The organism is Paenibacillus sp. FSL H8-0048 (genome assembly GCF_038002825.1).
Lineage (GTDB): Bacteria > Bacillota > Bacilli > Paenibacillales > Paenibacillaceae > Paenibacillus_AQ.
The window spans coordinates 1,843,761-1,959,103 of sequence record NZ_JBBODF010000001.1 but is presented as its reverse complement, the minus strand read 5'-3'; the positions used below and the strand labels follow the sequence as shown (position 1 = coordinate 1,959,103).

General features: G+C 53.3%; 107 protein-coding genes, 1 tRNA gene and 1 other RNA gene (1 of these 109 only partly in view). 75 read left to right on the top strand and 34 right to left on the bottom strand.

The genetic code is table 11. The annotated features are described in order from the left end of the window. Positions 1 to 376: 376 nt before the first annotated feature. Positions 377 to 1,510 (bottom strand): THUMP domain-containing class I SAM-dependent RNA methyltransferase, encoded by a 1,134-nt coding sequence (locus NSU18_RS08570; RefSeq protein WP_341148784.1) that lies wholly within the window; start codon positions 1,508 to 1,510, stop codon positions 377 to 379. A 166-nt stretch (positions 1,511 to 1,676) separates the two neighbouring features. Here NSU18_RS08570 and NSU18_RS08565 point away from each other — a divergent pair, with 166 nt between their 5' ends. After that, positions 1,677 to 2,306 carry an O-methyltransferase gene (locus NSU18_RS08565; protein WP_341020455.1) on the top strand — a complete coding sequence of 210 codons (630 nt, stop codon included), beginning with the start codon at positions 1,677 to 1,679 and terminating at the stop codon, positions 2,304 to 2,306. A 45-nt stretch (positions 2,307 to 2,351) separates the two neighbouring features. Here NSU18_RS08565 and NSU18_RS08560 read toward each other — a convergent pair whose 3' ends face one another. Beyond that, a complete protein-coding gene (locus tag NSU18_RS08560) occupies positions 2,352 to 3,572 on the bottom strand; it encodes an MFS transporter (protein WP_341020457.1) in 1,221 nt (406 codons plus the stop codon). A gap of 228 nt (positions 3,573 to 3,800) precedes the next feature. Here NSU18_RS08560 and hemE point away from each other — a divergent pair, with 228 nt between their 5' ends. The 10 genes from hemE to NSU18_RS08510 all read left to right on the top strand — a co-directional run bounded on the left by hemE (position 3,801) and on the right by NSU18_RS08510 (position 14,393). Then, on the top strand, positions 3,801 to 4,862 hold the full coding sequence (gene hemE, locus NSU18_RS08555; protein ID WP_341148783.1) for a uroporphyrinogen decarboxylase: 1,062 nt from the start codon (positions 3,801 to 3,803) through the stop codon (positions 4,860 to 4,862). Positions 4,863 to 4,946: 84 nt separating this feature from the next. After that, on the top strand, positions 4,947 to 5,891 hold the full coding sequence (gene hemH / locus NSU18_RS08550) for a ferrochelatase (RefSeq protein WP_341148782.1): 945 nt from the start codon (positions 4,947 to 4,949) through the stop codon (positions 5,889 to 5,891). Continuing rightward, on the top strand, positions 5,888 to 7,348 hold the full coding sequence (gene hemG, locus NSU18_RS08545; protein ID WP_341148781.1) for a protoporphyrinogen oxidase: 1,461 nt from the start codon (positions 5,888 to 5,890) through the stop codon (positions 7,346 to 7,348). The genes hemH and hemG overlap by 4 nt, the downstream gene beginning before the upstream one ends. Positions 7,349 to 7,439: 91 nt before the next feature. Beyond that, positions 7,440 to 8,834 carry a CapA family protein gene (locus NSU18_RS08540; protein ID WP_341148780.1) on the top strand — a complete coding sequence of 465 codons (1,395 nt, stop codon included), beginning with the start codon at positions 7,440 to 7,442 and terminating at the stop codon, positions 8,832 to 8,834. A 15-nt stretch (positions 8,835 to 8,849) separates the two neighbouring features. Beyond that, the gene (locus NSU18_RS08535) at positions 8,850 to 9,584 is read left to right on the top strand and encodes a glycerophosphodiester phosphodiesterase (protein WP_341020463.1); all 735 of its coding nucleotides are present in this window, start codon (positions 8,850 to 8,852) and stop codon (positions 9,582 to 9,584) included. A gap of 51 nt (positions 9,585 to 9,635) precedes the next feature. Then, the gene (locus NSU18_RS08530) at positions 9,636 to 10,259 is read left to right on the top strand and encodes a fumarylacetoacetate hydrolase family protein (protein ID WP_341148779.1); all 624 of its coding nucleotides are present in this window, start codon (positions 9,636 to 9,638) and stop codon (positions 10,257 to 10,259) included. Positions 10,260 to 10,284: 25 nt separating this feature from the next. Continuing rightward, positions 10,285 to 11,097 (top strand): DUF92 domain-containing protein, encoded by an 813-nt coding sequence (locus NSU18_RS08525; RefSeq protein ID WP_341151009.1) that lies wholly within the window; start codon positions 10,285 to 10,287, stop codon positions 11,095 to 11,097. Between the two features lie 79 nt (positions 11,098 to 11,176). Then, entirely contained in the window at positions 11,177 to 11,788 is a 612-nt protein-coding gene (locus NSU18_RS08520; protein ID WP_209990993.1) for a TetR/AcrR family transcriptional regulator, read from the top strand. A gap of 52 nt (positions 11,789 to 11,840) precedes the next feature. Beyond that, positions 11,841 to 13,787, top strand: coding sequence for an ABC-F family ATP-binding cassette domain-containing protein (locus tag NSU18_RS08515; RefSeq protein WP_341148778.1), 1,947 nt, complete (start codon positions 11,841 to 11,843; stop codon positions 13,785 to 13,787). Between the two features lie 117 nt (positions 13,788 to 13,904). Further along, positions 13,905 to 14,393: a tetratricopeptide repeat protein gene (locus NSU18_RS08510; protein ID WP_341020468.1), complete on the top strand. Its 489-nt coding sequence runs from the start codon at positions 13,905 to 13,907 to the stop codon at positions 14,391 to 14,393. Between the two features lie 472 nt (positions 14,394 to 14,865). On the opposite strand, the gene NSU18_RS08505 is transcribed toward NSU18_RS08510, so the two are convergent. From NSU18_RS08505 to NSU18_RS08480, 6 genes are all read right to left on the bottom strand, one after another. After that, positions 14,866 to 15,585 (bottom strand): hypothetical protein, encoded by a 720-nt coding sequence (locus NSU18_RS08505; protein ID WP_341148777.1) that lies wholly within the window; start codon positions 15,583 to 15,585, stop codon positions 14,866 to 14,868. A gap of 67 nt (positions 15,586 to 15,652) precedes the next feature. Beyond that, complete coding sequence (locus NSU18_RS08500; protein WP_341148776.1) at positions 15,653 to 16,696, bottom strand: M42 family metallopeptidase; 1,044 nt, start codon at positions 16,694 to 16,696, stop codon at positions 15,653 to 15,655. A gap of 27 nt (positions 16,697 to 16,723) precedes the next feature. Next, positions 16,724 to 17,047, bottom strand: a complete 324-nt coding sequence (locus NSU18_RS08495) for a LapA family protein (RefSeq protein ID WP_341148775.1) — start codon at positions 17,045 to 17,047, stop codon at positions 16,724 to 16,726. Positions 17,048 to 17,132: 85 nt separating this feature from the next. After that, on the bottom strand, positions 17,133 to 18,923 hold the full coding sequence (pepF, locus tag NSU18_RS08490; protein WP_341148774.1) for an oligoendopeptidase F: 1,791 nt from the start codon (positions 18,921 to 18,923) through the stop codon (positions 17,133 to 17,135). A 212-nt stretch (positions 18,924 to 19,135) separates the two neighbouring features. Next, complete coding sequence (locus NSU18_RS08485) at positions 19,136 to 19,306, bottom strand: hypothetical protein (RefSeq protein WP_340754769.1); 171 nt, start codon at positions 19,304 to 19,306, stop codon at positions 19,136 to 19,138. Between the two features lie 6 nt (positions 19,307 to 19,312). Continuing rightward, a complete protein-coding gene (locus NSU18_RS08480) occupies positions 19,313 to 19,546 on the bottom strand; it encodes a hypothetical protein (protein WP_036702226.1) in 234 nt (77 codons plus the stop codon). A gap of 172 nt (positions 19,547 to 19,718) precedes the next feature. Here NSU18_RS08480 and NSU18_RS08475 point away from each other — a divergent pair, with 172 nt between their 5' ends. Next, on the top strand, positions 19,719 to 19,916 hold the full coding sequence (locus NSU18_RS08475) for a cold shock domain-containing protein (RefSeq protein ID WP_036725228.1): 198 nt from the start codon (positions 19,719 to 19,721) through the stop codon (positions 19,914 to 19,916). A gap of 557 nt (positions 19,917 to 20,473) precedes the next feature. Here NSU18_RS08475 and NSU18_RS08470 read toward each other — a convergent pair. Continuing rightward, the gene (locus NSU18_RS08470; protein ID WP_341148773.1) at positions 20,474 to 21,718 is read right to left on the bottom strand and encodes an MFS transporter; all 1,245 of its coding nucleotides are present in this window, start codon (positions 21,716 to 21,718) and stop codon (positions 20,474 to 20,476) included. A 193-nt stretch (positions 21,719 to 21,911) separates the two neighbouring features. Here NSU18_RS08470 and NSU18_RS08465 point away from each other — a divergent pair, with 193 nt between their 5' ends. The 4 genes from NSU18_RS08465 (at position 21,912) to NSU18_RS08450 (ending at position 26,944) form a co-directional block, all read left to right on the top strand. Next, entirely contained in the window at positions 21,912 to 22,994 is a 1,083-nt protein-coding gene (locus NSU18_RS08465) for a tetraprenyl-beta-curcumene synthase family protein (RefSeq protein ID WP_036702370.1), read from the top strand. A gap of 64 nt (positions 22,995 to 23,058) precedes the next feature. Beyond that, positions 23,059 to 24,030 carry a 6-phosphofructokinase gene (pfkA, locus tag NSU18_RS08460; RefSeq protein ID WP_341020481.1) on the top strand — a complete coding sequence of 324 codons (972 nt, stop codon included), beginning with the start codon at positions 23,059 to 23,061 and terminating at the stop codon, positions 24,028 to 24,030. A gap of 150 nt (positions 24,031 to 24,180) precedes the next feature. Then, positions 24,181 to 26,667 carry a CoA-disulfide reductase gene (locus NSU18_RS08455; protein WP_341020482.1) on the top strand — a complete coding sequence of 829 codons (2,487 nt, stop codon included), beginning with the start codon at positions 24,181 to 24,183 and terminating at the stop codon, positions 26,665 to 26,667. A 16-nt stretch (positions 26,668 to 26,683) separates the two neighbouring features. Then, positions 26,684 to 26,944: a metal-sensitive transcriptional regulator gene (locus NSU18_RS08450; protein ID WP_209990974.1), complete on the top strand. Its 261-nt coding sequence runs from the start codon at positions 26,684 to 26,686 to the stop codon at positions 26,942 to 26,944. A 93-nt stretch (positions 26,945 to 27,037) separates the two neighbouring features. Here the strand turns inward: NSU18_RS08450 and NSU18_RS08445 are convergent, their stop codons facing one another. The 4 genes from NSU18_RS08445 to NSU18_RS08430 form a co-directional block, all read right to left on the bottom strand. Then, a complete protein-coding gene (locus NSU18_RS08445; RefSeq protein ID WP_341020483.1) occupies positions 27,038 to 28,393 on the bottom strand; it encodes an MATE family efflux transporter in 1,356 nt (451 codons plus the stop codon). A 132-nt stretch (positions 28,394 to 28,525) separates the two neighbouring features. Beyond that, positions 28,526 to 29,752, bottom strand: coding sequence for a putative glycoside hydrolase (locus NSU18_RS08440; RefSeq protein WP_341148772.1), 1,227 nt, complete (start codon positions 29,750 to 29,752; stop codon positions 28,526 to 28,528). A 241-nt stretch (positions 29,753 to 29,993) separates the two neighbouring features. Next, positions 29,994 to 30,182, bottom strand: coding sequence for a hypothetical protein (locus tag NSU18_RS08435; RefSeq protein WP_171718441.1), 189 nt, complete (start codon positions 30,180 to 30,182; stop codon positions 29,994 to 29,996). Positions 30,183 to 30,357: 175 nt separating this feature from the next. Further along, positions 30,358 to 31,185, bottom strand: a complete 828-nt coding sequence (locus NSU18_RS08430; RefSeq protein ID WP_341020488.1) for a YitT family protein — start codon at positions 31,183 to 31,185, stop codon at positions 30,358 to 30,360. 326 nt (positions 31,186 to 31,511) lie between these two features. Between NSU18_RS08430 and NSU18_RS08425 the strand changes: the two genes are divergently transcribed. Further along, entirely contained in the window at positions 31,512 to 33,179 is a 1,668-nt protein-coding gene (locus NSU18_RS08425) for a DEAD/DEAH box helicase (RefSeq protein ID WP_341020489.1), read from the top strand. A gap of 73 nt (positions 33,180 to 33,252) precedes the next feature. Here NSU18_RS08425 and NSU18_RS08420 read toward each other — a convergent pair whose 3' ends face one another. Next, positions 33,253 to 33,348 (bottom strand): hypothetical protein, encoded by a 96-nt coding sequence (locus tag NSU18_RS08420; RefSeq protein WP_036702210.1) that lies wholly within the window; start codon positions 33,346 to 33,348, stop codon positions 33,253 to 33,255. Between the two features lie 179 nt (positions 33,349 to 33,527). Here NSU18_RS08420 and NSU18_RS08415 point away from each other — a divergent pair, with 179 nt between their 5' ends. The 3 genes from NSU18_RS08415 to NSU18_RS08405 all read left to right on the top strand — a co-directional run bounded on the left by NSU18_RS08415 (position 33,528) and on the right by NSU18_RS08405 (position 35,202). Beyond that, a complete protein-coding gene (locus tag NSU18_RS08415; RefSeq protein ID WP_341148771.1) occupies positions 33,528 to 34,367 on the top strand; it encodes a YesL family protein in 840 nt (279 codons plus the stop codon). 104 nt (positions 34,368 to 34,471) lie between these two features. Next, positions 34,472 to 34,663, top strand: a non-coding RNA gene (gene ssrS, locus NSU18_RS08410) — 6S RNA. Between the two features lie 149 nt (positions 34,664 to 34,812). Further along, a complete protein-coding gene (locus tag NSU18_RS08405; protein ID WP_036725209.1) occupies positions 34,813 to 35,202 on the top strand; it encodes a DUF1499 domain-containing protein in 390 nt (129 codons plus the stop codon). Positions 35,203 to 35,397: 195 nt separating this feature from the next. On the opposite strand, the gene tpx is transcribed toward NSU18_RS08405, so the two are convergent. Continuing rightward, positions 35,398 to 35,916 (bottom strand): thiol peroxidase, encoded by a 519-nt coding sequence (tpx, locus tag NSU18_RS08400; RefSeq protein ID WP_340754751.1) that lies wholly within the window; start codon positions 35,914 to 35,916, stop codon positions 35,398 to 35,400. Positions 35,917 to 36,028: 112 nt separating this feature from the next. Between tpx and NSU18_RS08395 the strand changes: the two genes are divergently transcribed. Both NSU18_RS08395 and NSU18_RS08390 read left to right on the top strand, forming a co-directional pair. Next, positions 36,029 to 36,649 carry a rhomboid family intramembrane serine protease gene (locus NSU18_RS08395; RefSeq protein ID WP_341020495.1) on the top strand — a complete coding sequence of 207 codons (621 nt, stop codon included), beginning with the start codon at positions 36,029 to 36,031 and terminating at the stop codon, positions 36,647 to 36,649. A gap of 14 nt (positions 36,650 to 36,663) precedes the next feature. Then, entirely contained in the window at positions 36,664 to 37,581 is a 918-nt protein-coding gene (locus NSU18_RS08390) for a LysR family transcriptional regulator (protein ID WP_341020497.1), read from the top strand. A gap of 35 nt (positions 37,582 to 37,616) precedes the next feature. Here NSU18_RS08390 and NSU18_RS08385 read toward each other — a convergent pair whose 3' ends face one another. Both NSU18_RS08385 and NSU18_RS08380 read right to left on the bottom strand, forming a co-directional pair. Further along, positions 37,617 to 38,294 carry a zinc metallopeptidase gene (locus NSU18_RS08385; RefSeq protein ID WP_445321794.1) on the bottom strand — a complete coding sequence of 226 codons (678 nt, stop codon included), beginning with the start codon at positions 38,292 to 38,294 and terminating at the stop codon, positions 37,617 to 37,619. Between the two features lie 34 nt (positions 38,295 to 38,328). Then, a complete protein-coding gene (locus NSU18_RS08380) occupies positions 38,329 to 38,760 on the bottom strand; it encodes a MerR family transcriptional regulator (RefSeq protein WP_036702199.1) in 432 nt (143 codons plus the stop codon). Between the two features lie 549 nt (positions 38,761 to 39,309). On the opposite strand from NSU18_RS08380, the gene NSU18_RS08375 reads away from it, so the two are divergent. The 4 genes from NSU18_RS08375 (at position 39,310) to NSU18_RS08360 (ending at position 43,498) form a co-directional block, all read left to right on the top strand. After that, entirely contained in the window at positions 39,310 to 40,704 is a 1,395-nt protein-coding gene (locus tag NSU18_RS08375) for an ammonium transporter (protein ID WP_341020501.1), read from the top strand. 39 nt (positions 40,705 to 40,743) lie between these two features. Beyond that, entirely contained in the window at positions 40,744 to 41,817 is a 1,074-nt protein-coding gene (locus NSU18_RS08370; protein WP_341151007.1) for a DUF294 nucleotidyltransferase-like domain-containing protein, read from the top strand. Further along, positions 41,814 to 42,563, top strand: a complete 750-nt coding sequence (locus tag NSU18_RS08365) for an exonuclease domain-containing protein (RefSeq protein WP_341020503.1) — start codon at positions 41,814 to 41,816, stop codon at positions 42,561 to 42,563. The genes NSU18_RS08370 and NSU18_RS08365 overlap by 4 nt, the downstream gene beginning before the upstream one ends. Before the next feature lie 374 nt (positions 42,564 to 42,937). Beyond that, complete coding sequence (locus tag NSU18_RS08360; RefSeq protein WP_341148770.1) at positions 42,938 to 43,498, top strand: TlpA family protein disulfide reductase; 561 nt, start codon at positions 42,938 to 42,940, stop codon at positions 43,496 to 43,498. Positions 43,499 to 43,593: 95 nt separating this feature from the next. Here the strand turns inward: NSU18_RS08360 and cimA are convergent, their stop codons facing one another. Then, positions 43,594 to 45,213: a citramalate synthase gene (gene cimA, locus NSU18_RS08355; protein WP_341020508.1), complete on the bottom strand. Its 1,620-nt coding sequence runs from the start codon at positions 45,211 to 45,213 to the stop codon at positions 43,594 to 43,596. A 194-nt stretch (positions 45,214 to 45,407) separates the two neighbouring features. On the opposite strand from cimA, the gene NSU18_RS08350 reads away from it, so the two are divergent. The 3 genes from NSU18_RS08350 (at position 45,408) to NSU18_RS08340 (ending at position 48,664) form a co-directional block, all read left to right on the top strand. Further along, the gene (locus NSU18_RS08350; RefSeq protein WP_341020509.1) at positions 45,408 to 46,700 is read left to right on the top strand and encodes a DNA polymerase IV; all 1,293 of its coding nucleotides are present in this window, start codon (positions 45,408 to 45,410) and stop codon (positions 46,698 to 46,700) included. A 160-nt stretch (positions 46,701 to 46,860) separates the two neighbouring features. Then, on the top strand, positions 46,861 to 47,103 hold the full coding sequence (locus NSU18_RS08345) for a ferredoxin (protein WP_036702186.1): 243 nt from the start codon (positions 46,861 to 46,863) through the stop codon (positions 47,101 to 47,103). 136 nt (positions 47,104 to 47,239) lie between these two features. Next, positions 47,240 to 48,664: a L,D-transpeptidase family protein gene (locus tag NSU18_RS08340; protein ID WP_341148769.1), complete on the top strand. Its 1,425-nt coding sequence runs from the start codon at positions 47,240 to 47,242 to the stop codon at positions 48,662 to 48,664. Here the strand turns inward: NSU18_RS08340 and NSU18_RS08335 are convergent. Continuing rightward, entirely contained in the window at positions 48,661 to 48,798 is a 138-nt protein-coding gene (locus tag NSU18_RS08335; RefSeq protein WP_341020511.1) for a hypothetical protein, read from the bottom strand. The genes NSU18_RS08340 and NSU18_RS08335 overlap by 4 nt on opposite strands. Positions 48,799 to 49,241: 443 nt before the next feature. Between NSU18_RS08335 and NSU18_RS08330 the strand changes: the two genes are divergently transcribed. The 6 genes from NSU18_RS08330 (at position 49,242) to NSU18_RS08305 (ending at position 54,870) form a co-directional block, all read left to right on the top strand. Then, complete coding sequence (locus NSU18_RS08330; RefSeq protein ID WP_341148768.1) at positions 49,242 to 50,336, top strand: quinone-dependent dihydroorotate dehydrogenase; 1,095 nt, start codon at positions 49,242 to 49,244, stop codon at positions 50,334 to 50,336. A 27-nt stretch (positions 50,337 to 50,363) separates the two neighbouring features. Beyond that, positions 50,364 to 51,176 carry a GTP pyrophosphokinase gene (locus NSU18_RS08325; protein WP_341020513.1) on the top strand — a complete coding sequence of 271 codons (813 nt, stop codon included), beginning with the start codon at positions 50,364 to 50,366 and terminating at the stop codon, positions 51,174 to 51,176. Continuing rightward, a complete protein-coding gene (locus tag NSU18_RS08320; protein ID WP_341020514.1) occupies positions 51,166 to 51,630 on the top strand; it encodes a DUF309 domain-containing protein in 465 nt (154 codons plus the stop codon). The genes NSU18_RS08325 and NSU18_RS08320 overlap by 11 nt, the downstream gene beginning before the upstream one ends. Before the next feature lie 67 nt (positions 51,631 to 51,697). Continuing rightward, on the top strand, positions 51,698 to 53,272 hold the full coding sequence (locus NSU18_RS08315; protein WP_341148767.1) for an RsmB/NOP family class I SAM-dependent RNA methyltransferase: 1,575 nt from the start codon (positions 51,698 to 51,700) through the stop codon (positions 53,270 to 53,272). Between the two features lie 3 nt (positions 53,273 to 53,275). After that, positions 53,276 to 54,040, top strand: coding sequence for a pseudouridine synthase (locus NSU18_RS08310; RefSeq protein ID WP_341148766.1), 765 nt, complete (start codon positions 53,276 to 53,278; stop codon positions 54,038 to 54,040). A gap of 32 nt (positions 54,041 to 54,072) precedes the next feature. Beyond that, the gene (locus NSU18_RS08305) at positions 54,073 to 54,870 is read left to right on the top strand and encodes a Cof-type HAD-IIB family hydrolase (protein ID WP_341148765.1); all 798 of its coding nucleotides are present in this window, start codon (positions 54,073 to 54,075) and stop codon (positions 54,868 to 54,870) included. Positions 54,871 to 54,967: 97 nt separating this feature from the next. Here the strand turns inward: NSU18_RS08305 and NSU18_RS08300 are convergent, their stop codons facing one another. Together NSU18_RS08300 and NSU18_RS08295 are read right to left on the bottom strand one after the other, a co-directional pair. Further along, positions 54,968 to 55,057 (bottom strand): sporulation protein YjcZ, encoded by a 90-nt coding sequence (locus NSU18_RS08300; RefSeq protein WP_143803672.1) that lies wholly within the window; start codon positions 55,055 to 55,057, stop codon positions 54,968 to 54,970. 116 nt (positions 55,058 to 55,173) lie between these two features. Continuing rightward, complete coding sequence (locus NSU18_RS08295; RefSeq protein WP_341148764.1) at positions 55,174 to 56,580, bottom strand: RsmB/NOP family class I SAM-dependent RNA methyltransferase; 1,407 nt, start codon at positions 56,578 to 56,580, stop codon at positions 55,174 to 55,176. 211 nt (positions 56,581 to 56,791) lie between these two features. Here NSU18_RS08295 and NSU18_RS08290 point away from each other — a divergent pair, with 211 nt between their 5' ends. Genes NSU18_RS08290 through NSU18_RS08280 form a run of 3 tightly spaced genes read left to right on the top strand, consistent with a single transcriptional unit; the run spans position 56,792 to position 62,857 of the window. After that, positions 56,792 to 57,928, top strand: coding sequence for a glycosyltransferase family 4 protein (locus NSU18_RS08290; RefSeq protein ID WP_341020521.1), 1,137 nt, complete (start codon positions 56,792 to 56,794; stop codon positions 57,926 to 57,928). A 4-nt stretch (positions 57,929 to 57,932) separates the two neighbouring features. Beyond that, positions 57,933 to 59,417 carry a metallophosphoesterase family protein gene (locus NSU18_RS08285; protein WP_341148763.1) on the top strand — a complete coding sequence of 495 codons (1,485 nt, stop codon included), beginning with the start codon at positions 57,933 to 57,935 and terminating at the stop codon, positions 59,415 to 59,417. Continuing rightward, on the top strand, positions 59,414 to 62,857 hold the full coding sequence (locus NSU18_RS08280) for an AAA family ATPase (protein ID WP_341148762.1): 3,444 nt from the start codon (positions 59,414 to 59,416) through the stop codon (positions 62,855 to 62,857). The genes NSU18_RS08285 and NSU18_RS08280 overlap by 4 nt, the downstream gene beginning before the upstream one ends. On the opposite strand, the gene NSU18_RS08275 is transcribed toward NSU18_RS08280, so the two are convergent. Continuing rightward, positions 62,844 to 63,977 (bottom strand): YkvI family membrane protein, encoded by a 1,134-nt coding sequence (locus NSU18_RS08275; protein WP_341020526.1) that lies wholly within the window; start codon positions 63,975 to 63,977, stop codon positions 62,844 to 62,846. The genes NSU18_RS08280 and NSU18_RS08275 overlap by 14 nt on opposite strands. 176 nt (positions 63,978 to 64,153) lie before the next feature. On the opposite strand from NSU18_RS08275, the gene NSU18_RS08270 reads away from it, so the two are divergent. From NSU18_RS08270 to NSU18_RS08250, 5 genes are all read left to right on the top strand, one after another. After that, positions 64,154 to 64,723, top strand: a complete 570-nt coding sequence (locus tag NSU18_RS08270) for a xanthine phosphoribosyltransferase (RefSeq protein ID WP_036725092.1) — start codon at positions 64,154 to 64,156, stop codon at positions 64,721 to 64,723. A 108-nt stretch (positions 64,724 to 64,831) separates the two neighbouring features. Further along, entirely contained in the window at positions 64,832 to 65,149 is a 318-nt protein-coding gene (locus NSU18_RS08265; RefSeq protein WP_340754713.1) for a hypothetical protein, read from the top strand. Between the two features lie 132 nt (positions 65,150 to 65,281). Beyond that, a complete protein-coding gene (locus NSU18_RS08260) occupies positions 65,282 to 65,503 on the top strand; it encodes a hypothetical protein (protein WP_340754711.1) in 222 nt (73 codons plus the stop codon). Positions 65,504 to 65,522: 19 nt separating this feature from the next. Then, positions 65,523 to 66,314, top strand: a complete 792-nt coding sequence (locus tag NSU18_RS08255; RefSeq protein WP_341020530.1) for an SDR family oxidoreductase — start codon at positions 65,523 to 65,525, stop codon at positions 66,312 to 66,314. After that, positions 66,311 to 66,988: an AlkZ-related protein gene (locus tag NSU18_RS08250; protein ID WP_341148761.1), complete on the top strand. Its 678-nt coding sequence runs from the start codon at positions 66,311 to 66,313 to the stop codon at positions 66,986 to 66,988. Before NSU18_RS08255 ends, NSU18_RS08250 begins: the two co-directional genes overlap by 4 nt. A gap of 432 nt (positions 66,989 to 67,420) precedes the next feature. On the opposite strand, the gene NSU18_RS08245 is transcribed toward NSU18_RS08250, so the two are convergent. Next, the gene (locus NSU18_RS08245; RefSeq protein WP_341148760.1) at positions 67,421 to 67,879 is read right to left on the bottom strand and encodes a hypothetical protein; all 459 of its coding nucleotides are present in this window, start codon (positions 67,877 to 67,879) and stop codon (positions 67,421 to 67,423) included. A gap of 180 nt (positions 67,880 to 68,059) precedes the next feature. Between NSU18_RS08245 and NSU18_RS08240 the strand changes: the two genes are divergently transcribed. The 10 genes from NSU18_RS08240 to NSU18_RS08195 all read left to right on the top strand — a co-directional run bounded on the left by NSU18_RS08240 (position 68,060) and on the right by NSU18_RS08195 (position 79,160). Further along, positions 68,060 to 68,143: transfer RNA gene (locus NSU18_RS08240), tRNA-Leu, on the top strand. Positions 68,144 to 68,327: 184 nt separating this feature from the next. After that, positions 68,328 to 69,191: a MurR/RpiR family transcriptional regulator gene (locus NSU18_RS08235; RefSeq protein ID WP_341148759.1), complete on the top strand. Its 864-nt coding sequence runs from the start codon at positions 68,328 to 68,330 to the stop codon at positions 69,189 to 69,191. 781 nt (positions 69,192 to 69,972) lie between these two features. After that, the gene (gene murQ, locus NSU18_RS08230) at positions 69,973 to 70,878 is read left to right on the top strand and encodes an N-acetylmuramic acid 6-phosphate etherase (RefSeq protein ID WP_341020537.1); all 906 of its coding nucleotides are present in this window, start codon (positions 69,973 to 69,975) and stop codon (positions 70,876 to 70,878) included. 58 nt (positions 70,879 to 70,936) lie between these two features. Further along, positions 70,937 to 72,376, top strand: coding sequence for an ABC transporter substrate-binding protein (locus NSU18_RS08225; RefSeq protein ID WP_341148758.1), 1,440 nt, complete (start codon positions 70,937 to 70,939; stop codon positions 72,374 to 72,376). A gap of 115 nt (positions 72,377 to 72,491) precedes the next feature. Continuing rightward, positions 72,492 to 73,394 (top strand): carbohydrate ABC transporter permease, encoded by a 903-nt coding sequence (locus NSU18_RS08220; RefSeq protein WP_341148757.1) that lies wholly within the window; start codon positions 72,492 to 72,494, stop codon positions 73,392 to 73,394. 17 nt (positions 73,395 to 73,411) lie between these two features. Then, the gene (locus NSU18_RS08215; RefSeq protein WP_341020541.1) at positions 73,412 to 74,272 is read left to right on the top strand and encodes a carbohydrate ABC transporter permease; all 861 of its coding nucleotides are present in this window, start codon (positions 73,412 to 73,414) and stop codon (positions 74,270 to 74,272) included. Next, entirely contained in the window at positions 74,272 to 75,492 is a 1,221-nt protein-coding gene (locus NSU18_RS08210) for an anhydro-N-acetylmuramic acid kinase (RefSeq protein WP_341148756.1), read from the top strand. The genes NSU18_RS08215 and NSU18_RS08210 overlap by 1 nt, the downstream gene beginning before the upstream one ends. 11 nt (positions 75,493 to 75,503) lie before the next feature. Next, on the top strand, positions 75,504 to 76,646 hold the full coding sequence (locus tag NSU18_RS08205) for an exo-beta-N-acetylmuramidase NamZ family protein (RefSeq protein ID WP_341151006.1): 1,143 nt from the start codon (positions 75,504 to 75,506) through the stop codon (positions 76,644 to 76,646). A gap of 35 nt (positions 76,647 to 76,681) precedes the next feature. Next, positions 76,682 to 78,226, top strand: a complete 1,545-nt coding sequence (locus NSU18_RS08200) for a glycoside hydrolase family 3 protein (RefSeq protein ID WP_341148755.1) — start codon at positions 76,682 to 76,684, stop codon at positions 78,224 to 78,226. A 13-nt stretch (positions 78,227 to 78,239) separates the two neighbouring features. Beyond that, positions 78,240 to 79,160, top strand: coding sequence for an N-acetylglucosamine kinase (locus NSU18_RS08195; protein WP_341020546.1), 921 nt, complete (start codon positions 78,240 to 78,242; stop codon positions 79,158 to 79,160). Between the two features lie 65 nt (positions 79,161 to 79,225). On the opposite strand, the gene NSU18_RS08190 is transcribed toward NSU18_RS08195, so the two are convergent. Next, on the bottom strand, positions 79,226 to 80,440 hold the full coding sequence (locus tag NSU18_RS08190) for a GNAT family N-acetyltransferase (RefSeq protein ID WP_341148754.1): 1,215 nt from the start codon (positions 80,438 to 80,440) through the stop codon (positions 79,226 to 79,228). Between the two features lie 217 nt (positions 80,441 to 80,657). Between NSU18_RS08190 and NSU18_RS08185 the strand changes: the two genes are divergently transcribed. The 8 genes from NSU18_RS08185 to NSU18_RS08150 all read left to right on the top strand — a co-directional run bounded on the left by NSU18_RS08185 (position 80,658) and on the right by NSU18_RS08150 (position 87,963). Next, a complete protein-coding gene (locus NSU18_RS08185) occupies positions 80,658 to 81,560 on the top strand; it encodes a ketopantoate reductase family protein (protein WP_341148753.1) in 903 nt (300 codons plus the stop codon). A 94-nt stretch (positions 81,561 to 81,654) separates the two neighbouring features. Beyond that, on the top strand, positions 81,655 to 82,017 hold the full coding sequence (locus tag NSU18_RS08180; protein ID WP_341148752.1) for a hypothetical protein: 363 nt from the start codon (positions 81,655 to 81,657) through the stop codon (positions 82,015 to 82,017). Beyond that, positions 81,995 to 82,138 (top strand): hypothetical protein, encoded by a 144-nt coding sequence (locus tag NSU18_RS08175; RefSeq protein WP_341148751.1) that lies wholly within the window; start codon positions 81,995 to 81,997, stop codon positions 82,136 to 82,138. Before NSU18_RS08180 ends, NSU18_RS08175 begins: the two co-directional genes overlap by 23 nt. Positions 82,139 to 82,177: 39 nt before the next feature. After that, entirely contained in the window at positions 82,178 to 82,588 is a 411-nt protein-coding gene (locus NSU18_RS08170; protein WP_341148750.1) for a hypothetical protein, read from the top strand. Positions 82,589 to 82,792: 204 nt separating this feature from the next. After that, positions 82,793 to 84,139, top strand: coding sequence for a citrate transporter (locus tag NSU18_RS08165; protein WP_341148749.1), 1,347 nt, complete (start codon positions 82,793 to 82,795; stop codon positions 84,137 to 84,139). 304 nt (positions 84,140 to 84,443) lie between these two features. After that, positions 84,444 to 86,567, top strand: coding sequence for a hydantoinase/oxoprolinase family protein (locus NSU18_RS08160; RefSeq protein WP_341148748.1), 2,124 nt, complete (start codon positions 84,444 to 84,446; stop codon positions 86,565 to 86,567). A 41-nt stretch (positions 86,568 to 86,608) separates the two neighbouring features. Next, positions 86,609 to 87,286, top strand: a complete 678-nt coding sequence (locus NSU18_RS08155) for a hypothetical protein (protein WP_341148747.1) — start codon at positions 86,609 to 86,611, stop codon at positions 87,284 to 87,286. Between the two features lie 17 nt (positions 87,287 to 87,303). Next, entirely contained in the window at positions 87,304 to 87,963 is a 660-nt protein-coding gene (locus NSU18_RS08150; RefSeq protein ID WP_341148746.1) for a GntR family transcriptional regulator, read from the top strand. 110 nt (positions 87,964 to 88,073) lie between these two features. Here the strand turns inward: NSU18_RS08150 and NSU18_RS08145 are convergent, their stop codons facing one another. The 4 genes from NSU18_RS08145 to NSU18_RS08130 all read right to left on the bottom strand — a co-directional run bounded on the left by NSU18_RS08145 (position 88,074) and on the right by NSU18_RS08130 (position 91,254). Further along, a complete protein-coding gene (locus tag NSU18_RS08145; RefSeq protein ID WP_341148745.1) occupies positions 88,074 to 89,222 on the bottom strand; it encodes a DUF2812 domain-containing protein in 1,149 nt (382 codons plus the stop codon). Further along, complete coding sequence (locus NSU18_RS08140; RefSeq protein ID WP_341151005.1) at positions 89,219 to 89,512, bottom strand: PadR family transcriptional regulator; 294 nt, start codon at positions 89,510 to 89,512, stop codon at positions 89,219 to 89,221. Before NSU18_RS08140 ends, NSU18_RS08145 begins: the two co-directional genes overlap by 4 nt. 180 nt (positions 89,513 to 89,692) lie before the next feature. Then, positions 89,693 to 90,379 carry a DUF7002 family protein gene (locus tag NSU18_RS08135; RefSeq protein ID WP_341148744.1) on the bottom strand — a complete coding sequence of 229 codons (687 nt, stop codon included), beginning with the start codon at positions 90,377 to 90,379 and terminating at the stop codon, positions 89,693 to 89,695. Next, positions 90,376 to 91,254: a YihY/virulence factor BrkB family protein gene (locus NSU18_RS08130; protein ID WP_341148743.1), complete on the bottom strand. Its 879-nt coding sequence runs from the start codon at positions 91,252 to 91,254 to the stop codon at positions 90,376 to 90,378. The genes NSU18_RS08135 and NSU18_RS08130 overlap by 4 nt, the downstream gene beginning before the upstream one ends. Before the next feature lie 263 nt (positions 91,255 to 91,517). On the opposite strand from NSU18_RS08130, the gene NSU18_RS08125 reads away from it, so the two are divergent. Beyond that, the gene (locus tag NSU18_RS08125) at positions 91,518 to 94,013 is read left to right on the top strand and encodes an ATP-binding response regulator (RefSeq protein WP_341148742.1); all 2,496 of its coding nucleotides are present in this window, start codon (positions 91,518 to 91,520) and stop codon (positions 94,011 to 94,013) included. Positions 94,014 to 94,079: 66 nt separating this feature from the next. Here NSU18_RS08125 and NSU18_RS08120 read toward each other — a convergent pair whose 3' ends face one another. After that, the gene (locus NSU18_RS08120; RefSeq protein WP_341148741.1) at positions 94,080 to 94,409 is read right to left on the bottom strand and encodes an HIT domain-containing protein; all 330 of its coding nucleotides are present in this window, start codon (positions 94,407 to 94,409) and stop codon (positions 94,080 to 94,082) included. Between the two features lie 179 nt (positions 94,410 to 94,588). On the opposite strand from NSU18_RS08120, the gene NSU18_RS08115 reads away from it, so the two are divergent. After that, the gene (locus tag NSU18_RS08115) at positions 94,589 to 95,524 is read left to right on the top strand and encodes a hypothetical protein (protein ID WP_341020584.1); all 936 of its coding nucleotides are present in this window, start codon (positions 94,589 to 94,591) and stop codon (positions 95,522 to 95,524) included. A gap of 126 nt (positions 95,525 to 95,650) precedes the next feature. Here the strand turns inward: NSU18_RS08115 and NSU18_RS08110 are convergent, their stop codons facing one another. Continuing rightward, on the bottom strand, positions 95,651 to 96,508 hold the full coding sequence (locus tag NSU18_RS08110; RefSeq protein ID WP_341148740.1) for an SDR family NAD(P)-dependent oxidoreductase: 858 nt from the start codon (positions 96,506 to 96,508) through the stop codon (positions 95,651 to 95,653). A gap of 159 nt (positions 96,509 to 96,667) precedes the next feature. Here NSU18_RS08110 and NSU18_RS08105 point away from each other — a divergent pair, with 159 nt between their 5' ends. From NSU18_RS08105 to NSU18_RS08095, 3 genes are all read left to right on the top strand, one after another. Beyond that, positions 96,668 to 97,120: a MerR family transcriptional regulator gene (locus NSU18_RS08105; RefSeq protein ID WP_341020588.1), complete on the top strand. Its 453-nt coding sequence runs from the start codon at positions 96,668 to 96,670 to the stop codon at positions 97,118 to 97,120. Positions 97,121 to 97,150: 30 nt separating this feature from the next. Then, on the top strand, positions 97,151 to 98,251 hold the full coding sequence (locus NSU18_RS08100; RefSeq protein WP_341148739.1) for a glycerol dehydrogenase: 1,101 nt from the start codon (positions 97,151 to 97,153) through the stop codon (positions 98,249 to 98,251). Positions 98,252 to 98,380: 129 nt separating this feature from the next. After that, positions 98,381 to 99,283: a divergent polysaccharide deacetylase family protein gene (locus tag NSU18_RS08095; protein WP_341148738.1), complete on the top strand. Its 903-nt coding sequence runs from the start codon at positions 98,381 to 98,383 to the stop codon at positions 99,281 to 99,283. Here the strand turns inward: NSU18_RS08095 and NSU18_RS08090 are convergent. After that, entirely contained in the window at positions 99,270 to 100,067 is a 798-nt protein-coding gene (locus NSU18_RS08090) for an N-acetylmuramoyl-L-alanine amidase family protein (protein WP_341020594.1), read from the bottom strand. The two genes, NSU18_RS08095 and NSU18_RS08090, sit on opposite strands and share 14 nt — an antisense overlap. Positions 100,068 to 100,273: 206 nt before the next feature. On the opposite strand from NSU18_RS08090, the gene NSU18_RS08085 reads away from it, so the two are divergent. Further along, positions 100,274 to 100,459: a YqzE family protein gene (locus tag NSU18_RS08085; RefSeq protein WP_341020595.1), complete on the top strand. Its 186-nt coding sequence runs from the start codon at positions 100,274 to 100,276 to the stop codon at positions 100,457 to 100,459. A gap of 107 nt (positions 100,460 to 100,566) precedes the next feature. On the opposite strand, the gene NSU18_RS08080 is transcribed toward NSU18_RS08085, so the two are convergent. The 3 genes from NSU18_RS08080 to NSU18_RS08070 form a co-directional block, all read right to left on the bottom strand. After that, positions 100,567 to 101,643 (bottom strand): hypothetical protein, encoded by a 1,077-nt coding sequence (locus tag NSU18_RS08080; RefSeq protein ID WP_341148737.1) that lies wholly within the window; start codon positions 101,641 to 101,643, stop codon positions 100,567 to 100,569. A gap of 152 nt (positions 101,644 to 101,795) precedes the next feature. After that, positions 101,796 to 102,866, bottom strand: coding sequence for a YqhG family protein (locus NSU18_RS08075; RefSeq protein WP_341151004.1), 1,071 nt, complete (start codon positions 102,864 to 102,866; stop codon positions 101,796 to 101,798). Then, positions 102,863 to 104,608: a DEAD/DEAH box helicase gene (locus NSU18_RS08070; RefSeq protein WP_341148736.1), complete on the bottom strand. Its 1,746-nt coding sequence runs from the start codon at positions 104,606 to 104,608 to the stop codon at positions 102,863 to 102,865. Before NSU18_RS08070 ends, NSU18_RS08075 begins: the two co-directional genes overlap by 4 nt. A 425-nt stretch (positions 104,609 to 105,033) precedes the next feature. Between NSU18_RS08070 and NSU18_RS08065 the strand changes: the two genes are divergently transcribed. From NSU18_RS08065 to asnB, 8 genes are all read left to right on the top strand, one after another. Then, entirely contained in the window at positions 105,034 to 107,694 is a 2,661-nt protein-coding gene (locus NSU18_RS08065) for an adenosylcobalamin-dependent ribonucleoside-diphosphate reductase (protein ID WP_341148735.1), read from the top strand. 692 nt (positions 107,695 to 108,386) lie between these two features. Further along, on the top strand, positions 108,387 to 109,163 hold the full coding sequence (locus tag NSU18_RS08060; RefSeq protein WP_341020602.1) for an electron transfer flavoprotein subunit beta/FixA family protein: 777 nt from the start codon (positions 108,387 to 108,389) through the stop codon (positions 109,161 to 109,163). 12 nt (positions 109,164 to 109,175) lie between these two features. After that, positions 109,176 to 110,387 (top strand): electron transfer flavoprotein subunit alpha, encoded by a 1,212-nt coding sequence (locus tag NSU18_RS08055; protein WP_341020603.1) that lies wholly within the window; start codon positions 109,176 to 109,178, stop codon positions 110,385 to 110,387. A 26-nt stretch (positions 110,388 to 110,413) separates the two neighbouring features. Next, positions 110,414 to 110,659, top strand: a complete 246-nt coding sequence (locus NSU18_RS08050) for an acyl carrier protein (RefSeq protein ID WP_341020605.1) — start codon at positions 110,414 to 110,416, stop codon at positions 110,657 to 110,659. Between the two features lie 4 nt (positions 110,660 to 110,663). Continuing rightward, positions 110,664 to 112,163, top strand: coding sequence for an AMP-binding protein (locus tag NSU18_RS08045; protein ID WP_341020607.1), 1,500 nt, complete (start codon positions 110,664 to 110,666; stop codon positions 112,161 to 112,163). A gap of 44 nt (positions 112,164 to 112,207) precedes the next feature. Next, positions 112,208 to 113,227 (top strand): hypothetical protein, encoded by a 1,020-nt coding sequence (locus NSU18_RS08040; protein WP_341148733.1) that lies wholly within the window; start codon positions 112,208 to 112,210, stop codon positions 113,225 to 113,227. Positions 113,228 to 113,238: 11 nt separating this feature from the next. Next, positions 113,239 to 115,059 carry a KamA family radical SAM protein gene (locus tag NSU18_RS08035; protein ID WP_341020610.1) on the top strand — a complete coding sequence of 607 codons (1,821 nt, stop codon included), beginning with the start codon at positions 113,239 to 113,241 and terminating at the stop codon, positions 115,057 to 115,059. Between the two features lie 32 nt (positions 115,060 to 115,091). Then, a protein-coding gene (gene asnB / locus NSU18_RS08030) for an asparagine synthase (glutamine-hydrolyzing) (RefSeq protein ID WP_341020611.1) crosses the window boundary here: on the top strand, positions 115,092 to 115,343 show its 5' end (the start). It continues 1,521 nt past the right edge of the window; only the first 252 of its 1,773 coding nucleotides appear in the window; the start codon lies at positions 115,092 to 115,094; its stop codon lies off the right edge, out of view.

The following is a 115,343-nucleotide window of genomic DNA, read 5'->3' as shown; positions in this document are numbered from 1 at the left end:
CGAAAACAACATACAATGTGCAGCGGCGGGGGTATGCGGGGCAAATGTATGCCGAAAACAACATACAATGTGCAACGGCGGGGGTGCACGAGCCAAATGTATGCCGAAAACAACATACATTGTGCAGCGGCGGGGGTGAGCGGGGCAAATGTGTGTGGAAAACCACATACAATGTGCAACTACGAGGATGAGCGAGGCAAATGTATGCGGAATTGATCCAGCATCAGCGCTTTAATGAGAAAAAAAAGCCTTAAGTTCATAGCGCAGAGGGGGGGCGGTCCCGAGTGCATCATGTAACTTAAGGCTTCTTAGTAAATTAAGGCTTTGTAGGAAGAGTTACTTAACTGCAATACTGTTTAACCTGCGCCAGCTCCTCCTATTTCCGCGGAGGCAGAGGTCCCAGGTATTGATAGTATTGGCATTCAATCCGGCCATTATAAAGCTTACGGCGCTTGTCCGCCTTGCGGCCGTAGTATTGCTCGAACTCCTTGTACGGGCTGATGGCGAAGAAGGACCAGGTAGGCAGATAGAGCATCATCTCGCCGAACTGGCGGGTCAGCTTCTCCACTTCCTTGTCATTGCTGATCCGCTCGCCGTAAGGCGGGTTGGTGATGATGCAGCCGTATTCGCCTTCCGGCCGGGCCTTCGCAGCGGCCATATGCTTGAAGGTGATCTCACCGGAGAGTCCGGCGCTTTTCGCCGCCGCTTCGGCGATCTCAATCGCTGCCGGATCGATATCCGTTCCGGTCAGCTGCAGCGGGTAATCGTCACGCACCGCATCGAAGGCTTCCTCGCGGGCTTCCTCCCACAGGCGCTGGGGAATCTCCGGCCAGTGCTCGGACGGGAAGGAGCGGCGCAGGCCCGGCGCGATATTCCAGGCAATCATCGCGGCTTCGATCAGAATCGTGCCCGATCCGCAGCAAGGATCATAGAGCGGACGATGGCCGTTCCAGCGGCTGAGCTGGATCAGAGCCGCAGCCATCGTCTCCTTCAGCGGCGCTTCCGTAGCCTGGCGGCGGTAGCCGCGCTTGTGCAGGGCAGGGCCGGTGGTATCCAGGGTGATCAGCGCGATATCATTCAGCAGAATCACTTCTACCACATACCGGGGGCCGTTCTCCGGGAACCACTCCGTGCGGTACGACAGCTTCAGCTTCTCAACAATAGCCTTCTTCACAATCCCTTGACAGGCAGGTACGCTGGTCAGCTGAGATTTATGCGAGCGGCCCTCTACCGGGAATTCGCCGTTCTCGGGAATCCAGTCCTCCCAATGTATCGCCTTCACTCCTTCGAACAGCTCATCGAAGGTCCGGGCCGGGAACTGGCCCATCTTCACCAGGACACGGTCCGAGGTACGCAGCCACAGATTGCAGCGGCAGATGTCGATGTAATCCCCGCTGAACAGGACCCGTCCGTTCTCGACCGTGGTCTCATAACCCAGCTCGTTTAATTCGCGTGCTACTACAGCCTCCAGCCCCATGGGGGCGGTGGCGATCAATTGTAATTTGCCCAAATGCGCTCAACTCCGTTTAACTTGTGGATAAATACGTATAGCCAGTACAATAGAGTAACTGGTTTGTCATCTGACCTGCAGAACGTTCAGCTTACAGTATAGGGTAAGGAAGAGTTCTGCACAATGCCTGTCCGCAGGCACACACCCATCCAAGAGGAGAATACATATGCAGAATCAGGAAGAGTACAGCGAACAGCTATATACAGAAGATGAATTATTGCTTCAAGTCAAAGCAGCCATCGCGGCGGGGGGGATGCCGGAGGTGTCCATTGCCCCGGGCTACGGCAGATTGCTGACGATGCTGGTGACCCTCTCCCGCTCGGCGAACCTGCTGGAGATCGGGGCGCTTGGCGGCTACAGCGGAATCTGCCTGTGCCGGGGAATGACGCAGGAAGGCCGTCTCACCTCTCTGGAGCTTAAGGCTGAATATGCAGAGATGGCACAGGGCCATCTGCAGCAGGCGGGCTTCGGCGACCGGGTGGAATACCGGATAGGCCCTGCACTGGACAGCCTGAAGCTGCTCGAAGCACAGGGGAACAGGTATGATTTCTTCTTCATCGATGCCGATAAGGAGAACTATCCGAATTATCTGGAATATGCGATCCGGCTGGCTTCGCCGGGGGCGATTATTGCCGGGGACAATATTTTTCTGCGCGGCCGCACACTCAATACCGAGAAGAACGGACCGGCTGTCCAGGCCATGCGCCGCTTCAATGAGATGATCGCGGGCGATCCCCGCCTGACCAGCACGCTGCTGCCTGCCTATGACGGCCTGGCGCTGGCGATGGTGAAATAGCATCACTCACATTAGCACCCGCCCGCGTCATAGAGAAGCAGCTCCTTAACGGAATAGCCGGGGTTCAGTCTTCTTGTACAGCTTGATCCGCACCCAGACCGTATTAATCAGCAGGAAAGCACCTGATATGATGAACAGACCCTCAATCCCGATATAACCCGACAGGAATCCGCCGATCACCGCACCGAGCATATTACCGAGCGCGAGCGTACTGCTGTTGAAGCCAAACGCCCGGCTCTCCTTGCCGTCAGGCGTATAGGAGCGAATCAGGGCGTTGACGCTCGGCAGCAGGCCGCCCATGAAGACGCCCATCAGGAAGCGGACGAGAATCAGCTGCCAGACGCTGGTCACGAACGCCTGCGGAATCAGGAACAGAGCGGCGCCGATCAGCGCGAAGGTCAGTATCCGGTGGGCCCCCACCTTGTCGCTGAGCTTGCCGAGCAGCGGCGATGCGAGCATATTCGAGATACCGGTGACGGCGCTGACCATACCTGCCCAGAAGGCAAGGTCGACGGTGGTGCCGTGCAGCTTCTCTACATAGAGCGGCAGCAGCGACATTGGACTGACCATGGCGAACTGCAGCAGGAAGGTCACGCCGAACAGGGCGGGAAGCTGCGGCACCTTCGCCAGTTCCTTTAAGCCTTCCAGCACGGATACCTGAGGCACCTGTGCGGCTTCTGCGCGGTCGAATTTCTCTTTGACCAGGAATAAGGCCAGCAGTGAAGCGACGAACAGAAGCGCGCCGACCACATAGAAAATAGGGCGGAAGCCGATCCAGTCCGCCAGTAAGCCGCCCATCAGCGGCCCGAGAATCGTTCCGGCCACAGCGCCGGACTGCATCAGCCCCATTGCGAAGCCCATCTTCGGTTTCGGTGTGGTGCCTGAGACCAGCGCGACAGAGGCGGGATTGAAGCCGGAGATGGTTCCGTTCAGCAGCCGGAGCAGCAGCAGCTGCATCGGGGACTGGGCGAAGCCCATCAGGACAATAACAATCGCCATGCCGAAGCTGGAACGCAGAAGCATTATTTTGCGTCCGTATTTGTCGGCAAGCTTGCCCCAGAGCGGCTGAAAGATAAATGAGGTCAGGAAGTTGGCGGCAAAAATAAGCCCGGCCCACATCCCGATTGCGCGGTCGCCGGTCACCCCCAAATCTTTGGCGAGATAAAGCGATAGAAACGGGGTAATCATAGTCATCCCGGCATTTACCAGGAATTGGCCAAACCAAAGCACCATGAGGTTGATTTTCCAGGTCTCCCAATTCTTCAAAGTGCTTTCACTTCCTTTCTGAAATTTCTTGCAACAACGATCACGAAAAGACGACATTATATCAGTATATCACATTTTTTCAGCAGGTTAATGCAACACTCGTCATAGTTATGTCATTGGATTGTCATTCCCGGCAGCGCCCGGGAGTTGTTAGCCGCTTACAAAAGGGGCATAATAATGATATGTGTTTAATCACAGTATTCTATTAAATCTAATGGAGATCTTATCATGACCTACAACGACACTTTTATCCGTGCCTGCAGACAGCAGACCACGGAGTACACCCCGGTATGGTACATGCGGCAGGCTGGCCGGTATGATCCCGACTACCGTACAATCAAGGAGAAATATTCGCTGCTTGAGATCTGCAGGCAGCCCGAGCTTGCGGCTGAAGTGACCCTGATGCCTGTGCGTAAGCTGGGCGTGGACGCAGCGATTCTGTATTCTGATATCATGAATCCGGTGGCCTCCCTCGGTGTGGATTTTGACATTGTGAAGAACATCGGGCCGGTTATCGAGAATCCGATCCGCTCTGCAAGCGATGTGCACCGGCTGAAGCCGATTGATGTGGAAGGCGATCTGGGCCATATTCTGGAGACCATCGCCATACTGGACAAGGAGCTGGACGTCCCGCTGATTACCTTTGCCGGAGCACCGTTCACCATCGCCAGTTATCTGATTGAAGGCAGACCGTCCAAGACGTATCACCGCACCAAGGAGCTGATGTTCAGCCAGCCTCAGGTGTGGGAGAAGCTGATGGAGAAGCTGGGAGATATGGTTATTACCTATCTGCGCGCCCATGTCGCCAGCGGCGGAAAGGCGTTCCAGCTGTTCGACAGCTGGGTCGGGGCGCTGGCTCCGCGTGATTTTGAGCAGTATGTGCTGCCTACGATCACCCGGATTTTTGCCGAGTTGTCCGATCTGGACGTTCCGAAAATATACTTCCCCGGCGTCAGCTCAGGGGAGCTGCTCCCCAGCTTGACCAAGCTGCAGGCCGATGTGATCGGACTGGACTGGCGGGTAAGCATCACCGAAGGACGACGCAGACTGGGCGGAGGCTATGCGGTTCAAGGCAATCTTGATCCATACCTGCTGACTGCGCCGATGGATATGCTCAAAGCCCGGGCCAAGGAACTGATCGATGAAGGCATCACGCAGCCGGGGTATATTTTTAACCTGGGACATGGATTATTCCCTGAAGCTTCGCTGGACACGCTCAAGGAATTAACGGATTACGTGCATGAGTATTCGGCAGCGGCAATGAAACAGGCGGCACCGCCGCTGGCATAGTTGTAGAAATAGCATCAAGGGCGGCAGCATCCTTTGCTCTTTGCTGTATGAGACGTTAATTATTCGTAAAAGGGGATGGAAACCGTGGCTAACAAAATTGGAGTACTCGTGATGTCGTACGGCACGCCTGAGAGCCTTGAGGATGTAGAGGCTTATTATACGCATATCCGCCGGGGGAACGCTCCTTCTGCTGAGCAGCTCAAAGAATTGACCGACCGCTATAAGGCGATTGTCGGCGGGGTTTTTCCGCTTAGAGAGAATACCGACCGTCAGGTGGAAGCCTTGCAGGCCAAGCTGAACAGCGGGCAGATCCAGTACGTATGCTACCAGGGACTGAAGCATGCCAGACCGTTCATAGAGGATGGTGTCGAGGCCATGATCCGGGACGGAATTACCCAGGCGATAGGCATCGTGCTGGCTCCGCATTACTCTGTAATGAGTGTAGGGACCTATATCAAGCGCGCCAAGGAAAAAGCTGAAGCCTGCGGTATTCAAATGGAGTTCGTTGAGAGCTACCATATGCACCCCGAGCTGATCGATGTGCTAAGCCGGAGAGTGACTGCCAAGCTGGACGAGTTCGAAGAAACGGGCGCGTCGCGCGAGGAAGTGCGAGTGCTGTTCAGTGCACATAGTCTTCCAGAACGCATTCTGGCGATGGGCGATCCTTACCGTGACCAGCTGCTGGAGACCTCTGAGGCGATTGCCGCACAGGCTGGGGTAGAATCCTGGCAGTTCACTTGGCAGAGTGCGGGCCGGACAGCGGAGCCTTGGCTGGGACCGGATATTCTCGATACGCTGCGTGAGCTGGCCGAGAGCCAGGTGAAATACGTGCTGTCAGCCCCGATCGGCTTCGTCTCCGACCATCTGGAGGTGCTGTACGATCTGGATATTGAAGCACAGCAGCTTGTCTCCGAGCTGGATATGCGTCTCTTGCGGATTGACTCGCTGAACAGTGATCCGGCTTATATGTCGGTGCTCAGCGATGTGGTGCGAACGAAGGCGAACCAGTTGAAGGTGAATCTGCCATGACCGCATCACCCCGCAAGGTAGTTATTATCGGCGGAGGCCTTAGCGGGCTCAGTGCCGCGTTCTATATCCGCAAGTTCTACCGTGAGGCTGGAACCCAGCCGGAGATTACATTAATTGAGAAGGACAAGGTCCTCGGCGGCAAAATCGAAACGCTGCACCGTGACGGCTTCGTAATTGAGAAGGGCCCGGATTCCTTCCTCGCCCGTAAGACGGCGATGGTCGATCTGGCCAGGGAGCTGGAGCTGGACCATGAGCTGGTAAGCACGAATCCGAACGCCAAGAAGACCTACATTCTGCAGCGGGGCAAGCTTCATCCGATGCCTGCCGGTCTTGTGCTGGGCATTCCGACAGAGCTGAAGCCCTTCCTGAAGAGCGGACTGGTCTCCTTCGGCGGCAAAATGCGGGCGATGATGGATTTCGTACTCCCGCCCCGCCGCAGTGCTGAGGATGAGTCGCTTGGCGATCTGATTGAGCGCCGTCTGGGTACAGAGGTACTGGAGAATATGACGGAGCCGCTGCTGGCAGGAATCTATGCAGGGGATATGCGCAAGATCAGCCTTCAGGCGACCTTTCCGCAGTTCGGTGAGGTCGAGCGCCAGTACGGCAGCCTGATCCGTGGAATGACGACCGGCAGGAAGCCGGTGGAGACCCATACCGGGACGAAGAAAAGCGCCTTCCTCACCTTCCGTCAAGGATTGCAGAGTCTCGTGCACGCGCTCATCCATGAGCTGCAGGATGTCCGGCAGCTCACGGGGTCAGGAGCGAAATCCATCCGGGTGCTGGGAGGTGCCGGTTCTTCCGGCGCTTCCCGTTATGAGGTGGAGCTTGAGAGCGGTGAGCTGCTGGAAGCAGACGACATCTATGTTACGGTGCAGAACTTCGCAGCCGCAGAGCTGCTGCGTCCACATGTCGATGTCTCGGCGCTGGATGCAGTGAACTATGTATCAGTAGCTAATGTAGTTCTGGCGTTCACCCGGCAAGATATCGTTACCGAGTACGACGGATCGGGCTTCCTGGTTCCGCGTAAGGAAGGGCGGAATATTACCGCCTGCACCTGGACCTCTACCAAATGGCTGCATACCAGCCCTGATGATAAGGTGCTGCTGCGTTGTTATGTGGGACGGTCGGGAGATGAACAGAATGTGGAGCTGCCGAATGACGCACTGGCCGAGCTGGTGCGCAAGGACCTGAAGGAGATTATGGGCATCACCGCAGCACCGCTGTTCACAGAGATCACCCGGCTGAGGTCGTCCATGCCGCAGTATCCGGTCGGCCATCCCGGCCGGATTGCCGGCCTGCGCAGTGAGCTGGCGCAGAAGCTGCCCGGCGTTTACGCCTTTGGCGCAGGCTATGACGGCATCGGGATGCCGGACTGCATCAAGCAGGCGAAGCTTACGGCTGAGACTGCCGCAGCCAGCCTCCCGAAGCTGCCGGAACCGGCGGGAGCTACAATCTAAAAGAAGCGGTGGAGCGGAGCAGTGGCGCTCCACCGTTTTTAGATATGCTATAATAGAAACACTTTAAGGGTAAAGGAGATTACTTGCACTCATGTATCCGCCGAGATCAGGCAATAGACAAGGTAAGAGACAACATAGCAGGCGACGGCGCAGAAGGGTATGGGCATGGGTCAATGTGGCGTTGCTGCTGATGATTACCGCAGCGCTCGCTTATTCATTCATGGACGACAAGGACCAGCAGGGCTCTGCTGCTCCGCCGGCGGCGCTTGTTACCTCCCCTTCGCCGGAAGCTGCTGCAACGGCGGCAGCCCCTACAGAAGCCGTCTCTACAGAGGAAGTACCAGGGGTTGAGGCTACAGCCACTGCTGAGCCTGCTCCGGAGGAGACAGCGGAGGCTTCTCCAGTGCCTGCGGCGACCAAGGAAGCTACGTCTGCACCGTCACCGGCGGATCAGGCAACCCCTACGGATGCGCCGCAGGCCACAACGGCAAGCAGCAGCGGGCTGGTCGCAGGCTTGCCGGAGAACAGCTCCGGCGGGACAGTGAAGCTGAGCTTTGCCGGAGATATCATCTTCAGCGGAAAAGCAGGCGCGCTGCTGGAGCAGAAGGGCTACGACTATTCCTACAGTGCGCTGGATGGGATGTTCAAGAAGGATGACCTCACGGTAGTCAATCTGGAAAATCCGATTACTACACGCGGGGTCGGGGCCAAGAACAAGCAGTTTGTGTTCAAGGGCCCGCCGAAGGCACTGGATGCGCTCAAAGCCGCCGGTGTGGATGCCGTCAATCTGGCTAACAACCACACGCTGGATCAGGGGGAGGAAGGTCTGCTGGACACCCTGAAGCATCTGGGCGAACGCGGAATCCCTCATGTGGGGGCAGGGCGGAATAGCCAGGAGGCTTATTCGGCGCAGTATTTTGAACGTAATGGAATTAAGATTGCCCTGCTTGGGTTCACACGGGTGATGCCGGTGATTGAATGGAAGGCGGAAGCGGGCAAGCCTGGCCTTGCCTCGGTGTATGACAGTGCGGAAGCGCTCAAGGCCATTGCCGCAGCCAAGCAAAAAGCCGATGTTGTCGTTGTCGTCGTCCATTGGGGACGGGAGCGGATGGAGCAGTATGATAAGACCCAGCAGGCGCTCGGGCATAGCTTCATTGATGCCGGAGCGGATCTTGTGATGGGCGGTCATCCGCATGTGCTACAGGGAATTGAGCCCTATAAAGGCAAATGGATCGCCTACAGCACAGGCAACTTTATTTTCACACGCGGCTCCATCCCGGCTACTTGGGAGACGGCGGTATTCCAGGCGGAATGCAGCAAGCAGGGGCAATGTGCTCTTAAGCTGAAGCCGATGGATGCCGAGCTGGCGCAGCCGGTGCCGATGAACGATGCCGACGGGCAGCTGCTGCTGCACAGAATACAGTCTATTTCTTCCGGCCTGATCAAGGTCCGCAATGACGGCACTGTGACCCAAGCGGTGAAATAGCCGGAGGTGCGTATAATGACGAACAATTTGTGTGTAGCCCACCGCGGTTTTTCCGGCAAAGCTCCTGAGAATACACTTGCCGCCGTGCGGATGGCGATTGCGCTGCCTTTTGTACGCTGGATAGAGATTGATGTGCAGCTGACGAAGGACGGGGTCCCCGTGGTCATCCACGATTATTCCCTGGACCGCACGACCAACGGACACGGCAAGGTGAAGAATATGGAGTATGAACACATGCGGCGGCTGGATGCGGGGAGCTGGAGGGGGCGTGCTTTTCGCGGAGAGCGGGTGCCTTCACTGGAAGAGCTGCTTGCTCTGGCGTCAGGCCGGCTGCGGCTGAATATTGAACTGAAGACGGTGGGGGAAATGTATCCGGGTCTCGAGCAGGCGGTTATTGATCTGGTGAACGCCAGGGGAATGCGCGAGGAAGTGGTGCTGACCTCGTTCGATGCAGGTGTATTGCGGCGGATCAAGGAGCTGGACGCGCGGTTCCGTACAGGGCTGATCTATGACTCCAGATATGGTAACCCTGCGGATAAGCTTGATGAGCTGGGCTGCTCCTTTTTATCCATCAGCTATGACCGGCTTAGTCCGGTTCTGGCCAAATCCCTGATTGAGCGCGGCGTGCAGGTGATGGCATGGACCTTGAACAAAGGTAAGGAAATGCGCCGCCTGTCGGAGATGCATTCCGATATTATGATCTGTACGAACCGTCCGGATATTTGGGGCGAACTCTTTTTGAAGGCTTGATCAGGCTGCTGTAAGCACACCAATTCATAGAGGAAGAGAGCTGAAGGAACAATGAGCAGTGCGATCAATAATGTATACTGTGTAGGACGCAATTATCAATTACATGCGGAGGAGCTGGGCAACAAGGTGCCTGCCGAGCCGCTGATCTTCCTGAAGCCGTCTCATGCTGCTGTGGCCCTGGATAAAGCGATCATCCATCTGCCCAAGGACGCCGGACTAATTCATTACGAGGGGGAGCTGGTACTTCGCATTGCGCGTGATTACGTGCCGGGCATGAGCGTGCAGGAGCTGGTGGATGTGATGGCGCTGGGCCTCGACTTCACGCTCCGTGATGTGCATAATGATCTGCAGAAGAAGGGTCTGCCGTGGACAGCCGCCAAGGGCTTCAAGAACGCAGCTCCGCTGACACCGTACATGGCATTGCCTGAGGAAGAGGAGCTGGAGGCCACTGACTTCACCGTCCGCAAGAACGGAATTGAGGTTCAGCGTGGGAACGTGAAGAACATGATTTTCTCTCTGCAAAAAATCGTTGAGTTCATTGCCGCCCGCTACGGGCTGGGCAAAGACGATATTATCTTCACTGGAACCCCCGCCGGGGTAGGTCCGGTAGTGGCGGGCGATTCGTTCGAGCTGTTCTGGGGTGACACCCTCATGGGCACCTGCCTGATCGGTTAAGGCGATGCTTTCAGGACTTGAAGTGCTGCAATGGCTGATCGGGGCCTGCGGTGCGCTGCTGGTTGCCGGGGCCGCTTACTGGAAGCAGTCGCTTAGCTTCTCAGGGATGGTGGCGGCAGTGGTCATGGGGACGATCTATTTCGGTGCAGGGAATCTGTTCTGGTTCGGTATCCTGCTCGTGTTCTTCATCTCTTCAACGCTGCTGTCGAAGCTGCATCATGAGAATAAGGCAGAGCTGGAGGCCGCGTATGATAAAACCGGACGCCGCGACGCGGGCCAGGTCTTCGCCAACGGCGGACTCGGGATGCTGGCCGTTCTGCTGAACGCGGTCTATCCGCTGGAGCTCTGGAGCTTCCTGTTCATCGGGGTGATGGCTACCGTGACCTCGGATACATGGGCGACAGAGATCGGCACGCTGGCCCGGAAGCCTCCCCGGTCGGTACTGACCGGGAAGGTGCTTCCGGCAGGCACCTCCGGCGGCGTTTCCCTGCCCGGGACACTGGCCGCGGCGGCGGGAGGGACGCTCATCGGCGCGGCCTCCTGGGTGCTGCGGGCGGCCTCCGGCATGACGCCCCATGCCTTCTGGCTGCTGGCGCTCGCCGGACTGCTGGGCGGGCTTGCGGGAGCTTTTGCCGACTCCGTACTGGGGGCTACTGTGCAACGGATGAACCGCTGCACAGTCTGCGGCCGCGAGGTCGAAGCCTCTATGCACTGCGGGAAGCCGACGGAATACGCCAGGGGCTGGCGCTGGATGGACAATGATACTGTAAATGCTGTAAGTTCTATAATAGGCGGTGCTGTAGCGCTGCTGGTCAGTTATATCGGTTACATAGGATAAGGACGGGCCTGAGAGTTAATAAGCTGGCCTTTGCATTATCCGGTAACAAGCTGGATTCTATGGGTTGGGAGGTGAACCGTTGAGCAGTGCATCCGTAGACAAACATGCAGCTATTCTGGATGCCGCTTATGAGCTTTTCGGTTCAGGCGGCTTTTATGAGACGAAGATGTCGGAAGTGGCCGAACGTGCTGGCATTGCCAAGGGTACGGTCTATTTATATTTTAAAAGCAAAGAGGAGCTCTTCATGGCGGTTACCCGCCGCGATTGTGAAGGCTTCCTTGAGCAGCTTGAGGGCAAGCTGAGGACCCGCTCCACATTGACAGACAAACTCTCCGTTATTGCGGAGCATCATCTGTTCTATTACTATGAGCGCAAGCAGCATACGAAGCTGTTCTTCCGTGCGCCTAACAATAACCCTGAGCTGGTGGCCTATATGGCGCAGTTCATGGAAGCCTATATGCAGGCTGTGGTGAAGGTGCTGCTGGAAGGCGGGGCTACCGAGCCTGAGCTGATGGCACAGTCGTATATCGGGATTCTGGACCGTCTGAAGATGGACATCCTGTTCGACCCTGAGTTTGCCGAGGCAGATGCGGATAAGCGGGCGAAGTTTGCAGCGAGGCTCTTTATCACTGGGGCACTGGGCAGCCTGGATTCGGCGCTGGGTGACTTCCCTGCTGAAGCTGAATCTTAAGGGAGTACAGCTAAGTTCCGGTTTCAAAATATAAGGCAAGCGAGGACAACTGATGAATATTATGACGGTGGAACACCTCTCCAAGAGCTACGGGGAGAAAATCCTGTTCCGTGATGCCTCCTTCGGCATGGACGACAGGGATAAGATAGGCGTAATTGGTGTCAACGGTACGGGGAAATCAACCTTTCTGAAGATTATCGCCGGGCTTGATACAGCAGATGAAGGGCAGATTAGCATCGGCAATGATGTGCGGGTGCAGTTTCTGGCTCAGAATCCGCCTTATGAGCCTGGAAATACAGTCTTGCAGCAGGTATTTGCCGGAGAGGACCCGGAGCTTGCGACGATGCGGGAATATATGGAGGTGATGTCTCTTCTGGAGCAGAAGCCGGGAGATTCAGGGCTGGAGAGCAGGCTTGTCCGGATAGGGCAGGCCATCGACGCCGCCGGCACCTGGCAGCTGGAGAGTGAGGCCAAGACGGTCCTCACGAAGCTGGGGATTACCCGGTTCGATGCCCGGATGGAGAGTCTCTCCGGTGGACAGCGCAAGCGCGTAGCGCTGGCGGCGGCACTGATTACACCGTCGGAGCTGCTGATTCTGGATGAGCCTACCAACCATATTGATACGGATTCCGTAGCCTGGCTGGAGCAGTATCTGCAGAAGCGGCGCGGGGCGCTGCTGATGGTAACGCATGACCGTTATTTCCTGGAACGGGTAGCCAGTGTAATGCTTGAGCTGGACGGCGGGAATCTGTACCGGTATGAGGCGAATTATTCGCGGTTCCTGGAGCTGAAGGCAGACCGTGAAGAACGGGAGGCCTCAGAGGAGCAGAAGCGTAAGAACCTGCTGCGCACAGAGCTGGCCTGGATTCGCCGTGGGGCCAAGGCCCGCTCCACGAAGCAGAAGGCGCGGATCGACCGCTTCGAGAAGCTTAAGGAGAGCACGGGAGGCGCATCGGTGTCATCTATGGATATCTCTGTAGCCTCTACAAGACTGGGCCGCAAAATCATTGAAATTCAGGATCTCACCAAATCACTGGACGGCCGGACCTTAATCAAGGATCTGAATTATATTGCGGTGCCGCAGGACCGCGTGGGGATTGTCGGCAAGAACGGCAGCGGCAAGTCTACGCTGCTGAACCTGATTGCCGGTAAGCTTACGCCGGACAGCGGCGAGGTGCAGCTCGGGACAACCGTGAAGCTGGGCTACTTCACCCAGGAGCATCAGGACATGGATCTCAGCCTGCGGGCGATCGAGTATGTGAAGGAAGAAGCCGAGATCATTAAGACCGCAGACGGCAGTGTCATTACCGCCGGGCAAATGCTGGAGCGCTTCCTGTTTCCGCCTGCGATGCAGTGGACGCCAATCTCCAAGCTGTCCGGCGGCGAGAAAAGACGTCTCTACCTGCTGCGTGTCCTCATGGGAGCACCGAATGTGCTGCTGCTCGATGAGCCGACGAATGATCTGGATATCGGCACACTCGCTGTGCTGGAAGATTACCTCGATGAATTTCCCGGCGTAGTCTTCACGGTATCACATGACCGCTACTTCCTGGACCGTACTGTAGATAAGCTGATTGCCTTCGAGGAAGGGGGCATCCGCCTGCATGTCGGCGACTATAGCGAATATGAAGAGTGGCTGGCGAAGAACGTCCCATCCGGCAGCGTGAGCTCCGGCAAAGCAGAAGGCGGTTCCAGCCGCAGCGCCAGCGGAGCTCACGCTGCTGAGCAGGGAGGGAATGCCCAGACCGGGTCAGCGCCGCGCGAGAAGCTGAAATTCACCTTCAAGGAGCAGCGCGAGTACGAGGGAATCGACGAGGCCATTGAACAGGCGGAGCAGCATCTGACAGACATCTCGGCACAGATGGAAGCGGCCTTTGCCGACTCCGGCAGACTGCAGGAGCTGGTGGAGAAGCAGCGGCAGGCCGAGGCAGAGCTGGAGCGCCTGATGGAGCGCTGGACGTATCTCAATGAGTTGGCGGAGAAGATCGCGGGTAAGTAACCGTGCAGAGGGAGGGGCAGTGCTGTAACCCATCCGATGGAGCGCTGGACATATCAATGAGCTGACGGAGATGGACGCACGCGGGTAAGTAACAACGTGCAGAAGGGGGCGGTTACTGTGACTCATACAATAGAAGCCGCTATGCAGCTCCGGTCTTCTGGCCAGGCTGAAGAAGCAAGGACCATGCTGCTACAGCTGCTGACAGCAAATGAGAGCAGCGCGGAACTGCATTATCAGCTGGCATGGACGCATGATGTGCTGGGCTTGGAGCGCGAGGCGGTATCCTATTACGAGCAGAGTCTTGCCCTCGGGCTTCCAGATGCGGAGCAGAAGGCAGGTGCGATGCTGGGCCTGGGCAGCACGTACCGGACGCTGGGGCAGTATACAGAGTCCCGTGCGCTGCTGGAGCAGGGTGCGCTTGAATTCCCGCAGCGTGCTGAGTTCAAGGCTTTTCTGGCCATGACGCTGTATAATCTGGGTGCGCACACAGAGGCGATGCAACTGTTGCTTACCCTGCTTGCGGACACATCCACTGATCCCGGTATCCAGGATTACCGCAAGGCCATTAAGTACTATGCGGACAAGCTGGAACAGGTATGGCCTTAACCGGGTAATCCTGGAAGGAAGAAGGAGCTGGGCGGAGAAAATCGCGGGTAAGTAACACCACGCAGAATCAGCTGCAAAGTCAGAGGGTTATGCAGAAATCCTGCCCAAAATGCAACTTCTCACTCGTCATCGCAGCCCTAATCCGCTATTGTTGTACAAAAAGCAGCATTACCCGATTCCAGAGCGGATTGGCAGGATAATTGTTGTATTTCATGCAGGAATTTACTCTAATGTGCAAGTGTTTGGACGGCAGGGTTGCAATAATTGCAACATTTCGGTCTGGTCAAGTAATATTTGTCTCATTTTTATCACCATGATCAACTAAAAAGGCAGCACCAGCTATCTAAACGAGCTGGTGCTGCCTTTTTGGTACTCTGTATCTCGCTGTTATGAGAATAGGTGAGTGACTGTCCCCGTCCAACTTCAGCGATTCACTCCAGCGGCTACTGCTGTAGAGCGTGACCCGCCATGGCTATTTGCCGCCCGCCACCGCTATCATCTGCATGACCGGCCGTGAATCGCCGGTCAGTACCGCCTCGTCTGCATTCATCTGCGATGAGCCGTCTCCGTCGAGGAAGATCCCTTCCCGTCCCTCGCCCGGGACGGTCTCCTGCACGGCAGCGCGGAATTCCGCCGCCGTGCAGAGCGAATTCGTGACGAGCAGCCAGAGCTTCCCGGACTGGTCATAGACCAGCCCGGAGCGCAGGCGCAGCTCACCCTCAAAAGGCAAATGCTCTGCGGTCGCAGCCGCCTCCCACAGCTCTTCCTGCTGCAGGTTCATGCTGACCCCGCCCTGCGCCCAGTAATTGCTGCGGTCGCTCACCGCCAGGTCGTGGCCAGAGGCTGCGACCTGTACGCTGAGCGCTCCCGCAGCACCGTCCCAGACCAGCGTTCCACGCGCATATTTCGCGTTGAACCAGCCAGATCCGTAGCTGCGGGCTTCATCGTTCACGGGCTGGTCGTTCATGATAGCGATGGACAACAGGTCATCGCCGTAAAAGAAGCCGCCATTGATCCCATAGGCGGCAATTTGACGCAGCGGCAAGCCGGCGCGCCGCAGCACCACATCCTCCGGGTTCAGCGATAGCATATGCAGCTGAACCCCGCCCGGACCTTCGGCTTCCCGATAGGTATAGTTATGCGGGAGGCCGGAGAAGACCTCCCGCTGACTTGTACCTGTATGCGGGAACACAGCAAAGAGGAGCGCGCTTACCGTCAGCAGCGCTCCTATAGCTAGTATCCTTAACTGCGCCGTCCTATCAGTTCGCCCCAACATAAGCCGCCAGCAGCTTAGCCGTATTCAGCACAGCCTGCTTGTGGGTACGCTCCATGGAATGGGAGGCGTGTACGCCGGGTCCGATCAGAGCGGCCCGGATGTTATTTCCGCCGCGCAGTGCAGCAGAAGCATCAGAGCCGTATTGCGGATAGATATCAACCGCGAAGGGAATAGCCAGACCGTTCGCCAGCTCGATCATGCGGCTGGTCATGGCATAGTCATACGGGCCGGAGGAGTCCTTGGCGCAGATGGAGACATCCGTCTCCTTGCAGCTGAGGTCATCGCCCATCGCGCCCATGTCCACAGCGATCATCTCATTGATCTCACCCGGAATCCAGGCAGCACCGTGACCAACCTCTTCATAGTTGGAGATGAGCAGGGACAGGTTGTGCAGCGGCTTCCAGCCTTCGCGCCGGATGCTCTCCAGCAGCCCGAATAAGGCGGCTACGCTGGCTTTGTCGTCCAGATGGCGGGATTTGATATATCCGCTGGGGGTAAGCACCGCCCTAGCATCGAACGAAATGAAGTCACCGACTGAAATCCCCAGCTTCAGCACATCATCCTTGGTGGAGACGAGCTCATCAATCCGGATCTCCATATTCTCTTCCGCACGCTTGAATTCACGGGCATCGGCATACACATGCACAGAGGGATGACTGGTCAGGATCGTACCGGTATAAGTTAAGCCGCTGCGGGTATGGATGATGCAATATTCATTCTCAATGCTGCTCATGCTGAATCCGCCTACAGAGGTTAAGCGGAGGGTACCGTTAGACTTAATTGAGCGGACCATGGCACCGAGCGTATCCACGTGGGCGCTGATGCCGATTGTGCGCGAAGGGTCGAGTCCGGGTACGGTGAGCATCGCGCCGCCTTTTTCATTCCAGGTAAGCGGAATACCCAGCGCTGCCGCTTCTTCGGCCACGAGTGCCATCACCTGGGCGGTGAAGCCGCTGGGGCTTGGAGTGTCGAGCAGTTTTTTGAGCAGATTCAGGATATATTCTTCATTGGGCTGGATGTTAAGCAAGGATAGTTCCTCCTATTCGTCTATGAATTACAGCTGGGATGATCCTTCTGGAGTAAGAGGGGCGCTCTCAGCAGAGCTAGGCTCCATGTTGATACTTCCCGCGTCACGCAGCTTGGCAAGCTCGGCATTCAGGCTCTTGATCTGCTTCTGCAGCTTATACTGGCGGAAAATCCCATACGAACCCACCACCACACCGCCAATCAGCGCACAGCCAAGAATGACGAGAATCAGCGGGATGCTCACAACGTCAAAGCCGAAATTCACCGGAACCGGATCTACATTCATGACTGCGAATACGGCGGTTATCAGGGCAAAGAACAAACCTAATATTAATGACCATTGAAATTTCATATTTCTTCCTCCTCGGTTCGGTGTGACAATACAAATCCCCTGCCCGCAAAGGGCAAGGGATTACTGTTATACTAAGCGTTCTGTCTTACTTGGTCAACTGCTCCATCTGCTCAATGACGCTCTCAAATACGCTCATGGCTTCACGGATCGGCTCAGGAGACGACATATCCACTCCGGCCTTGCTCAGGATGTTGATGGAATAATCGCTGCCGCCGCTCTTGAGGAAGCCGAGGTAACGGTCAACCGCCGGTTTGCCTTCCTCCAGAATCTGTTTGGCAAAGCTCGTCGCCGCCGAGAAGCCGGTAGCATATTTATAGACATAGAAGCTGTTATAGAAATGGGGAATCCGTGCCCACTCCATCTCAATATCCTGATCGACCACCATATCCTTGCCGTAATATTTGACATTCAGATCGTAGTAGATGGAAGAGAGATCCTGCGGTGTGAGCGATTCGCCTTCTTCGGCGCGCTGATGAATGATTTTCTCGAATTCAGCGAACATCGTCTGCCGGAAGATCGTCGTACGGAACTGGTCGGCATAGTAGGTAAGCAGATACATTTTTTCCTTCGGGTCTGTGGATTTCTTCAGCATATAATCCATTAACAGCGCCTCATTGGTGGTAGAAGCAACCTCCGCCAGGAAAATAGTGTACTGCGCGTCCCGGTATTTCAGCGCGGTGTCCGAATAGTAGGAATGCAGGGCGTGACCCATCTCATGCGCCAGTGTGAACATGCTGTTCAGATTATCGTTATGGTTCAGCAGCACGAAAGGATGTGTGCCGTAAGCCCCCCAGCTGTACGCGCCGGAGCGTTTGTTCTCGTTCTCGTAGACATCAATCCAGCCTTTGTCATAGCCTTCCTGCAGAACACTCAGGTAGTCCTCGCCAAGCGGCTTCAGGCCTTCCTTGGTAATCTTCTTGGCCTCGTCAAAAGTAATATCCAGCTTATATTCGTCCACAAGCGGAGCGAACAAGTCATACATATGTAGCTCATCGACCCCGAGCAGCTTCTGGCGCAGCTTCATATAACGGTGCATCAGCGGCAGACTCTCATGAATCGTATCGATCAGATTCGTGTAGACTTCCTTCGGAATATTGTCACCGTAGAGCGACATTTCAAGCACGGAAGGGTATTTGCGCACACGGGAGTAAAAGACATTCTTATTCACATTAGCGCTCAGCGTAGCAGCAATGGTGTTCTTTTGCTTGCCGTAGGTTTCGTAGACCGCTTTGAAGGCATTCTTGCGGACGTCACGATCCGGGCTTTCGAGGAACTGAATATAGCTTCCGTGCGTCAGCTCGACTTCCTTGCCTTCTTCGTTCTTAATCTTCGGAAACTTCAGATCCGCATTGTTCAGCATGCTGAATACAGTCTGCGGGGCCTGAGCGATCGTGCTGACCTGAGCCAGCAGGGCTTCTTCCGCTTTGGACAGGACATGGGCCTTCTCACGCTTCATTTCAGTCAATGTGAAGGTGTAGCCGGAGAGCGAAGGGTCGGCGATGAACTGGTCCAGCGTCGCGTCAGGCAAGGCCAGAATCTCTGGTGTGACAAAAGAAAGGGCTTCGCCCGCTTCAACGCCAAGCTTCTTGGCCTTGGAGGAGAGAGCCTGGTACTTCGGAGCTGCTGTATCCTCATCCTGGCGCATATGCGCATAGACATAGAGGCGTTCAGTCAGCAGGGACAGCTTATCGTCCAGCTCGAAGCATTTCTTCAGGGCATCGGGAGAATCCAGCTTCCCCTGGAAGGAGGCAGCGCTTGTGATCAGCGCCTTCACTTCCTTGTATTCGGCATCCCACTGCTCCTCTGAAGCAAACATATCTTCAAGCTTCCAGCGGTTCTCGGCGGGCACTTCACTTCTCTTAGGTAATTGTTCCATAGAAATCCTCCTCGGTAGATGGGATGCGGCTGGGCTGCTCTCCGCCTGCGGGTGCGCTGAGGACAGAGTTCCTTGCAGTAGGCTGAACGCAAGCAGGAGCGGGAGTGATTTGGCGGTAACGGACATGAGGGCAGCCTCCTGATTCTCAAAGTCTGCTTAGTATGCCCTGCCAATTCATGTTTATTAAATCATAAGTGTGCTTACAGATGAAGTTATGTGAGCAGGCTATAAATAATGAAGACAAAAGCCAGCGCAATCATAATGACTGCGGTCAATGCCATCCCGCGCTTCATGCGCGGGGGCATTTTGTCCTTGCTCATAATCAGTACGGCACCCAGACACAGGACGACTACTACATAGATGACAAGACTCTCGTTATCCATGCCGGACTACACCTGTTTGAAGGCGGCAATGATATTCTTGTACTCTTCTTCATTATCCTTGTAGGATTCTTTATTGAAGCGGTTGTTCACCCACTGCATCATAGCCGGACGGCTCATGAAGGTATGCGTTTCTTCACCCCATTGGTCGGAGATTTCACGAAGGATAATATAGCGTCCCTGAACCTCCACCGTCATCATGTTCCACTTGTCTGTTTTGTATATTTCATGTTTTTTGATCATTATCATTACCACCCTGGCGATTTTTGGCTTTTGGGTCAATGATAACGCACCAGAGAAGGGAAAAGCAAATTAAATCATGAAATCAGGGAAAAGATGGATTGCTTTACAAGTATAGAAAGAGTATAATGTAAGCATACGCCATATATGGCGCTATTTTTAGGAGGTTGTTCATTTGAAAGGTACAGTAAAATGGTTTAACGCAGAAAAAGGTTATGGTTTTCTTCAGGTTGAAGGCGGCGAAGATGTATTCGTTCACTTCTCAGCAATTCAAGGCGACGGATTCAAGACTTTGGACGAAGGCCAAGCGGTAGAATTCGATGTTACTGACGGTAACCGTGGTCCACAGGCAGCGAACGTAGTTAAATTATAAAATACGGCCAAGGCAGAGCTTCTGTCAGCCGCAATATATATATTTGATCTAGCACGCACTGGCATAAGTAGCATCAGGCAGCTTGAGCAGCACAGTTCCTTCGGGGGCTGTGTTTTTTTATTATATGAGGAAACTATAGCTTCCTTTTGCTGAGGCATGCTTAAAACCGAATACAATTGGCAGGTACAGCGGAATATGGACCAAATGTATGTGGAAAACAGTATACATTGTGCTCGTAAGCAGGCACGCGGCCTGAATGCTATGTGAAAAATAGTATACATTGTGCTCGTAAGCAGGCACGCGGCCTGAATGCTATGTGAAAAACAGTATACATTGTGCTCGTAAGCAGGCACGCGGCCCGAATGTATGCGAAAAACAACATACATTGTGCTCGCAAGCAGGCACGCAGCCTGAATGTATGTGGAAAACAACATACATTATGCTCGCAAGCAGGCACGCGGCCTGAATGTATATGGAAAACAACATACATTGTGCTCGCAAGCAGGCGCGCGGCCTGAATGTATGTGGAAAACAGCATACATTCAAGCCGCGCGAACTCAGAGCGGGGGCTTACTCTTATTCCTTAGCGGACGGACTGTGCCGCCCCCAAGGTCCAACAGATGCTTGGACAGGAAACCGGCGAAGGCCAGAACCGAGAAGGCGGTAGCGACCAGATAAAATACAACCCGCCCGGCATCCTGGTAGATCAGCCCGCCGAAGGTGCCGCTGAGCAGACCTGCGCCGCTGGACCATACGACGGTGAAGAGGGCCATTCCGGTGGCCCGCAGATGATCAGGGATGATTCGTGTGATATAGCGGACGGCGGTTACATAATAAATGCCGAACGAAATACTGTGCATGGCTTGAATGGCAACCACTGTGCCCGGCTCCTGGGCCAGCGACATGAACAGAAAGCGCAGCGTGAACATCAGGCTGGCACAAGCGAGCAGCGGCAGCTCCTTGAACTTGTCGCCATATCTGCTGAGCAGGAAGAAGATAGGGATCTCACTGAGCGCAGAGGCCAGCTGCGCCCAGCCCACGATCTCATCTCCTGCATTCATGCCCTTGAGGCTGATGGTCAGGAAGGCCTCGTTCATCCTGTAGCCGATGGCGAGCAGGAAGACCGAGCCGAAGAACCACAGCACTTCCTTTTGCAGCAGAATCTCCCGGAGTCCGGAGCCCTTCAGCGGTTTGTCCGCAGTTTCCTTGTCTACAGAGAGCGGTGCCGCTTCGGTTCGCTTCACATCCTTCAGCCCAATCGTAATCAGCAGAGCGGTTACGACAATCACAATGCAAATCGCTACGCTATACTGAGGTCCGAGCGTTCTAAGTACATAGCCTATTGTAAGGGCGAAGAAGGAGTACCCGAGTGAGCCGAATACACGGATGGCGATGAAATTCCGCCCGTGGCGCTGGGCAATTTTGATAGCCATCGTATCTGCCAGCGGAAAGACAGGGTAATAGAAGAAATAGAAAAAGGACAAAATAAGCATTACACTAGAAAAATCGGTGGCTCTGGCCAGAATAATGGCGGTTACCAGCTGGCCTCCAAGCAGGAGGGCCATAATCTTACGGACGGTACCCAGCCGGTCGCTCATCATACTCCAGAACAGATTAGAGAGAATTGAGATTAACGGGCCTACTGAGTAGAGCAGACCCATTTGCGGACTGCTGAAGCCCAGGTGGGCATAAAATAACGGGAAATAAGAAACAACCAGCACACTGGTGCCGTACAGCGTAAACATAAAGGATCGCAGCCAGTTTTGATCACTATATTGGCCGCCGCTCCGCCTCGCATTCATGATTGTGCACTCCTTCGGAATATAGAAAAGTATAGTATAGCATAAAGCGGAGAAGCCGGGGGGTTCGTAAAATATCGATTTTCTGAATCTTTCAAGAGTTTGCGAAAGTGATTTTGTTGTTTGTACAAATCCGCTCTGCATATTATAATAATCATGATTTGGATAAGGAGACAACAATGTGGAGGCACTGTCATTGAATGAATTTGAGCAAGGCCGTAACCGTAGTCCGCGCGGTCCTATTGGACTCATGAAGAGGGTCTATAAGTACGTGCTGCCGGAAGTGCGATCATGTCTCGATTTCTGGCGCAAGGATGCAGAAGGAATTCCCGATCCTGAGCTCCGCAAGCAAGCGCTTGCCAGCATTGAAACGAAGCAGTTTCATTGCGAAGGCGGCGGAATCTATGCCGCCGGCAATTTGTCGATGAGACATATACTGATTCCGCTAATTGTTGCTTATCAGACGATCAGTGATTATTTGGACAACCTGTGTGACCGCAGTACTTCGCTTGACCCGGCTGATTTCCGGCTGCTGCATAAGTCTATGCTGGATGCTGTTACCCCCGGCGCAGAGCCTGTGAACTATTACGCGCTGCGCACGGAACAGAATGACGGCGGATACCTGCACAGACTGGTCCGCAAATGCCAGGAGATGACCTCCCGGCTGCCCGGATACGGTGCTGCTGCTGAAGAGGTCTATAATCTGGCCGTATTGTATACCGATCTTCAGGTCTATAAGCACATTCACCCGGAGCTCCGGGAAGCGGCCCTCAAGGAATGGTGGGAGAAGGAGGGGCACCGGGCGCCTCATCTCCAGTGGAATGAGTTTGCGGCCGCAACCGGTTCAACTTTGGGCGTATTTATGCTTTTTCTGGCGTCCTGTGATCCTAAGCTAAGTACAGTGGCATCATCATCCATTCGTGCTGCTTATTTTCCGCATGTGTGCGGTCTGCATATCATGCTGGATTATCTGATTGACCAGGATGAAGACCGGGCCGGCGGTGATCTCAATTTCTGCAATTATTATGAGAATACGGATATGATGCTGAACCGGATCGCTTCCATTGTGGAGTGGGCCCGCAAGGATGTCCGGAGTCTTCCCGAGAACTCCATGCACCGAATGATCATCGAAGGACTGCTGGCACTCTATTTATCCGATCCCAAGGTGAGTGAGCAGCGGGAGGTCCGCTCGGTGTCCCGGAGGCTGATGAAGAATAGTCCGCTGACCAGACTCTTCTTCTTCGTCAACAGCCGCTGGATTCGCAAACACATGTATTGATGCTGCTGGATCTTCTCCGGGTAAGGGGGAGAAACCGGCACAAATTTAAGGAGGAACTAACAGTATGTCAAACGTAAAAAAAATCGCAGTATTAACCAGCGGAGGAGACTCCCAGGGGATGAACGCCGCAGTGCGTGCGGTTGTCCGCAGCGCGATCTACTTCGGAATTGAGGTATTCGGCATTCAGCGCGGATATCAGGGCCTCTTGAACCGTGACATTTTCCCGATGGATTTGCGTAGTGTCGGAGATATTATCCAGCGCGGAGGTACCGTTCTGCAGTCTGCACGCTGTCTGGAGTTCATGAAGCCGGAAGGCCAGCAGAAGGGTGCTGACATTCTGAATGAGCTTGGCATCGACGGTCTGGTTGTTATCGGCGGAGACGGCTCTTATCATGGCGCCAACAAGCTCAGCAAGCTGGGAATCAAGACGATGGCTCTTCCGGGCACTATTGATAATGATATTTCTTATACAGACTATACGATTGGGTTTGATACTGCCGTAGGCGTAGTAGTGGATGCGATCAATAAATTGCGCGACACCATGTCTTCCCATGAACGTTCCTCCATCGTAGAGGTTATGGGCCGTCACTGCGGAGATATCGCTCTGCATGCGGGTCTGGCTTCCGGGGCGGAGACCATTCTGGTGCCGGAAATGCCTTATGATCTGAATGAGGTAGCTGACCGGATGAAGGATAATTTCGCACGCGGCAAACGTCACAGTATCGTCATTGTAGCGGAAGGCGTAGGCAAAGGTGAGGATGTTGCTCAGGCTCTCAAAGACCGCCATGCTTCCCTGGATGCCCGTGTAACTGTACTGGGTCACATTCAGCGCGGGGGTACTCCAACACCGGGAGACCGTAACCTTGCCAGCCGTCTGGCCGATTTCGCGGTCCGCAAGCTGATCGAAGGCGAATCGGACAAGGCGTGCGGGATTATTAAAGGGGAACTGGTTCTTACCGATATCGACAAGGTAGTGAACACGAAGAAAGATTTCAATATCGAGCTGTATGAATTGGCTTCCCGTCTATCCCAGTAACAACTACAAGAATTCATCCAATCTCCAATCCTTAGCGGAGCAGTCATCCTTCCATTTCCGGAAGAGACTGCTCCGTTTTTTGGCTTGACTATATACCCCCACCCGTATATTATAATACCCATAGGGGTATACAAACAGGAGGGAAATAATATGAGCAGAACTATAGTCATTATCGGCGGAGTTGCCGGAGGGGCATCCGCAGCAGCGCGCTTAAGAAGATTGAACGAAGAAGACAACATTATAATTATAGAGCGGGGAGAGCATGTTTCTTTTGCCAACTGCGGCTTGCCTTATTATATTGGAGAGACGATTGATTCAAGAGATAAGCTGTTCCTGCAGACACCGGCTGGTATACAGGCGCGCTTTAATATCGATGTGAGAATCTTCACCGAGGCAACGGCGATTGACCGTGAACGCAAGGAGGTACATTGCCGCAATGTTACAACAGGCGAGACACTGCACATTCCATATGACATTGTAGTGCTCTCTCCGGGCGCGAAGCCTATCGTTCCGGCGTTTCCCGGAATCGCTGAGGCGGATAACCTGTTTACACTGAGGAATATTCCGGATACGGACCGTATCAAGGCATATGTGGACAGCCGTCACCCCCGGCATGCCACTGTAATTGGAGCCGGTTTTATCGGCCTTGAAATGGCTGAGAATCTCCGGGAACGGGGTCTTGCCGTAACTGTAATTGACCGGGGGGAACAGATTCTTAACCCGCTTGACCTGGAGATGGTTCGTCCGCTGGAGGAGCATATGCGTCTGCATGGGGTAGAGCTGCGGCTGAATGAGGGCGTAGAAGCTTTTGAACAACAAGGCCGTCTGGTTCGTCTCTCCTCCGGCGGGGAGCTTAGCACGGATATGGTTATTCTGGCGATCGGGGTCAGTCCTGAGAATGACCTGGCGCGAAGCTGCGGACTTGAGCTGGGCATCCGGGGGGCGGTTAAGGTGAATGCTTCACTGCAGACGAGTGATCCGTCCATCTATGCTGTTGGTGATGTCATTGAAGTGAAGGACCGTGTTCAGGGGTTCGATACCATGGTATCCCTTGCCTGGGGGGCCAACCGTCAGGGGCGTCTGGCCGCTGATCATATCAATGGGCGGCAAGCCTCGTATACAGGAGCATTAGGTACGGCGATTATCAAGCTCTTCGATATGACAGCTGCGCTGACCGGAAATAATGAGAAGACGCTTAGTTCACTGGGCGTTCCCTTTGAAGCTGTGCATATCCATCCGAATTCCCACGCCGGTTACTACCCCGGTGCTGTGCCAATAGCGCTCAAGCTGCTGTTCAACCCGCAGACAGGTGAGATTTATGGAGCGCAAGCAGCCGGAAGTGCCGGTGTCGACAAAAGAATAGATGTCATTGCCACCGCTATCCGCAGCAAGCTTAAGGCTGATGAGCTGGCAGATCTGGAGCTGGCGTATGCGCCGCCGTATTCCTCGGCCAAAGATCCGGTCAATATGGCAGGCTATGTTGCCTCTAATGTGATGGAAGGACTCGTCCGCAATCTGCAATGGCATGAGGTGGACGAATTCACCCACACTTCCGGTCTTATCATTGATGTCAGAGACGAAGCAGAGCGGTTAGCCGGTTATATCCCCGAGTCCATCAATATTCCTCTGGCTGAGCTGAGAGACCGTCTTTCAGAGATTCCGCAGGATCAGAAGATCGCCGTATCCTGTCAGGTAGGGCTGCGCGGCTACATTGCTGCCCGGATGTTAACCCAATACGGATATGCAGTACGAAACGTTGACGGAGGCTACAAGACATACGCAGCAATGGCAAGGGGGGCTAACACTGGAGATTCCGGGAAGACAGGAGCACCAGTTTTGAGAAAAGAGGACCCGTCTCCCGCCGGGATAGTCCATATCAAAGAACAGCTTAGCAGTAAGCCTCAGCTCTTACTGGATGCTTGCGGATTACAGTGCCCCGGCCCTATACTCAAAGTATATGAGACTATAGGTTCTATGGAGGAAGGCCAGCGGGTAGAGATCACTGCAACGGATTTCGGGTTTGCCGCTGACATCAGGCAGTGGTGCAGCAAGACGGGGAATACGCTGGAAGCTGTGGATGTATCCGGAGGCAAAGTTCACGCACTGGTACGCAAAGGACAAGACCCGGAAGACAGAACCGGGGTAGCGGCGGGACAGGCAGCAGTCTCTGAAGGAACCACGATGATTGTATTCAGCGGTGATCTGGACAAAACCATCGCTTCCTTCATTATTGCAACAGGCGCCGCAGCGATGGGCAAGCAGGTAACCATGTTCTTTACCTTCTGGGGGCTTAATGTTCTGCGCCGGGGGCAGTCTCCACAGGTGAAGAAACATGCACTCGACCGGATGTTTGGTCTGATGATGCCGAAGGGAACGCGGAAGCTTCCCTTATCCAGAATGAACATGGGCGGGCTTGGCGCCAAAATGATCCGTTATACGATGCGCCGCAAGAATGTGGAGTCTCTGGAAAATCTGATGCAGGGGGCACTGCATGCGGGGGTCAAGCTGATGGCCTGCACAATGAGTATGGATATCATGGGCATCAAGCAGGAGGAATTAATTGAGGGTGTGGACTTCGGCGGTGTTGCCAGCTATCTTGGAGCTGCCGAGGACTCCGGCGTGAACCTATTCATCTAGAGGGGGCTGATTGACAGTGGAATATGATAAAGCTATTACCAACCGCTTGAAACGTATTGAAGGTCAGGTAAGAGGCGTGTTAGGGATGCTGGAGGAAGGCAAGGACTGCCGTGAGATTGTGACTCAGCTGACTGCGATCCGGACAGCGGTAGACCGCTCTATCGGTGCAGTAATCGGAGATAATCTGGAGCATTGTATCCAGGAAGAGCTGGCGAAGGGGAATTCCCCTGAGCAAGTGATTAAGGAAGCGGTGGATCTGCTGGTAAAAAGCCGGTGAAGCACAACAGCCACAGACGAAGGGGGTCTCCCGGATGTCTGTGGCTGTTTTTGGTTCTACATCGAAGCTACAGCTGAACTTTGTGGCGTTAATTCAAGCCTTCTCCGGAGCGAATCTGCGCTGCACCCTGACGAGACGGGCCAGCAGCAGAATTGCGCCGATGCCAAGGCCGGTGATGAGTCCGATCCAGTAGCCGTAGGCCCCAAGCGAAGTATAAGTGGCGAGCAGGTATCCGACAGGCAGGCCGATCACCCAATAGGCAATGAAGCAGATGACGAACGCAGGATTAACATCCTTATATCCCCGCAGCACACCTTGGGTCGGGGTTGCGATAGCATCGGAGATCTGGAAGAAGATCGCGTAGATCAGGAAATGCTGGATCAGCGAGATCACCTCATGGTCATCCGAATACAGCCCGGCGACATGATTCCCGGCGAAGAGCAGCACCAGCGCTGTGAGCAGGGAGAGGACAGCCGCCGTACCAATGCCCATAATGCCATACTGGCGTGCGTCCTTCAGCCGGCCGGAGCCGCTCTCGAAGCCGACGAGAATCGTCAGACTCATGCAGATGCTCAGCGGAATCATGTAGAGGGTGGAGGCGAAGTTAATGGCGGCCTGATGGGCAGCGATTGTAATCGTATCGAAGCGGCTCATCAGCAGGGTTACAGCCGAGAACACCGCCGTCTCGAAAAAGATCGAAAAGCCGATAGGCACACCAATCTTCAGCAGCTCCTTGAGACTTACCAGAGACACCGCGTGAAATTTACGGAAAATCTGCAGGCTCTGGAAAGGTTCGGCCCGGTAGACGAAGATTAGGGCAATCAGGAAGATGACCCAATACGTGATCGCAGAGGCAACGCCTGCGCCTACGCCGCCAAGGCGGGGGAAGCCGAAGTTGCCGAAGATCAGCAGATAGTTAAGTCCTACATTGACCGGCAGGGCAATCAGGGTGATGAACATGGAGACGCGGGTCTGGCCCAGGGCATCAATACAGCTGCGGACAACGGTATAGCCGAACAGCGGGATAACGCCGAAGGAGATGGCACCGAGGAAGCGGAAGGCAATATCGCGTACGGCAGGCTCCAGATTCATGAAATTCAGGATCGGTGTGAGAGCGAGGCTGCCAAGAATCAGCACGAGCGCCGATACGATCAGGGAGAGCCAAATGCCCTGCATCACCTGATTGGCCACATCCTTGTCCCGCTTGCTGCCAAGGAGATGAGATACAATGGGTGTGATCCCCATAAGAATACCGCTGAGGCCTGTCTGGATCGGAATCCACAGGCTTGTGCCGATGGCTACGCCGGCCAGATCATTCGTGCCGAATTTGCCGGACATATTGGTGTCGAAGAAGGTAATGGCTGACAATGCAATCTGAGTAATCAGAATCGGAAGCAATATATGAAGGAATTGCCCGGCCTTTTGCTTAATGGAAGAAGTCTGTTTCATAATCATCAATGCCCCGTTATCATTATTTTGGATACTTATATTCCAGTGTAAATGTTCCCAGTAAAAAGCCCGGCAGCTGCCGGGCTATGGATATCGTGCGGCTATAGATACATCCGGATAATTGCAGAAAGCTTATTGGTCGTACTTCACATCGGCGGTATAGCGGTTGTTGGCATTCCAGAGCAGGAATTCGTCGATATTCTGATCCTTCAAGGCACGGATCTGATCTTCAACCTGCTTTTTGCCGTATTTGACATAATGCCCGCTGCCCAGCCAGCTGGCGGTGAAATCCTGAATCCATGGGCGGATCACCGGTTTGTAGCTGCCTAGCGGGTTTAGCTTCTTGTGCGTATCGACCATTGAACCCTTAATGGTAGCATAAGGGTCTTTGTCGGGGTCCTTCACATCGAACCAGCCGGTGGAATAATGACTCGGATAGACCATCGGGCTGATAACATCGACATTCTTGGAGATCTTCACGAAATCCTGGCCGATGCCTTCTGCGGCAGGTACCGAGGCGGCATAGCCAAAGATATCTACCGAAATCCGAACTCCAAGCGGAGCTAGCTCAGCTTTGGCATATTTGACGAAGTCGGCGATAATTTCCACACGCGGTCTGTCGCTCTTCGTGTATTTCAGAGTGTCTGCACGCTTCTCGAAGCCCTCAGGGAAGCGTACATAGTCAAACTGGATTTCCTTGAACCCGAGCTTAACGGCTTCCTTGGCAATATCTACGTTATACTTCCACACATTTTCATTATAAGGATTGACGAAGCTGTCTCCGCCTTTGTTGGCCCAGACAGAGCCGTCTTTGTTAACGAAAGATAATTCCTTGTTCTTCTTGGCAAGCACAGAATCCTTGAATACTACAATCCGCGCAATCGGGTAGACATTATGCTCCTTCAGGCGGGTCATCAGCTTGTTGATATCCCCTATGAACGGCTGGGGATGCCCCATTTGCTGAAGCTCAGCATTGTCTGTCTTGTAGGTGATATATCCGGCATCATCCTTAATATCGATGACCATGGAATTGAGCTCAGTCTTGTCCAGCAGGGCAAGCAGAGTCTCCATGCGTGCGCCTCCGGCGCTGTAAGCAGTCACGTATATCCCTTTAACCTTGGGAGCATCCGGCTGCGGATCAGCAATACGAGCTGTCTCCGGCGATGCGCTTGGGGAAGGTGCTGGAGAGGCAGTGCCGCCTCCGTTCGGTGATGCTGCTTCCGGATTCGTTGTGTGTTCTGCGACGATGGGGGGATTCATGGCGCCCTGCAGTACTGCTGCCACATCGGCTTCATGTCCCTGGTTCGGGACACCCACGCCTCCCAGCGCCATCATCAGTAAAGCCCAGGTGATATTCATTTCTTATTCGCTCCCTTTATGTACATTCCTTATAAAGTATAAGGTAACGGATGCACCCAAAAAGAACAGACTTGTAACAATACCCGTAATTTTTTGATGTCTACTTTCCGCTCTTGTTGTTTATAAACGGGATGTACAGATTTTGAACCGCTGAATATAAAAGTAAATGCCGCCCCGGACTGGCACGAAGGCCAATGACCAGGGCGGCAACTATTACAACTTGCTCTTTACGGCAGCTTGCTCAATGAAGATACGCAGAATTCTGATGCTCGCAAATGCTGTAATGGATGATATCCATGGCATCTGCCGGTTCCAGAATACTCAGACCGTCACGCAGTACGATTACAGAATTGAGTTCGTCCTGCTTCAGGAACGGTATCATATCCGGATACCACCTCATGACGATTGCTGACAGTTTTACCGTTTCCATTTCCACAAAAATCACCCTTTCCTTTTTCGAATCGAACTGAATCAGAATTCAGGGTCCACCCGGAAAAACGAAGTGCCTGGAAAAAAGAGGGTAAATCACAATCTTCATGAAATTGTTAAGGTCCTGCGTAGCTATAATATAACATAATTTGAACGGATAAGCATTTTCTTATAAATTAACGTTTGCGGAAGGAGCCCATCACACCGACAGTCTCGACAATATTTACAAATGCCTGCGGGTCGCTTGTTTTGATAATGCGTTTCAGCTCCGCAAGCTCATACCGTGTGGTCACTGTCATTAGCATGTCCCGTTCTACATGAGAATAAGCACCTTCCGTCTTAAATTTTGTAACTCCGCGCTGAAGGCCCAGCAATTGCTGCAGCAGCTCGTCAGTCCGGTTGGTGATGATGTACACGGTAACCTTGATGTGGCTGATATGAATCAAGTCGACCACCTTACCGGTGACGTATATAGACACCATGGAGGCAAGTGCCAGATTCCAGTTATCGTCAAAATAGGCCGCAGCAAGAATGACGAGGCCGTTGAGACCGACCAGCACATTGCCTACCGGGAAGTCCCGGTACCGTGTTATAATGGAGCCCAGAATATCGAAGCCGCCCGAGGAGCCTCCTACGCGGAAGGATACACCAGCCCCGACACCTACAAGCACTCCTCCGAACACAGAGGCGAGCAGCATATCCGAAGAGACCTGAACGACAGGCACGACTGTCATCAACCAGGTTGTTGCCCCTACAGAGACAATGCTCAGAATGATAAATCTCCGGCCCAGCTGGAACCATCCGGCAGCAAGCAGCGGGATATTGAAGAGTAAATACAGTAAGCTGATGTTAAAAGGAGTGAAATAACCGGCCAGCATCGCAAGGCCGGATACGCCTCCGCTGAGCAGTCTGTGGGGGATCAGGAACAGATTAAAGCCGCTTGCGATCATCGCTGACCCAAAGAGAACGGCAAGAAAGCTCCCGAATAGTCTTAGTTTAACCAAGCAAATTCACCTCTGAGTGTAGTGTGAGTGTCATGTAAGTAATGAAAGTAAGGAATACACTGGTATTCCTGATTGGGTTTGTGATATAATGTATAGGATATTCTTGAGTAGGACGTTACAATGGTATTTTTGCATTGCTTAGAATGCGAAACTGCAATTGTCAGGTGTAAGTAGTGGCCTGATCATAGGACATTTTTTTGTCCCAATACGCGCTAAACCATGCAGGAAATACGGCATGATTGGACAGCCTATAAATGTGTTTACCGCTACTTAAGAATACAGACAAGCATGTGGAATGTCCACTGTATAGAAGGAGCATGAATAATTTGAAAACATTCGCAGAATTCGGCTTGGAGCCAAAAGTACTTCAAGCAATCACAGAGCTAGGATTTGAGGAAGCAACACCCATCCAGGAGCAGGCAATCCCGCTTGCACTGACCGGATCGGATCTGATCGGCCAGGCACAGACGGGTACAGGTAAGACCGCAGCCTTCGGAATTCCCCTCATCTCCAAGATCGCAAGAGAAGAAGAGAAGATCCTGGCACTGGTAATGACGCCGACGCGTGAGCTTGCCATCCAGGTTGCTGAAGAAATCGGTAAGCTGACCCGCTTCAAAGGACTTCGTTCACTGGCTATCTACGGCGGGCAGGATATCGGCCGTCAGATCCGCGGACTGAAGAGAAAACCACAGATTATTATTGGTACACCGGGACGCCTCCTGGACCATATCAACCGCAAGACCATCCGCCTGGATGATGTTCAGACGATCGTACTGGATGAAGCCGATGAAATGCTCGACATGGGCTTCATGGAGGATATCCAGACTATCCTCAAGCTCGTTCCTGAAGAACGTCAGACCATGCTCTTCTCGGCTACTATGCCTCCTAACATCCAACGCCTTGCCCAGCAGTTCCTGAAGAACCCGCAGCATGTATCCGTAATTCCTAAGCAGATTAGCGCACCGCTTATCGACCAGGCTTACATTGAAGTGCCTGAACGCCAGAAGTTCGAAGCGCTTAGCCGCTTGATTGACATGGAATCGCCTGATCTGGCGATTGTATTCGGCCGCACGAAGCGCCGGGTAGACGAGCTTGCTGAAGGCTTGCAGAAGCGCGGATATTCCGCTGACGGCCTGCATGGTGACTTGTCGCAGAACCAGCGTGACGCTGTAATGCGCAAATTCCGCGACGGCAGCATTGATGTACTGGTAGCTACAGACGTGGCTGCACGCGGCCTGGACGTATCCGGCGTAACGCATGTTATCAACTTTGACCTTCCGCAGGACCCTGAGAGCTATGTACACCGTATCGGCCGTACTGGCCGCGCCGGCAAAGAAGGAACGGCATGGTCCTTCGTAACTCCGCGTGAGATTGACCATTTGCACCTGATCGAACGTGTTACCCGTCACCGCATTACCCGCAAACCGCTTCCTACAATGGCTGAGGCTATTGAAGGCAAACAGCGCATTACTGCTGAACGTTTGCTGGCTATGGTTGAGACAGGTGAACTGAATGAATACAAAGGAATTGCCATTCAATTGCTGGAGCAATATGATTCTGTACAGCTGCTGTCCGCAGCGATGAAGCTTCTAACCGGCGATAATAAGGATGCGCAAATTGAATTGACTCCTGAAGATCCGATCCGTGCCAAGCGCCGCGGAGGCAAGAACGATATCCGCAGCGGGCGTAAGCCTAACGGCGGCTATGGCGGCAACCGTTCCGGTTCCGGTTCTGGTTCTGGTGGCGGCTATCGTGGTAACCGTGACAATGCAAGCGGCGGCGGCTATCGCGGAAATCGTGATAACTCCAGCAGCGGCGGAAGCACCCGTGGCGGCTACAGCAGCGGCTATGGCGGCAACAGCGGAAGCGGCAGCAGCTACGGCGGCGGCTACAAAGGCAACCGTGATGGAGCGAGCCGTAACACAGACGGAAGACCATCCTCGCGTCCGAGCAGCACAAGCACCCGCCCGGCCAAGCAGGATTATGACGCTTAAGACATAACAGAACACCTTGAAGAAGACGAGCAACCGTTACCGGTTCCCGTCTTCTTTTTTACTGCAGATTCGCTTAGATGAAGGTACGGCTGATAATGACCAGCAGGATGAAGAGCACGAGAATTGTTCCGGTGGAAGTCCAGGGATTGCAGCAGCCAGGTGCGGACATGAGGTCAACCTCCTTTGAACATGGGGGATTTGTTGTGGTTACAATGTAATATATGGACGTATTGCAGTGCTTGCTTAGACACTTACCTAGAACTTGTAAACTTGGGCGCTGGAAAAGTCCAGTACAAACAGGTATAGTTAAGATACGCAGTATGCACAAGATAGACAGGAGGAAGGGAATTGGAGTTTAAAGGAGCAATGGGCGGTATATACCGCATCACGGAATGGATCTCACGCATCGCCTTCAGCAATATATTATGGGCATTGTGTTCGATACCGTTCCTGTTCGCAGGAATTCTGAAGATCCTCATGCTGGGTTCAGAGGCAGGCGGACCGAATGAGCAGATTATGCTGAACTGGGTACTTGGAGTATTCGCGCCATTCACTGTATTTCCGGCGACGTCGGCGTTATTTACAGTGGTGCGCAAATGGGTAATGGGCAATACCGATGTAAGTACATTCCGCACTTTTTTTCAGGGGTACAAAGAGAATTATCTGAAAAGCATGCTGGGAGGGCTTATCTACACCCTGCTGTTTGTCGTGATGTACGTTGATGTGACCGTATACATGACACAAATGCCGAATTTCAAGATCGTCGGTATCCTGATGCTGGTGCTGATGATTATTTTGTTCGTATCGATGTTTAACTTCTTCTCTATCGTAGTTCACTACCAGATGACGTTCAAGGAAGTGGTAACCAATTCGATTCTGCTCACGATCGCCCGGCCGATCCGTGTGTTCTCGACGTTGATTGGTTCAGGCGTTCTTCTCTATATAGGTCTGCGGTATCCGGTTCTCTACGTGATTTGTATTCCTACGCTGGTTGCTATGCTTGCCTTCTTTAATTTCTTCGCTACATACAATAAGCTGCAATTACAGGTGGAGAAAAAGAAGCTGGCTGAAGAACAGGCCGCACTGGAAGCGGCTGAGAACGAAGGTCTTGCGTCGGATGACGACGATGACGAGGATGACGAAGACGACAGAGACAAGGACACCGGTAAGGATTTCAAGCGGACTTAATATTCCTTTGATCATCCGGGCAGTAATGTCAACGGAAAATGATCCCGGTGTTAAATAAAGCGTATACAGGTTTACTTTTTCGTCAAAACGCACTATAATGTTTATAAATCCTGCGATGTACGTTATGGTTGCTCGTTGTTTTGAACCAATGATAATGTCTTGGGAGATCTACATGAAGCGCGGCTGAACAGCCCTGTCTATATGACCTGGGGAATTCAAAAACGACTTCTGCGGTCACCCACCTGCTCTAGCAGGTTCAGAAGACACTGCAGCCGGACGGCATAGGCGGGTTTTCTAATGGAATCGACAAGGCACCCTGTTACCTGCTCACTTGCGGGTAAAGGGTGCCTTTTTCAAGGTTAAAGTGAGCAATGCCCTTTTGTTCCGCGGACAAGAGTGTTACACTTAAGGTAGTGAACTTGGGATTTGAAGAGGGGGAAGAATTTTGTCGTTGAAAAGAACCTTGGTCGGTTTATTTCGCAGTCATGACGGAACAAGCGACCGTGCCAAAGATCCGGCATTGAAAACGCGTTATTACAATCTTTCAAGAGACAAGGCGTGGGACGAAGTCTCCGCAACACTGAAGAAAATTCCTGGATACAAGGTCTTGCATGAAGTGCAGTCTGTAGGGGAGATCACGCTGGAGAAAAGAACGGCGTTAGGCCGCTCGCTGGATATCACCGTATCTGTGCTAAGCACCACGCCCGTACGCTGTGCCGTAGATATATATTCAGCATCCAGAGGGTCGCTCGGCGATCTGGGTGCCAATTACCGTGTCATTCAGCGTTTGTACCAGTCTCTGGATAAGAAGCTGGGCAAATATAAGGTGGATTAAGGACAAGTACCTGGGCATGTTTTGCCGGGATTGTATGCGGTTTCCGGGAGCGGGACAGCCCGCTCTGAACGCGGTTATCCTTATTGATCATCATACGCAAAAAGCGGAGAAGGATGACCTTCTGCCGCTTTTTTTCAAAAATGCACATCTATAGCTTCGAAGGCTGTATAACCTATCAGTGCTGTCCGTTCCAGCTTACAGCAGAGCCTTAACTGCGGAAATGGCCGCTTCGTAGTCCGGGTGCTCAGCCATTTCACCGAGATACTCGACATAAGCCAAAGTATCGTTCTTATCTACAACAAAGATAGAGCGCATGTCGAGACGGAATTCCTTGATAAGGACGCCGTAGGCTTGTCCGAAGGAAGTCTCCTTATGGTCGGACAGGGTGATTACACTGTCAATGCCTGCGGCGCCGCACCAGCGGGCCTGGGCAAAGGGAAGGTCTGTACTGATGGTGAGAATGACAACATCATCGCCAAGACCGGCAGCCTCGCTGTTGAAGCGGCGGGTCTGCGCATCGCACACACCGGTATCCAGGGAAGGTACAACGCTGATCAGCTTGATTTTGCCAGCGTAATCTGTAAGAGTAACATCTTCCAGGAGATTCTTGCTAACCGTGAATTGCGGCGCGGGGTCTCCGGCTTTCAGCTGCGGGCCTACCAGAGTGATGGGGTTGCCCTTGAATGTGGCTACGCCTGTTCTTTCTTGCGTCATGTGCTTGTTTCCTCCTTGAATTGCAATATTGGCATGTACCTGCCAGAATAAATTATAATCTTTTTAGAAGCTGGATGTCGAGCTGGACAACATACATAAAAGGAGGGGTGTTATGATTTTTATAAGATATGAGAAGTGGAGAAGTTATCTCCGGTATTATCCTGTAACCTGTGCGCTGATTCTGGCCAACGTGGTTATGTTCATCGTGCTGTCTCTGAATGGCGGCTCTACCAACCTGAACACGCTTGTGAAGTATGGGGCTACAGTGAATGTGGGTCCTGAGAAGGATGAGCTGTGGCGCTACGCGTCGGCGATGTTCCTGCATAACGGCTTTGCCCATTTGTTCTTCAACAGCTTCTCGCTGCTTGTGTTTGCCCCGCCGCTGGAGCGGCTGATGGGCTGGTGGCGGTATGCGCTGCTGTATCTGGGCGGAGGTTTCGTTGCTAATCTGCTTGGAGTGGTCAGCCTCGGGCCTGTGGAGATTGGGATTGTCTCTGTAGGGGCCTCGGGGGCGATCTACGCTGTCTATGGCGCATTCCTCTATATTGCGTTGTTCCAGAGGGCAATGATGGATGAGGGCTCGCGCAAGACACTCTATGGACTTCTGGTGATGGGGATTATCACATCCTTTGCCACTCCATATATCAACTATATGGCTCATATCGGCGGCCTGATCGCCGGATTCTTCATTTATGGGCTAATCATCCGTGTATTCAAACGAAACCGGCGATAAGGAAGGGTGTAATCGTGGAGCTTAGACAGCTGCAGTATTTTCTGAAGGTTGCCCAGAAGGAACATGTCACCAGAGCAGCGGAGGAGCTGCATGTCGCACAATCAGCGGTGAGCCGCCAGATTCATCAGCTGGAGCAGGAGCTGGGGGTGGATCTGTTCATGCAGAAGGGGAGAAACCTGCAGCTTACACCTGTCGGGCAGCTCTTTTGCAAAAGAGTGGAGTCGGTGCTGAATGAACTCGACCGTTCAGTGGCTGAGGTGCATGAATTCCTTGACCCGGAGCGCGGCGAGATTCGCATCGGCTTCCCGCACAGCCTCGGGACTCATCTGATTCCTTCGATTGTGGCGGAGTTCCGCCGTCATTATCCCCATGTGAAATTCCGCTTCAAGCAGGGGGCCTATCCTTCCTTAATCAAGGATGTTATCTCTGGAGAGGTGGATCTGGCATTCATCTCGCCGTTCCCCGAGAATGTGGGGCATGTGGCCGGAGATATCGTGATGACCGAGGAGCTGTTCGCCATTCTGCCGCAGAATCATCCGCTTGCCAGCGAAGAAGTGATCCGGCTGGAGCAGCTGCGGGACGAGAAGTTCGTATTGTTCAGCCAAGGCTACTCGCTGCGGCCGATTGTGTGGCAGGCCTGCCTGGCGGCAGGGTTCAAGCCGCAGATTGCTTTTGAGGGCGGGGAGACCGATACGATTCGCGGTCTGGTAGCCGCCGGAATGGGGGTAAGCCTGCTGCCGGAGATGGCGCTCTACCAGACCAACCCGATGCAGCCTGCGCAGGTCCGGGTGGTGGAGCCTACGATTACCAGAACCGTCGGGCTGATTCACCGGGCAGAAGGTAAGCTGCCGCTGGTCGCCCAGTCCTTCCGTAACTTCCTGCTTACCTATTTCAAAGACAGACACACAGACAATACCCCGGTCGGCTCATAGCCTACCGGGGTATTGTCTGTGTAGTCGTATAGATCTTAATCGCGGTTGCCGAGGAACATCAGGATCAAGCGGATCAGTTCGATCAGGGATACTAGCGCTGCTGCAACATAGGTGAGCGCTGCGGCATTCAGGACCTTGGCCACGCCGCGCTCTTCGTCGTTGCGGATGAAGCCCTGCTGTAACATAATCGTGCGCGCACGGCTGCTGGCGTTGAATTCGACAGGCAGTGTGACCAGCTGGAAGGCAACTGCAGCAGAGAAGAAGATAATACCGAGTCCAATAAGATTGAACGAGCTGAAGATGAAGCCTGCAAGCAGCATGAAGGGGGCCACCCCGGAGGCAAAGTTCACGACCGGGAACATCCGGTGGCGAAGTGCCAGCATCGGATAATGCTCCTTGTGCTGGATCGCATGACCGATCTCGTGGCAAGCGACGGAGACCGCTGCGATGGAGCTTTCATAATATACAGGCTCCGACAGCCGCACAACGCGGTTAATCGGGTCGTAGTGGTCTGTAAGGGTTCCCTGAACCGGTTCAATGGGAACATCGTAGAGTCCGTTGGCATCCAGCATACGCCGGGCAGCTTCGTAACCCGTTAAGCCGTTCATGTTAGGCACCTTGGCCCATTTCTTGAAATTGCCCTTGACCCTGAACTGGGCCCATACAGAAAAGATAAACGCGACAGCTAACAATACATACATTAGTGGCATCATAGGTGCTCATTCCTCCATTATAAATTACAAGCTGTTACATTGGCGGGCCCTGCGTCAGCAGAAGCCGGATCGCTTCCATACAAGCGACACCCTGAGGAATCAGTGCGGCCAGTGCGCGGTTGGCCTGGCCAGGCTTCAAACCGCTTATCACGGGCTCCAGGGCCTTCACTTCCCGTTCAAGCTGCTGCATCTGAAGCTCAAGCTGGACCAGCTTCCCGGAGACCTCAGCCTCAGGTGTGGCTGCATTCCACTTGCCCATCAGGGATTTAATTTCTTCCAATGTATATTTCTCTTGCTTAAGCTGATTAATACGTTGCAGAATGACTAAGGTTTCATGACTGTAGAGCCGGTAGTTCTTCATGCTCCTGGATTCGGGTGTAATCAGTCCGAGCTTCGTATAATAATCAATGGTACGTTCACTGATGCCGGCCGCCTTGGCCAGCTCTCCGATCCGGTAAAGGGTCATATCTCCAAGTTATCTCACCTCACTATATACTGCGTGAAATAATCATATCAAATTGGAAACCGTACAGTCAAACGTGACGCTTACTTTAAAGTATATGCTGACTTTTCATAAAGATGCTTGGGGCGAGAGGCTTCTAAGAAAGGATGAAGTTATTTAAAACATAACATATCGCGTCATATATTTATGTCTTTATGGAAGCGGGGAATCTTCAGAATTGAAGAAGGCAGAGCGTGGTATGGGAGTAATCAAGGGATAAGAAAAGGCATCTTTACTAATAGACGTTAATAAAAATACAGTATGATGCTAAGGTAAGAGCACTATTGTCTGTATGCGTTTGCATAATTGGCACGTAAGGAAGCGCGCTAATTCTTGCGGGTTACCGGTAATCGTACTCAGGAGCGTTCCTTAAGTGAAGAATGGAACAGCTTCCAAAATTAAATTAAAGCATTCAAAAAAATAGTCTTGTCAATTTACCTGACTTCTGATTATAATGACATTAAGAGTTTCACGCTTTGTTAGAAAATATAACATTGGGGAGTGGGGTACAATATGAAAAAAAAGATGTTGATGATGTTCCTGGGTATGATTACACTGATGATCTATCCGGTCAGCGCCTTCGCAGCTGAGGGTCCGGCAGCACCGGATCTGCAGATTGGACTTGACACTGCATTTACGTTCCTGGCATTTATCCTTGTATTCTTCATGCAATCAGGGTTCGCATTACTTGAGGCCGGTTCGGTCCGGATGAAGAACGCCGGTCACGTGGCCGGTAAGACGGTACTGACACTGGCAATTGCAAGCTTGTGCTTCTGGGCACTGGGCTTTGGCCTTGGCTTCGGTAACGGCAACAGCTTCTTCGGAACTACAGGCTTCTTCTACGGCGGCGATTCCACAGCCTCTGCATTCGAATCCCTGGCCTTCTCCGATGTTACACTAAATACGAAATTCCTGTTCCAAATGGCATTTGCGGCAGTCTCCCTGGCGATTGTATCCGGCGGTATGGCTGAACGTGCTAAGCTTAGCGTATATATTATCTTCGGAATTCTTTTCTCGGTTGTGATTTATCCGGTGGTAGCTCACTGGGTATGGGGCGGCGGCTGGCTGGCAGAGCTGAGCATGCAGGATTATGCAGGTTCTACAGTAGTCCATCTTACAGGTGCAACGGCGGCAGTAGTAGCGACCATTCTTCTCAAGCCGCGTCTTGGCAAATTCAACAAAGAAGGCAAGCCGGTTATTATTCCGGGACATAATCAGGTATTCACAGTCCTTGGTGTTATTATTCTCTGGTTCGGCTGGTTCGGCTTCAACCCGGGTAGTGCGTTGTCTCCTATGGGCGGATTCTTCGGACACGTAGCACTGACTACTAATATTGCAGCAGCGGCAGGCGGTCTGGCAGCTCTTGCAGCTTCCTGGCTGTACTTCGGCAAATCCGATATTCCAGCCATGCTAAACGGCGTACTGGCAGCCCTGGTTGCCATCACGGGTGCCTGTGCCTTCGTAGAGCCTTGGGCAGCCATCATTATCGGTCTTGTTGCCGGTGCCTTCACCTTCATGACTTCGCAGTGGCTGGAGCGTGCAGGACTGGATGATCCAATCTATGCTTTCTCTGTACATGGTATCGCCGGTATGTGGGGGGCGTTGTCTACAGGTCTCTTCGCAGCACCTGATCTGATTGAACAAGGCGCACTTGTAGGTAAAGCAGGTCTCTTCTACGGCGGCGGCTTCCATCAGCTCGGCGTGCAGGCGCTGGGTGTAGTCGGAACCTTCGTATTCGTAGCCGTGATGTCCTTTGTCATCCTGTATGTGATGAAGATGGTTATGGGTATCCGTGTAACAGAAGAAGAAGAGTTGATGGGTCTGGATATCAGTGAGCACGGTACTTACGGTTATCCTGAGCAAATGAAGCTGATCAGTGAATCAGAATCCAAAACCCTCAAACACTAATATATATACTCAGGCAGGGAGGCGGACCGTGTGGCTTCGATGGAGGCAGCAGATTGGAACGAAGAAGAAAGTTACTTGTCCATCGTAACAGCCGGTTCGCCGGAGGAGCTTAAGAGGAGGCGTACCGCTTGTCAACAAGTGCTGCTGGAGCAGCTGGGCGTGATTCCCGTTCAGGAATGGATGCACCGGGTCAATGCGATGCATGACCAGCTTGCCGGGACGGCGGTACGGATATGTGAGGCGCAGATGAAGGAGGCGGGCTACGGCCTGCCTCCCTGCGCCTATTCCTTTATTGTATTCGGCAGTGCGGGCCGGAAGGAAGCTACACTATGGAGTGATCAGGATAACGGGCTGATTGTTGAGGAAGCGCTGGAGGGGGAACGAAAAAGGTATTTCGAAGCTTTTGGCAGCATGCTGTCGGATGTGCTTGAGGCCATTGGCTATGAGAAGTGTGAGGGCAGGGTCATGTGCTCTGAGCCGCTCTGGCGGAAGTCACTGGCTGATTGGAAGCTCCAGCTGGCAGACTGGATGGAGCAACTCGAATGGGAGCCTGTGAGGTACCTGATTATAGCTTCGGATATGCGGCATGTAGCGGGAAGTGAGGCGCTGTCAGCACAGTGGCGGGAAGCCCTGCATAACGGATTCACGGATAACAGCAAATTAACGATGGCGGTACTGCGCAATACCGTGCGGCATAAGGCAACGCTGAACCTGCTGGGACAAGTGCTCACGGAACGGTTCGGTGATAATGCAGGCGGATTCGATGTCAAATATGGCCTCTACATTCCGCTTGTCAATATTGTCAGGCACTTGTCGCTGCTGCATGGAATTGAAGCTCCTTCGACACTGAAGCGGCTGGATGAGCTGACTAAGCTGGAGCAGTATCAGCATCTGGAAGAAATCAGGCGGGCTTGTCTGACAGCGCTCAGGATGCGGGTGAACACGCCGTTTACGGTGACGGACGGCCTGCTCGTGAGCAGTAATTATTATGCGGAGAATGATCTGAAGAATAAGCAGCTCCGGGCGGAGCTGCGGGAAAGCCTGCTGCTGATCAGACGCCTGCATAAGGCGCTGCAGCGGCAGCTCCGGTCAGCGGAAAGGAGACAGCTATGAAGGAGCCGAGCAAAGGCGGAGGATTCTGGAATAATCTGCGGCAAGGCGGAATGCCCTCTGCCATCGCTTCCATGAGGGGCGGAGAATCGGCGCAGCAGACAGCCCAGCAAATGGCCTTTATCCGTTCTCTGATGCGCGAGAAACGGCGTCCTGAGGTGCTGCATACTCCGCTCTCTGAACTGGAGACGGTGATTTTCGATCTGGAGACTACGGGTTTCTCCCATCAAGGAGGAGACGAGATTATGTCTATCGGAGCGATCCGGGTGGTCGGCGAAGAGGTCAAGGCAGAGGAATGCTTCTATACACTGGTCAACTGCGGGGCAGCGATTCCTGACAATATTACGAGACTGACCGGAATCTCAGCCGAGATGACCTCCTCTGCTCCGCCGCTGATGGATGGCCTGCATAACTTCATGTCTTTCGTCGGACAGAGGGTGCTGGTGGCGCACGGAAGTGCCCATGATAAGGCATTCCTGAACGCAGCCTTATGGAAGACCTCCAAGGTCCAGTTAACCCACCGGGTGCTGGATACAATGATGCTGGCCCGCTGGCTGGAGCCGCACCGCAGCAATTACACGCTGGATGAGCTGCTGGCGATCCATGAGATTCCTATTGAGGGACGTCACCATGCGCTGGAGGATGCCAAGATGACAGCGAAGCTGTGGGTTACTTACATCCGCCAGATCTTACAAAAGAACCAGGTGGATACACTAGGCGACTTGTACGCCTATCTAAGCAGGACATGAGGTCTATTGTTGTAAGACTAGCCGGATTGCAATGTAAGGTGGACACTTATTAAGGTATATCAGGATGGCGGCGGGTCAGGCGCTACGTTGCGTATCGGCCCTGGGCCAATACACATGCCACCCGCTGCGGCAGCACCAGCAGCTGTACGCAGGTCTCCTGCGGCAGCCGGGCAGCAGAAGCTTCCCCAGCCTCTGCTGTACGGAAGAGTCCGGTCCGAACAGCCGGAGGCTTTCCTGGCCGCTGTCAGCTTTACCCCTCTCTCTTCATGGGATTTCGTCTTTGACGGAATCCTCTTTTTTTATGATAACGTTTGAAACTGGAGCAAGTGGGGGTACAATAGAGAAAAATCCTCCATGTAAAGGATCTGAACTCTATGAAAGCAGTCCATAAACGGAATGTAACGATTCTGGCCTTGATTGTTTTTCTGGCCGCTCTTGCCATAGAACATAAAATGAAATCGGAGCCTAAGGCGGTTGCGGTCCTGCAGCAGACGGGGGAACCGGAGACTGGTGCATCGGCAGGACTCAAAGCGCCTCCTTTTACAGTGCAGGAGGGGGATAAGCAATATGGGGTCGATGGGGCGAGGGAGAAGCCGGTCATTCTTAACTTCTGGGCCTCCTGGTGCGATCCTTGCCGGCAGGAGGCTCCTGAGCTGAATAAGCTGGCAATGAAATACAGCAAGGTGCTGGATGTATACGGAATTAACGTGACCAGCCAGGATTACAAGCCGAATGCGGAACGCTTCGTCAAGAAGTACATGCTGACCTTCCCGGTGATGTATGATCTGAAGGGCCAGATCTTCGACAAGTATAACGGGGCGGTGTTCCCGACCAATGTATTGATCGATAAGAACGGGATCATCAGCGAGATTATTCTGGGGGTCCTGAGCGCAGAGGAATTGGAGAAAAAGATTATTGCGCTAACCGGGTCCTAGCACAGGCAATCAGCCATATAGTGAAAAGCCCTCCTGCGCGGAGTAACTTCCGCACCCGGAGGGCTTTGTAGAATCTTGAGAGCGAAAAGCAGGCATCAGTGATTGACCAGACCTCTCGGTTCATTGCTGGCCGGAATTCCCTGGTCCAGTGAAATCTGTCCCAGGAGGGCATAGCGCATGGAATCGACCAGAGCCTCCCAGCTCGCTTCGATCACGTTGCTGGATACGCCTACGGTGCTCCAGGTGTCGCTGTAGTCCTTGGATTCAATCAGCACGCGTACCTTCGCGGCGGTCTGATCCTGCTCATCCAGCACGCGGACCTTATAGTCGGAGAGGTGCATGTCTTTAAGCTGCGGGAAGTAGGTCTGCAGCGCCTTACGCAGCGCATTATCGAGTGCGTTGACCGGTCCGTTGCCTTCGGCGGCTGTGTACAGGCTCTCGCCGCCGACCTTCAGCTTAACGAAGGCTTCGGAGACGACAGGGCGGCCGGCGGTTTTCTCAACCAGCATCTTGAATGATTCGAAGGTGAACAGCTCGTTCATCTCGCCGGTTGCTTCCCGGAGCAGCAATTCAAGCGAAGCATCCGCGCCTTCGAACTGATACCCCTGGTGTTCAAGATTCTTAATCTTGTCAATCACCTTGCGCGCCTGCTCGCTGCTTGGATCAAGGCTGAGGCCCATGTCCTGCGCCTTAGACAGCACATTGCTCTGTCCGGCAAGCTCGGAGACCAGGACACGCTGCTTATTGCCTACCAGTTCAGGGGCGATATGCTCGTACGTCCGTGAATCGCGCAAAATGGCAGATACGTGGATGCCGCCCTTGTGGGCAAATGCGGCTGTACCGACATAAGGCTGATTCACCGGCATGTTCACGTTGGCTACCTCGCTGATGAACCGGGCCGTGTTGGTTAACTGCGGCAGGGAATCGCCAGGGATGCAGCGGTAGCCCATCTTAAGTTGAAGCGTAGGAATAATGGAGCACAGATTGGCATTGCCGCAGCGCTCGCCGTAGCCGTTAATAGTCCCCTGGACCTGCCGGGCACCGGCGCCGATTGCGCTTAGGGTGTTGGCAACCGCAAGCTCACAATCGTTGTGTGTATGAATACCGAGCGATGCTTCTGGCAGCAGTACACCAATGCTTGTCACAATATCATGAATCTCATGCGGCAGGGTGCCGCCGTTCGTATCGCACATCACCAGCCAGTCTGCCCCAGCCTCGCGGGCACGGGTGAGAACGGCAGCGGCGTATTCAGGATTATTCTTGAAGCCGTCGAAGAAATGCTCTGCATCGAAGATGACCTCAAGGCCCTTGCGCTTCAGATAAGAGATGGAGTCGAAGGTCATGGCCAGGTTCTCTTCCAGGGTGGTCTGCAGGGCAGTGTGAACATGGAAATCCCACGATTTGCCCACCAGGGTAGCCGCCGGAACGCCGGCGTTAATCATCCGCTGCAGTCCCTCGTCCTGCTCAGCCACTGTGTTCTTGCGCCGGGTGCTGCCGAATGCGGTAATCTTGGCATTCAGATGGAGCTCCTGGACTCTTTTGAAAAATTCGATGTCCTTGTTGTTGCTGCCCGGATTGCCGCCTTCGATATAGTGGACACCCAGATCGTCGAGTTTCCTGGCAATCTTCAGCTTGTCATCCGCCGACAGGCTGATCCCCTCGCCTTGTGTTCCGTCACGCAGGGTGGTATCGAAGATGGAGATAGACTTAGACATGAGTGTCCTCCTAAAAGTGTTATTAGCCTTCGCATAGGAAATTAATTTTTATATTATAGCATTTTTACGCGGGAAAGTAACAAAGAACTTTTCACCGCGCCGTCACAACCTGCTCACTGGCAAGTTGACCTCCCGCCGGGGTAGAGGTATGCTGACAATAACAATGGAACCCCGAAGATAAGAAGGTGGATACCATGCAGAGTGTGGATCAGTATTATCCGGCAAGCGGCAGGGTTATTCTGCATGTGGACATGAATGCCTTTTACTGCTCTGTGCATGAGGCGGAAGATCCGGAGCAATATAAAGGAAAGGCGACAGCGGTGGCGGGCAGCGTGGAGGCTAGAAGGGGAATTATCGTCACTTGCTCCTACGCCGCTCGCAGGCTGGGCATCTCCACCGGCATGCAGGTGCAGAAGGCGCTGCGGATTTGTCCGTCTTTAATGCTTATTAAGCCGGATTTCCATCTATACCGCAAGTACTCGAATGCATTTATGCAAATTGCCTACAGCTATACTCCCCTGCTCGAAGCGGTCTCGATAGACGAGTGTTATCTGGATATCACAGGCTCCCGGCAATTCGGAACGCCGCCGGAGATTGCCGAGGCGCTGCAGCGGCGGATTATGGAGGAGCTGGGTCTGCCGTGCTCCATCGGGATTGCCCCCAACAAGCTGCTGGCGAAGATCGCTTCTGATCTGAAGAAGCCCAGCGGCATCTCGGTGCTGCGGCTGCGTGATGTGCCTTCCGTGCTGTGGGACAAGCCGTGCAATGAGATGTTCGGGATTGGCGGCAAGACGGCCGAGAAGCTGCGCAAGCTGGGAATCTACAGCATCGGACAGCTGGCGGCTGCGGACGAGGCGATGCTGGTCGGCCATTTCGGCGTCATGGGCGCCTGGCTGAAGCGGGCGGGGAACGGGATTGATCACGGGATCGTGAATCCTGAGCGTGAGCAGAGCAAATCCATCGGCCATACAACCACGCTGCCGCATGATGTAGTAGGTCTGGCTGAGGCGCGCCCGATTCTGCTGAACCTAAGCGATCAGGTCGCGCGGAGACTGAGGAAGCAGGGGCTGGTTGCAGCGGGGGTACAGCTGACGATCCGCACGCCGGATATGAAGACGATTACCCGCTCCCGTCAGCTTGAGGCTCCCACGGAGAGCGCCGAGGATATCTACAAGGTGGCATGTGACCAGTTCGCACGCCACTGGAAGGGTGACAAGCCCGTGCGGCTGCTGGGGGTAACGCTCCAGGGGCTGATACCCAAAGAGGAGTCGGCCATTCAGTTGGACCTGTTCGACTACGAACGGCAGCCGAAGAAGGAGTCGCTCAATAAAGCGATGGATATGCTGCGCAATAAATTCGGCGAGAATGCAGTGCTGACCGCAGGGATGCTGAGCGACAGCCACTCGGCGCGTCTGCGTAACCATAAGGAGCGGGGGACCTCGCTGCAGAAGGATAATCTGGACGGCGCAGACAAGGATATAGACTGAGTTAAGGTCCGTCATCAGCCGCCCTGGGGGACCGCAAAGAATGAGGCAATAATGTCAACACATTGAAAATTCATTGAAATTGTATCCTATTTATATTAATATGAGAAAAATAACAGGCTGCGACTGCAGGCTGTATAGTTAAGCGGGAGGCAGAGAAAAAATGGCTAAGTACACTTGGGTCGAAAAGGACACATGCATCGCTTGTGGTGCTTGTGGCGCGACGGCCCCTGATATTTTTGATTACGATGATGAAGGTTTGGCAGAAGTGATCTATGAGAACGACGGCAACCACGGTAATGTAGTGATTCCGGACGACTTGTTCGATGACCTGCAGGATTCAGCTGACGGATGCCCTACAGATTCCATTAAGATTGCAGATGCACCTTTCAACAAAGAAGGCTAAGCTTCTGCCTTCTACATAAAGACATCTCCGGTCCGCGATAAATGCGGCTTGGGGTGTCTTTTTTTGCATTCCCTGCCGATATAAAATAGAAGATACATACGCATACATAACCATACCACCAATAGTGGAGGCCAACATGAAGAATGCTCAGCATCTAAAAGCCTATGTACAGATGCATTCAGACAATAAGATGGCATGGTACTTGCTTGGTAAGGAATACTATAAGAATGGCCAGTATGGAAAGGCGAATTACTGCTTTAATCAGGCCGGGGAAGTATATGAAGCTTTTGAACGCAGCAAGGTGCCGGCGGAAATGCTGCAGCAGTACGAGGAAGGGCTGCTGGAATCGGCCCGGGAACGGCAGACTGCGAGGCTCAGGAAGCGCAGGGTTCTCCTGGCTCTAATGCTGATGTTGTTACTGCTTATTCCGGCTGCCGTTGCACCGGGAATTCAGCAAGGCAGTGCGGGCAGAGCTGCTCCGGCCGCGAATATCTCAGCCGTGCTGCCGGAGACCGCCGAAGAGCCGCAGGTAAGTCCGCAAGAACCGATAAGTCTGGATTTCATGGCGGTAGCGTCGGATGCTGCTGCGGGGGGAGGGGGCCTGGCAGCCATCCTGAAGTCGGCGAAGACGCCTTCCGCCACCGCACTGCTCGGTATGAAGCGCTCGGGCAAATGGCTGCTGTGGAAGAAAGGGCTGCCGCTGGAGGCTACCCTTGCCAAGAGCGGAGAAGGGCGCATAGTCTATCAGTCTTATAATCAGGCAGCGTGCGCTTGCCAGCCGCCGGGTCCGGCGGAGCTTAAACAGCAGGGGCTGGTCTGGCAGAAGCAGCAGGAGGAGCTCGCTGTGCTATGGAGTGCGCTGCATGCGTACAAGAACATCAAAGGGGCTTATCCCGAAGCGGTACAGGAATTAGTGAGGCCGTTCCCGGCGAACGTGCTGGGCGGCATCACCCCTCTGATGAAGGAAGCCTTCGCACCGCTGCGCAGTGCCGCACGGGGAGAGGCGCCGCTGCTCTCTGCATCTCCGCAGCTGTCCGGCCAAGAGGCAGGTACTCCGGGACAAGAGCAGACAGGCGGAGGACGTCCGGCGGCGGGGCCGGGGGAGAAGCTCTTTTTCAAAGAACACCTTACTATTATTGTAGATAAGCAAAGCTACCGTCTGGCGGTCACCAGCGGCAATGTGATTGTGCGGAATTATCCTGTGGGGCTCGGCGGAGATAAGACACCTGAAGGAGAGTTCTTCATTAAGGATAAGGTCGTGAACCCGAACGGGCGCGATAACGGGGAATTCGGCAGCCGCGGCATGCAGCTCTCGGACAGTAATTATGCAATTCACGGGACGAATGAGCCGGGTAGCATCGGCAAGGATGAGTCGCTGGGGTGTATCCGGATGAACCGGAAGGATGTGGAGGAGCTGTTCGCGATGGTGCCGATGGGCACGAAGGTTCAGATCAGTCAAGGGGTTCTGCCTGAGGAGCTGGTCGTACCGGAGGAACGTTTCCCTTCGGATTCGCCCCGTAATCAGACCAACCCCCATAAAGTGTACCATTGGCTGAACTAATTCCCGAGAAAGACAAATAAAACGGCGATAAGCGCAATCAGCAGTACGAGGCTGGCGCTGATCCACAGAATGGCTTTGCGGTTCACTTCTTCTTTTTTCTGCTGGAGTGTAGGAGGCTTACGTTTGGTTGACATTAGGTCACCCTTCTTTCTCTCTTAGTCTGTGATAACCCTTACATGTGAGGCTTGGCGGCGGTGCATGAAACTTGTGCCCGCTCTTCTATTCTAGTCTGGATGAAAAGACAAGTCTAGCTGCAATCTCTTGCGGCAGGGACTAGATCACCTAAGCCTTAGTCTATACAGCGAATACCGGCTGGAGTATCATAAGGAAGGTTTCATGCTGGAGCGTGAAGAACACAGAAACAGGAGTGAGGCTGCCATGGCAAGCAGATCCAAAAGCGAAATTCCGGGGAATCTGTGTGAGAAGTAGCGGCGGTGTGGGGGAAGTGCGGCAGGGCGGGGACAATCGCTGCGGCAAAAAACTTTTCTTTTCCCCCGGAAACGGATAAAATTAAGAAGAAACCTATAGATACGGGAGTCGTTATGTCAATTGTGGTTCCCTTGAAGGAGCGAGAACGGTGCTGTATCGACATTTTGGTAAACCTATTTTCTTTAAAATGGACCCGGAGACGGCGCATCATCTCGTCATCGGCGGACTGAATAAAGCAGATCTGGTTCCCGGCGGGAGCGCAGCCATGCGGCTAATGTACGGGGTTCCTGAGACTGCTGATCTTGCAATGGATCTGTTCGGGGTACATTTCCCAACCCCAGTGGGCTTAGCGGCAGGACTGGATAAGAATGCGGAAGCGGTAGGAGGTTTCTCTTCGATCGGCTTCGGATTCATGGAGGTAGGCACGGTAACTCCGGTAGGCCAGCCCGGCAATGACAGCCCCCGGCTGTTCCGGCTGCTGCCCGACAAAGCGCTTATTAACCGGATGGGCTTCAATAATGAAGGCGCGGAGGCTATGGCTGAACGTCTCAAGAAGCTGAAGAAGCGCAGAATTCCGGTGGCGGTCAATATCGGACGCAACAAGGCCACCCCGAATGAATTGGCGCATGAGGATTACCGCAAGTGTATCCGTACGCTGTATCCGTACGGTGATTTTTTTGTGGTCAATATCAGCTCGCCGAATACCCCGGATCTCCGGAGTCTTCAGCATGGCAGCGAGCTCTCGAACCTGCTTAGCGAGGTTAAGGAAGAAATGGAGCTGCAGCGGGCGAAGACTGGCTTCACAAAAGGGCTTCTGGTCAAGATTGCTCCCGATGTCAGTGACGCTGAGCTGGAATATATGGTACATACCATCACGGAAGCCGGAATGGACGGCATCATTGCCACCAATACGACACTCTCCCGTGAAGGGCTGCAGAGCGACAAAGCCAGTGAGACAGGCGGGCTGAGCGGCCAGCCGCTGAGTGAACGTTCTACAGAGATTATCCGCAGAATCTATACCCAGACTGGCGGCAAGCTGCCGATTATCGGGTCGGGCGGGATTTTTACAGCCCAGGATGCTTACGATAAAATACGGGCAGGCGCCAGTCTGGTCGAAATTTATACAGCACTCATCTATGAAGGGCCGGAGGTTAACCGCAGAGTGCATGCCGGACTACGGCAGCTGCTGCGGCGGGATGGCTATCAGAGGCTCCTTGATGCGGTAGGCGCTGATCATCACTGAAGGATGAATGGACAGGAGGACAAGGCGATGGACGTCAGGGACTGGGGAACTTTTCTGCTTCCTTATGAACAAACGGTGGAGGAATTGAAGGTTAAATTCAAGACGATGCGCTCTGAACTCAAGAAAAGGGAAGAATACACTCCGATTGAATTCGTTACCGGCCGTGTGAAGCGGCTGTCTAGCATACTTGAGAAGGCCAAACGGTTAAATGTCAAAATGGAGGATCTGGAAACGGGTATTGAGGATATCGCCGGCATTCGCATTATGTGCCAGTTCGTGGAGGATATCCGCAGAGTGGCGGAATACATCCGTGCCCGCAAGGACCTTGAAGTACTATATGAGAAGGACTACATTACCAATTATAAGGAGAGCGGCTACCGCAGCTTCCATATGATCATCCGGTATCCGGTACAGACTGCGCTGGGTCAAAAGATTGTACTGGCTGAAATTCAAATCCGTACACTGGCGATGAACTTCTGGGCAACCATTGAGCATTCGCTGAATTATAAATACCGGGAGAGCCTGCCCGATGAAATGCGGGTGCGCCTGAAGACGGCAGCAGAAGCGGCATCCATTCTGGACAGCGAGATGTCGAGTATCCGGGAAGAGATTCTGGAGGCCCAGAAGACCTTCGAGGAGAACTCGAACATGACGACCCAACTGCTGAAGGCGATTCATCAGCTGTATTTCTATCATCTTGTGAATGAAGCGATTGAGAGCCAGGAACGGTTCAATGCGATCTGGCAGGCTCAGGATATGGATGCAATGAAGGAACTGCTGGACCATGTGCGCGAGCTGCTCTCGAAGGCCAAGAAGGGCAGCGAGCCGGATGGCTTATGAGCCGCTGTATCTGGCCTACCTCATCTACTTCAACCGGGACAGGGATTATTTCGAATGTCATGAGGTGCTAGAGGAATTATGGCTGGAAAAGCAGCGTGATCCATTATACAAAGCTCTGCTGCAGGTGGCAGTAGGGCTGTACCATTTCCGTAATGCCAATGTGCGCGGCAGCCTGATTCTGCTGAAACAGTCCCATGAAGTACTGGGCAGATATCCGGCAGTGACGCTGGGTGTTGATCTGGCGAAGCTGGTCCGGGAAGCTGGGGAGTATGTTGCCCTCCTGGAAGCTTACGGTGACCAGCCCTTTGAATATTATGATCTCACAATACGCATCGTAGACCCCGTGCTGGAGGAAGAGGTCAGGCTGGCGGCTGAGTCTACTCCGCCTGTGCTGCCCCAGCGGCGCGGGCCGCAGCGGCCGGACAGACCCAGGCACAGCCCGGATGGCGCTTGACCATAGTAAGGTACAACAGGAGCACCCGCAGGGGTGTTCCTGATTATTTGAGCGGGAGGAAGGCATCATGACGGCACAACTGCCCGGAGCTTTCGCGCAGCGTATGAAAGAGCTGCTGGGACCGGAATATGAGCAATTTATAGATACCTATCAGCAGTCACCCTACGGGGGAATCCGTGCCAATACACTGAAAATAGCGGTGGACGGGCTGCGGGAGCGTTCCCCCTTCACACTGGAGCCGATTCCCTGGTGTCCTTCGGGCTTCTATACCGGAGAGGGAGCCAGACCCGGAAAGCACCCCTATTATCATGCGGGGCTGTACTATATTCAGGAGCCGAGTGCCATGGCCCCGGTTGAACTGCTGGACGTTCAGCCGGGGGACCGGGTGCTCGATCTGTGCGCAGCCCCGGGCGGCAAGTCTACCCAGATTGCTGCCAAGCTGCAGGGCGAAGGCCTGCTGGTCTCGAATGACCTGCATCCTGAACGGACGAAGGCGCTCGCCAAGAATCTGGAGCTGTACGGCGTGCGTAACGGCATTGTCCTGAATGAGCGCCCGGAGCGGATTGCGGCGGCCTTCCCGGGGTTCTTCGACCGGATTCTGATCGACGCGCCGTGTTCGGGTGAAGGCATGTTCCGCAAGGACGAGGATATGGTCAGACAGTGGGAGCCGGGAACCCCGGACAAATATGCGGAGATGCAGCGGGAGATTCTGCGGGCTGCAGCTTCAGCGCTGAAGCCCGGCGGTACCATGGTGTACTCCACCTGCACGTTCGCTCCGGAGGAGAACGAGGAGATGATTGCCGGGTTCCTGTCCGGGCATCCGCAGTTCTCGCTGGTTCCCGTAGGCGGAACCGGTCCGTTCGCTGCCGGACTCGGCCGATTGCCGGGTGCGGCGCGGCTGTGGCCGCATAAGGTCAAGGGGGAAGGGCATTTCATGGCGGTATTACGCCATGATGGAAGTGACGGAGCGGAGAGTCAGGCTGAGAATGTAAAAGCACGAAATGACATGAGAGAGAGAAGCCTGTCCACTGCCCCCCGGAGCAAGGCTGGCAAAACAGACTTTCATAGTAAGGCAGTTCCCGGTAAGGCAGATCACGGCCGGGGCGGCAAGGGAGGACGCGGATCTGGACACGGCTCCGGCTCTGGCTCTGGTAGAGCCGGAACGGGTCCAGGTCCGCAGTCACAGCGAACTGGCGGGGAAGCGGTAGCGTTCGCGGTCTATGCGGACTTTATTGAAGAGCTGCTGGGGGCACAGCCGCCCGGACATGCGATATGGTTCGGCGACCATCTATATATTTCCCCGTTGCCGCGTGAAGCGCTGGACGGTCTGAAGACGGTTCGGCCGGGCTGGTATGCGGGACAGATCAAGAGCGGCAGATTCGTTCCCGGTCATCCGCTCGCAACAGCATTGCGTCCTGAGGAATGCAGCCGCTGGGTATCGCTATCCAGCGCCAGCGGGGAAGCGGTATCCTACCTGAAGGGGGAGACCTTGTCGATCCCCGCAGGGCGCCTGTCGATTAAGGAAGGACATGCTTACAAAGGCTATACCCTCGTCTGCATCGACGGCTTCAGCGTGGGCTGGGGCAAATGGCAGGACGGACTACTGAAGAACGAATATCCCGCAGGCTGGAGGTGGACTTAGAGTATGGCTACAGGAGGAACTGCGAATAAGAAGCAACGGATTGACAAGGTGCTGTCCCACATGGGGATCGGCTCACGCAGCGATATCCGCAAGCAGGCCAAGCAGGGTCTGATCACAGTAAATGGAGCAGTAGTCAAAGACAGCGGGTTCCATGTAGACCCGGAGCAGGACCGCATAGAGGTTGGCGGGGAGCCGGTCCTCTACAGGGAATTCATCTATCTGATGATGAATAAACCGCCGGGCGTATTATCCGCCACCGAAGACAAACGGGACCGTACGGTTCTGGATCTGCTGAAGCAGGAGCATGCGCTGTTCGAGCCGTTCCCGGTCGGGCGGCTGGATAAGGATACCGTGGGTCTGCTGCTGCTCACGAATGACGGCAAGCTCGCACATGAGCTGCTGTCCCCGCGCAAGCATGTCCCCAAAACTTACGAGGCCACCGTAGAAGGGGAGGTCGATGCAGCGGATGTGGCTGCTTTTGCCGAGGGAGTTACGCTTGAGGATGGTTATGTGACCCTGCCCGCGCAGCTTAGCATTCTGAGCAGAGAACGGGGCAGCCGCGTGCTGTCGTATATCTCACTCACCATTACGGAAGGCAAATTCCATCAGGTGAAGCGGATGTTCGTGGCTGTCGGGAAGAAGGTAGTGTTTCTGAAACGGGTGTCAATGGGCGAGCTGAAGCTGGACGAGACGCTGTCCGAGGGAGCCTGCCGGGAGCTCACGGCCCGCGAGCTGGAGCTGCTGCGCGGCGGCGGGGCTGGGGAATAGAGGTAGACTATACAGAGATAGGATGATGGGGTATGAAATACAAACTGATTGCACTGGATGTAGACGGAACACTGCTGAATGATGATCATCAGCTCAGTGAAGAGAACAAAGCGGCGATTGCAGAGGTTACGCGTCAGGGCGGGCAGATTGTCCTCTGCACAGGACGCAGTCCGCAGAATTCGATTCCTTTTATGGAGGAGATGGGCTTGTCGGGGTATGTGCTGGGCCATAACGGGGCGGCTACGGTGAGTGTCAAGGACCGTAAGGTGCTGCACCAGTACGGGCTGGACGCCAGAGGGCTGGACCCGTATATCGCCTATTGCCGCGAGCGTGATATCCATTTTGATGTGAACACTGCGTTTGAGATGTATGTGGACAATGTGGAGAACCTGACCAAAGAAGCCCACTTTATGTATGAGCATTTCCGCATTATGCCTGCATCTCTTCCCGCCTGGGAAGATTTCCGCGAACCGATTGTGAAATTCACTGTGTTCACGCAGTCCGATATTCTGGATGAAGCGCAGCGGGAGTGGGCTACGTGGGGAGAGCAGTACAATATTCTGCGCAGCGGAGAGTTCTTCGTTGATCTTATGCACCCCGAATCCTCCAAAGGAAATGCCCTGAAGCACCTGGCTGCCGAGCTTGGCATCCCGCAAGAGCAGGTGCTGTCGATCGGCAACTATTATAATGATATTTCCATGCTGACGTATGCCGGTCTGGGTGTGGCAATGGCTAACTCTCCGGTGGAGGTCAAAGCAGCCGCAGATGTGATCACCGGCACTAATAATGCGAACGGCGTGCGCGATGCGCTGGTGAAGTATTGTTTGTAAGCGGAAAATACAACATGTGTAGTGATGAAAAAGCAGCCTGCCCCCATTAAGGGAGCGGGCTGCTTGAGGTCCGTGTGCTATGCTGCTTATAGCGGAATTAGACGAACAACGAACGGGAAATGATTACGAGCAATATGAAGAGTACCAAGATCGCACCGGTCGAAGTGAAGCCTACACCTGCACCCATGTCTGATTCCTCCCTTGATTCATGTCTGTTCCCACTTGCCGCCGCTTAAGTCCGGCGGACCTCCATGGGATAATGACATCATATGCTTATGAAGGATTCGTGAACTGGTCAGCAGCCTAAACTTCGTCAATATGGGCTTTTAGAATCCGCAGACCCTTGGGCAAATGATTCTTCAGCTGGCCGGAGCTGGCTTTGCCCCAGCCTACGGGCAAGCCGTCTACGGTTACCAGCGTCCAGCCATGCAGGCCGGGCGGAACCGGCAGACTTTCCCCGCGCAGCCAGGCCCCAATCTCCGGGCCGTCCGCCGGCATATCATAGCTGCGTGCCGCCTGATCCGGCCGGAGTGCCATGGCCAGGGCGTGGGCAGGCTCGATCCGGTTCTTTTTGAGATGGGCAATATGCAGTCCGGCACGCGGTACCTTGAGTCCGTCCAGCATCCCGGTGTGCAGCCGCTCACTGAATGCCTCAGGCAGCAAATACAGAGATTCGCCGAAGAGAAGCGGAAGGCCTTGTCCGGTGAATCCGGGCAGCTCTGCCGCTGACCAGCTCATGAACTGCTGATAGGCCTCCCTAAGCGCAGCACTTGCCTTCTGGCCGTTACTGCCGCGTTCACCGCGCTTGCTTTTGCTTTTACTTGAAGCAGATTCTGTCTGGTCAGTGGAAGCAGTCTTGTATAGCAGGGCCACGAAATGCCCTTCGCCCCGCTCCAGATGCGGCCACAGCCGCTTCATAACGATCAGCTCCATATCGGGATAGGTCTGCACGAAGCGCTCCATCGTCTCCTCATTCTCCTGACGGTTGAAGGTACAGGTGGAATAGACCATATGACCGCCAGGCTTCAGCATCAGATACGCATCCTGCAGAATATCCCACTGTCTGGCTACACAGATCTCCACATGCTTCGGGGACCATTCGTCTATTGCCGCAGGGTCTTTGCGGAACATTCCTTCGCCGGAGCAAGGCGCGTCCAGCATAATGCGGTCGAACACCCCAGGGAATCTTTTGGAGAGATCACCGGGAGCTGCGGAAGTAACCAGCGTGTTGCTTATGCCGAGACGCTCGACGTTTTCGGCCAGGATTTTGGCCCGCTCCGGGTGGATTTCATTGGAAATGAGCAGCCCTTGCCTCTGCATCAGCGAGGCGATATGAGTGGTTTTGCCGCCGGGAGCGGCCGCCAGGTCGAGAACGAGCTCACCGGGGAGCGGCTTCAGCAGCTCGGCTGCGGACATTGCGGAGGGCTCCTGAATATAATATAGTCCGGCGGTATGATACGGATGTCTTCCCGGCCGGACCGGGTCCTCATAGTAGAAGCCTGTTGGGCACCATGCTACCTGTGACAGGCCGAATTGTGCGATTGCCTGCTCCGCTGCGGCGCGGCCGGAAGGTGCACTGCTTTTTAACGTATTGAACCGCAGACCCTGGGTCCGCTTAGCAAGATAGCTCTCCAGAAAAGCGTCCGCCGTATCCCCCAGCATCTCTCTAATGTTAGCGGTGTACGCGGCAGGCAGCCGTTCTTCATTCATCTTTCATTCTCCTCTAGTTCAAAATCCAAGATAAGTAAAGCTGTCATCTTAGTTGCTGTTTCGGGTGGATACCGATAAAATTAGGATATGGAACCTTAGCGTACCTATACCTGTAGCTGTACCCGTATTTATTATTGTACATATACACAACTATATCATAATTGCCGGCCTTCACCGTAAATAGGGCAATTGTAAAGGGAGATGTACCAATATGAACTTGCTGCAAGCGCTATTCTTCCCGCCGGAGCAGCCCGGTGGTGTATCTTCTATGATCCCTTATCTGCAGGAACGCTTCCGCTCTAGCCGCTGGGAGATGGATTTGTTCTGGCTGCCGAAGCGTATCCGGGGCAAGGGACGTGAAGACATTGTCTTTGAAACCTTCGATTGGACCGTGTACTTTGATAGTCCGGTTGTGCAAAAATACATTCAGACCTACCGGGATTACATCTGGTGGACCAAGCTGCGCATGAGCAAAAATTACGATCTGATCCATGCCCATCATCCGATTGCGGGGCTGGCGATGAAGAGAATTTATCCTGATGTGCCCTTGATTCAGACGCTGCACTCCAGCTATGAGCGTGAATTGATTCTGAACGGATTGATCCGCGAGGGGGGAATTGAGCATCAGTTCCTGGTCGCCATTTACCGTGAGCTGGAGCATGTGAGTGACAGGCTGATGACGGTTTCGCGTGCTTTTGCCGATTATATGACTCCTTATATTGAGCGGCCGGACAGCATCGGAGTGATCCCGAACGGATTCGACGAGAAGCGGTTCAAGCCTGTCCCGCATGAGAATGACATTCCGCAGCTGGTCACGGTTACCCGTCTGGTGCCGGCCAAAGGCATAGATATTCTGTTCAAGGCCTGTGCCGAGCTGAAGAAGCGGGGGCATGAATATGTGCTGCATATTATCGGGGACGGACCGAGCCGGGCGGAGCTGGAGAAGCTTGCGCAGGAGCTGGGCATATATAATGAGACTATTTTTTACGGCTATACGCTGCATCCTGAGGAATTCATGCCGTTCTTCGATATCTTCGTATTGCCTTCGCGGGCGGAGGCGTTCGGTTCGGTATTTGCCGAGGCTGCGCTGAGCTGTCTGGCGCTGGTCGGGACCAATGTGGGCGGCATTCCCGAGCAGATTGAGGACGGGGTGAACGGGCTGCTGGTGAATCCGGATGATGAGCTGGGACTGGCAGATGCTCTGGAAAAAGTAATCACGGACCCCGGTTACCGCTATGAGCTGTCGCGCTCGGCTTGGGATAAAGCAAAGAGCCTCTATTCCCTGACCCGTGTAGCCAATGAACTGAAGAAAACCTATCTGCAGTTCCAGCCGGGAATGAAGGGGTGAGGCTATGATTCCTTTTCGTTTCCTGCATACAGCGGATATGCATCTGGACAGCCGGTTCGCCGGTCTGTCTCATCTCCCGCCGGATATCCGCTCCTATCTCCGGGAGTCCACCTTCGCCGCCCTCGGGCGGCTTGTTGGCGTAGCCATCCTGCAAAAGGTAGATTTCGTGGTCATTAGCGGCGATGTCTACGATGTCTCGGATGCTTCGCTTCAAGGGCAGCTCCGGTTCCGGGAGGCCTTGGAGGAACTCGGAAGCCACGGGATTCAGGTATTCCTGATCCACGGTAACCATGATCCGCTGGACGGTCCGCGCCTTAGCTCAGCACCGCCTGCCCATGTTACGGTATTCGGCGGCAGTGAGCCGGAGCGCGTTACCGCCCGCCGCCGGGAGGACGGACGGGAGGTAGCTGTGATCAGCGGCATCTCCTACCCGACCTCCAAAGTGACAGAGAATACAGCTCTGCGCTTCAGCCGCCAGCCGGGCAGCAGCCTGTTCCACATCGGCCTGCTGCACGGCAATGTGGACGGGGATCTCCAGCATGAGACTTACTCCCCGTGCACCCGGAAGGATCTGATCGGCAGGGGCTATGACTACTGGGCGTTGGGGCATATTCATAAGCGGAGTATTCTGCATGAGCATCCGCCTATCGTCTATCCGGGCAACATTCAAGGAAGAAGCATTAAGGAGACCGGGCCGAAGGGCTGTTATACGGTTGATGTCAGTGCAGAGGGTGCAGTCCGGCTGGATTTCCATGAACTGGACAGTGTACGCTGGGAGGTCCGCGAGCTCTCTATTGAAGGGCTCACTGACGAGGCAGAGTGGACCCTGGCTGTAGAGAATGCAGTGGAGGATATCCGCAGAGAGACTCCGCAGCTGATGTCTGTGGTCAGATTCCGCCTGACCGGGCGGGGCGATATACATAAGGTGCTGGCTGAGAAGGGGGCGGCGGATGATCTGCTCACTGAGCTCCAGCGGCGGGAAACTGGGCGCGCAGTGCGCAAGGAATACGCAGGCTTGGTCTGGACGGAGGGCTTCTCCATCGAAACGGGACTTGCGGTTGACCGGGAACACTTGCTTCTGGAGGACAGCTTCCTGGGTGAAATGCTGCGGCTTGCCGGGCGCAGTGGCGGGAATGCCGCAGAGCTGGACGAACTGGTCGCTACTGCGCTGAGACCGCTGATGGAGAATCAGGAGCTGCGCAGGCTGCTATTATCCGCAGGAGCCGAAGAGAAGCAGGAATGGCTGAGAGGTGCAGCAGAGCTGGGAATCACCCTGCTGAGCGGATTGGAAGAGTCCGGCAGGACGCTGCTGAATGCTGGGGAGGAAGACCAGGCGTATTCTGCTGAGGGCAGTGGAGCAGGGCTGGAAGGGACTGGACGGGCGCGGGAAAATGCATCGGCTGATGCTGGCGGATGGGTGATGAGCAAGAACACTGCCGGGGATACCGGAGATAGTGATGGACAGCAAGACCGGGAGGTAGAGGAATGAAGATCGATTCATTGCGGATCGGCGGCTACGGAAGGCTGACTCAGCGGGAGATTGGACTGAATGAAGGGGTCACGGTTCTGTTCGGACGCAACGAGGCAGGTAAAAGCACAACCCTGCAGTTCATCCGTGCCATGCTGTACGGCATCCCCGGCCGGGGGAATCCGGCTGAACGGTACGAGCCGCTGCAAGGAGGGACGCATGGCGGTATACTGGAAGCAAGGGATGAGTCCGGCGCATTATGGACCATCCGCCGGTATGCTTCCGGCGGCGCGGGGCCGGGCAGAGCGGAGAAGCTGCATATTGCAATTCTCCATCCGGATGGCCGCACGGAGGAGCTGAATCAGGCGGAGCTGGAGCGGCGTCTGCTTGGCGGCATCTCCCGGAGCATGTTCCGCCAGCTGTTCGCTGTCTCGCTTGACGAGCTGCAGGAGCTGGGCGCCTTGCAGTCGGGGGAAATGAGCAGCTACCTGTTCCATGCCGGGATGGGCGGCGGCGGGGAGATTATGCGGGCCGAGAAGCGTCTGGTCCAGGAGGCGGAGAAGCTCTACAAGCCGCGCGGCAAGGTCCAGGAGGCGGCCAGGATTCTACAGTCTATCGGGAAGCTGGAGCAGGAGGTAGCGGAGAGCCGCTCTTATCTGCCGAGATATAACGGGAACACGCTGGCTCTGGAAGCTGCGGAGCAGCAGTTGGAGCAGATGAAGCTGGACCGCGAGCTCGCCGGGGCAAGGCTGATGAAGCTGCGCAAGGCGCAGGACATCCGGGAGCTGTGGCTGAAATGGAGCGAAGGCCGGCTGGAGCTGGAGGAGCTTCCTGTGATTGCTTCGTTCCCGGATAACGGGGCGGAACGCTGGAGGTCCCTTACAGCCGATCTGCGCAGCTTGCAGGGGGCGGCGTTCCGGCTGGAACGGCTTACAGCGGAGCTTACCGCAGAGCTGGCGGCGAATCCGCCTGATCCTCTGCTTGCGGAGCAGGGGCCTGCGCTGGAAGCGCTGGACCGCAGCCGCAGCAGCTATGAGGACAAGCGGGCGGAGCAGCTGCGGATTCAGGCGGAGCTGGCGGCTCTGCGGGAGCAGCTGGAACGCCTGCTGCGCAGCATCGGCGCAGGCTGGGATTCCGCAGCGCTCGCAGGCTTCACCCCGTCCGCCGCGGACCGCGAGGCCGCGCGGCGTTACGCCGCCTCTTTTGCCGGATATGACCGGCAAATGGAGACCCGGGGCGCGGAGCTGCTGAGCCTCCGCGCCCGCAAGGCCGCCGCCGCTGCTGCGCTGCAGGCAGCCGAGCGCCTGCTGGCGCAGGAGCACGCCAGCGGCGCAGCGGACTTCGCGGGCCTGGCCCCGCGCAGCCCGCGTGAACTGGTGCAGCTCTGGGACGAGCTGCAGCAGGCCGCCGAGCGCTGGCGCGAAGCGCAGCTCGGCCCGGAAGGCGGCGCGTCAGCTACGCGCCGCAGGGATACCGCCGGGGGCAGTAGCCGCCCCGGCGGGGGCCAGCGCCGGGCGGCACGCTACCGGCGCCTCCTGCAGGCGGGCGCAGCGCTTACGCTGCTGCTGCCGCCTGCGCTGCTCTTGACCGGCGCACCGCCGGTCAGCGTATGGTCCGCGCTCGGCCTGCTGGCCGCAGCGGACCTGTGGCTCTGGTCCGCCCTGCGCGCAGCAGGGGCGGCGGGGTCCCCGCCGGAGCCCGGCGGCGGGGAGGCGGGCAAGGCCGCAGCGGAGATGCTGCGGCTGCGCGGGCTGTTGCTCTCCGGCGCGGAGCGGGAGAGCGGGCAGGCGTTCAGCCCGGACGCAGGCGGGCTGGAGGCCGGGATGCGCGAGCTGCGCCGGCTGATGGAGGCCTGGGGCACCTGGCGCCAGAGCGTAGACCGGCAAGCCGCTGAGGTCGAGGCCTGCCGGACGGAGCTTGCGCAGCTGAGCGGACAGGAGCAGGTGCTTACCGGCGAGCTTGCGGAAGCGGAGACCCGCTTCACAGAGCTGGCGGCGCGCTACGAAGAATGGCTGCGTCAGCGGAGACTCCCCGAAGGGCTGTCGCCGGACGGCCTGCCGGATATCTTCGCCCTGGCAGAGCAGGGCCATGAGCTGCTGCGCCAGGAGACCAAATGGTCTGTGCGGCTGAGCGGCTTGGCTGCGGAATGTGCGCTCTATGAGCAGGAAGGGCTGAAGCTGCTTGCAGCTGCGGGGACCGGACGGCCCAATTCTATTCCCTTTGTAGCTGAGCAGCAATCACTACCGGCTGTTCCGCTTACTGCACAGCACCGACTATTGGCTACAGAGTCTACTGAGCAGCACCAGCTACCCGCTACCGAGGCTACAGTCCAGCAGTTGCTATCCTCTAACGATTTATCTGCTTATCAGACGTCAATACCCAGCGAAACTACTGAGCAGCGCCGTCTACCCGCCACCGATCCTACTGCCCAGCATCCACCCGCAACTCAAGCTGCTCCCGGTCAACCTACCCCAGCCGCCCTCTTAACCTGGCTGGAGCTGCGGAAGCGGGAGTGGGATCAGCTGAAGGCGGAGCTGCTGCGCAGAGAGAGTACGGAGGCACGGCTGGCTGAGGTCCGGGAGGAGCTGGCAGGGAATCTCAGGGAGCAGGCGGAATTGAACCTGCGGTGCTCGAAGCTGCTGGAGGAAGGCGGTGCTGAGGATGGTGAAGACTTCCTGCGCCGTTCTGCTGTGTGGCTGAGACGGATAGAGGTTACGCGGTCCGTGCGTCAAGCGGAGCTGGCGATGTTCAGCGGCTGGGATGCCGAAGGGCGGACGGAGCTGCTGAGTCTGCTGGAGCATCTGGATGCAGGGCGGCTTGCGCAGGAGCGTCTAGCTGCGGAAGAAGCGGCAGTCGAGCTTGAAGAGGAGCGGAGCGCACTGCTAGAGCAGCGCGGCAAGCTGCTGCAGGAACGGGAAGCACTCTCGGTGCGCGGCAAGGAAGACACTGCCCTCCAGCAGCTGGAGGAGCAGCGGGCGGCACTGCGTAATCTGGCCGGCCAATATGCGGTAACAGCGCTGGCGGCCGAGCTGATGGGGCGGACGCGCAGGATCTATGAACAGGAGAAGCAGCCTCAGGTGCTGCAGCTGGCCTCCCTGTATTTCTCGAAGCTCACGTACGGGGAATACCGCCGGATCGTGATGACGCTGGGGCACAAAGAGCTGAAGGCTGAACACAAGGATGCCGGACTGCTGGACAGCGGACTGCTCAGCCGGGGAACCGCGGAGCAGCTGTATCTGGCGATCCGGCTGGCACTGGCAGAAACGATGAGCGGTAAGGTCAATCTGCCGCTGTTCTTCGATGATCTGTTCGTTAATTTCGATGAACACCGGCTGCACGCGGCCCTGGCTCTGCTTGGCGAGCTGTCGGCTTCCCGGCAGATCGTCATGATGACCTGCCACCGCCACGTTGCCGAAGCTGTGGCTGGCATCATTCCTGCTGCAACAGTTATTTCCGTGTAGTCCGGATGGCAGGCTTGATGCTGACAATCGTGATCCCCTGCTTTTTACCGCCCGCACCTCCTGTTGGGGGCTTGCCCTGACCTGGCGGCGGAGATATGGGGGAACGCACGAGCATGACTACCCATATCAGACACAGCGCGCCGAAGATCGGGTAGAAGATGCCCAGCAGGGAGCTGAAGCCGAATTGGCTGAACACATAGCAGATCAGCATGAGCAGCGGGGCGACAAGCGCAGGGGCAACCGGGAGCCGCTGCTGGAGCTGTACGCTTACCCCGTAGATCCCCGCAACGAAGGTGCTGAAGATTTCCATGAAGATCAGCAGCAAGAAGATCATCTGCACCACCGGACCCAGCCGGACGGCGATGCTCCCCATCGGAATTTCGAACTGCAGGATGCCCGGCATCTGCGAGCTCATGGCAAAATGGGCCGCCAGCAGCATGAACCCGATGCCCGCTCCGCCCAGAATACCGCCGCGCACCAGCGCACGTTCGTCATCCGTATGACGGGCCAGCGGAACCAGTACAGCCTGGGCCATGCCAAGGTTGAACGAGGTATAGAGCAGCGGAGAGATCCAGGCGTTGATGCTGCTGTAATCGGTGGGCAGGAAGAGGAAGCGTTCGGCTCCCGCCACGCCCAGCGTATTACAGACAAGAATTAGCGACAAAGTAAGCATCAGGGGCACCACAAGGCTGTTGATCTGCAGAATGCCGGAAATGCCGCGCTTCAGCAGCAAGTAAGATCCGAGGAGAGTCAGAAGCAGTCCAGCCTGATAAGGAAGGCCGAGATGCTCCTTGAAGATCGCCCCGGCGCCTGCCAGCATGATGCTGTTCACCCCGATCAGAATAATCATGGTGAACAGGCTGATGATGGTCCCGGACTTGGCTCCGAACAGATGCCGGTTGAAATCCTCATACGAATCCGCAGAGATTTTCCGGGCGATGATCATCATTTTGGTGCCCAGCCAGATAAAGAGAGCGGCAGAGAACAGAATCGTCAGCAGGGCCCAGTGGCCGTATCTGGTGAAAAAACGGAGGATTTCCTGGCCGGTAGCGAATCCGGCGCCGACAATGGTACCAATATAAGTGAACGCGATCTGTAATGTGCGGACATGTGACTTCATGCTTAGCCTCCTTATGAATGCTGCGAAGTTTATAATCGCGGGGCCTGCAAGGATATAGCCTTGTGTAGTCCGCATAGTACAGGTTATGATGAGGAACAGAGGGACATGACTTCCGCCTGGACGAACAGGTGTGATTTCGGTGGAACGTCTATAAAGGGTAATGGAGGTTTACAATTATGGAATTATTGAAACAGCGGATTTTGGAGGAAGGTGTAGTCGTCTCGGATCAGGTGCTGAAGCTGGACGGGCTGCTTAACCACCAGGTCGACCCGATGCTGACGATGGAAATGGGACGGGAATTTGCCCGCAGATTTGCTGAGGCTGGAGTGACTCGCGTAGTGACTGTGGAATCCTCGGGGATTGCCGTGGCATTTGCCACCGCTTATGAGATGAAGGTGCCGCTGGTGTTTGCCCGCCGCAAAAAAACGCTGCTGGCTGATCCCGACGCTCTGTGTGAACGGGTACCATCTTTTACCAAAGGGATTGTTACGGACATCATGCTGTCCCGCCAGTTCATCTCGGAGGATGACAAAATCCTCTTCATCGATGACATTATCGCCAACGGCGACGCGGCCCGCGGCCTGATTAAGATTATCCAGCGTTCAGGAGCCGAGCTGGTGGGCCTTGGCGTAGTAGTCGAAAAAAGCTTCCAGGCCGGTGCACGCACGATCCGCGAACAGGGAATCCGTCTGGAATCCCTTGTTGATATTACCTCTCTTAATGACGGGACAATTGTTTTCGGATAAGATGGAAGTGACAATAACAGGAACACAGCCTATTTTTCAAACATCTGCTTTTCACCCTATAAGTTTTCCTTTATAATAAAAATTAGACATGAGAGAGGAGGCGTCACAATGGGGAATGAACCGGTGACAGAGCAGTTTTTTATTGATAAACTAACCGAGGCTAAGGATCACTTCGAACGTGCGCTGGATTGCAAACACACGGAGTTCGACGATTTGTATCCCTATATGATCGAACATCCTCAGTTTTTCTGGTACAAACGTTATGTTGCTTGGTCAGAGCTTTTGACAATCACAAGTTTGTGTGAAGAGCTGTCGTTCAGCTGGAGACAGACATTCACAGAGCATCAGGTCGAATATCTGGAACAACGTGTGATGTCCGCTAAAGTTCTTGACTTCTGGTTTGAGAAGAATGAAGCGCTGATATAGGAACTTCATAAGACATACAGATTGCTTTTGAAAGATAACTAGACCCGGATGATTCTCATTTGGGTCTTTTTCATGACCGGATTCAGAGTTGAATTTGGACAAGCTAAGCACAGAGAGGAGAGCAAGAATACTATGATCAGCGATGAACAACTGGATGCCTACCGGATTTCTGGTGAGCGGGTAAGAGTCGTGCGCGACGGGCTGGCGAGCAATGATATCAGAGGGATCGTGCTGGCCTGGGACGAGACCCAGGTGATGATCCGGCGTCCAAACAAGCATGTGGTGAAGCTGGACCGGAGATACCTGTATCAGCCGGTGAGCGAGCCCAGACCAGAAGCCTATACCCCGGAATGAGCGGAGAATGGAGGTCAAGATGAGTCATCATAATAAAATAGCGATAGTCACCGGCGGCGCGGGGGGAATCGGACGCTGCATCACCGAAGAATTCCTGAAGGCCGGAGCAATGGTTGCCTGCATCGATACGGATTCTGCAGCCGGACACTGGCTGGAGGAGCGGTATGGCACTGAGCGGCTGTTTTTCTATGCGGGCGATATTGCGCAGCAGTCCGTGCTGGATGATTTCACCGCACAGGTGATCAGCCGTTACGGACAGGTCGATTATCTGATTAACAATGCCTGTATCAGCAGGAAAGGGCTGCAGTCCGAGTGCACCTATGAGGATTTCGAGTATGTGCAACGGGTCGGAGTGACGGCACCCTATTATCTGACGCTGCGGCTTAAGCCGTATTTGGCCCAAGGAGCTTCTATTGTGAATATCTCCTCCAGCCGGGAGCGGATGTCGCAGCCGGATACCGAGAGCTACACTGCCGCCAAAGGCGGAATTGGTGCATTGACCCACGCTCTTAGTGTAAGTCTGGCCGGCAAAGCCCGGGTGAATGCCATCAGCCCGGGCTGGATTGATACCACTGCTTATCACGGTACAGAGGAATCGGTGGAGCCGGTTCATACCGAGCCGGACCGGCTGCAGCATCCTGCGGGACGGGTCGGAACTCCGGCGGATATCGCGGCTATGGTGCTGTTCCTGTGCACTGAGGCTGCGGGATTCATCACGGGCGAGAACATTACAATCGATGGCGGGATGGGCAAGCAGATGATCTACCACGGAGACGGGGGCTGGACCTATCGCCCTGGAGGGCAATCATGAAGCTGCCGGTTATCAAAGATGCCGGAGAACTGGCCGCACTGGTGCGGGAGATCGGGTACCTGCCCTTGTTCCGCTGTGAGATCGCAGGCTTCTCTCTGGAGGAATGCACGCCTGCGGGCTACTGGTTCGTGAAGGATGTAATCGGCCCGTGGGAATGGCGCGAGGAGATTGCGGCCGGGGGCGAGATCGCTTATGCGAAGCTTTTCAACAAGAAGGCCGGGTTCATCAGCAGAGAATGGTATCCGGACTTCGCCAATTACCGCCGTGACGGTTATGACTTCGACGCCAGATATGATGACGGACTGGCCTCCATGGCCAGCAAACGAATAATGGATGTGCTGCTGGAGCATGAGGCGGGGCTGCTCTCCAGTGACCTCAAAGCGCTGTCCGGCTTCGCAGCCAAAGGTGCCAAAGGCTTCGACACAGCCATGACGCTGCTCCAGATGCAGACCTACATTACAGTCAGCAAATTCGAGTATAAGCAGGACAAGCATGGCCGTCCCTACGGCTGGGGAATCGGCCGTTATGCCGTAAGCGAGCATGTATTCGGAGCGGAATGGGTGACTTCGCAGTACAGCATTCAGCCTAAAGCATCCATGGAGCGGATTATGGAGCATACAGCCAAGCTGTTCCCGGAGGCAGGAGCGAAGCAGCTGGAGAAGGTCTTGAAGTAAGTTCGCTCGGGCTGCGAACCGGCGAACGGCAGGAACGGGCCGGGTTGCTGCTTGGACCAAGGTAATCGAAAAACCGATTACAATTGCTCGCGTGGAGCTACCTGGACCAAATGTAATCGAAAAACCGATTACAATTGCTCGCGCGAAGCTACCTGGATCAAATGTAATCGAAAAACCGATTACAATTGCTCGCGTGGAGCTACCTGGACCAAATGTAATCGAAAAACCGATTACAATTGCTCGCGCGAAGGCACCTGGACCAAATGTATGCGGAAAACTGAGCTTAATCCCCCAGTGTTCCCGACAATAAAATTCACCCAAGCCGCTCACCGCCAGCATATTCAAATCTTGTGCTGCACCCGCACCAAGAGCCTCGTCCTATTTGGGACGAGGCTCTTGGTGACAGCAGTACTATCCATTACAAAGGACAGCTTAGATGGTCATGGCCAACTGTTCGGCTTGTTCTTCCCGGGGAAGAATGGAGGCAAGCTCGGGACCCAGTCCGAGGTAGGCGCGCATACGCTGCATCATCTCATTGCGGAAGCCGGGCCATAGAATATGGATCTCGCCAACATAGCCCCGGCAGTTATACTCGGCGGTAACTCCGCGCTGATCCTGGCGCACAGTACTGATCTTGAGCTGGCTCACGGTAAGCTCGCGGGTAACCTCCTTCAGCATCAGGGATGTCTTCTTGGTAGCGCTGGATACCAGCTCCATGTAGAGCTGGGGAGTCTTGAACAGACCGCTCTTGCCGATGGCACGGCAGTCGCGTTCGAATACTTTATGAATAAACGTTAGCAACAGATAGCTTCTGACCAGGGACAATTCATCTTTGGTTATATTCTCAGGGATTGTTGGTGTATTTAGGGGGTGTCTCTTGGTAATCGCCATTATAAATCACCTCATTTATAGTATGCGAACCTTTGTTCTCATTATACACCGAATCCGCAAATAAAAGCAATATTTTACTTGCAATTTATGGATAGAAATTTACAATAAAATATACTTGACTCCATAAATCTGGCATGGTAAGATCTATCTTGTGACTGCGAAAGCAAGTCAACTGAATATGCGGTCATGGCGGAATTGGCAGACGCGCTGGCTTCAGGTGCCAGTGGTAGCAATATCGTGGAGGTTCGAGTCCTCTTGACCGCATTACCGTAAGAATGAATAAGCTCTTGAATCAGTCCTTTTGACGGTTCAGGAGCTTTTTTTGATTGGTTAGATCTGATTGATAATAAGAATTAGGTGTGCCAATATGGTTTTGCTATTGAAATAGGCCGCCTGTATTGTTTATGATAATATCTATGATATTCATTAAATCTTGAGTAGGTAGATTATGAATTTAAATGACAATATATTAATCAAGATTCGTGAAATGAGGGAAAGCTTTACTCCGGTTGAACGGCTGGTCGGGGATTATATTCTGGAGAACAAAGAAGAGATTCCCCATTTGTCCATTAAAGAATTGGCCCAATCGAGTAAAACAAGTGATGCCTCGGTCCTGCGGTTCTGTAAAACAATGGGCTACAGCGGATACCGCAATTTTATTGTGAGTATATCAGCTTCTTTGGGTTCCCGCGATGAGGATGCAAAGGCCCAGTATACAGATATTCAGCCGGGTGATGAGCTCTCGACCATTATTTCAAATATTTCACTCAATAACATGAAATCCATTGAGGACACACTTAGTGTGGTTGACCGGAATGAGATTGCAAGAGCAGTAGAAGTGCTGTGCCATAGCAAAAGAATTGTTTTCTTTGGCATTGGAGCCTCGGGAATCGTCTGTATGGACGCCGAACAGAAATTCTCTCGCATTAACAAAATGTGTCATGCTTATACAGATGGCCATAGCCAGCTCACGGCAGCAACCTTACTCGGAAAAGACGATGTTGCCATTTTTATTTCTAATTCTGGTGCAACCAGTGACATTATTGACGCCCTGATCATTGCCCAGAAGAATAAAGCGACATGTATTGCGGTTACCCGGTACAACAAAAGCGAGCTTGCAATGCGGGCGGATATTGTTCTCAGCATATCTACCCCTGAAATAACAATCCGCAGCGGTGCCATGGGCTCACGTATTGCTATGCTGACGATCATCGACATCCTGTTTGCCGGTGTGGCAAGTGCAGAATACGAGCAGGTAAAAACCTCTTTAACCAATACCCATAATATTTTGAAGAAAAAACTCAGATATTAAGTACTCAGAATCGAATAGACTTGGAGGAAGCATTGATCGGTCATCGGTCAATGCTTTTTTATTGTATAGGAAACTATAGTTATCTGCTGCTGCAGCAAAGGTGTGTGTAGATTTGTGGATAAGAGCTCTTGGAATGATTCGGAGGTAGAGTGACTGTGAAGCTAAAGGTGGCGGAAGATAGGCTTAGAACCTATAGAATGGGAGAGTACAACGGCATATGGACTAAATGTATGTGAAAAACAGCATATATTGTGTTCACAGCAGGCACACGGCCTGAATGTATATGAAAAACAGCATCCTGCTCGCAAGCAGGCCTATGAACCAAATATATGCGAAAAACAGCATACATTGTGCCCGCAAGTAGGCAAATGGACCGAATGTATGGCGAAAACAGCATACATTGTGTTCGCTCGCAGGTAATCTCATTCACCCGTTAGGTTGATTTTGGTCTTCCCTTAACGATGTCAGATTATCTACATCACAGAATGTTTGATTCTGGCGAATCTAATGACTTGTTTTTCAAGAATACGGCAGAAGGAGTGATAATAACGTTTGACAAAAGTGAGAATCGCTTATTGTAAGCGCTTTATAAATGTGGTATAACTGATTATATGAGATTATGAAATAAAAAATCGGAATAATATTCATAAATAAAATTTTATTTCAAAATCTATTGACGGCTTTAGGGATATATATTAGTATAAAAATTAATAAATGTATGATATTCTAACATGAATTGTTAGATACATGGAATTTATATTTAACAAGAAGGAGGATGACTATGAATGACTACCTTGCGGGATTAACCACAGAAGCCGTGAATCCGGACACCCTGATGATTGATGAATGTACGACTGAACAAATGGTCCAGTTAATGAATCAACAGGATGCTCTGGTCTCGGCAGCCGTCGCTAACGAAATCCCGCAGATTGCAAGGGCGGTAGATATTCTGCACCACAGGCTGTCTGCCGGCGGGAGAATGTTTTACATAGGAGCCGGCACCTCCGGAAGATTGGGTGTTTTGGACGCTTCCGAATGTCCTCCTACCTTTGGTACAGATCCTTCGATGGTACAAGGATATATCGCCGGGGGTGATATTGCTCTGCGGAATGCGGTTGAAGGCTGTGAAGACGATGACGAGGCAGGGACCGCATTAGTCGATAGCATCGGGGTGACAGACCAGGATGTAGTTATCGGCATTTCGGCAAGCGGGAGCGCCAGGTTTGTGATTGCAGCTCTAGCGAAGGCGAAGACGCTTGGGGCCGCTACCATCGGTGTGTGCAACAACAAGGGCTCCAAGTTTGAACCCATTGCAGATATTTGTATTTCACCTGTTGTAGGACCGGAGGTCATTAGCGGCTCGACCCGGTTGAAGGCGGGAACGGCTCAAAAGCTGGTGCTCAATATGCTGACCACATGTACTATGGTCAAGTTGGGGAAAACCTATAACAACCTAATGGTTGATTTAAAAGCCAGCAATTACAAGCTGGTAGACCGCTCCCTCCGCATTATTATGAATACGACGGGTGTAGACACCCAAGCCGCCTCAGAGACACTTGAAAAGGCAGGAATGAATTGTAAGCTGGCCATCATGATGATTAAAACGGGGTTAGACGCAAAAGCGGCAGAAGAAGCGCTTGAGGCTAATGGAGGACGCCTGAAGCAAGCGATCCTCTCATTGAATTAAAGCGCAGGAAATGGAATTACCGGATGGATGCTTGTGAAAATTAAGGAGGCTGCTATCGATGAAAAAAAGAAAAGGTTTAACTCTGTTATTGTCAGCAATCATGATGATGTCGCTGTTATCCGCCTGCGGAGGGAAAGCAAATAACACTGCGGGTTCTGCAAATTCCGGAAACACAGACAGCAGCGGTGCGGGAAAAGATACGATAACCGCATTATTACCTCCGGTATCGGCTAATTACCAGGCCCGGTTTGCTGATATGGAAAAAGAATTTAATGCACTGCATCCTAATTTGACGCTGAAAATCGAACCGGCGAGCTGGGAAGATATGACCCAAAAGCTGGATACACAAGTCAATGCAGGCTCCCCTCCTGATATTGCCTGGATCGGTGCCTCCGGACTTTCGAAATATGCAGCACTGGATGTACTAATCGATCTGAACCCAGTGCTGTCTGACGAAGTTAAGGTGGATTATGACGAAGTTCCAATGAAGTATTTTCAATTGGGTGACGCCCAGTACGGTCTGCCGGCATATATGGAAATCCACACGATCGGCGGTAATAAACAATTCCTTGAAGAAGCCGGAATTGACTGGAAGAGTATTCAGCAAAACGGCTGGACCTATGATGAGTTCCGGAAAGCTATTGCAAAAGGCGTAGTAAAAAATGATAAAGGTGAAACCAGCCGTTACGGTTTCGTATTCGCGACCTCCGGTGTAACCTCTAAAGATTACCTGGGTATTCTTGCTAAAACTGCGGGGCTGCCGGATTACTTCGATAATGACCTCAAATACACGTATACAAGCAAAAAATTCCTGGGTCTGCTGACAGCAATCCGTGAAATGATCGACGATGGTTCTATGCCGAAAGAGTTAAGCTCCATCGATGCCGGCAAACGCTGGAATATGTTCCTGACCGGCCAAACGATGATCACTGGTAAAGGCTTGTCGGCATTTGAAAACTCCGCCCGTCTGAACAATGAGAAAATTAAAGCGAACGATGGATCAGCTGTTGCCGATTCTATCCAAGTGGATTACATTTCACTTCCGGTTCCAACCTTCAACGGTGCCGATTATATCCCTACTTCCATAGTGGACGGTTATGTCGCACTTCGAGGTAAAAAAGAGCCTTCAGAAGAACATATCAAAAATATTGCTCTGGCGGTGAATTTCCTGTCTTCCGGTTCGATTGCTGCCAACTATAGTAATGAGCTGTTCTTAACACCCATTACCGAGTCTGCACGTAAGGCAGAAGTGCTTGAACAGTTCCCGCGTAATGAAGACAACGTTGCTGCGGGTAAAGCTATGATGGCCAAAGCGCTCCCGGCCCGTACAGATATTCCTACCGAGCAGGCTGCTGAAGCGCTCAAAATTGAAACAGAAGTAATCATTCCTAAGCTGCAGGCATTGCTTGCCGATGAGATTACCCCGCAAGAAATGTATGATGCAGTTAAAGCAGCGGCCGTCAAATCCTTCGGTGAAGATGGTGTGGTCGCTGACTAGATTGCCATATAGGCCGGCATGTGAAGTGAAAGCTGTACGAAGCTTAAACGTACAGCTTTCCTTCTGAATGCAGGCAAGCAGAAGGTACTTTTTTGAAGAAGAGAGGTGCGGCCCAATGAATCAATTGTTGACCAAAAGAAAAAAGCTGAAGCTCGAAAGTGACTCTGGTTGGGGATACGCGTTTATCGCAGTAGCACTTATTGCATTTTCTTTATTTACTGCCTATCCGGTAATCAATGCCTTTATAATCAGCCTGCAGAAATATCGTCCACTAGGGTCCACTTATGTCGGCCTGGAGAACTTCGTCAATTCCTTTTCAGATGAGCTGTTCTGGAAAGCGCTGAAAAATACATTGGTCTATACGCTGTTAACCGTTCCATTTAATATTTTACTGTCCTTCCTTGTGGCCATTCTGATTATGCCTTTTAAGAAAAAAACACAAACTATATTTAAAGCGGTATATTATTTGCCGGCTGTAGCTTCAGGGGTATCTCTTGCTGTCGTATGGCTGTGGATCTTTGATCCGCTAAAATCAGGTATTGCCAATCAAGCGGTCGGACTTTTTGGAATCAGTAATCAGAACTGGCTTGGTTCGAGTGCAACGGCCATGTTCTCACTTGTATTAATGTCTTGGCTGTCAAGTCATGGTACAGCGATCATTATCTATCTGGCGGCACTACTCAGTATTGATAACAGTTATTATGAAGCAGCTGATATTGACGGGGCGACTTTTTTGCAAAAGCTGCGGTATATTGTCATCCCTTTCCTTAAGCCAACCACGCTATTCCTGCTGATTACCGGGGTCATTGGTTCCTTCCAGGTGTTCCAGAACGCTTATCTGATGACAGGCGGCGGACCAGACCATGCCACAACTATGGTGGGATTGTTAATCTTTAACAACGCGTTCACATATTTCGAGTTTGGCGAGGCAGCGGCCCAATCCTTACTTCTGGCAGCGGTTATTGCCTTGATCTCATTCTTCCAATTTAAGATTCTAGGTAAGGATATAGAATATTAGGAAAGGGGCAGAAACCTATGGGGTTGTTCAACAATACTATCAAAAGCAAAGGGTCTCTGTTCGCCCGTAATGGTCTGATCATTACAGCCCTTCTCCTGTTTGCCGCGGCGACCATTTTCCCGATATACTTTATGATCATTTCCTCGTTCGGCGATCCGGTAGAAGCTGGCGCAATGAGCTATTCGCTGATCCCGGCGAAGATTTCCTTTGAGTCGTATAAATTCTTTTTTAACTTCAGCGCCCATTCCTGGGATTGGTTAAAAAATTCTTTTATTGTAGCAGCTTGTATTACGGTATCAAACGTATTTTTCGCCACGCTTGCAGGATACGCTTTTGCCAAAATGAAATTTAGAGGAAAAGGCATTCTGTTCGCTATTCTGCTGGGGTCCATGATGATCCCTACTCAAGTCACCCAGGTTCCGCTGTATATATTGATCGTGAATATTTTTGAATTGCAAAATACGTATACAGCGTTGATTATGCCAAGCATTGTCACGGTGTATAACATTTTTCTGGTCAAGCAGTTCATGTCCTCCATTCCGGTAGAAATTATTGAAGCTGCCAAAATCGAAGGCTGCTCCCAGCCTAAAATCTTCTGGTATATTATTATGCCGCTGTCCAAAACGGTAATGGCCGTGCTGGCGATCCTGACGTTTATGGCAGCATGGAATGACTTCTTCTGGCCGTTCCTGGTAACCAACACCATGGATATGCAGACGATTCAGGTGGGGCTCAAAAACTTCCGTTTTGCGAATACAACGTACTTTGCACCTATGATGGCCGGGGCAACCATTTCTGCGGTTCCGATGTTTATTTTGTTCTTCAGCTTACAGAAGTATTTCCTTGAAGGAGTCGCCGTCGGAGCGGTGAAAGGGTAATGGGCGGCCCATCTGAAGTAGAGGTTGCCTATCTGGTTGGCTTGATGTCCGGCACATCGGTAGACGGTATTGATGCAGCGGTAATTAAGCTTTCTTCTTCGCCGGACAAAGAGTACGGAATAGAGACGGAGTTACTGGCTTTTGAGAATACCCCGTTTCCAGCGCATGTCAGAAGCTCGATATTCGAGCTGTTTGATCCTTCCAAGGCCACGGTGGATAAAGTAGGCGCAATGAATATGTGGCTGGGGGAATTATACGCCCGGGCTGCACTGTCGGTGATCCGCAAATGCGGACTTGCGCCTTCCCAAATAGTTGCGATAGGATCACATGGCCAAACGATCTATCATGCACCGGAAGAGATGAGGATGGACGGCTACAACCTGCACTGTACGGTGCAGATCGGGGAAGGTGCAGTGATAGCGAACCGGACGGGCATTCCCTGCATCTCAGATTTTCGGGTTGCTGATATGGCAATGAATGGACAGGGGGCGCCACTCGTGCCTTTTACTGAATATTTATTGTTTAACCATCCGGAGAAAACCTCACTGCTGCAGAATATTGGAGGAATCGGGAATATAACGGTTCTTCCGGCCAATGCTTCACCCGAAGAGGTGTATGCTTACGATACAGGGCCCGGGAATATGATTATTGATGGTCTTGTCTCCCGTTTATTTGCGCCAATGACGATGGATGCCGGCGGTGAAATTGCTGCGGGCGGTGAGGTCATTGATCCGCTTTTGAAATGGATGCAGCAGGATGAGTATTATAGTATGCCATTCCCGAAATCGACGGGCAGAGAACGGTTTGGACAACAATATGTTGCCCAAATACTTCAGATGATGGAGTCGAATCGCTGGAAAGCTGAGGATGTAATAGTCACGGCAACACACTTGACAGCATGGAGCATTGCCGACAGCTATGAACGGTATATTGCCCCGCAGCATCAGGCTCAGCGATTAGTGGTTGGCGGCGGGGGGAGTTATAACCTGACGTTAATGCGTGAGTTGCGGCAGTTATTTGCCCCGTTTGGAGTACAGGTGCTGACACAGGAGGATATTGGCGGCAACAGCGATGCCAAGGAAGCCGTTGCTTTTGCTGTACTGGCTTATCATACGATGAGACGTCTGCCGAATAATATTCCCCAGGTCACCGGAGCTTCCCGGCCGGTAGTCATGGGCAAAATTTCTTGGCCCTACCCGGAACACAGGGGGGTTGAATGATGCAAAGTGATATGGTGTGGAGCGGAGTTGACTCTATCACAAGGTATCTTCATCTGTTTAAAGGGAAACGTGTGGGTTTAATTACAGCGACGACAGGGCTTACCAAAGATTTCAGATCTACCATTACGATATTACACGAGAATTGTAATCTTACGGCCATGTTCTCGCCTGAGCATGGTGTGCGCGGAGATTTGGATGCAGGGGCATTAGTGGAGACGTATACGGACCCCCGTACCAAGGTTCCGGTCTACAGCCTGTACCGCAAAGATTCCAAACGTTTAACAAAGGAAATGCTGGAGAAGGTAGATATCCTTGTGTATGATATCCAGGATGTTGGTGTACGGTATTATACCTTCATTTATACGATGCTGTATGCCCTTGAGGATTGTGCTGCGGCTGGCGTGGAATTTGTTGTTCTCGACCGGGTGAATCCGCTGAACGGGGTGAACGTGGAGGGGAACATCTTACAGCCCGGCTTCAAATCCTTTGTCGGGAATTATGAGCTGGCTGTCCGCTACGGCCTGACCGCAGGTGAAGTGGCTGTCATGGCCAATGATCAGATGAACTGGAAGGCAGAGCTTCATGTCGTTCGTCTGGAAGGCTGGAAACGGAGCATGTCCTTCCCGGATACAGGCTTGACCTGGGTTCATCCTTCACTGGGAATCCCCCGGTATGAAACCGCGTTATTATATACAGGCACCTGTTTATTTGAGGGGACAAGCTGCTCCGAAGGCAGGGGCACAACCTTCCCCTTTGAAATGATTGGAGCTCCCTTTATTGAGGCGCAGCAGCTGGCAGATGAGATGAATGCATTGCGGCTTCCAGGCGTATATTTCCGTCCGGTTCATTTCAAACCAACGTCATCCAAGCATTCTGGAGAGCTGTGCGGCGGCGTTCAACTCTATATTACAGATCGCCAGGTGATCAAGCCGTTAGAGGTTGGCGTATCCTTATTATTTACGATAAGAGACCTGTTTGAGCCCTTTGCATTTCTGCCCCCAGTGAAGGAGGGCTCACGTCCTTTTATTGATTTGCTGGGCGGAAGCAGTATCTACCGTACGAAGGATATTCAGGCTAAGCAGCTGCTTGAACAGTTTGCAGAGGACAGCAGGCAATTTGCAGAAATGAAACAGCAGTATCATTTATACCACTAGCGGATGGTGAATAGCGGATGAGAACGATAGAACAAATGAGCTTGCGTGAGAAAATCGGGCAAATGTTCGTAACAGGCTTTCCGTCAACGGAGATGTCCCCTGAGCTGAAGGAAGTCATTGAGCAGTACAAAGTCGGGAATATTATTCTATTCTCACATAATATCAGCAATAAATATCAATTAGGCGGGCTTGTAACGGAGCTGCAGCAATGGTTCACCACACATACAGGCATTCCGGGCTTTATTACGATTGATCAGGAAGGCGGCCGGGTGACCCGGATGCCCAAGGACGCGACGAATGTAGCCGGAGCTATGGCCATTGCCTCTTCAGGACGCCCTGAAAATGCTTATGCCGCAGGCAGAATAACGGCCCGGGAGCTACAAGCATTAGGCATTAATTTCAATCTTGCGCCCGTGATGGATGTTAACAGTAATCCGCTCAATCCGGTGATTAACGTCCGCTCCTACGGGGATTCTGTTGAGACGGTATCGCAGTACGGGCTTCAGATGATGAAGGGCTTGCTCGACGGCGGCGTTATGTCCTCGCTGAAGCATTTTCCCGGCCATGGGGATACCGATGTCGATTCACACATTGGCTTGCCTGTAATTAACAAAACGTTGGAGGAGCTAGAGCAGCTTGAACTGCTGCCATTTAAGGCGGCCATTGGGCAGGGTGCCGAGGCCATCATGAGTGCACATATTTTATTCCCGCAAATTGAAACGTCCGGCGTGCCGGGAACGATGTCTTATACGATTATTACAGGGCTGCTCAAAGAGAAATTGGGCTTTAAGGGGCTGGTAGTATCTGATTGTCTGGAAATGGATGCGATTAAACGCTATTACGGGACGGCAAAAGGTGCACTTGAAGCCATTAAAGCAGGGATTGATCTGGTGTTCATAAGTCACACGCCTGCAACCGTTAAAGAAGCGGTACATTTAATAGAAGAAGCTGTGGCGGCCGGTGATTTGGATGAAGCGGTTATTAATACCGCTGTTGCCAAAATTCTGGCCTACAAAGCCCGCTATGCGCATGTTGGGGAACCGGATTACGGGATCGTGGGCTGCGAGGTTCACCGCCGGGCGAACGAGCTGATGCGTACGGAAACGATCTGTCTGATTAAAGGTGAAATCGAGCCTGTTCAGACAGGTGATGGCCAAATCTTGTTTATAGGCTCTTATGCCTACCGGACCGACCAGGCCTCCAGCAGTGTGAATCAGGAGCTTAGCTTCCCCCGGTATATGGGTGAGCATTTTGCTGCAGCGTATGAGCTGATCAGCATTGATCCGGACGAGGAGCAGATTCACGCAGTGCTGCAAAAGGCCGAAGGGTACAAGCATGTTGTTATAGGGCTGTTTAATGCGCGTGAAAATACAGGCCAGCTTGCGCTTGTGCAGAAGCTTGTGGCAGCAGGCTGTAAAGTAACGGCAATTACACTCGGCCGGCCTTATGATTTAGCTTTAATCGAAGGCGCGTTTTGCGGCCTTGCAGCCTTTGAATATACGCCGGATGCGTTCAAGTCCCTTATTCCCATCCTGAATGGTGAGGTCACACCTGCTGCCAGAATTACGATTCAGCTATAGGGGGGACATGAGTATGGCATTTATTGTTGGCATTGACGGAGGCGGCACCAAGACTGCGGTCATTGTTACTCCTGATGATCAGGAAGAGCCTGTATTATCCTTTACCGTAGGGCCTATTAATTATAATGGCGGTGATGTAGAGGCTATTGCTGCCGCTTTCAGGGAGATGTTTAATCAGATCAGGTCCTGCTGCACAAGCCTTGCGGAAGTGATTCATGTATGTATAGGAGCGGCAGGCGTAAGCAATCCGGCAGTAGCCGATTTTTTGGAGAAGCAGGTGAGAGATAACGGTTATAAAGGTCCTCTCACGATTACCGGTGATCAGGAAACCGCATTATATGGAGCCCAGAATGCGATGCAGGGTATTATTCTCATTGCCGGAACAGGCTCCATTTGCTTCGGGGTGAATGAAAAGGGAGAGCGGCACCGCACAGGAGGCTTTGGCCATCTGATCGATGATGAGGGAAGCGGCTATTCTATCGGGCGTGAGCTCTTGTCCATTCTGGTTCAGGCAGAGGACGGAAGAACAGCGGATACGATGATTCCGGAGCTGGTCTATAAGCAGCTTGGACTTGGTACGGTGCAAGAGGTGATAGGTTTGGTCTACGGCAAAAACACAACGAAAAAAGATATTGCAGCGCTCGCACCGGTGATGACGGCAGCATGCGGGCTCGGGGACGCCCGGGCACTAAAACTGGCGGAGCAATGTGCAGCCCGTCTGTTTGAGCTTGTGGTGCCTGTTATTGAGCGGCTGAAATTATATGAGAGCAAGATTGCAATTGCCGGAAGTGTGCTGCAGAAATCCCGTTTTGTAAGTGAGGCCTTAGAGCGGAAGCTTGCCCGCAGCTACCCGCAGACCAGGCTGATTATGCCTGTTCATAATGCTGCCTATGGTGCTGTACTGCTCGGAAAAGCAAAAATGAGTAACGGGTAATGCTGTGAATTAAAAAAGATGGGTGTGCCATAAGTCCGACAGTTGCGGACTTGCGGCACACCCTTTTAAAACTTGTCGGTTAAATAAAACACGGCCTGTTGCTTCGGGAACAGGGCCTGCAGGATATCAGCATGTCGGGCAGGGGCTCCTGCTTCAGCTGCGCCTTCCGCATTATAGCCGAAGATGATATAAGAGATCAGCTCCCGCTCATCCACTTCTACGGATATCCGGGACCCGGCCTGACTGCTCTGGGAAACGGAAAGCCGCTTCTGGCGGTAGTCGAGGTAGACCCGATCCTCCCCGCATTGCAGTGCTATGAACAGCTCCTGTTCTGCCATCAGGTCATTGCCGTTAAGTCGCTGCTCCAATTCAGGCTGAAGCTTGTGGAAGGTAGAGTACAGGTTGATCATTTTCCACATTGCCATATGGATGGGGACGGGCTCTGCCTGATGCTGCTGATAATAGGAATATAGCTTGTGATCCTCAGGAAGCATCGCCATGATGTGCTTGGCCTTCGGCCGGAGACGGCATAATTCATGAAATAAGTATTCCACACCGTCCGCTGCCTCATCCAGATAGATGAGTTCGTTGATAAATACCTGTTCGGTGTCCTTTTTTTCTATAATGCCATAAGCGACAATTTTATGATGATGCTGAAGCAGCAGACAGTCCGACTTCTTCCATTCCGGCCACCGGATCATATCCTTCCAGTAGGTTTTATTACGAACTACAGTATAAGTGCGGTTCTGATTGAATTGTTCATAAATAACACGGATATCATCAAGATAACGGGGCTCAAAAGGTATAACCTCGTAACCGTCCGGCTGCCCGCCTCGCGCCTGATTGTCAACAGCATAAGCAGTCTCAGGAATCAGTCTCCAGCCGGCCTTCTCATAAAATGCATGCTTGCTGGCCAGAAGTACACTTATATCATAATCGGCTTCTCTCATGTAGTCTGTTTGTGCAGCAAGAATTTTGTGTGTCAGCCCCATGCCGCGATAATGGGGAGCTGCAGCGACGCTGCCCATGGCACCCGTCTGCAGGACCGCTTGGCCGACTCGGATGGAGAGGGGAAAGATTTGAACATTGGCAGCGACTTTGCCGCCGACCGTCGCAAACCATGTGGTATCCGGGTCATAGGAGCTGTCGAGGTCTAATCTTTCCTGGAAATACCCCCGGCCTACGGCAAAACATTCATCTAAAATATCATAAATCTGTTCGAGCTGTTCTCTGCCCGGCCTGTTGGTTACGCTGATATTTGGTTCTGGTGTTGTCGTCATCTGTTCTTTCCTCCTGGGTCAGCCAAGTTGAAAATTATTGTCATAGATAGATCTTAATGTTGAAAATAATTTTCGTCAACAGTACATTGTAAGCCCAATCATCCGACACATCGCAAGACATTGATGATTGATCAGGGAATTCTAAAGCCTTATGATCATATCATGCAACACGATGTTGGATGATTCAAAGGAATACGAGTAGCCAGGGGGAATTGAAATGGCAGCAAAGCAAGAGAGAATTTTAATTTTCGGCGCAGGTGTCATCGGGAGCATATACGCAATCAAGCTTATGGAAGCAGGATATGACGTTAGTCTGTTTGCACGTGCGGACAGATTCAGACTTTTACAAGAAAAAGGCCTGCAATATAATGACAAAGGTACAGTTAGAATGGTTCCGGTGAAGGTCATGGATGTGCTCGAAGATGACGATATATACGATTTTATTTTCGTTACCGTCCGTTATGATCGTGCCGAATCCGCGTTGTTAGCGCTAAAAGATAATCAAAGCCCGAATATCGTTACGATGACCAATAGCCCCATTGGATTTTCTTCTTGGCGGGGTATTGTTGGGGATCGGCTGTTACCGGCTTTTCCCGGCTTCGGCGGACAGATCAAAGATGGGGTCCTGTACGCCCGGTTCATGCCCAAGTTTGTAGTGGCTACCTCATTTGGAGAAATGAATGGCGCAGTGACGCAGCGCATCTTAAAGCTCGTACAAGTATTTCAAACCGCCAAGCTTCCCTACGTTATAAAAAAGGATATGCAGGCATATCTAATCACCCATTCTGTATCAGACATTGCCTTGCTGGGCAGTTTGTATGGCGGCAATCAGACGGTTGACCCAGTAACACCCGGAACCAAAAAGACGGCTCGCCAAATAACAGTTACTTTAAAAGCATATCTAAAGGCAATCCGCAAAGCCGGTGTTGCTGTTGACCCGCCCGTCTTTAAAATAGTCCCCAAACTCCCAAGCCTCCTGTTGGATGTTCTCTTCATTGCCTGGTTGCGCACAAACATGGTTAAGGATATGCTGCTGCCGGATTATGCGAATGCTGCGAATCAGGAGGTTGTGCAGCTGGAGAAGGATCTGACGAAGTTTCTATCTATACAGAACGGCTGATGAATCGTTCGTTCCGGTATTGTAACCTGTCTGTTTATTCTTCACTTCCAGCGGATGGTAAGGTTGAATAACTGAAGCAGGCGGGAGGCTTACCATGATAACAAGATTAGGGAAGATACTGAAAATATCGATATTGGCGGCCTGCCTGGCTGGATGCAGTCAGGCTTCTCAACCCACACATCCCACAGACGCACAGCACATCCCGATCACTCCGTCTCCAAAAGACGCTGCGCCAGAGGAAGCGCTGATTCCGCGCAATACCTCCGAACCTTTTATCGGGCGAATGGATATGGATCTGGCGACGGAGGAGTTCATCTATGGAACCTGGAAGGTGGACAAGCTGCTGGGCTTCACCAATTCCTACAATGACGCGTCTGAATATCCTACAGGACAGGACATCATTGGGGATGAACTCTATCGGGATCAACGACGAAATGACAGTCATAGGCGTAACTGAACCTTCGCCGGGGCTGGGCATACCGCTAGGGTTCCTGGATGTGAGCCATAACAAGCTGATCCTGTGGATCGAAGCCGCAGTGTTTGAGTTGACTAGAGTGGGCGAATCGGGTAATAAGTAGTCTAAGTACTGGAGTCTATAATGACAGGAGTGAGCAACCATGAGCTGGGATGTACTTATTATGAAAACGAAATACGATTTTGAAGCGCCGGAGGAAGAACAGCCCCCGGTGCCACCCCTGGGACAACGTGATGACATTATTGAGAAGCTGGCCCGCCGCCTACCGAACCTGGATTACCGGGATAAGGCTTGGGGTATCCTGGAGGGTGAAGGGTTTTCGATTGAGTTCAACACAGGTGACGAGGAGCTCGTAGATTCCATCATGCTGCATATCCGGGGCGGGGGAGAAGTGATGGATACCCTCTGCTTGATCTGCGAGACACTGGAGGCTTATGCCCTGGACACATCGGATACGGGCTATATCGACTTTGAGCAGCCAGAAGCAGCGGAGCAATCCTGGGAGCAATTTCAGAAGTATCGTGACCAGGTGATTAACAATCATAACGGATGAGTTTGAAGTGAACAGAGGCGCAGGATGGATCACATCTGCAGCCTCTGTTTTTCATTTTGGAGTGTTTGGAAATAACATGCAGAAGGGTATTGACGCCTAATGAAGTAGCATGTTAATATTTTCACGTAACAAACTAACATGTCAGTATACCTAAATAGCATGTTAGCATGTTAACTCAATGATCCTACTTCAGGAGGTTATTTTGTGGATGTGGCTAATGTTGTAATCGGTTTCATTATGGTCTTATCATTTTTTGGATTGGTGTGGTATTGCGTCAAGGGGTATAACCTCATGGTTGGCTTCTTCGTCATGTCGGTGCTGTGGACCTCGATTGCCCTGATCGGAAATAGCATTCATCCTACCTCTGTGATGGAGGGCAAGACGTTCATTGACGTCCTGACGAACGTGTTCCAGACGGGGCCTGAGAATTACGGGAAGGCGATACTGGTTAATATTTTCTTCGGCGCCTTCTTCGGCAGAGTCCTGATCGACACCGGGATTGCCGCCACGCTGATCCGTAAGGTTGTTGAGCTTGGGGGAGACAAACCAAGAATTACCATGTCCCTGCTATGTATCGTTACCGCTGTAATCTTCACCTCCATGACGGGTATCGGCCCGGTTATCTCCATTGCTGTCATCGTGCTGCCGATCATGCTGTCACTCGGGATTCCTTCACCGATTGCCTTGTTCTCCTTCATGGGCTCGATCATGGCGGGGATCTTCGGGAACATCGTGAACTTTAAGCAATATCAGGCAATTTTTGCAACAGCCAACGAAAGTTATGCCAGCTACGACTACAATACATATTTCAAATTCGGCATGATTGCGATGGCTGTATCTCTGATCGTAGTGCTGGTGGTCTCTAATGTGATGATGAACCGCAAGCTCTCCCGGGCCTGGGCGGCCACGCCGGATAGCGGAGCTACGGTAGATGCACCTGCCATCTCCTGGATCTCAATCATTCTGCCGGTTGTGGGTGTAGTGGTGCTCAAGGTGCCGATTATTTTCGGATTTATCTTCGCGGCCCTGTTCGCCCTGCTGACCTGCGGCAAGCTAAAGGGTGGTTTTGCAAGCGTTTGCAGAATGTTGTCGAAGCAGTTCGCGGACGGAGCTATCGATGTGGCGCCAATGATCGGGTTCTTGCTTACGCTATCGATGTTCAACAATGCGGCCACCTATGCTTCCCCTTATTTCAAAACCCTGCTGGACGGTGCAATGCCCCAGACTGCACTGCTCTTGTGTATTGTATTCGCTATCCTGACACCGCTCGGCTTCTTCCGCGGCCCGATGAACCTCGTCGGTTCGGGTTCGGCCATCCTGGCCGTCGTGGTGGCAACCGCTGCCTGGCCGGTGCAATTCCTCTATCCGCTGTTCGCCATTACTACTGTTGCACCGCAGCATCTGGACGTTACACAGTCCTGGGTAGCCTGGGGCTTCGGCTATACGAAGGTTCCGGCCAAGGAATATATGAAGATGTCGATTCCAACCGGCTGGATCATCGGGATAATTCTCTGCGCGATTGTGTTCTTTATGTACGGTAACCTGGTGTAGTGTTTAGCACTGCTTAGTATTAATCAATAAGCAGTACTCAAGTCAATAACGAGAAGCTATAAGGAACGGAGGGGAAATTTGGAACTGTAGGAGCGGGAGCGTCCGCCTGAAAGCTTTCCGTAGGAAAGCTCGCATCGGAAGCATCAGCTGTCTGCGGATTTCCACCGCGAACAGCGGTACAAATCAAGAAATCTGCAGACAACAGCGGCCGGAAGTCCAAATGTTCACCGCAGTGACGGTTAGGCTTCAAATTTCACTTGGGTCTACTATTAATGAAGAGAAACGGAGAAATCATATGAGTACAATGGTTAGAATGGGGATCGATGTGGGGGGAACCCATACCAAGGCAGTTGCGATTGACAATGCGACCCATGAGATTATCGGGAAATCCTCGGTCAAGACGACGCATGACCATGCCACAGGCGTAGCCGCAGGTGTGGTGAAATGCTTCATGAATTGCCTGGAGGAGAACAACATCCGTCCGGATGACGTAGTATTCGTGGCCCACAGTACTACGCAGGCAACCAATGCGCTGATCGAGGGCGATATAGCCCAGGTGGGCATTATCGGCCTGGCAAAGGGCGGTCTGGAAGGCTGGCTCGCCAAGCGTCAGACCAAGCTTCAGAATATCGATCTGGGCAATAGTAAAGAGATCAGGATCTATAACAGCTTCCTGAATGTTAAAAAAATGTCCGAAGCCTCCGTGATGGCGGTCATCGATGAGCTGAAGCAGCAGGGGGCACAGGTGATTGTGCCTTCGATGGCTTTTGGCGTAGATAACGGGCGGCCTGAGGAACTGGTCTATATCGAAGCGGAGAAAAAAGGCATGCCGACCACCATGGCCTCCGACATCACGAAATTATACGGGCTGACCCGGAGAACGCGGACGGCCGCGATCAACGCAAGCATTCTGCCGAAGATGCTGGATACCGCCAATTCCACAGAGAAATCTGTGCGGGAGGCGGGGGTTCATGTTCCGCTGATGATTATGAGAGGCGACGGCGGCGTTATGGAGATCAGTGAGATGAAGAAGCGGCCTGTGCTGACGATGCTGTCGGGCCCGGCGGCCTCGGTCATGGGCTCGCTGATGTATCTTAGAGCGTCTAACGGGGTATATTTCGAGGTCGGCGGTACGACAACCAATATCGGTGTGATCAAAAACGGCCGTCCGGCCATCGACTATTCCATCGTCGGCGGTCATCCGACCTATGTCAATTCCCTGGATGTACGGGTGCTCGGCGTAGCCGGCGGGTCCATGATCCGGGCGAACAAGAGCGGCGTGGTCGATGTCGGACCCAGATCGGCGCATATCGGCGGTCTGGATTATTCCGTATTCACCGACCCGGACAAGATCAAGGGAGCGCAGGTCGAATTCTTTTCCCCGAAGCCGGGTGATCCTGCTGATTATGTGGCGGTCCGGCTGGAGAACGGGGAACGGGTGACGATCACGAACTCCTGTGCGGCGAATGTGCTGGGACTGGTGAAGCCGGAGCATTTCTCCTACGGGAATGTGGAAGCGGCCAGAAGAGCGATGCAGGCATTGGCGGATTACTGCGGAACGACGGTAGAGGATATTGCCAAGCAGATTATGGAGAAGGCGTATGCCAAGATCGAGCCGATCATTTTGGCGCTGGCTGAGAAATACAAGCTGGAGAAGGACCAAATCTCGCTGGTCGGCGTCGGCGGCGGAGCGGCTTCGCTGATTGTCTATTTTTCCGAGAAAATGGGCCTCAAATACAGCATCCCCGAGAATGCAGAGGTTATCTCTTCGATTGGGGTTGCTCTGTCGATGGTCCGGGACGTGGTTGAGCGGATTATTCCGTCTCCGTCCAAGGAAGTGATCGCCGCCCTCAAGATGGAAGCCATGAACAAGGCCATCCAGAGCGGAGCCACCCCGGAGAGCATCGAGATTCATATTGATATTGATCCGCAGACCTCCAAGGTTACAGCCATTGCTACCGGTTCTACGGAAGTGAAGACAACCGAGCTGCTGAAGGAATGTGATGAGGCGGAGCTGCGGGAGCTGGCGGCCCAGGATATGCGTATTCCGTTGGAACGGACGAAGCTGCTGGAGAAGACCCGGTATGTCAGTATTTTCGGCGAATGGATGGATAAAGCCGGTGAAGCCGGGGCAGTCCGCATCCTGGATACCAAGGGCTTCATCAAAGTGCAGAGAGGCCGGGCTATGGCGCTTAAGACCATTGCGGGCGACTACCTGAGTGCGGTTAAGCAGCTGTGGGAGGCCATGGCTGTGTATCAGACGGAGCTGATTGCAAGACCTGACTTTTACCTGTGCATCGGTGCCCGTGTCATGGACTTTACCGCATCGGACTTCGAACAGCTCGAGCTGCTGATGGATATTGAGGTATCCACGTTCGAGCCGGACACGGAAGTTATTGTGGTGGCGGCTAATATCAAGCAGAGCTAGGAACCGTGCGGAAGAACGTGTAGACAGGGGGACATATGCAAGTGCAGACAAAGCTGGGAGAGCTGCTGTATCCATTGATGCAGGTTGACGATGAGGCTTGGGGAATGTATGCCTTCTCGAGAGACATTCTGAACCGGCGTATTTCACCGGAGACGAAGCGGGAAATGCTGAAGCAGGCCAGAGCCTGCGGTATAGAATATGCACAGCGGATGATGCTTGAATATGGGACCCGTGATGTCAGGGTGCTTGCTGAACGGATGAACCTGAAGCTGGAATTCAAGGATGCGCTCATGACCGGAAAGCGTGTGCTGTTCGCCTCCTACACCCCCCCGGAACGGATCGAAATCATGGAAGAACCCTTACGCAGAGCGGCGGAGCAGGTGCGGGAGGCGGGGCCTGGTCTAGTTGAACTTTTTCCGCAAGCTGGTATAATGAATACTATCCTTGGCCACGAAATTTATCATTTTGTAGAAGACCGGTTTGCACAGGAAATATACACCCGGACCGAGCGCATTCTGCTATGGAAGCTGCTGGGCCTGAAGAATTATTCTACAATACGCACCTTAAGTGAAGTTGGAGCCATGGCTTTTACACAGGAGCTGAACAGACTGCGGTACTCGCCGTTTATTCTGGATGTTCTGTTGTATTACAGCTACGACTCAGCCAGTGCGGAGACAATAACCCGTGATGTACTAGGAGTGAGTTCAGGGAAGGTGTAGGGAAGCCGTTGAAGATTATGAATAACAGTAATTCGTTGAATGATGTAACTTACAATAAAATAAAAGAAGACATCATGAATATGACGCTCGAGCCAGGAATGGATGTCAGTGTGCAGAAGCTCTCTGAACGCTATGGCGTCAGCCGGACGCCGGTACGGGAAGCCGTGGTCCGCCTTCAACAGTCAGGACTGGTGGAAATATATCCTCAGCGCAAAACCGTAGTCTCCAAGATCGATCTGCAACGGGTCCGTGAGGAGTGGTTCATCCGCACCTCGCTTGAATCAGCAGTTATCGATGAGTTCATCCGCAAGTGCAGCGAGCTGGTGGCAGATACGATGCAGGAACTGATTAATAAGCAGAAGAAATACATGGACAAGAAATACTTCAGAGAATTCTATATTAAGGACAACCGGTTCCATCAGCTGATCTTTCAGACGGCCGGAGAGGAATTGTCCTGGTTCACCATCGAAGAGGTAGCGTCCCATTACAACCGTATCCGTCTGCTCTACGGGAAGATGGAGGGGGTGCAGCCATCCGATATCGATAAGCATGTGAAGATGGTGGCGGCTACCCGCAAGCGGGATGTGGAAGGGATGCGCAAGGTCGTGATGGAGCATTCCAATACACTGCTGGACCGGGTCCAGAGTATGTCTAAGCAATACCCGCAATTCTTCTGATTATACAAGTTACAAGTGAAAAGCTTAAAGGCGTATACTGAAGTCTTCTCCACATGGAGCAGGACTTCCGGTATACGCCTTTTGTTGTGATACAAGAAATGATAGAGCTTCTATTGCTGCTTGAGCCGCCGGTAATATAGCCACGTTCTGCCCGCGAACGAGCCGAAGAGCAGAATGGAAAGGAACATAATTGAAGTGTTCCACGCTTGGGAAGCGGTAATCCCGTCCCGCACCATGCCATTAATGAAGGCCGACAGATTAAAGCTGTAGAGCAGGATCATCGGCAGGAACAGCAGAGTATAGCTGATGGCGACTTTACGTGCCTGCTTCAGGCGGTGGACCGGATCACTATAGATTTCCTGCTGCTCCGCAGCGTTCTGCTCCTCCCGGCTCCAGAGGGTCCATTTCTGCATAGAGAAGGGAGAGCTGTAGAGTCTCGTCCAGCCAGCCTCCTGATGCAGCTCGAAATACCCTTCATCGGCAATGACCTGATAGTCGGCGTGATAGGTCATGCGGCGCGGACGGCCCTTGCTGAAATGGAACAGCGTTCCTCCGAAGCCTATTTTATAGAGATTCCATCCGTGCCTCTCCTTGTCCTCCAGCCATTGCTCCAGCCGGTCAGGGGCGTACATCCAGCCGGGCTTCATCCGCGCCATCGTAGTGCCGGCAGGCTTCTGCGGTCCGGGAGGTTTCTTCAGGTCCTGATGGTTTGGCAGAAATACCTTACTGGCAGCCCGGAGCTTCACTATTGAGTAGATTGCTAGAATAAGCAGGGCCAGCGCTACCGCTGCTGCGGCCCAGGTAACGGCCCACATCGGACTTGGCTGAATGCGCACTGGAGTATCCTGATTGAAGGTGAGCCCTAGTACAAGCAGTGGAATAAGTGCAATTAGCAGCAAATACACCAGGATGCCCATGAAAAGATAGGAGATAATGCGGTTTCGCCTCAGGACATCCTTTCGTGAAGGATAGGCGCTAATCTGTGACGGCAGCCGGTCATTTTCGTACAGGCTCCATTTTCCATGCTGTAGCCGCTTGCTCCATCCCTCTGCGGCAAGATAAGGAGACATGGCTGAAGGCTTGGCTGATTGATAAGCCAACTGATAAGTTAGCCGGCCAGGCTCAGCCTGCCGGAAGGTAAAGCGCCGCAGCAGTAAGCTCCATGCCTCCACATGCCATCCCTTGCCGGCCATATCGGCCAACCAGGCTTCTGTAGCCGGCAGATCATAGCTCCAAAAGGGCCGAAATACCGTTCTCATTGAAATTCCTCCTCACTGGTGACGGCGTTGCGGTGAAGTTCCTTTAATCTGCCGATTTCAGCGCGCATGACTTCCTTCCCCAGGTCAGACACCTCGTACACCGTCTTTCTCTCTTCATCGGCAAATACGGTAATCAGTCCATCCTTGCTCATTTTGGTCAAGGTTCCATATACCGTACCGGAGCCCAGCCGGAGCCGTCCTTCCGACAATTCCTCTACATGCTTAATAATTCCATATCCGTGGCGCGGCTTGGTTAAGGACAACAGAATATAGAAGGCCGTCTCGGTCATGGGCACGTACTTTTTTAGAACCTTTTGCGCTGCGGACACCGCGTTCACCTGCTTCGTCAATTCTTTGTGCCAAGTCTTGGCTATAAGAAAGTATGTCATGCTGTGACTATGTCATAGTGTGACTATATCACGATGCGACATACAATTCAACTCTAGGCAGATGATCTAAGGTAAGCAAGACTAACTTAGGGGAAGAATTAGGGGCTTACATACAGGCTGCCAGAGCTCAGGTACAAGCTGGGGCTGTGAACAGTAGACCGTCTGCAGATATTGACTGAGCGGGGCAAGTTTGTCCTCAACCAGTACTTCCTTGATCTCGGATGGCTTGGAGGGTATAGCTTGTCCGGTGGAGGACATGAATTCGGCGAGGGGGAGCAGCATGGCACAGCTTTTACGGTATGACATGCGGTGCGGGAACCTGGGGGAGCTGCCGGAATCGTATTTGGACAGCCTGATACGGGAGAAGTGAGCAGCCAGCACTTGGCGGGCATCGAGCTTAAGCACGGAGAAGGGTTCGCCCGGCTCCCGGCGCGAATACATCGCAGCCATTGCCAGGCAGTCGCGCCAGGTCGGCCACAGGAACACATGGCGGTCCAGGCAGCGGCGGAACTCTTCAGCCGTTGTCCCCGGAGCCATCGCCTCAGGCGTAATGCGCAGATGGGCATTCAGAATCGCAGCTTGTCCGGCGTAGCTTACCCGGTGCGCCGCAGCCCGCCGCTCCCCGGCTGCATGGGCGGGGCTCAGCACCGCAGAGGAATAAATGGCGTCAAGGGCAGCCATGGCGGGGAGATTCACTGCCCGGGTGAAATGATAGAAGGAGGTGCGGAGCGGGCTTTTGGTTATGGCGTCAATCAAGGAGGTGTTCATGGCAGCTTCGTTCCTTTGAGCGAGCTGAAGGGCATACTCTTCACCTTGCGGTTCAGCAGCACGGCATTGATCTCGCCTCCGGCCAGGATGATAAAAGAGCTGATATACAGCCAGATGAGCAGCACGGTTACGCCTCCGAGACTGCCGTAGGTTTTGGAGAAATCACTGAATTGATTGACGTATACAGAGAACAGGATCGAGGTCGTAATCCAGCCGATGGTGGTGAACAACGCCCCGGGCATAACCTCCCGCAACGCCAGTCTCCGGCTGGGAGCGATCCAGTACAGCAGGGTGAAGACGATGAACATTACAAGCAGCGGAACCAGATATTGCAGCAGATCCCAGAGCTTGTGGAATCCATAGGGGAGATCAACCAGCAGGAAGACTTGCGTCTTAAGCCAGCTTCCGAGAACCAGCAGCAGAATGCTGAGCAGTACGACGAACCCGATCGTCAAGGTAGCGAGCAGGGCGATCCCCCGGATTTTCCAGAAGACTCTGCTCTCGTCAACCTCATAGGCACGGTTAAGCCCCTTGATGATAGCATTGATCCCCTTGGAGGCGGCCCACAGTGTGGCCAGCATCCCGAAGGACAGCAGCGTCTGGCTGCGTCCGGCAGATACATCCTGCAGAATCTCTTCTATAATAGAGATGGCTTCGGCGGGCATGATCTGCTCCAGCTGCTCTATATTTTTCTCCAGAGAGATATTCGCATACCCGATCAGGGTCATGATGAAGATCAGAAAAGGAAACAGAGACAGGATTAAATAATAGGTCAGCTGCGCAGCAATGCCCTGGACATCATCGTCGCTTATTTTCACCCATAGCTGCTTGATGAACTTGAAAGTGCTTCTTCTACTGCCGGAAGTGCTGTTCATAGGACCCTCCTTCATGAATTCCCGGATAGGCTAACCTGGTAGCCAAATCGTTCCATATATATGTATACCCCGGTGAAATACCCTTTAGCCGCTCCAGTCCGCTCTTATTGTAACATAAGGGATTTTTGCACGCCGGTGGGTCGTTTTTGCTGGAAATCAACCGGAATGGATTCCCTCGCAGATCAGATTCTGTTATTGTAGCTGAGGTGAAGACTGTTCTGCTAAAAAGGGTTCATTAAATTGTGTATTGGAGGGTTCCCGGCGTGCCGCTGCTATATTATGTTCAGACCGCTGTGATCGGTCTGGTGATTACAATCATTATCACCTTCCATATGTTCATCCGCAACAAGCAGAAATCGGAGCTGAGAAGTATCTTTCTGGGCCTGTTACTGGCGAATACCGTGCTGCTGCTGCTGGAGATGACCATTAACATCGTTACAGGCACAGAGTCGGCGGTTGCCGGAAGGCTGCTGCCTTATATAATCTGTCTATTCTATATTCTTAATCCGCTACCCGAGGCACTGTGGATTTTCTACCTGGATGCCGTCATCCGCCGGAATGAGCAGCGGGGCATGAGCCGGATCACTGCGGTCATTGTCTGCCTGCCGCTGGCGGTGAACACGCTGCTGTCCGTGGCCAGCTTATCCGGAGGCTATCTATTCTATGTAGACGGGGAGCATGTATACCACCGTGGGGATTATTTTCTGCTGATGCCCGGGATGTGCTATATTTATCTGCTGTATTATCTGGTGCTTATGGTGCTGAAGCGTAAGCATATCCCGCCGCAGGAATTCCGCGCTCTGCTGTTCGCGGCCGTTCCGGCCATTATTGCCGGGTTGCTGCAGAGTATGTTCTACGGAATAAGTGTGGTCTGGATTGCTCTAGCCTTCTCCCTGCTGATTGTATATATTAACCTCCAGAATGAGCAGGTCTACAAAGAGCTGGTGGAGCTCGACCGGATGAAGGATCAGCTGCTGGCCAATACGTCGCATGAGCTGCGCACGCCGCTGAACGGCATTATTAATATTACCAGCTCCTTGCTGGAGAGCGGGAGGGAGGAGCTGGATGAAGCGCAGAGGTATAATCTCCATACGGTTGTATCCGAGGCCCGGAGACTGGACAGCCTGATCAATGATATTCTGGATGCTGCTGTCATGAGAAGCGGCAAGCTGAAGCTGAAGCAACGTCCTATCGACTTGCACTCGGTTGCCGAGGCCTCGCTGACTATGATCAGGCAGCTTCATAACAGCGGTGAGATTGCCTTCCTCAATCAGATCCCGGAATCTCTGCCGCCCGTCTATGCTGACGAGGACCGGCTGTACCAGATTATGTACAATCTGATCGGCAATGCCGCCAAGTTCACCCGGCAGGGCTCGATTACGACAGGTGCTGTGCTGGGACAGAACCGGATCGAAATCTGGGTAGAGGATACGGGCAGCGGGATTGCGGAGGACCGGCTGGAGGACATTTTCAAGCCGTTCTACCAGATTGATTCCAGCGAGACCCGGGAAGCCGGAGGAACAGGGCTCGGGCTGTCCATCACCCGGACACTGATAGAGCTGCATGGCGGTGAGATTCAGGTCAGCTCGGAGCAGGAAAAGGGCAGCCGGTTCAGCTTCACCCTTCCGCTCAGCAGGCTGCCTGCTGAGAAAGGAAACCGAAAGCAGAGAGAGGTACGGCCTGCACTGCTCCAGCATCATGCTGCATTCACTGAGGCGGAGGCCAGGAATACCCAGACCCGCTCCATATTGGCCGTGGAGGATGATCCGGCGAGCCTGGCGGCATTAATCAGTATTTTGAAGTATGACGGATATTCAGTAACCGCCGTAACAGACGGGGTGTCCGCATTAGAAGCGCTTGAGCGAGAACGCCATTATGACCTCATCATTCTGGATGTGATGATGCCGAGAATGTCAGGGTACGAGGTGCTCAAGAGGCTGCGGATCAGATACGGAATGCTGGACATGCCTGTGCTGATGCTGACCGCCAAGGCCCGGCCGGAGGATCTGCAGGCAGGCTTCGCCGCGGGAGCGAATGATTATCTGGCGAAGCCTTTTGAGGCGCTGGAACTGAAGTCGCGGGTCAAGACGCTGGTACAGCTGAAGGAGTCGGTCAGTAACCGGATCGCGGCGGAGCTGTCTTTTTTGCAGGCACAGATTAAGCCTCACTTCCTGTTCAATTCCCTCAGTACGATTATTGCCCTAAGTACCAAGCACCCCCAGCGCTCCAAGGAGCTCTTGTACCATCTGTCCGATTATTTGCGCGGGAGCTTCAACTTTGAACAGAGTGACGGATTCACGCCGCTGGCCAGCGAGCTGTCCACGGTAAGGGCTTATGTGGCTATTGAGCAGGAGCGATTCCGGGACAGGCTGCGGGTGGAGTATGAGGTGGATGAGCGCATGGAGCTGATGGTGCCGGTGCTGGTGATCCAGCCGCTGGTGGAGAATGCGATCCGCCATGGCATTATGTGCAAAATGGAGGGCGGAATCGTCCGCCTGAGCATTAAGCAGGAGAGGAGCCAGGCTGTAATCCGTGTGGAGGATGACGGGGTTGGCATGTCCCCTGAACAGGTATCCGGTCTGCTGAAGCAAGACGGGCCGCAAACGGGCGTAGGCCTGGCCAATATCCAGCGGCGTCTGATGATCCATTACGGGTACGGGCTGCAGGTAGAGAGTGTGCCGGATCAGGGGACGACAGTCACGTTGAGAATTCCGCTTGCAGACGAGGTCCAAGCAGATGGTGCGCATCATGTTACTTGATGATTAGCCGATTATTATGGAAGAACTATTTTCCCTCCAAGGTGTTTCACATATAGAAATTGACAACTATCTCAGTGGTTCCCCATAGCAGATATGCCAGTGCAGATGTTTTGAGTCCTGATAATTACCAAGATTAGTAATCACTCTGCATGCTCCGTATTCTTCAGTTACCTGGGCTGCAACCTGCTGAATTATGCCAATTAGCTCAATCAGCAGCTCGTGTTCTTCCACCTGAATGGTTAATAGGGAAGAGATATGCCGTTTGGGAATGGCTACAATATGAACAGGGTAAAAGGGTCTGGTATGATGGTATGCTAAAATATTGTCCGTTTCGATGACTTTGTTAACTTCTGTTCTGCCGCTCAATACTTCGTCACAATAGAAATCTTCTGTCATATACTTCCTCCTAAATAGTGTCTATTCCCTTGTATTATACTGGAAAACTACTAGAATAGTAGGAAAGATAACAATATAGACTGAACCTGGGCTAAAAATTCTCTGGAGTCACGGCCATCCCATAACATAATAAAAGATGTTCAGTCTATATTGCTACCCAAGGCATAAGGAGAGTGTATATGAAGCTGCTGCTGGAGGAGTACGAAGAAATCAGACGCTGGATGTACCGTAATGCCCGTCCGCTGGACCTGGCACGTTGGAGATTTCACTTTGAGGGCGGCGGTGCTGCGCAGGTGCTGGAAGCACTGTCCGCCTATCAAAATGAGGATGGGGGCTTCGGCCATGCCCTGGAAGCGGACGCGTGGAATCCGAATTCCACGCCCATCCAGACCGCTACGGCGGTGGAGCGGCTGCTGGAGCTGGAATTCACAGAGGCCGGGCATCCGCTGGTGCAGGGAATTCTGAAATACTTGGGCAGCGGCGCGGATATGGAAGGCCGCACATGGAGGAATGTCGTAGCTTCCAATAACGATTATCCTCATGCCCCCTGGTGGCATACAAGCTCAGACAGTACTTCCCACAGTATCTATAACCCGACGGCTATTCTGGCCGGATTCATTCTGAAGGCTGCTCCGCAGGATAGCGGGTTGTATGCCACCGGACTGGAGATTGCCCGTGAGCTGACGGAGCTTTTCCTGCGTGATCCTGAGATTGAGATGCACCCGCTGAAATGTGTGGACACGCTGCTGCATTGCATCACCTGGGCGGGGCTGCAGGAGCACTTCCCCTATGTGGAGCTGCAAGAAGCCTTCAAGGTACAGAGCGCACGGCTAATCAGCCGCGATGAGGGGAATTGGAACGGGTATGGCTGCCGGCCGTCAGCGTTCATCCATTCGCCGCATAGTCCCGGATACGCTGAACTGGGCGGACTGCTGCACCAGGAGCTGGATTATCTGCTGGAGACCCGAAATACCGCAGGTGTCTGGGAGCTGACCTGGAGCTGGGAAGGATATGAACGTGAGTTTGCTATTAGTGAGAACTGGTGGAAGGGGCATATCGTGATTGAGAATTTGCGGCTGCTGCGGGAATTCGGACGAGTGGCGGAGCTGCTATGAACAGAATTGGAATGGCGTATGGCATAAAATAAATGCAGCGCATCTTCAAGCCACAGCCCTCCGTACCGGGAGCTGTGGCTTGATCGCGTCGCGTGCCAATTGCAGCCTTATCACTGGCAGCAGCTATCAGGCGCCGCCGGATTGAAGGTATTCCTGCTCGTAAATGGCCCGGACATCCTTAAGGATACGGCTGCTATGCTCTGTGAATTTCAGCGGTTTGACCTGATTCTTGATCAGGAAGACACCGGATTTGCCGCTGTGTTCACCCAGTGCCGCCTGATACAGCAGGCCTGCCCCATGGGTAGGCTCAGGGAAGAACAGCCGTGTAATGGGTTTTAACCATAACGGGATACCGGATTTTTTGCCGCTGCGAAGGGTATTGTTGCCTCCGGGATCAGCGCTGCGGATCAGGATGCCCTCCGCCGCAAGTGCCGGGGCCGCCGCTTCTGTCCACAAGGACAACGCGCGCTTGGTGTCGGCATAAGGGCCGGTCAGCATCTGGAATTTCGCCGGGTGCTCCAGAGATTCCGGGTCGAAGCTGCGCTTCATCATAAATGCATTGGAGGACGTATTCACGACCGTGCGGAGCCTGCTTTTCAGCAAGAGGGGCTTCAGCTCCATCGTAATGATATACGGAACCACCGTCTGCAGCTCATAATGCAGCTCACGCCCTTGCTTGGACAAGAATAATTCGGGGAAGCTGCCCCCGGCATTATTGAACAGAATGTCAATGTGCGCTTCATGATGGTTAATCTCCTGCAGGGCACTCCGCAATTGCCCGAAGTCGCTTAAATCCGCCTTATAGATTCGAAGTTGTCTGCTGCTGAGTGCCTGCCGGGTAAGCGGGTCATCTTCTGCAAAAGCAGAGCGGATCAGCGCAATGACCGCCCAGCCTTCATTCAGAAGTCTATGGGTCAGGGCCAGCCCGATGCCGTGATTGGCTCCGGTGATTAGCGCTATGTTATGGGGATGCGATGGTTTCATAGTGGTTGCTCCTCTACATGTGAAGTGGTGAATGGTGCTCATTGTATAACTTGGAGCCGAATCCAAGTCAAGCGATAAAATGTGTCATTGACTTGGAGCTGGCTCCAAGTCATATAATAGAACGAAGGCACGATTAGACCAGTGAAACGGAGTGATTCTATGAGTCTGGCGGAAACGGATCTTCAGCAGGGATATTCGATTAAGGAAACGGCGGAGCGGACTGGAATGTCCGGGGATACGATAAGATATTACGAGAAGATTGGGCTGCTGCCCCGGGCGAAGCGCAAGGGGAACAGCCACCGCATTTATAGCGATTCGGACCTGAGCCGGATGCAGCTGGTGACATGCCTCAAAAAAACGGGGATGTCGCTGGACGACATGCGGCCTTATCTTGATTTGTCTCTGGATGCGGACCTGTCTCAGTATCCCGAGCTGCAAGTGATGATCATGGAGCACAGGCAGAAGATTGTTGAGCAAATCGCATCGCTGCAGCAAATTGTAGATTTCATTGACGTCAAAATCGATCAGGGTAATCTGGGCCCGCAGACCTGCGAGCTGACCGGAGACCGCAAGCAGATGCCAAGCGGACGTAAAGCCAAAGCTAAAGTGTGAGGGATCAGGAGAAGCAGGAGGGATTCATTGATGCCGCAGATCATTTATTCACCGTCAAAATATATTCAGGGCAGTGGAGAGATTGCCAGACTGGGCAGTTACTGTCTACAAATGGGGGATAAAGGAGCGTATGCCATAGTTGATCCTTATATCCTTTCAAGGTATGGGCAAGAGATTAAGGATGGCTTCGCGGCCCAGCAGCTTCCCTTGATGCTGCGTGAATTCCAAGGGGAGTGCAGCCTGGTGCAGGTGGAGCAGATGGTAGCTGAGCTGGATAGGGGACAGGTGGGGACTATCGTAGGCATTGGCGGCGGCAAAACCCTGGATACAGCAAAGGCCGTCAGCCATTTCGCTAATCTGCCGGTGATGCTGGTGCCGACCGTCGCTTCGACAGATGCACCTTGCAGCACCTTGGCTGTTCTGTACAGCGAATCGGGAGCGTTCGACCGGTATCTCCCGCTGCGCCGCAGCCCGGATCTGGTCGTTGCAGATGTGGCGATCATTGCAGGTGCTCCCGTAAGATTGCTGGCCGCCGGGATGGGCGACGCTTTATCCACCTATTATGAAGCCCGGGCTTGCAGCCGGTCGGGAGCAGTAACCAGCACCGGAGGGACCGGGTCGCTGGCGGCGCTCGCCCTGGCCCGTACCTGCCTGGATACGCTGCTTGCGGATGGGCAGCAGGCGCTTAAGGATGCAGGTGAGGGCCTTGTCACGGCTGCTGTTCATCACATCGTTGAAGCGAATATCTATCTCAGCGGGATCGGATTCGAGAGCGGAGGCTTGGCCGCCGCCCATGCTATTCATAACGGACTGACGCTGTTGGAAGAGTGCAAGCACGTGCTGCACGGGGAAAAGGTGGCTTTTGCTACACTGGTGCAGCTGATCCTGGAGGGTGCGGAAGAGACCGAGATTGCCAGAGCCGTGGAATTCTGCTGGATGGCTGGTCTGCCTGTGACCTTGGCGGCTATGGGATTGGCCGGTGTGGAGCAGGACCGGCTGCTGCTGGCTGCTGAGGCCAGCTGTAACCTGGAGAATAGTCCGATGAGCAATATGCCGTTTGCCGTAACACCGCAGCAGGTGCTGAAGGCGATGCTTGACGCTGACAAACGCGGAGCTGGAGGAGTGGCTTAGATGCTGACAGGCCGCCCGTGCCGTATACGCATCTCATTGTTAATAATTGCGTAAGCGCTCCGTACATATTTAACCTTCATGAGCCAAACAATGAGAACAATTGTTGAATCACGAAGGAGGTGTTCCATCTTGAAGATAAGCAATCACAGAGTGAAGCGTGTCCTTCTGTATCCTTTGGCCGCAGCGGTGATTATGTCGGCGGCGCTGATCCCACCGCATGGGGTGTCTGTTGCATTAGCAGACAAGACAGCTTCAGCATCCGCACCAGCAGACAGCAGCAGGGACAACGCATCGGGCAACCTGGCAACTGGGGAACAGCAGCAGGCACTCAGCCGTGTGGCGGTCATTATCGACGATTTCGGCAACAGCATGCGCGGGACAGAGGAAATGTTCAACCTGCCCGTCAAAATCACCGTCGCAGTCATGCCGTTCCTGCGCTCCAGTGAGCAGGATGCCCGGCGCGCCCATGAGCTGGGCTTCGATGTGCTGGTCCATCTGCCGATGGAGCCGCGCCAGGGCAAGCCGGAGTGGCTGGGGCCAGGGGCCGTGCTGACCAGTATGAATGATGCTGAGGTCCGGGGGCGGGTGGAGGCTGCACTCGATAATGTGCCTTACGCGATCGGCATCAACAATCATATGGGCTCCAAGGTGACCGGAGATGAACGGGTCATGGGTATCGTGCTTGCGGTCTGCAAGGAGCGCGGGCTATTCTTCGTAGACAGCCATACCAACTACCGTTCAGTTGCGGGACGGATGGCCCGGGAGCTGGGCATGCCGCCGGTGGAGAATCATATCTTCCTGGATGATGTGCATTCGGCAAGCCATGTAGCTAAGCAGATGAAGCTTGTGCAGGAGCGGGCCTTGAGCCAAAAGTTCTGCGTCACCATCGGTCATGTCGGCATCCAGGGCAAAGAGACCGCCGCGGGCATCCGCAGCGGCATTGCCGGAATGAAGGACAAGGTGCAATTCGTCGGCATCTCCGATCTGGTCCGCGAGGAATGGAAGTGGAATTCCCGGCTTACACTTCCATAAGGTAGGCAGCGATCCCGTTCGCAATGGCTTCGGCGATCTCTTCCTGGCCCTTCGGTGTACAGAGCTTCTCCCGGTCAGCCGGACTGCTGACAAATCCCGCCTCAACGATCACCGTTGTGGCGGTTATTTTGTTGAGCAGGTAGAAGGGCTTGCCCCGGACAGGATCATTCTTCATCCCGTAGAGCTGGTTGAGCTGATCCTGAATGGTCCGGGCCAGCAGGAAGCTGCGACCTTCCTGGCGGTACAGGACGAGCGGACCATGCTTGGACGGAGATTTCGCCCAGTTAATATGGATACTGACCACGACATTGGCCGGAAGCGTCTCTGCCAGCTCCTTGCGCTGGGCCAGATCGCGCAAATGCCGGGATCTGCTGCGCAGCCACAGATTCTCATCGCTGGGCGCATAATCGCCGGTCCGGTTCAGGATCGTATCGAAGCCGTCCGCACGCAACAGGAGGAAGAGACGGCGTGAGATGGCGAGGGTGATGTCCTTCTCCAGAATGCTGCCATAAGAGGTTCCGCCGTCTATCCCTCCATGCCCGGCATCAATCAGAATGATCCGCTGGTCATGGCCGAGCATATGCTGGCGGTGTCCGGGAAGCTCCGCCTGCGGATTAGTACGGGGGGCAGCCGCATGGATTACTGCGGGGTTGCCTGCTGTTAGCATGAGCAGAACGCTTGCTGCAGCTATGATCTTTTGCAGCCGGTGCCGGGATCTCAGCGGGGCCTGCTCTTTTAAATGATGGGAATGTGTAGCGGTAAGGGACTCCAATGCTTTTCTCAAGTGAATAACCTCCTTGCCGGAATAATCAACTGTTACTTGTACTTAATGACGGTTTATACAGGTGTAGTCTTGTTAGATTGTGCCTTAACAGCCCAAATCATACGAACCTTCGGATTCCGGTTTAGAGATCTGAGGATTGGAGCACACTATAGGTATAAGATCAAGGGGCGGGAACCCGCCAAGCACTCACCTGGGAGGTGTACGAGATGGCATCCGGCGGAGATGATCTGGTGAAGTATATTACGGAGAAGGTAGTCGTCTACATTGAGAACCCTCGGGCTGTCCATGCCAGACGGAAGGCAGAGAAGCAGCCATGGGCGGAAAAATGGTTCGGCACGCTACCGCTCGCCTGGTCCGTGTGGCGCAGCAAATGGAGCCGTGGCGGGCGTTGAGTGTGAATCAGGTGCATAAGCAAACAGCCTTCCCAAGCGGTGCCGTACAGACGGCACTCGGGAAGGCTGTTTCAGTGTGGAGCAGGAATTCTGCCAGTGCCGCCAGTCTACCGGCTTGAACCGGGCAGAACAGCCGAGCCCAGCGTCGTTCCTCCGGGCAGCGGTACCGGCAGCTTGTGGAAGGTTCCGGCCTTCTGTAGAGCGGTAAGCGGGAGGTAGCGGATGCCGCCTGGACCGGAAGCGGCATAGACCACGGCTGCTTCGGTGCTTCCCTGGTCCCGGGAAGCGCCTGGCTTCAGCCAGCTCTGGCTGCCTGTAATCATGAATGGCGCGCCCAGCGTGTCGTTATGCCCCGAAGACTGGAAGGCGAGACTGCCCCGCTCCTGAAGCAGAGCGCTCAGGCTTGCTCCATTCAGCGTCTTCAGACTGGGTGCGGTCAGCCACAGGAGGTCGGCATACGGGTCATCCTCTCCGCCGCTCCGCAGAGCAGGCTGGGGAGTGCGTGCCTGGCCCGGACCGGAGGCCAGCATGGCTGAGTCATCCGGTGCAGCATTAAGAATAGGCTCAGCCTGGCTCTGACTCCAGGGCAGCAGCTCCAGAACGGCAGCATTCAGATACAGCGTTCTGTTATCCGTAGTGATTTTCCAGACAGGCAGCATTGGAGCATAGAGCGCTGTAACCCCGATGGCACCATAAGAATTAGAGGGTATCAGTCCTTGCTGCACCAGATACTGGCGCAGTTCAGTCATACTATAAGGGAGGCCATCGGTTCCGGCTCCGTATTCGCTAAGCAGATAGCCGCCCTGATCCGCAGCGGAGATAATGAGATAGCCGATCCGCTGTCCGCTGCTCATTACATTGACCAGCCAACTCCGTGTTCCCGGACCAAGAGGGTAGACCTCCGTGCCGGCATCCTTCCATTCCTTAAAAGGAGCATTCGCCGAGAGCTGATTCATCGTCTGCTGGGTGAAGGCCTTCAGCGTTTCCGGCGCTGGAATCGGCTTCATTTCAAGTCCCGGAAGAACCTCCTGCGTAACGGCCTGCATCACGGTCGTCCGGCTGGCTTGTGATGCTAGTGCCTGAGGAGAGGATGCGCTGGCAGCCAGCAGAGTCAGTCCAAGAATCAGACAGAGGAGCAGGCGGCCACGCCGCCGGGAGCTCTTTTGCCTCGCAGTGATATTCATAGGTTCAGTCACCTTTCCTGTTCTTGAGGGAATTTACGCTTCTTACTGTTCATTGTAGGGGACAAGCCCTGAAAAGGCTGTTGCTTGCTGTCGCGCCGGGCGGCGGGAGTTTCGCTGTTTTTTTGCCTGCTTTTAGCGGACGGGGTCACATTCTATGTGCTGCGCAGATGAAACAATCCGTAAGTGACGGCAGAAACTGCAATCTGCGGCTCATACTGCCACGAGGTCTCCTGGCGGCGGCGGTTGAACTGCTCCTCTACGGCGAGGCGCTTCTCCTCATCCTGCTCCTTGAGCAGTTCTGCGTAGTAGATGTCCACGATGCTAAGCTCCAGCTCCAGCCGTTCGCGGGCTTCTTCCGCCCAGGTGTAATCCAGCAGTGCCAGCTTCGAGGTCAGATATCCCTCCAGCCGGTCGGCCCCGTCCGTTATCCCCAGCTCGAACGGCTGGACATGAATGTTCTCCGGCAGCCGCGGCGTCAGCTCCTTGCCGGCCAGCCGGGCCTCGAAGTCTGGAACGATCAGCCCGGTGGTCAAAGAGACCGCGATGAAATGCAGCTCCTCGCGCTTCAGGTCACAGGTCATCTCGACCTTGTAGCAGACCGCCAGCCACGGCTCGTAGGCGGCCGAGAACAGGGTGGTCCGCTGCCTGAGGCCAGGGTCCTCGAACAGCTGTAGGCACCGGCCTTCGTCCAGCGCCGCCGACCAGATCTGCCGCAGGCGCTTGCTGCCGTAGGTTACGTCCTCGCGGCGGATCATGCCCGGTCCGAGGCGCGGCAGCGCCGGGACGATGCCGAAGTACCGCGCGAGGATGCTGTCCTCCGGCGCAGCCGATACCCCGGGCGGCAGCGCCGCTCCCTGCGCCTGCGCTGCGCCAAGCGGCTCCGCAGCAGCTTCGGCATCCGCTGCCCCGGCCAGACCCGGCGGCGCTCCCGCCCCTGCCGGGCGGCTGGCCCCGCCGCGCGGGCGGGCCGCAGGCGCAGCGGCCTGCGCGGCCAGTTCATCGTACTTCTGCGGGTCGAAAACGAAGCTGAAGGACAGGGTCTCGGGATCTACGCCCGTGCGCTCCACGAAGCCCCAATAATAAGGGCGGTCCGTCAGCATCCGGTCCGCGCGCGGGGAGAGCTTCACCGTCACATGCAGCGGAGAGGATTCAAGAATGGTGCATTCGGTCGCTTCCAGATAATCCATGACCTGCTTGCGCACCTCTGTAGGCGTCAGCATCAGCCCAGCACCCCGCTATCATCCAGCCCCGCGTGGGTCAGTTCACTGAGCGAATCGCCGATCGTATCCAGCCCGCTGCGCAGCTCCTCGTCGCTGCCCGCTTCGAGCACGATTTTGTACAGGCTTTTCTCAAGCGAGCCCTTCTGCTCGAAGCGCTCCAGAATGACATCCAGCCCGCCGATGACCATCTCGAACATGTTGATTTTCTCATGCAGCAGGTGGAGGATATGCTCTTCAATCGTCCCTTCGGTGGAGAGGTTATAGATGACCACATCATTCTCCTGACCGAGCCGGTGGACCCGGCCGATCCGCTGCTCGACCCGCATCGGGTTCCACGGCAGATCGAAATTGATCATATGGTGGCAGAACTGCAGGTTGATCCCTTCGCCGCCGGCTTCGGTGGCAATCATCACCTGGGCGCGTCCGCGGAAGAGGTCCATCATCCAGTCTTTTTTGCCGCGGTTCATCCCGCCCGAGTACGTTACACATTGCAGTCCATGATCACGGAAATACTGAAGCAGATACTCCTGCGTGGCCCGGTATTCCGTGAAGACGATCACCTTCTCGTTCATATCGCGGATTAACTCCATCGTCTTCTCCGCCTTGGTATTCGTCTTGACCGTACGGATCGTCTGGAGCAGCCCCATCATCCGCTCACGCTTCGGCGAATCGGCAGGCAGCTTCTTGATCAGATTCACCAGCGTAACGAACACCGCATCCCGGCTGCTGCACACCTCGCGCTGAAGCGTGACCAGGGAGAGCATACTGCTGAGATTACCGCCTGCCTCCTGATACTGTTCTTTGACAAAAGCGGTCACGCCATCATACAGCGCCTTCTCCTCTGCGGAGAGGGTGAGGGGGATATTGCGCACCTTGCGCTTGGTGAAATTCACCGGGCCTTCGCCCCGGCGGTTGCGGATCATGACCTTGGACAGCTCGCCCCGGAGCTGAACCTCATTCTTGGGCTGACGCTTATCCACCACAAAATTGGCAGCAAAATCGCCCTGATTCCCGAGCTGACCCGGCTTGAGCAGCGTAATCAGATTGAACAGCTCGCCGAGATCGTTCTGCACGGGGGTGGCGGTGAGCAGCAGGCAATATTTTTTGCGGAGCTGCTGTACGAACTGATAATTGGTCGATTTCTTGTTCTTCAGCTTATGGGCTTCGTCGATAATCAGCATGTCATACTCCTGGCTCAGCAGCATTTCCTTATGCGGGTCACGCTTGGCTGTATCCATCGAGGCGACGACAATGTCATTGCCCCAGGAATAGGCTTTCTTTTGCGCTACGGCAGAGATTCCGAACTTCGTATTCAGCTCCCGCACCCATTGCAGGACAAGCGAGGCCGGCACCAGAATCAGAACTTTGCTCACCAGCCCGCGTACCAGATACTCCTTCAGCACAAGCCCCGCTTCGATGGTCTTGCCAAGTCCGACTTCATCGGCCAGAATCGCCCTTCCCGACATCTCGAACAGCACCTTGTGCGCCGTATCCAGCTGATGGGGAAGGGGAGACAGCCCGGACAGATGCTTCATACACTGCAGCTCATCGAAGCTGGTCACCAGCCCCGACTGCTCTCCCTGCACAGCAAGGCGGGATAAGCGCCAGTCGCCCCACGGCCCGCCTTTATCGAGTCTCGATTCCAGATCATGCAGCCAGTTACGCTCAAAAGATAGAGGAACAGGCAGCAGCGGCGCAGAAGTTACCTTCTCTTGGGGCAAGGAATTGCGGAATAATTGCGTCATGTTGCAGCCTCCTCCGTCGCAGTTTCATATCGAAATGCGTAGCAGTAGTATGCTCGTTTCAGAGAGATTTCATAACCAGAGGCGCATGGAATTCACAGAGGAACGCTGTAATCCGCCTTGAAAGCTTTCAGTTCCGGTGCCCTGCAAAAAAGCGAGAAAGAGGGAGGAAATGAGCCTTTCTTTTCCCAATTTTCCGTTATTCCTGCCTGGGGCTGCTTTTTCAAAAAAGACCTCTATCCACAACATGTGGTATAGTTTAAAAGTTAACGCACACCATATATTGTTACAAAAGCATGAAATTTAGCGGGTATGCGGATTTAATCCGGCAGTTTGTTATTGACAAAAGGAGCTTTCGCCGGACAAGCAGGCTGCGGCTGCCTTGCCGCCGGAAGCATGAACTATTACATTCCCGGGAGGTTTTGGTATTGAGTACAGTGGAACACAACAAGCGTCTAGAGGGTCTGAGCGAGAAAATATTCCTGGACCGTTACGCCTGGAAGGACGCGGACAGCAATAATGCCAAGGTAGGCGATGTGGTGCTGGTCCTGACCAAGGATGATCCGAAGTTCCCGACCAAGGAGGTCGGTGAAATTGTGGAGCGCACAGGCCGGATCGTTACGGTCCGAACCCGCAGCGGCGAGCTGGTGCAGTCGGATGTCGAGAAGCTGACGCTGAACATTGAGAAGACACCGGAGGAGATGTGGGACCGTCTTGCGGCTGCGATGGCCTCAGTAGAGAAGACGCCCGAGCTTCAGGAGGAGTGGACAAGCCGTTTCCGCTCCATTCTGGATGACTGGAAGCTGGTTCCCGGGGGGCGGATTGCGGCTGGCGCCGGAGCAAGCGAAGAGCTTACGTTATTCAACTGCTATGTCATTCCCTCTCCAAAAGACAGCCGTGGCGGCATCATGGAGACCCTCTCCGAGATGACCGAGATTATGGCCCGCGGCGGCGGGGTTGGCATCAATCTGTCCTCGCTGCGTCCGCGCCGCGCTATTGTCCGTGGGGTGAACGGTTCCTCCAGCGGCTCTGTGTCCTGGGGCGGCCTCTTCAGCTACACTACCGGACTGATTGAACAGGGCGGCAGCCGCCGCGGCGCGCTGATGCTGATGATTAACGACTGGCACCCGGATGTGCTGGACTTCATTACTGTGAAGCAGACGATGGGCCAGGTGACGAACGCCAACCTGTCTGTATGCGTGAGCAACAGCTTCATGAAGGCCGTGAAGGAGGATCTGGACTGGGAGCTTGTCTTCCCCGACACGACTGACCCGGATTACGACACCCTGTGGGACGGCGATCTCGATAAATGGAAGGCCGACAACCGCCGCGTCATTCCTTACCGTACCGTCAAAGCGCGCGATATCTGGCAGACGATTATCGAATCGGCCTGGAAATCGGCAGAGCCGGGCGTTGTTTTCATGGAGTATTATAATCAGATGTCTAATAGCTGGTATTTCAATCCGATCATATGTACCAATCCTTGCGGTGAACAGGGCCTGCCCGGCTGGGGCGTGTGCAACCTGTCTGCCGTCAATCTTTCCAAGTTCTACGATGCCGAAAACCATGATGTGGACTGGGCAGATCTGGCGAGAACAACCCGGTATTCCGTCCGCTTCCTGGACAATGTTATCGATAAGACGCCGTATCATTTCCCGGAAAATGAAGCGAACCAGAAGCTCGAACGCCGCGTAGGCCTCGGCACCATGGGACTGGCTGAGCTGATGATTAAGCTGAATATCCGCTACGGAAGCCCCGAATCGCTGGAGTTCCTGGACAAGCTCTACGGCTTCATGGCCCGCGAGGCCTATTTGGCTTCGGCTGAGATTGCAGGAGAGAAGGGCTCGTTCCAGGCGTTTGACACCGACAAATATCTGCAGAGCGGCTTCATGCGGAATATTACTGAGGTCTATCCGGAGGTTGGCGAATCGATCCGCAAGCATGGCATGCGCAACGTGACTGTTATTACCCAGGCTCCTACAGGCAGCACTGGAACTATGGTCGGAACATCTACAGGCATCGAGCCGTATTTCGCCTTCAAATATTTCCGCCAGAGCCGTCTCGGCTATGACGAGCAGTTCGTGCCGATCGCCCAGGAATGGCTGGAAGCCCATCCGGGAGAGGAGCTGCCGGAATACTTCGTCACTTCGATGGACCTGTCCGCCAAGGATCATATCCGTGCACAGGCCGCCATCCAACGCTGGGTGGACAGCTCGATCTCCAAGACCGCGAACTGCCCGTCCGACTTCACGGTGGAAGAGACCGCCGAACTGTATGAGATGGCCTTCGATCTGGGCTGTAAAGGCGTGACCATCTACCGCGATGGTAGCCGTGATGTGCAGGTACTGGAAACGGCGAAGAAGGAAGACAAGAAGGATGCTGGGGCAGAAGTTGAAACAGTGGAAAAAGAAGTCGAATCGGCAGCTCCGGCTACTGTGGCCGTAAAGCCAATGACTATGGAAGCTGCTCCGGGTCTACAGCCGGCGGCCAGCGGAGTGGACAAGCAATACAAGAAGCGCCCGCAGGTGCTGCGCGGAGCGACCTATAAGATCAACACGCCGTTCGGCATGGCGTATATCACGATCAATGACCTTGATGGCATCCCGGCCGAAATCTTCCTGAACGTGGGCAAGGCTGGCTCTGATGTCTTCGCCATGGCGGAAGCCCTGGGCCGCGTCTGCTCGCTGTTCCTGCGCTACGGCGACCACGGCGAGAAGGTCGGCCTGCTGATCAAGCACCTCAAGGGCATCGGCGGCTCTGGCGCTATCGGCTTCGGCGCGAACCGCGTCGAGTCCATCGCTGATGCGGTAGCCAAGGCCCTGGAGACCCATGTGCTGAACAATGCCGATGACGACCATATCCCAGCACCTATCGCGGCTACGCTGGAGCTTGATTTCAATGAGGCGCTGAGCGCTGAGCTGAAATCTACCGTTCCTGCGGCAGCCACCAACGATAACCACGGCGGTCATGACGCGCACAGCCACGCTACTGCTTCGCGGGATCTCTGCCCCTCCTGCGGCAGCGCCTCGCTGATTAATATTGAGGGGTGTAAGACTTGCGGGAATTGCGGGTATAGCCGGTGCGGTTGAGCCGAGGATAGAAGATTGTAACTAATACTGGCCCTCATCTTAATAACAAGGTGGGGGCTGTTTGACGTTCCAAAGAACATCAACCGCTTCCAAAAAGCTGTTGCTTTAAGCTTAAGTTTAAGGCGTACAATGATTTTAAGATTCTCTCTTATTGGCGGGATTCATGTAAATCGGAATAGATTATCTTACCGGAAATGGAGGTCTCGAGGTGAGTCAAAGACATTGGATTATTCAAGGAAAGAGCAGTAGTGGCGGAGACGGAGGCGCCGCTCGCTAACTTATTAAACGACCTGATAAGTGAATCTCCCTCTCCTTAACAGTCGCATGAACAACGCAGTTACCGTAGATGTTAATTTGACTCCAATAGGTCCACCTAGCAGTTAGATGGAAGCCCGGGTATGATTGATGACGATAGAATAAACTATGATGTGGCTGTCTTCAACGTAACCAAAAACCAACTTCATCCTCTGCTAAATACCTGCAAAATTAATCATACACCTTGTACTTTCAGCATGATCAACAATATAGTGAGGGATGTTTTGTGATAAAAAAGTGAAAATTTTTCAATCGACATTTAATGACAGATTTTGAATTTTATTAATGATAGGATTGATGATACAAAGTTTACTTAATTTGTTAATCTATCATTTGTGCTTATACATAAGACAAAACTTGAGTATGAGGAGGGCTAGATGAAAATCGTCGTATGCATCAAACAGGTACCGGATATTCATGCGAGTGCAGATAGTGAGTTTGACAGGGAGGCTTATCACCTTCTCAACAATCCCAATGACTTAAATGCATTAGAGGAAGCACTTCGTCTGAAGGAACAATATGGCGGACACATTACTTGCCTGTCCATGGGACCCCGGAAATGTGAGGAGCAATTAAGAGAACTGCTGGGGATGGGCGCAGATGAAGCGGTATTATTATCTTCACCACAGTTTGCCGGCTCTGACACCTATGCAACCTCCTGCATTCTTGCAGCGGGCATACAGAAGCTGGGCAGTTTCGGAATCGTTATTACAGGAGAACAATCCGTTGACGGGGAGACGGGGCAGGTAGGACCTGGCATTGCCGAGCTTCTTGGCATTCCGCATATCATCGGAGTAGAGAAAATTAACGCCCTTCATCCCCAATCGGTCCTTATTGAAAAAGCAGACGAAGAGTCCAGGCTGGTTGTTAAGCTGCCCACTCCTGCATTGTTAGCTGTAAGAAAAAGCTGCAATACTCCACGAATACCATCTATCCGGGGAAGAATAGCAGCTGCCCGGGCAGAAATAACGATATGGTCAGCTGAAGATCTGCCGCTGAATTCTGCTAATGTGGGTAAGTCAGGCTCGCCAACCCAAGTGCTTCATACCGTTAATTGTGAAAAAAATCACCAGCGAGTAAATTCCACGAAATTTTTTGATGAGTGTAATCCAAGTGAATTTATGGAGGTTGTATCTCATGTACTGCAATTGTGATGGGGATTTCATATGAAGATTATACAGTCCAAGTGCAGCTATTGTTTGAAGTGTAAGGCAGTCTGTTTGTTTGAGGCTGTTACTGTCAGCGATGGAAGGGTGATTATAGACGAATCTGTATGCTTTCAATGTGGTGTCTGTAAGGATACATGTCCCATGGAAGCAATCTTCAATGAGCAGGACGAACAAGATGCTGGGATGCAGACAAGCTCAGGGCAAGAATGTAAAGGCATCTGCCTGTATCTCGAATCCCGTGATGACAAACTATCCTTATCCGCTCTTCAAGTCATTGGAGCTGCGAGGCGGCTGCAGGCGCAAAGTGATCTGAAAATCTATGCCATTCTTATCGGTGAGCATACACATGAGCTTGCCAGCGAGTTCGCCCGGTATGGTGTGGACGAGCTATGGTTCGTGGAACAGCAAGGTATTGGCTATTACGCCGAGGATCTTCGCATTCAATGGATTGCTGAATTGTTAGGGATTATGAAGCCTGAAATTGTCTTGGCAGGAGGACTAAGGCATGCGCGTTCCATCATGGCCGGCGTTGCGGCAAGACTGCATACCGGATTGTGTGCCGATTGTATTGATGTTCATCTCGATAGCGTGCAGGGTACGCTGGTGGCAACGAGAACAGCATTTGGCGGTTCGGTAATGGCGAGTATTCATATGCCACAGCACAGACCGCAAATGGCGACTTTGAAAGAAGGTGCTTTTGAGCCAGCGGAGCAGATCGAAGGCTTCTGCGGACAACTGAAGAATTGGTCTGGTCATATATCTACTTCTCAGTCGTTCTATGAAGTATTGGAGGTTCGGAAGATTGAGCGTTGGTTAAGCGACTTTACAGACTCGGATGTTATTGTGGCCGTAGGCCGCGGGATCGGCAAGGCTGAGAATCTCCCGATAATTCTGTCGCTGGCGGAAGCGCTTGGCGCCAAGGTCGGGGCGACCCGGGCTGTTGTCGAAGCCGGCTGGCTGGATGTATCGCATCAGATTGGACAGTCCGGTAAAGTGGTTAAACCACGTGTCTACATTGCCTGCGGAATCTCCGGCGCCCTGCAGCACATCGTAGGGATGGAGAAGTCCGCAACTGTAATCGCAATCAATACTGACCGCAACGCTCCTATTTTTCAATATGCTTCTTATGGATTTGTAGGAGAGTTAGAGAAGATTATTCCAAGGATTACGGAGTATGTGAAGGGGAAAAGCTTGACACTTAAATCTTAAAAACCTATCTGGAGGATGGTGTAACCATGAATAACGTATTACTGGAAGATGTTTCGGCTTATATTCAAAAGATCACAAATGAGGATATACAGGACCGCTCTGCGAATCTGTTTGAGCTTGGCCTGCTAACTTCCCTGGATGTGCTAGATATCATTTCCTATCTGGAAAACAATTTTGGCATTGAACTGTCGGATGAGGACGTGGATATGCATCATTTTGGTACGATTGATGGTCTGGTTAGCCTTGTCGAAAGAAAGACCAAGGAGCAGTAACGGGATGTTCATCCATGAGGCCCTCACTAAGACGGCGGAAGAAACTCCGGACAAGCCGGGCTTCTATGCGGCTGAACGGCACTACACCTATCGTGAAGTGGAGGAGGCATCAAATCGGGTTGCCCGTTTCCTGGTGTCTATGGGTGTGGAAAAAGGAGACCGGGTCGGTATCTTCTCAACAAAATGTGTTGAAGAAGTGCTAGTAATCTTTGGTGCGATGAAGGCTGGAGTTGTATTTGTTCATCTTAATCCGCATTTCAAGGAGGAGCAATTGGCGCATATCATCCGGGATTGCGGGATGAAGCTGCTCTTTCTGCATGAATCCAAGAAGGGTATATGGAATAAGTCGGATTTAAAAAGCGGGGAGCCTGCGGAGGTTGTCCCCATCTTCTCGGACCCGTTAACGCCTGGAGGCTTCCATGACATTATTGAAGGACTGCCAGACCACTTCACGCCAGTAAGCGGGATTAGCCGTGAGGACCCGGCTGCCATCATTTATACCTCAGGTTCTACAGGAAAGCCGAAAGGAATCATTGTCACACATGGCATCTTCCTTGACTCTACCGTTACTTCGGCACAGGTACTGGAGAATCATTCAGAGGACCGGATTATCAGTGTATCCCCCTTTTCCTTCGACGGAGCGTTAAGCCAGCTATTCACTTCCGTTTACGTGGGGGCAACACTTGTACTTCAGGAATCGCTGTTTCCTCAAGATATTGTAAACACGATGTTGAACCAGCGCATCACAGGTTTTCATGCGGTCCCATCATTCTGGCGGATGCTCCTTCAACGCCATTCTCCTTTCTCCAGGAATCAATATCCGCATTTGCGGTATGTGTCAATTATCGGGGAAGTGTTCCCTCATGATGATTTAATGCGGCTCAGACAGATTCTGAGCAATACCAGATTCTATATGATGTATGGAACGACCGAGGCGTTCCGTTCTACCTGCCTGCCGCCGGAAGATTTCGAGCGCAAACCCTCGTCTATCGGCAAACCGCTGCCTGGAGTAACGATAAGAATCTTAGATGAGCAGGGAGAAGATTGCGCCCCGGGCGAAGTGGGTGAAATCGTTCATGAAGGGGCGTTCATTTCGCCTGGCTACTGGAACAATCCAGAGCAGAATGAACGCCGCTTTCGCGGCCGGGCGCTTTATACCGGTGATTTGGCAAAGCGTGACGGGGACGGATATCTGTATTTTGCAGGCCGTAAGGATATGATGCTAAAGTCAATGGGGTTTCGCATCAGTCCCGAAGAGATTGAGGAAGTACTGCTCCGTATGGATGGGATTGAAGAGGTGGCTGTTACTGGGATTTGGGTTGAGGAATCCGGCGAGCGGATCAAGGCGCTTATCATAAGCGGCAATCAATGCATGTTAAGTAAGGAAGCAGTCATTCAGTATAGCAGGCAGCATCTTCCGCATTATATGGTGCCTCACTCCATTGAATTCGTGAGTGAGCTGCCAAGAACCGCTACTTTCAAGATTAACCGGTCTGAGTTATGAGGACTGGCATACAGGTAAGGGAGGGCTATTACATGAAACGCTGTGTGAGATGTATATTACCTGAGACATTCCCGGAGATTCATTTTGATTCCGAGGGCGTGTGTCACTATTGCCAGGAGGCCGAAGGACAAATCCTCTTTTCAGCGGGAGAGCATATACAAGAAAAGCTGGAGAACATCATTCAGGTCAGCAAAGCACTGGAGGGCAGCAGCTATGATGCTCTCGTGGCTTACAGTGGCGGTAAGGACAGCACCTATTTAATTAAACTCCTGCAAGAACGTTATCAGCTTTCCATACTGGCCGTTACATTCGACAACGGCTTTATGTCAGAGACTTCCTTCCAGAATATGCGCACAGTACTGAATACACTGAATGTAGATCATCTGATCGTAAAGCCGGGACAAGGCTCCTTAAATCAGATGTTCGCCGAAAGCTGCGTCCCTCATATCTACCCCGATCATCTCACCAAGTTCGGAAGCGGAATCTGCATCTCTTGTATCCGTATGGTATCGACAATGGCGTTGAGAGTAGCTATTGAGAAGCACATTCCCATGGTCATGCTGGGCAACAGCCCGGGGCAATTGATCCAGTCTGAGAGTGAACTGATTTATCAGGACAACAAGATTCCTTTCGGGCTGCGGAAAAACCTGTTCAAGCCTCTGGTCGAGCAGATCGGGAATGACAGCTTGTATGACCTGCTCATGCTGACTCCGGCAGAGTATAAGACGAAGCCATTTCCTTATGTGATCAATATCTTTCCGATCATCGGATATGACGAGAACGTGATCTATCAGGAGATCAGAGCATTAGGATGGAGAAAGCCAACGGATGTCGACCCGAATTCGACGAACTGTAAGCTCAATTCACTGGGAATCAAAAAGCATTGTGAGACATATCACTTCCATCCTTACGATTTTGAGATGAGCATGCTGGTCAGGCAGGGAATCATCAGCCGCGAAGAAGCATTGCAGCGGGTGCAGGACCCGGACCGCAAGTCGGATGAGCTTGCCGCAGAGGTAGAGGAAGCGCTGGCAGACCTGTTGCAAAAATCCGTACAAAGGTGAGTGGAACGGCTATGGCTTCAAGAGAGAAAATATCGGAATTACTGGATGCCAATCCGGAGATTTTGCGCATATTCGTACTCAGCCCGACAGTCTCAGCTGCCAGAGAACAGCTCTATTCCTATCTCAGCCAGTGTGAAATGGCCATTATGGATGCGAATTGCCAGCTACATCCTCTGGAGAAGAAGAATACACGCGACTGCATCCATGTATTCCGGACAATTATTTCATTGAGCAGTGAAAAGAAGAGCGGCCACAGCTGCCTTACGGTGCTATACCACCTGGCAACAACGCATTGGCGGGAACGCGAGTGGCCGGAGATCAGCGATGCCTTCCTGGAGGATATTATGCATCTGTATAAGGGGGTCATCGGATTATCCGGCATTTATTCCAAATCCGGCATATGTATCCGCGAGGTGCCTGAATTTATCCATCTGCAGGGCCGGGAGGCAGCGATTGTACGCTCTCATTACCTGAATGGCAAGACGGATGAGTACCAGTATATTAAGAAGAAGAATGGGTACCGTTCGGGACTGGAGCCGGATATTATCGGCAGACGAAACGAGACAAGAGACCTTATTTTACAGCAGTTGGACGGTTCACTGGAGGACTGGAACGAATACAAATGGCATCTGAGAAAAATCTACAGGAAAAGCGGCGATATTCAGTCGGTCATAGCCTTATCAGACGAGGAGGACCATGGCATCCGCGAAGCTACCGAGCATGGCCTGGCTTTTGGGATTACCCCTTTCTATCTGTCTCTGATGGATCGTGAGCGTATATCCGGCGGAAGCGATTCATGTCTGCGGGCACAGGTAATCCCGAGCAGTAATTATGTTCACAAGATGCTGGATGAAACAACCGGTTCAAGGGAAGCCCTTGATTTCATGCGGGAAGCTGATACTTCGCCGGAAGAGCATATTACCCGAAGATATCCCAAGGTGGCCATCATAAAGCCGTTTCTGTGGTGTCCGCAAATCTGTGTGTATTGTCAGCGGAACTGGGAACTCTCCGATGATTATCAGGATATTGCCGACCCCCTGCCAGCCGATTTGAAGGGCTCAATGGAATGGTTCAAGAGCAATACCGGTATCAATGAGGTTCTCATTACCGGAGGAGATCCGTTAACGCTTGGAAATACAAAGCTGCAGTCGATTTTGTCGAGCTTCCGGGAGATGGAGCATATCCGGCGAATCCGGATTGGCACGCGGACCCTCGTGACCATGCCGATGAGAATCGACGATGAGCTGCTTGCTATACTGGAACGTTACCATAACCCTCCCCACCAGACGATTACAATCATTACCCATGTCGAACATGCCTATGAGATCTCCTGGGAGATGGCAGAAGCCGTCGGGAAGCTGAAGCGAATTGGTATTGATGTCCTCAATCAGCAGGTCTATACGCTCTATAACAGCAGAAGATTTGAGACATGTTTCTTGCGGGAGAGCCTGAAGAGCATCGGAATCACGCCGTATTATCTGTTTAATCTGAAGGGGAAAGAGGAGACAGAGGATTACAAAGTACCGATCGCCCGCTTGCTGCAGGAGCAGAAAGAGGAAGCGCGGCTCATGCCCGGAACCGTACGCACCGACAAGCCTGTGTTTAATATCCCTTCACTCGGAAAAAACGAGCTGAATTCATGGCAGGATCATGATGTGATTATGATTCACAGCGATGGCAGCAGAATTTATGAGTTCTATCCATGGGAGAAATACATGGCCCCTGTCAATACCTACATATACAAAGACAAGCCCATTGCCGATTACTTGGCTGAGCTTGAGCAGATGGGTGAGGATTCTCGCGATTACGATACGATTTGGTATTACTACTAAGCTGCCTTTAGCGGCTTCGGAAGGAGTGCACCATGTGCGGGATTTGCGGAATCTATAATTTGAACAGGGAGCAACCTGTCTCGCAAGACGTACTGACAAACATTAATAATGTAATGTTCCACCGGGGGCCTGACGGCTGCGGAACCCATATTGACGGCCATGTGGGGCTTGGTCACCGCAGGCTATCCATCATAGATCTGAGCCTCGGACAACAGCCGATGTGCAATGAAGATAACACAGTCTGGATTACCTATAACGGTGAAATATTCAATTATAAGGCACTC

Bases quoted from the DNA above. Each gene is read 5' to 3' on its own strand.
- NSU18_RS08370 (WP_341151007.1), top strand. From the start codon at position 40,744: ATGGAGGCAGCAGATTGGAACGAAGAAGAAAGTTACTTGTCCATCGTA.
- NSU18_RS08305 (WP_341148765.1), top strand. From the start codon at position 54,073: ATGAAATACAAACTGATTGCACTGGATGTAGACGGAACACTGCTGAAT.
- NSU18_RS08350 (WP_341020509.1), top strand. From the start codon at position 45,408: ATGCAGAGTGTGGATCAGTATTATCCGGCAAGCGGCAGGGTTATTCTG.
- NSU18_RS08245 (WP_341148760.1), bottom strand. From the start codon at position 67,879: ATGGCGATTACCAAGAGACACCCCCTAAATACACCAACAATCCCTGAG.
- NSU18_RS08445 (WP_341020483.1), bottom strand. From the start codon at position 28,393: ATGAAACAGACTTCTTCCATTAAGCAAAAGGCCGGGCAATTCCTTCAT.
- NSU18_RS08105 (WP_341020588.1), top strand. From the start codon at position 96,668: ATGAGTCTGGCGGAAACGGATCTTCAGCAGGGATATTCGATTAAGGAA.
- NSU18_RS08535 (WP_341020463.1), top strand. From the start codon at position 8,850: ATGACGAACAATTTGTGTGTAGCCCACCGCGGTTTTTCCGGCAAAGCT.
- NSU18_RS08220 (WP_341148757.1), top strand. From the start codon at position 72,492: ATGAATCAATTGTTGACCAAAAGAAAAAAGCTGAAGCTCGAAAGTGAC.
- NSU18_RS08540 (WP_341148780.1), top strand. From the start codon at position 7,440: ATGTATCCGCCGAGATCAGGCAATAGACAAGGTAAGAGACAACATAGC.
- NSU18_RS08085 (WP_341020595.1), top strand. From the start codon at position 100,274: ATGGCATCCGGCGGAGATGATCTGGTGAAGTATATTACGGAGAAGGTA.
- NSU18_RS08300 (WP_143803672.1), bottom strand. From the start codon at position 55,057: ATGGGTGCAGGTGTAGGCTTCACTTCGACCGGTGCGATCTTGGTACTC.
- NSU18_RS08470 (WP_341148773.1), bottom strand. From the start codon at position 21,718: ATGAATGCGAGGCGGAGCGGCGGCCAATATAGTGATCAAAACTGGCTG.
- NSU18_RS08325 (WP_341020513.1), top strand. From the start codon at position 50,364: ATGGACGTCAGGGACTGGGGAACTTTTCTGCTTCCTTATGAACAAACG.
- NSU18_RS08440 (WP_341148772.1), bottom strand. From the start codon at position 29,752: ATGAATATCACCTGGGCTTTACTGATGATGGCGCTGGGAGGCGTGGGT.
- NSU18_RS08160 (WP_341148748.1), top strand. From the start codon at position 84,444: ATGGTTAGAATGGGGATCGATGTGGGGGGAACCCATACCAAGGCAGTT.
- NSU18_RS08170 (WP_341148750.1), top strand. From the start codon at position 82,178: ATGAGCTGGGATGTACTTATTATGAAAACGAAATACGATTTTGAAGCG.
- NSU18_RS08250 (WP_341148761.1), top strand. From the start codon at position 66,311: ATGAAGCTGCCGGTTATCAAAGATGCCGGAGAACTGGCCGCACTGGTG.
- NSU18_RS08060 (WP_341020602.1), top strand. From the start codon at position 108,387: ATGAAAATCGTCGTATGCATCAAACAGGTACCGGATATTCATGCGAGT.
- NSU18_RS08385 (WP_445321794.1), bottom strand. From the start codon at position 38,294: ATGATGCCACTAATGTATGTATTGTTAGCTGTCGCGTTTATCTTTTCT.
- NSU18_RS08255 (WP_341020530.1), top strand. From the start codon at position 65,523: ATGAGTCATCATAATAAAATAGCGATAGTCACCGGCGGCGCGGGGGGA.
- NSU18_RS08035 (WP_341020610.1), top strand. From the start codon at position 113,239: ATGGCTTCAAGAGAGAAAATATCGGAATTACTGGATGCCAATCCGGAG.
- NSU18_RS08080 (WP_341148737.1), bottom strand. From the start codon at position 101,643: ATGAATATCACTGCGAGGCAAAAGAGCTCCCGGCGGCGTGGCCGCCTG.
- NSU18_RS08120 (WP_341148741.1), bottom strand. From the start codon at position 94,409: ATGACAGAAGATTTCTATTGTGACGAAGTATTGAGCGGCAGAACAGAA.
- NSU18_RS08150 (WP_341148746.1), top strand. From the start codon at position 87,304: ATGAATAACAGTAATTCGTTGAATGATGTAACTTACAATAAAATAAAA.
- cimA (WP_341020508.1), bottom strand. From the start codon at position 45,213: ATGTCTAAGTCTATCTCCATCTTCGATACCACCCTGCGTGACGGAACA.
- NSU18_RS08485 (WP_340754769.1), bottom strand. From the start codon at position 19,306: ATGGATAACGAGAGTCTTGTCATCTATGTAGTAGTCGTCCTGTGTCTG.
- NSU18_RS08315 (WP_341148767.1), top strand. From the start codon at position 51,698: ATGACGGCACAACTGCCCGGAGCTTTCGCGCAGCGTATGAAAGAGCTG.
- NSU18_RS08175 (WP_341148751.1), top strand. From the start codon at position 81,995: ATGACAGTCATAGGCGTAACTGAACCTTCGCCGGGGCTGGGCATACCG.
- NSU18_RS08480 (WP_036702226.1), bottom strand. From the start codon at position 19,546: ATGATCAAAAAACATGAAATATACAAAACAGACAAGTGGAACATGATG.
- NSU18_RS08205 (WP_341151006.1), top strand. From the start codon at position 75,504: ATGGTGTGGAGCGGAGTTGACTCTATCACAAGGTATCTTCATCTGTTT.
- NSU18_RS08260 (WP_340754711.1), top strand. From the start codon at position 65,282: ATGATCAGCGATGAACAACTGGATGCCTACCGGATTTCTGGTGAGCGG.
- NSU18_RS08345 (WP_036702186.1), top strand. From the start codon at position 46,861: ATGGCTAAGTACACTTGGGTCGAAAAGGACACATGCATCGCTTGTGGT.
- NSU18_RS08290 (WP_341020521.1), top strand. From the start codon at position 56,792: ATGAACTTGCTGCAAGCGCTATTCTTCCCGCCGGAGCAGCCCGGTGGT.
- NSU18_RS08285 (WP_341148763.1), top strand. From the start codon at position 57,933: ATGATTCCTTTTCGTTTCCTGCATACAGCGGATATGCATCTGGACAGC.
- NSU18_RS08420 (WP_036702210.1), bottom strand. From the start codon at position 33,348: ATGTCCGCACCTGGCTGCTGCAATCCCTGGACTTCCACCGGAACAATT.
- NSU18_RS08530 (WP_341148779.1), top strand. From the start codon at position 9,636: ATGAGCAGTGCGATCAATAATGTATACTGTGTAGGACGCAATTATCAA.
- NSU18_RS08145 (WP_341148745.1), bottom strand. From the start codon at position 89,222: ATGAGAACGGTATTTCGGCCCTTTTGGAGCTATGATCTGCCGGCTACA.
- NSU18_RS08395 (WP_341020495.1), top strand. From the start codon at position 36,029: ATGATTTTTATAAGATATGAGAAGTGGAGAAGTTATCTCCGGTATTAT.
- NSU18_RS08515 (WP_341148778.1), top strand. From the start codon at position 11,841: ATGAATATTATGACGGTGGAACACCTCTCCAAGAGCTACGGGGAGAAA.
- NSU18_RS08185 (WP_341148753.1), top strand. From the start codon at position 80,658: ATGGCAGCAAAGCAAGAGAGAATTTTAATTTTCGGCGCAGGTGTCATC.
- NSU18_RS08180 (WP_341148752.1), top strand. From the start codon at position 81,655: ATGATAACAAGATTAGGGAAGATACTGAAAATATCGATATTGGCGGCC.
- NSU18_RS08130 (WP_341148743.1), bottom strand. From the start codon at position 91,254: ATGAACAGCACTTCCGGCAGTAGAAGAAGCACTTTCAAGTTCATCAAG.
- pepF (WP_341148774.1), bottom strand. From the start codon at position 18,923: ATGGAACAATTACCTAAGAGAAGTGAAGTGCCCGCCGAGAACCGCTGG.
- NSU18_RS08235 (WP_341148759.1), top strand. From the start codon at position 68,328: ATGAATTTAAATGACAATATATTAATCAAGATTCGTGAAATGAGGGAA.
- NSU18_RS08310 (WP_341148766.1), top strand. From the start codon at position 53,276: ATGGCTACAGGAGGAACTGCGAATAAGAAGCAACGGATTGACAAGGTG.
- NSU18_RS08335 (WP_341020511.1), bottom strand. From the start codon at position 48,798: ATGTCAACCAAACGTAAGCCTCCTACACTCCAGCAGAAAAAAGAAGAA.
- NSU18_RS08295 (WP_341148764.1), bottom strand. From the start codon at position 56,580: ATGAATGAAGAACGGCTGCCTGCCGCGTACACCGCTAACATTAGAGAG.
- NSU18_RS08045 (WP_341020607.1), top strand. From the start codon at position 110,664: ATGTTCATCCATGAGGCCCTCACTAAGACGGCGGAAGAAACTCCGGAC.
- NSU18_RS08455 (WP_341020482.1), top strand. From the start codon at position 24,181: ATGAGCAGAACTATAGTCATTATCGGCGGAGTTGCCGGAGGGGCATCC.
- NSU18_RS08190 (WP_341148754.1), bottom strand. From the start codon at position 80,440: ATGACGACAACACCAGAACCAAATATCAGCGTAACCAACAGGCCGGGC.
- NSU18_RS08070 (WP_341148736.1), bottom strand. From the start codon at position 104,608: ATGACGCAATTATTCCGCAATTCCTTGCCCCAAGAGAAGGTAACTTCT.
- NSU18_RS08360 (WP_341148770.1), top strand. From the start codon at position 42,938: ATGAAAGCAGTCCATAAACGGAATGTAACGATTCTGGCCTTGATTGTT.
- NSU18_RS08200 (WP_341148755.1), top strand. From the start codon at position 76,682: ATGAGCTTGCGTGAGAAAATCGGGCAAATGTTCGTAACAGGCTTTCCG.
- NSU18_RS08565 (WP_341020455.1), top strand. From the start codon at position 1,677: ATGCAGAATCAGGAAGAGTACAGCGAACAGCTATATACAGAAGATGAA.
- NSU18_RS08110 (WP_341148740.1), bottom strand. From the start codon at position 96,508: ATGAAACCATCGCATCCCCATAACATAGCGCTAATCACCGGAGCCAAT.
- NSU18_RS08225 (WP_341148758.1), top strand. From the start codon at position 70,937: ATGAAAAAAAGAAAAGGTTTAACTCTGTTATTGTCAGCAATCATGATG.
- NSU18_RS08140 (WP_341151005.1), bottom strand. From the start codon at position 89,512: ATGACCGAGACGGCCTTCTATATTCTGTTGTCCTTAACCAAGCCGCGC.
- NSU18_RS08280 (WP_341148762.1), top strand. From the start codon at position 59,414: ATGAAGATCGATTCATTGCGGATCGGCGGCTACGGAAGGCTGACTCAG.
- NSU18_RS08195 (WP_341020546.1), top strand. From the start codon at position 78,240: ATGGCATTTATTGTTGGCATTGACGGAGGCGGCACCAAGACTGCGGTC.
- NSU18_RS08275 (WP_341020526.1), bottom strand. From the start codon at position 63,977: ATGAAGTCACATGTCCGCACATTACAGATCGCGTTCACTTATATTGGT.
- NSU18_RS08215 (WP_341020541.1), top strand. From the start codon at position 73,412: ATGGGGTTGTTCAACAATACTATCAAAAGCAAAGGGTCTCTGTTCGCC.
- NSU18_RS08055 (WP_341020603.1), top strand. From the start codon at position 109,176: ATGAAGATTATACAGTCCAAGTGCAGCTATTGTTTGAAGTGTAAGGCA.
- NSU18_RS08435 (WP_171718441.1), bottom strand. From the start codon at position 30,182: ATGGAAACGGTAAAACTGTCAGCAATCGTCATGAGGTGGTATCCGGAT.
- NSU18_RS08210 (WP_341148756.1), top strand. From the start codon at position 74,272: ATGGGCGGCCCATCTGAAGTAGAGGTTGCCTATCTGGTTGGCTTGATG.
- NSU18_RS08135 (WP_341148744.1), bottom strand. From the start codon at position 90,379: ATGAACACCTCCTTGATTGACGCCATAACCAAAAGCCCGCTCCGCACC.
- hemG (WP_341148781.1), top strand. From the start codon at position 5,888: ATGACCGCATCACCCCGCAAGGTAGTTATTATCGGCGGAGGCCTTAGC.
- NSU18_RS08365 (WP_341020503.1), top strand. From the start codon at position 41,814: ATGAAGGAGCCGAGCAAAGGCGGAGGATTCTGGAATAATCTGCGGCAA.
- hemE (WP_341148783.1), top strand. From the start codon at position 3,801: ATGACCTACAACGACACTTTTATCCGTGCCTGCAGACAGCAGACCACG.
- NSU18_RS08495 (WP_341148775.1), bottom strand. From the start codon at position 17,047: ATGAAATTTCAATGGTCATTAATATTAGGTTTGTTCTTTGCCCTGATA.
- murQ (WP_341020537.1), top strand. From the start codon at position 69,973: ATGAATGACTACCTTGCGGGATTAACCACAGAAGCCGTGAATCCGGAC.
- pfkA (WP_341020481.1), top strand. From the start codon at position 23,059: ATGTCAAACGTAAAAAAAATCGCAGTATTAACCAGCGGAGGAGACTCC.
- NSU18_RS08320 (WP_341020514.1), top strand. From the start codon at position 51,166: ATGGCTTATGAGCCGCTGTATCTGGCCTACCTCATCTACTTCAACCGG.
- NSU18_RS08100 (WP_341148739.1), top strand. From the start codon at position 97,151: ATGCCGCAGATCATTTATTCACCGTCAAAATATATTCAGGGCAGTGGA.
- NSU18_RS08270 (WP_036725092.1), top strand. From the start codon at position 64,154: ATGGAATTATTGAAACAGCGGATTTTGGAGGAAGGTGTAGTCGTCTCG.
- NSU18_RS08340 (WP_341148769.1), top strand. From the start codon at position 47,240: ATGAAGAATGCTCAGCATCTAAAAGCCTATGTACAGATGCATTCAGAC.
- NSU18_RS08375 (WP_341020501.1), top strand. From the start codon at position 39,310: ATGAAAAAAAAGATGTTGATGATGTTCCTGGGTATGATTACACTGATG.
- NSU18_RS08050 (WP_341020605.1), top strand. From the start codon at position 110,414: ATGAATAACGTATTACTGGAAGATGTTTCGGCTTATATTCAAAAGATC.
- NSU18_RS08380 (WP_036702199.1), bottom strand. From the start codon at position 38,760: ATGACCCTTTACCGGATCGGAGAGCTGGCCAAGGCGGCCGGCATCAGT.
- NSU18_RS08265 (WP_340754713.1), top strand. From the start codon at position 64,832: ATGGGGAATGAACCGGTGACAGAGCAGTTTTTTATTGATAAACTAACC.
- tpx (WP_340754751.1), bottom strand. From the start codon at position 35,916: ATGACGCAAGAAAGAACAGGCGTAGCCACATTCAAGGGCAACCCCATC.
- NSU18_RS08115 (WP_341020584.1), top strand. From the start codon at position 94,589: ATGAAGCTGCTGCTGGAGGAGTACGAAGAAATCAGACGCTGGATGTAC.